General features: G+C 45.0%; 91 protein-coding genes (1 of these 91 running past the window's edge). 21 read left to right on the forward strand and 70 right to left on the reverse strand.

What is annotated here, in order from left to right:
• The 15 genes from MHI12_RS19735 to adhE all read right to left on the reverse strand — a co-directional run.
• Positions 1–641: the 5' portion of a metal ABC transporter ATP-binding protein gene (locus MHI12_RS19735; RefSeq protein ID WP_074096964.1), read on the reverse strand. The gene continues 118 nt to the left of window position 1, outside the view; the window shows 641 of its 759 coding nt (coding positions 1–641); its start codon is at positions 639–641; the stop codon falls past the left edge of the window.
• A 99-nt stretch (positions 642–740) separates the two neighbouring features.
• Complete coding sequence (locus MHI12_RS19740; protein WP_405170096.1) at positions 741–1,799, reverse strand: metal ABC transporter solute-binding protein, Zn/Mn family; 1,059 nt, start codon at positions 1,797–1,799, stop codon at positions 741–743.
• 243 nt (positions 1,800–2,042) lie between these two features.
• Positions 2,043–4,067, reverse strand: coding sequence for a methionine--tRNA ligase (metG, locus tag MHI12_RS19745; RefSeq protein ID WP_405170097.1), 2,025 nt, complete (start codon positions 4,065–4,067; stop codon positions 2,043–2,045).
• A gap of 638 nt (positions 4,068–4,705) precedes the next feature.
• Positions 4,706–4,957, reverse strand: a complete 252-nt coding sequence (gene yidD / locus MHI12_RS19750; protein ID WP_017687565.1) for a membrane protein insertion efficiency factor YidD — start codon at positions 4,955–4,957, stop codon at positions 4,706–4,708.
• Between the two features lie 2 nt (positions 4,958–4,959).
• Positions 4,960–5,424, reverse strand: coding sequence for a Fur family transcriptional regulator (locus MHI12_RS19755; RefSeq protein WP_017687564.1), 465 nt, complete (start codon positions 5,422–5,424; stop codon positions 4,960–4,962).
• A gap of 338 nt (positions 5,425–5,762) precedes the next feature.
• A complete protein-coding gene (locus MHI12_RS19760; protein ID WP_405170098.1) occupies positions 5,763–8,015 on the reverse strand; it encodes a stalk domain-containing protein in 2,253 nt (750 codons plus the stop codon).
• Between the two features lie 275 nt (positions 8,016–8,290).
• Positions 8,291–9,946, reverse strand: a complete 1,656-nt coding sequence (gene nagZ / locus MHI12_RS19765; RefSeq protein WP_405170099.1) for a beta-N-acetylhexosaminidase — start codon at positions 9,944–9,946, stop codon at positions 8,291–8,293.
• 28 nt (positions 9,947–9,974) lie between these two features.
• Positions 9,975–11,606, reverse strand: a complete 1,632-nt coding sequence (locus MHI12_RS19770; protein ID WP_405170100.1) for a response regulator — start codon at positions 11,604–11,606, stop codon at positions 9,975–9,977.
• A complete protein-coding gene (locus MHI12_RS19775; RefSeq protein ID WP_405170101.1) occupies positions 11,603–13,438 on the reverse strand; it encodes a sensor histidine kinase in 1,836 nt (611 codons plus the stop codon). Before MHI12_RS19775 ends, MHI12_RS19770 begins: the two co-directional genes overlap by 4 nt.
• Positions 13,439–13,470: 32 nt before the next feature.
• A complete protein-coding gene (locus MHI12_RS19780; protein ID WP_036614430.1) occupies positions 13,471–14,301 on the reverse strand; it encodes a carbohydrate ABC transporter permease in 831 nt (276 codons plus the stop codon).
• The gene (locus MHI12_RS19785) at positions 14,301–15,185 is read right to left on the reverse strand and encodes a carbohydrate ABC transporter permease (protein WP_036614432.1); all 885 of its coding nucleotides are present in this window, start codon (positions 15,183–15,185) and stop codon (positions 14,301–14,303) included. The genes MHI12_RS19780 and MHI12_RS19785 overlap by 1 nt, the downstream gene beginning before the upstream one ends.
• A gap of 51 nt (positions 15,186–15,236) precedes the next feature.
• A complete protein-coding gene (locus MHI12_RS19790) occupies positions 15,237–16,604 on the reverse strand; it encodes an ABC transporter substrate-binding protein (RefSeq protein WP_405170102.1) in 1,368 nt (455 codons plus the stop codon).
• Between the two features lie 449 nt (positions 16,605–17,053).
• The gene (gene pflA / locus MHI12_RS19795) at positions 17,054–17,806 is read right to left on the reverse strand and encodes a pyruvate formate-lyase-activating protein (RefSeq protein WP_074095714.1); all 753 of its coding nucleotides are present in this window, start codon (positions 17,804–17,806) and stop codon (positions 17,054–17,056) included.
• A gap of 89 nt (positions 17,807–17,895) precedes the next feature.
• Complete coding sequence (gene pflB / locus MHI12_RS19800; RefSeq protein ID WP_405170103.1) at positions 17,896–20,154, reverse strand: formate C-acetyltransferase; 2,259 nt, start codon at positions 20,152–20,154, stop codon at positions 17,896–17,898.
• 790 nt (positions 20,155–20,944) lie between these two features.
• Positions 20,945–23,557: a bifunctional acetaldehyde-CoA/alcohol dehydrogenase gene (adhE, locus tag MHI12_RS19805; protein WP_340914071.1), complete on the reverse strand. Its 2,613-nt coding sequence runs from the start codon at positions 23,555–23,557 to the stop codon at positions 20,945–20,947.
• 430 nt (positions 23,558–23,987) lie between these two features.
• Between adhE and MHI12_RS19810 the strand changes: the two genes are divergently transcribed.
• Positions 23,988–24,704 carry a Crp/Fnr family transcriptional regulator gene (locus MHI12_RS19810; protein WP_036614443.1) on the forward strand — a complete coding sequence of 239 codons (717 nt, stop codon included), beginning with the start codon at positions 23,988–23,990 and terminating at the stop codon, positions 24,702–24,704.
• A gap of 87 nt (positions 24,705–24,791) precedes the next feature.
• On the opposite strand, the gene MHI12_RS19815 is transcribed toward MHI12_RS19810, so the two are convergent.
• From MHI12_RS19815 to MHI12_RS19840, 6 genes are all read right to left on the reverse strand, one after another.
• Complete coding sequence (locus tag MHI12_RS19815) at positions 24,792–25,505, reverse strand: hypothetical protein (protein ID WP_366349070.1); 714 nt, start codon at positions 25,503–25,505, stop codon at positions 24,792–24,794.
• 196 nt (positions 25,506–25,701) lie between these two features.
• Positions 25,702–26,433: a hypothetical protein gene (locus MHI12_RS19820; protein WP_341008088.1), complete on the reverse strand. Its 732-nt coding sequence runs from the start codon at positions 26,431–26,433 to the stop codon at positions 25,702–25,704.
• Between the two features lie 191 nt (positions 26,434–26,624).
• Entirely contained in the window at positions 26,625–26,921 is a 297-nt protein-coding gene (locus MHI12_RS19825; protein ID WP_076333333.1) for a helix-turn-helix domain-containing protein, read from the reverse strand.
• A gap of 511 nt (positions 26,922–27,432) precedes the next feature.
• The gene (locus tag MHI12_RS19830) at positions 27,433–28,161 is read right to left on the reverse strand and encodes a ThuA domain-containing protein (protein ID WP_017687549.1); all 729 of its coding nucleotides are present in this window, start codon (positions 28,159–28,161) and stop codon (positions 27,433–27,435) included.
• Positions 28,162–28,185: 24 nt separating this feature from the next.
• Positions 28,186–29,154: a sugar phosphate isomerase/epimerase family protein gene (locus tag MHI12_RS19835; protein ID WP_405170104.1), complete on the reverse strand. Its 969-nt coding sequence runs from the start codon at positions 29,152–29,154 to the stop codon at positions 28,186–28,188.
• 201 nt (positions 29,155–29,355) lie between these two features.
• Entirely contained in the window at positions 29,356–30,468 is a 1,113-nt protein-coding gene (locus MHI12_RS19840; protein WP_036614448.1) for a Gfo/Idh/MocA family protein, read from the reverse strand.
• A gap of 190 nt (positions 30,469–30,658) precedes the next feature.
• Here MHI12_RS19840 and MHI12_RS19845 point away from each other — a divergent pair, with 190 nt between their 5' ends.
• Entirely contained in the window at positions 30,659–31,477 is an 819-nt protein-coding gene (locus MHI12_RS19845; protein ID WP_036674960.1) for an AraC family transcriptional regulator, read from the forward strand.
• A gap of 25 nt (positions 31,478–31,502) precedes the next feature.
• On the opposite strand, the gene MHI12_RS19850 is transcribed toward MHI12_RS19845, so the two are convergent.
• Both MHI12_RS19850 and MHI12_RS19855 read right to left on the reverse strand, forming a co-directional pair.
• Entirely contained in the window at positions 31,503–31,817 is a 315-nt protein-coding gene (locus tag MHI12_RS19850) for a hypothetical protein (RefSeq protein WP_036674958.1), read from the reverse strand.
• 32 nt (positions 31,818–31,849) lie between these two features.
• Positions 31,850–32,788: a Gfo/Idh/MocA family protein gene (locus tag MHI12_RS19855; protein WP_405170105.1), complete on the reverse strand. Its 939-nt coding sequence runs from the start codon at positions 32,786–32,788 to the stop codon at positions 31,850–31,852.
• Positions 32,789–32,989: 201 nt separating this feature from the next.
• On the opposite strand from MHI12_RS19855, the gene MHI12_RS19860 reads away from it, so the two are divergent.
• Both MHI12_RS19860 and msrA read left to right on the forward strand, forming a co-directional pair.
• Entirely contained in the window at positions 32,990–33,601 is a 612-nt protein-coding gene (locus MHI12_RS19860; RefSeq protein ID WP_074095721.1) for a TVP38/TMEM64 family protein, read from the forward strand.
• 181 nt (positions 33,602–33,782) lie between these two features.
• Entirely contained in the window at positions 33,783–34,745 is a 963-nt protein-coding gene (gene msrA / locus MHI12_RS19865; RefSeq protein ID WP_405170106.1) for a peptide-methionine (S)-S-oxide reductase MsrA, read from the forward strand.
• A gap of 106 nt (positions 34,746–34,851) precedes the next feature.
• Here the strand turns inward: msrA and MHI12_RS19870 are convergent, their stop codons facing one another.
• The 3 genes from MHI12_RS19870 to MHI12_RS19880 form a co-directional block, all read right to left on the reverse strand.
• The gene (locus MHI12_RS19870) at positions 34,852–36,087 is read right to left on the reverse strand and encodes an MFS transporter (protein ID WP_405170107.1); all 1,236 of its coding nucleotides are present in this window, start codon (positions 36,085–36,087) and stop codon (positions 34,852–34,854) included.
• Positions 36,088–36,168: 81 nt separating this feature from the next.
• Positions 36,169–36,777: a TetR family transcriptional regulator C-terminal domain-containing protein gene (locus MHI12_RS19875; RefSeq protein WP_405170108.1), complete on the reverse strand. Its 609-nt coding sequence runs from the start codon at positions 36,775–36,777 to the stop codon at positions 36,169–36,171.
• 135 nt (positions 36,778–36,912) lie between these two features.
• A complete protein-coding gene (locus MHI12_RS19880; protein ID WP_405170109.1) occupies positions 36,913–37,713 on the reverse strand; it encodes a lipid II flippase Amj family protein in 801 nt (266 codons plus the stop codon).
• 390 nt (positions 37,714–38,103) lie between these two features.
• Between MHI12_RS19880 and MHI12_RS19885 the strand changes: the two genes are divergently transcribed.
• Positions 38,104–38,532 (forward strand): DUF2188 domain-containing protein, encoded by a 429-nt coding sequence (locus MHI12_RS19885; protein WP_405170110.1) that lies wholly within the window; start codon positions 38,104–38,106, stop codon positions 38,530–38,532.
• Positions 38,533–38,734: 202 nt separating this feature from the next.
• Here the strand turns inward: MHI12_RS19885 and MHI12_RS19890 are convergent, their stop codons facing one another.
• Positions 38,735–39,469, reverse strand: coding sequence for a YitT family protein (locus MHI12_RS19890; RefSeq protein WP_036614465.1), 735 nt, complete (start codon positions 39,467–39,469; stop codon positions 38,735–38,737).
• Between the two features lie 950 nt (positions 39,470–40,419).
• Between MHI12_RS19890 and MHI12_RS19895 the strand changes: the two genes are divergently transcribed.
• Positions 40,420–41,457, forward strand: a complete 1,038-nt coding sequence (locus MHI12_RS19895; RefSeq protein ID WP_051447360.1) for a nucleotide-binding protein — start codon at positions 40,420–40,422, stop codon at positions 41,455–41,457.
• Positions 41,454–41,687, forward strand: coding sequence for a hypothetical protein (locus tag MHI12_RS19900; RefSeq protein ID WP_017687536.1), 234 nt, complete (start codon positions 41,454–41,456; stop codon positions 41,685–41,687). Before MHI12_RS19895 ends, MHI12_RS19900 begins: the two co-directional genes overlap by 4 nt.
• A 547-nt stretch (positions 41,688–42,234) precedes the next feature.
• Here the strand turns inward: MHI12_RS19900 and MHI12_RS19905 are convergent.
• Positions 42,235–45,801, reverse strand: coding sequence for an S-layer homology domain-containing protein (locus MHI12_RS19905; protein ID WP_405170111.1), 3,567 nt, complete (start codon positions 45,799–45,801; stop codon positions 42,235–42,237).
• Between the two features lie 446 nt (positions 45,802–46,247).
• Between MHI12_RS19905 and MHI12_RS19910 the strand changes: the two genes are divergently transcribed.
• A complete protein-coding gene (locus MHI12_RS19910; protein ID WP_405170112.1) occupies positions 46,248–46,631 on the forward strand; it encodes a hypothetical protein in 384 nt (127 codons plus the stop codon).
• A 162-nt stretch (positions 46,632–46,793) separates the two neighbouring features.
• A complete protein-coding gene (gene cysK, locus MHI12_RS19915) occupies positions 46,794–47,750 on the forward strand; it encodes a cysteine synthase A (RefSeq protein ID WP_405170113.1) in 957 nt (318 codons plus the stop codon).
• Between the two features lie 493 nt (positions 47,751–48,243).
• Here cysK and MHI12_RS19920 read toward each other — a convergent pair whose 3' ends face one another.
• Positions 48,244–50,208, reverse strand: a complete 1,965-nt coding sequence (locus MHI12_RS19920) for an ATP-dependent DNA helicase (RefSeq protein WP_405170114.1) — start codon at positions 50,206–50,208, stop codon at positions 48,244–48,246.
• 206 nt (positions 50,209–50,414) lie between these two features.
• On the opposite strand from MHI12_RS19920, the gene MHI12_RS19925 reads away from it, so the two are divergent.
• Entirely contained in the window at positions 50,415–52,007 is a 1,593-nt protein-coding gene (locus MHI12_RS19925; protein ID WP_405170115.1) for a catalase, read from the forward strand.
• Between the two features lie 553 nt (positions 52,008–52,560).
• Positions 52,561–53,922 carry a right-handed parallel beta-helix repeat-containing protein gene (locus tag MHI12_RS19930; protein ID WP_405170116.1) on the forward strand — a complete coding sequence of 454 codons (1,362 nt, stop codon included), beginning with the start codon at positions 52,561–52,563 and terminating at the stop codon, positions 53,920–53,922.
• A 133-nt stretch (positions 53,923–54,055) separates the two neighbouring features.
• On the opposite strand, the gene MHI12_RS19935 is transcribed toward MHI12_RS19930, so the two are convergent.
• Positions 54,056–54,325, reverse strand: a complete 270-nt coding sequence (locus tag MHI12_RS19935) for a DUF6809 family protein (RefSeq protein ID WP_405170117.1) — start codon at positions 54,323–54,325, stop codon at positions 54,056–54,058.
• A gap of 112 nt (positions 54,326–54,437) precedes the next feature.
• Here MHI12_RS19935 and MHI12_RS19940 point away from each other — a divergent pair, with 112 nt between their 5' ends.
• Complete coding sequence (locus MHI12_RS19940; RefSeq protein WP_315372765.1) at positions 54,438–54,656, forward strand: helix-turn-helix transcriptional regulator; 219 nt, start codon at positions 54,438–54,440, stop codon at positions 54,654–54,656.
• A gap of 861 nt (positions 54,657–55,517) precedes the next feature.
• Here the strand turns inward: MHI12_RS19940 and MHI12_RS19945 are convergent.
• The 6 genes from MHI12_RS19945 to MHI12_RS19970 form a co-directional block, all read right to left on the reverse strand.
• Positions 55,518–56,450, reverse strand: a complete 933-nt coding sequence (locus tag MHI12_RS19945) for a hypothetical protein (RefSeq protein ID WP_405170118.1) — start codon at positions 56,448–56,450, stop codon at positions 55,518–55,520.
• Between the two features lie 255 nt (positions 56,451–56,705).
• Positions 56,706–56,903: a hypothetical protein gene (locus tag MHI12_RS19950; protein ID WP_405170119.1), complete on the reverse strand. Its 198-nt coding sequence runs from the start codon at positions 56,901–56,903 to the stop codon at positions 56,706–56,708.
• A 613-nt stretch (positions 56,904–57,516) separates the two neighbouring features.
• Complete coding sequence (locus MHI12_RS19955) at positions 57,517–58,119, reverse strand: SLATT domain-containing protein (RefSeq protein ID WP_405170120.1); 603 nt, start codon at positions 58,117–58,119, stop codon at positions 57,517–57,519.
• Entirely contained in the window at positions 58,061–59,008 is a 948-nt protein-coding gene (locus MHI12_RS19960) for an SMODS domain-containing nucleotidyltransferase (protein WP_405170121.1), read from the reverse strand. The genes MHI12_RS19955 and MHI12_RS19960 overlap by 59 nt, the downstream gene beginning before the upstream one ends.
• A 414-nt stretch (positions 59,009–59,422) precedes the next feature.
• A complete protein-coding gene (locus MHI12_RS19965) occupies positions 59,423–60,037 on the reverse strand; it encodes a hypothetical protein (protein WP_405170122.1) in 615 nt (204 codons plus the stop codon).
• A gap of 220 nt (positions 60,038–60,257) precedes the next feature.
• Entirely contained in the window at positions 60,258–61,244 is a 987-nt protein-coding gene (locus MHI12_RS19970) for a helix-turn-helix domain-containing protein (RefSeq protein WP_405170123.1), read from the reverse strand.
• A 343-nt stretch (positions 61,245–61,587) separates the two neighbouring features.
• Between MHI12_RS19970 and MHI12_RS19975 the strand changes: the two genes are divergently transcribed.
• Both MHI12_RS19975 and MHI12_RS19980 read left to right on the forward strand, forming a co-directional pair.
• Positions 61,588–61,752, forward strand: coding sequence for a hypothetical protein (locus MHI12_RS19975; protein WP_405173026.1), 165 nt, complete (start codon positions 61,588–61,590; stop codon positions 61,750–61,752).
• 518 nt (positions 61,753–62,270) lie between these two features.
• Entirely contained in the window at positions 62,271–62,834 is a 564-nt protein-coding gene (locus tag MHI12_RS19980; RefSeq protein WP_405170124.1) for a DUF4879 domain-containing protein, read from the forward strand.
• A gap of 206 nt (positions 62,835–63,040) precedes the next feature.
• Here the strand turns inward: MHI12_RS19980 and yaaA are convergent, their stop codons facing one another.
• The 5 genes from yaaA to MHI12_RS20005 all read right to left on the reverse strand — a co-directional run bounded on the left by yaaA (position 63,041) and on the right by MHI12_RS20005 (position 66,751).
• Entirely contained in the window at positions 63,041–63,793 is a 753-nt protein-coding gene (yaaA, locus tag MHI12_RS19985) for a peroxide stress protein YaaA (protein WP_405170125.1), read from the reverse strand.
• Positions 63,794–64,007: 214 nt separating this feature from the next.
• The gene (locus MHI12_RS19990) at positions 64,008–64,886 is read right to left on the reverse strand and encodes an SPFH domain-containing protein (protein WP_405170126.1); all 879 of its coding nucleotides are present in this window, start codon (positions 64,884–64,886) and stop codon (positions 64,008–64,010) included.
• Between the two features lie 353 nt (positions 64,887–65,239).
• A complete protein-coding gene (locus MHI12_RS19995; protein ID WP_405170127.1) occupies positions 65,240–65,521 on the reverse strand; it encodes a DUF3139 domain-containing protein in 282 nt (93 codons plus the stop codon).
• Between the two features lie 62 nt (positions 65,522–65,583).
• Positions 65,584–65,943 (reverse strand): hypothetical protein, encoded by a 360-nt coding sequence (locus MHI12_RS20000; RefSeq protein ID WP_405170128.1) that lies wholly within the window; start codon positions 65,941–65,943, stop codon positions 65,584–65,586.
• Between the two features lie 133 nt (positions 65,944–66,076).
• The gene (locus tag MHI12_RS20005) at positions 66,077–66,751 is read right to left on the reverse strand and encodes a hypothetical protein (RefSeq protein WP_405170129.1); all 675 of its coding nucleotides are present in this window, start codon (positions 66,749–66,751) and stop codon (positions 66,077–66,079) included.
• A gap of 400 nt (positions 66,752–67,151) precedes the next feature.
• On the opposite strand from MHI12_RS20005, the gene MHI12_RS20010 reads away from it, so the two are divergent.
• The 4 genes from MHI12_RS20010 (at position 67,152) to MHI12_RS20025 (ending at position 70,870) form a co-directional block, all read left to right on the forward strand.
• Positions 67,152–67,922, forward strand: coding sequence for a hypothetical protein (locus MHI12_RS20010; protein WP_405170130.1), 771 nt, complete (start codon positions 67,152–67,154; stop codon positions 67,920–67,922).
• 321 nt (positions 67,923–68,243) lie between these two features.
• Entirely contained in the window at positions 68,244–69,179 is a 936-nt protein-coding gene (locus MHI12_RS20015) for a LytTR family transcriptional regulator DNA-binding domain-containing protein (RefSeq protein ID WP_405170131.1), read from the forward strand.
• Positions 69,180–69,317: 138 nt separating this feature from the next.
• A complete protein-coding gene (locus MHI12_RS20020; protein ID WP_405170132.1) occupies positions 69,318–70,163 on the forward strand; it encodes an ATP-binding cassette domain-containing protein in 846 nt (281 codons plus the stop codon).
• Positions 70,160–70,870, forward strand: coding sequence for an ABC transporter permease (locus MHI12_RS20025; RefSeq protein WP_405170133.1), 711 nt, complete (start codon positions 70,160–70,162; stop codon positions 70,868–70,870). The genes MHI12_RS20020 and MHI12_RS20025 overlap by 4 nt, the downstream gene beginning before the upstream one ends.
• A 414-nt stretch (positions 70,871–71,284) precedes the next feature.
• Here MHI12_RS20025 and MHI12_RS20030 read toward each other — a convergent pair whose 3' ends face one another.
• From MHI12_RS20030 to MHI12_RS20095, 14 genes are all read right to left on the reverse strand, one after another.
• Positions 71,285–73,267: an AraC family transcriptional regulator gene (locus MHI12_RS20030; protein ID WP_405170134.1), complete on the reverse strand. Its 1,983-nt coding sequence runs from the start codon at positions 73,265–73,267 to the stop codon at positions 71,285–71,287.
• Between the two features lie 501 nt (positions 73,268–73,768).
• Positions 73,769–74,497, reverse strand: coding sequence for a restriction endonuclease (locus MHI12_RS20035; protein WP_405170135.1), 729 nt, complete (start codon positions 74,495–74,497; stop codon positions 73,769–73,771).
• Between the two features lie 90 nt (positions 74,498–74,587).
• A complete protein-coding gene (locus tag MHI12_RS20040) occupies positions 74,588–74,965 on the reverse strand; it encodes a 1,4-dihydroxy-6-naphthoate synthase (RefSeq protein WP_405170136.1) in 378 nt (125 codons plus the stop codon).
• Positions 74,966–74,980: 15 nt separating this feature from the next.
• Positions 74,981–76,165, reverse strand: a complete 1,185-nt coding sequence (locus MHI12_RS20045; RefSeq protein WP_405170137.1) for a WXG100 family type VII secretion target — start codon at positions 76,163–76,165, stop codon at positions 74,981–74,983.
• 107 nt (positions 76,166–76,272) lie between these two features.
• Complete coding sequence (locus MHI12_RS20050; RefSeq protein WP_405170138.1) at positions 76,273–79,620, reverse strand: DUF5704 domain-containing protein; 3,348 nt, start codon at positions 79,618–79,620, stop codon at positions 76,273–76,275.
• Positions 79,621–79,696: 76 nt separating this feature from the next.
• Positions 79,697–80,917, reverse strand: coding sequence for an S-layer homology domain-containing protein (locus MHI12_RS20055; protein WP_405170139.1), 1,221 nt, complete (start codon positions 80,915–80,917; stop codon positions 79,697–79,699).
• 100 nt (positions 80,918–81,017) lie between these two features.
• Positions 81,018–82,322: a lipase family protein gene (locus MHI12_RS20060; protein WP_405170140.1), complete on the reverse strand. Its 1,305-nt coding sequence runs from the start codon at positions 82,320–82,322 to the stop codon at positions 81,018–81,020.
• An 11-nt stretch (positions 82,323–82,333) separates the two neighbouring features.
• Positions 82,334–82,681: a hypothetical protein gene (locus MHI12_RS20065; protein ID WP_405170141.1), complete on the reverse strand. Its 348-nt coding sequence runs from the start codon at positions 82,679–82,681 to the stop codon at positions 82,334–82,336.
• A gap of 593 nt (positions 82,682–83,274) precedes the next feature.
• Complete coding sequence (locus tag MHI12_RS20070; protein WP_405170142.1) at positions 83,275–84,162, reverse strand: cell wall hydrolase; 888 nt, start codon at positions 84,160–84,162, stop codon at positions 83,275–83,277.
• A 278-nt stretch (positions 84,163–84,440) separates the two neighbouring features.
• Entirely contained in the window at positions 84,441–85,658 is a 1,218-nt protein-coding gene (locus tag MHI12_RS20075) for an MFS transporter (protein ID WP_341008116.1), read from the reverse strand.
• 113 nt (positions 85,659–85,771) lie between these two features.
• Positions 85,772–86,587 (reverse strand): carbohydrate ABC transporter permease, encoded by an 816-nt coding sequence (locus tag MHI12_RS20080; protein ID WP_036674932.1) that lies wholly within the window; start codon positions 86,585–86,587, stop codon positions 85,772–85,774.
• Positions 86,588–86,636: 49 nt separating this feature from the next.
• Positions 86,637–87,509: a carbohydrate ABC transporter permease gene (locus tag MHI12_RS20085; protein ID WP_017687487.1), complete on the reverse strand. Its 873-nt coding sequence runs from the start codon at positions 87,507–87,509 to the stop codon at positions 86,637–86,639.
• 3 nt (positions 87,510–87,512) lie between these two features.
• A complete protein-coding gene (locus tag MHI12_RS20090) occupies positions 87,513–88,787 on the reverse strand; it encodes an ABC transporter substrate-binding protein (RefSeq protein WP_405170143.1) in 1,275 nt (424 codons plus the stop codon).
• Between the two features lie 216 nt (positions 88,788–89,003).
• Entirely contained in the window at positions 89,004–90,188 is a 1,185-nt protein-coding gene (locus MHI12_RS20095) for an LLM class flavin-dependent oxidoreductase (protein WP_405173027.1), read from the reverse strand.
• Positions 90,189–90,653: 465 nt separating this feature from the next.
• Here MHI12_RS20095 and MHI12_RS20100 point away from each other — a divergent pair, with 465 nt between their 5' ends.
• Complete coding sequence (locus tag MHI12_RS20100) at positions 90,654–91,526, forward strand: AraC family transcriptional regulator (RefSeq protein WP_405170144.1); 873 nt, start codon at positions 90,654–90,656, stop codon at positions 91,524–91,526.
• Positions 91,527–91,783: 257 nt separating this feature from the next.
• On the opposite strand, the gene MHI12_RS20105 is transcribed toward MHI12_RS20100, so the two are convergent.
• The 6 genes from MHI12_RS20105 to MHI12_RS20130 all read right to left on the reverse strand — a co-directional run bounded on the left by MHI12_RS20105 (position 91,784) and on the right by MHI12_RS20130 (position 100,200).
• On the reverse strand, positions 91,784–92,707 hold the full coding sequence (locus MHI12_RS20105) for a hypothetical protein (protein WP_405170145.1): 924 nt from the start codon (positions 92,705–92,707) through the stop codon (positions 91,784–91,786).
• An 8-nt stretch (positions 92,708–92,715) separates the two neighbouring features.
• Positions 92,716–94,083, reverse strand: coding sequence for a nucleotide sugar dehydrogenase (locus tag MHI12_RS20110; RefSeq protein WP_036674926.1), 1,368 nt, complete (start codon positions 94,081–94,083; stop codon positions 92,716–92,718).
• 155 nt (positions 94,084–94,238) lie between these two features.
• Entirely contained in the window at positions 94,239–95,042 is an 804-nt protein-coding gene (locus tag MHI12_RS20115) for a response regulator transcription factor (RefSeq protein ID WP_405170146.1), read from the reverse strand.
• A 274-nt stretch (positions 95,043–95,316) separates the two neighbouring features.
• Positions 95,317–96,717 (reverse strand): glycosyltransferase, encoded by a 1,401-nt coding sequence (locus MHI12_RS20120; RefSeq protein ID WP_405170147.1) that lies wholly within the window; start codon positions 96,715–96,717, stop codon positions 95,317–95,319.
• Positions 96,718–96,739: 22 nt separating this feature from the next.
• Complete coding sequence (locus MHI12_RS20125; RefSeq protein ID WP_405170148.1) at positions 96,740–97,948, reverse strand: HEAT repeat domain-containing protein; 1,209 nt, start codon at positions 97,946–97,948, stop codon at positions 96,740–96,742.
• A gap of 26 nt (positions 97,949–97,974) precedes the next feature.
• Positions 97,975–100,200, reverse strand: a complete 2,226-nt coding sequence (locus MHI12_RS20130; protein WP_405170149.1) for a hypothetical protein — start codon at positions 100,198–100,200, stop codon at positions 97,975–97,977.
• An 857-nt stretch (positions 100,201–101,057) separates the two neighbouring features.
• Here MHI12_RS20130 and MHI12_RS20135 point away from each other — a divergent pair.
• Both MHI12_RS20135 and MHI12_RS20140 read left to right on the forward strand, forming a co-directional pair.
• Positions 101,058–102,302, forward strand: a complete 1,245-nt coding sequence (locus MHI12_RS20135) for a DNA polymerase IV (protein ID WP_405170150.1) — start codon at positions 101,058–101,060, stop codon at positions 102,300–102,302.
• Positions 102,299–102,640 carry a YolD-like family protein gene (locus tag MHI12_RS20140; protein WP_341008122.1) on the forward strand — a complete coding sequence of 114 codons (342 nt, stop codon included), beginning with the start codon at positions 102,299–102,301 and terminating at the stop codon, positions 102,638–102,640. The genes MHI12_RS20135 and MHI12_RS20140 overlap by 4 nt, the downstream gene beginning before the upstream one ends.
• 216 nt (positions 102,641–102,856) lie before the next feature.
• On the opposite strand, the gene glsA is transcribed toward MHI12_RS20140, so the two are convergent.
• The 9 genes from glsA to MHI12_RS20185 form a co-directional block, all read right to left on the reverse strand.
• Complete coding sequence (gene glsA, locus MHI12_RS20145) at positions 102,857–103,798, reverse strand: glutaminase A (RefSeq protein WP_017687474.1); 942 nt, start codon at positions 103,796–103,798, stop codon at positions 102,857–102,859.
• A 136-nt stretch (positions 103,799–103,934) separates the two neighbouring features.
• Entirely contained in the window at positions 103,935–104,417 is a 483-nt protein-coding gene (locus tag MHI12_RS20150; RefSeq protein WP_405170151.1) for a GNAT family N-acetyltransferase, read from the reverse strand.
• 325 nt (positions 104,418–104,742) lie between these two features.
• Complete coding sequence (locus MHI12_RS20155; RefSeq protein WP_124116439.1) at positions 104,743–105,978, reverse strand: OFA family MFS transporter; 1,236 nt, start codon at positions 105,976–105,978, stop codon at positions 104,743–104,745.
• Between the two features lie 180 nt (positions 105,979–106,158).
• Positions 106,159–106,959 carry a LytR/AlgR family response regulator transcription factor gene (locus MHI12_RS20160; protein WP_405170152.1) on the reverse strand — a complete coding sequence of 267 codons (801 nt, stop codon included), beginning with the start codon at positions 106,957–106,959 and terminating at the stop codon, positions 106,159–106,161.
• Between the two features lie 10 nt (positions 106,960–106,969).
• Positions 106,970–108,622: a LytS/YhcK type 5TM receptor domain-containing protein gene (locus MHI12_RS20165; protein ID WP_405173028.1), complete on the reverse strand. Its 1,653-nt coding sequence runs from the start codon at positions 108,620–108,622 to the stop codon at positions 106,970–106,972.
• Between the two features lie 1,023 nt (positions 108,623–109,645).
• Positions 109,646–109,933, reverse strand: a complete 288-nt coding sequence (locus MHI12_RS20170) for a stage VI sporulation protein F (RefSeq protein WP_036614589.1) — start codon at positions 109,931–109,933, stop codon at positions 109,646–109,648.
• A gap of 115 nt (positions 109,934–110,048) precedes the next feature.
• On the reverse strand, positions 110,049–112,094 hold the full coding sequence (gene recG / locus MHI12_RS20175; protein ID WP_405170153.1) for an ATP-dependent DNA helicase RecG: 2,046 nt from the start codon (positions 112,092–112,094) through the stop codon (positions 110,049–110,051).
• Positions 112,095–112,104: 10 nt separating this feature from the next.
• Entirely contained in the window at positions 112,105–112,968 is an 864-nt protein-coding gene (locus MHI12_RS20180; protein ID WP_405170154.1) for a DegV family protein, read from the reverse strand.
• A 76-nt stretch (positions 112,969–113,044) separates the two neighbouring features.
• Positions 113,045–114,856: a DAK2 domain-containing protein gene (locus MHI12_RS20185; protein ID WP_405170155.1), complete on the reverse strand. Its 1,812-nt coding sequence runs from the start codon at positions 114,854–114,856 to the stop codon at positions 113,045–113,047.
• Between the last annotated feature and the right edge of the window lie 487 nt (positions 114,857–115,343).

Raw genomic sequence — 115,343 nt, forward strand, 5'->3', positions numbered from 1 at the left:
TAACTCTCCATCCGATCCATATCATGAGACACCATTAGAAAAGTCATTCGATGATGTTCATGCATATGGGTAATCAGTTCAAAGAAACTGGCCTGTGATTCAGCATCAATACCTACGGTAGGTTCATCCAGAATCAACAGATCCGGGTGATTAATAAGCGCTCGTGCCAAAAATACACGCTGCTGCTGTCCGCCGGACAATTGACCAATACGTTTGTTCGCCAGATCCTCGATCCGCATGACTTGCAGAGCATCCGTGCACTGCTGCTGACATTTACGAGACATACGACGGAACATGTTTTTGTTATTATACAAGCCTGACATGACCACTTCACGAACGGTCGCAGGGAACAACGGGTTAAATGCATTCTTTTGCGGCACATACCCGATTCGGTCCCAGTCCTTGAACCTGCGGATCGACTGTCCGAATAGTTTGATATCTCCCTGCGCAGGAGGAAGAAGTCCTACCAGCATGCGTAGCAATGTCGTTTTACCCGCCCCATTGGAACCGATAATCCCGACAAAGTCCCGCTCCTGGGCCATAAAATCGAGATTCTCAATCACTCGCTGGTCCCCGTAGGAAAATGATAGTTTCTCGATCTCTATAATTGGATCATGACATAGTGGCATGATTTGCTGCATGGCAAAGCCGCCCTTCATTATATATAAGAATCCCATAGCGTCGTAAGAGCCTTCACCGTGAACGGTAAAGACTCTTCGATCTGAATTCTTCATTCTATCTTATTTTAATGCGATCAGCAGATTTTGCAAATTTTTCTCCATGAGGGTGAAATAATCATCCCCGTTTGTTGCCTGCTCCTTGGTCAATCCCTCAACCGGATTAAGGACCATGGTCTCCACTCCTGCTTCACTTGCCAGTGTTTTCGCCAATTTGTCAGATACTAGCTCTTCGAAGAAAATGTATTTAATGCCTTCATCTTTAACCAGTTTCGCAAGCTTCACAATATCCTGTCCTGTCGGTTCAGCATCCGGGGAAAGTCCCATAATGGCATGTTGGGTTAATCCATAATCACGTGCAAGGTAGCCAAACGCTTGGTGCGAGACAACAATCTCGTTGTTTGGTACGTTAGCCAATTCATCTGTAAAACGCTGATCCAGCGTCTCAAGCTTCGTACGAAGCGCTTCATAACGTTGTTCGTAACCTGCTTTGTGATCGGGATCTGCCTCGACCAGACTATTTTTAATGTTTTCAGCCATGATCATGGCCGATTTCGGACTAACCCACGTATGTGGATCAATATGATGATCAGCGACTTCTTCACTGGTAGCCTCATCTGTATGTTCATCCGCATGTTCGTCTTCGTGCTCTTCGCCGTGACCATGCCCATCATCACCCTCAGCGGTTAACAGCTTAACACCTTCACTGACGGCAACAGACTTCACCTGTGTATCGCTATTCAGCGACTTCAGGAAATTCGGAACCCATCCTTCCAGTCCAGCTCCATTATAAAGAAACAGCTGTGCCTTGGACGTATTAACAATATCCTGACTCTTCGGAGTCCAGTCATGTGGCTCTACTCCCGTTGGCAGCAGGTTAATGACATTGGCATCCTCACCACCGATTGCAGTTGTAAAAGCATATACAGGATAAAATGTGGTCACAACGTTTACCTTGCCTTCCACAATCTTCGCACTATTGGAACTATCCTGCCCACACGCTGACAATACCAGCAAAGTGAGAATAAGCAAACCCGTCCACAGTAACTTCATGTTGCCTCTTTTGCTCGTCTTCCCTGTCCGGTTATCCTGAACTTGATGTTGCACTTTATAAAATGTCATTATGATTCACTCCGCATCTCTTAATCGTAAACATTACTGAAAGAATTATAGGTAACCTGAACCTACTTGTCAAGCTATCCCGTCCTATTCATTCTTTCCTGAAGTACGGAGTTCATAACAGTATATGCTTGTTCTCTTCCCGTCAGATACGAATTATATCAACAAAAAAAGGGACCCGAATTACATCGGGCCACCTTGAGTCATAGTTACGACAGTATTTGAAGCAATTTCATAACTTAATTCTTATTTTACTTGTGCACCATTAGGCATGTTGTCTGGTACTGTAGCCAGTGTAAGCTGGTCGCCATGCGATGCTGCAAGGATCATACCCTGAGACAATTCACCACGAAGTTTCACCGGTTTGAGGTTCGTGACACAGATGACTTTGCGTCCAACCATCTCTTCTGGCGAATAGAACTTCGCAATTCCAGATACGACCTGACGCTGCTCATAACCCAGATCGAGCTGCAATTTCAGCAATTTATCTGCTTTTTTAACCGGTTCGCAGGCAATGACTTGCGCGACACGCAGTTCAACTTTGGCAAAATCGTCAATCCCGATCTCTTCGGTACCTTCAGGTGCAGTTACAGGTTCAACAGCTGCTGAAGCTCCAGCATTTGCTTGACTTACTTCAGGCTGTGCCGCTTTTTGGCCACCAGTCATTGCTTCGGAGATATAAGCAATTTCCTGTTCGGAATCCAAACGCGGGAAGATTGGATCACCTTTTTGCAATACGTTTCCAGTTGGAACCAGACCCCATTGCTTGGCTGTATCCCAAGCCGTAAGTTCACCTTCCTGAATGCCGAGCTGTGCCCAGATTTTATGAGGAGCACGTGTCAGGAACGGTTGCAACAGAATCGAAGCAATTCGCAAGCTTTCGATCAGGTGAGCCATAACGGATGCCAATTCATCGCGTTTTGCTTCATCACGAGCCAGCGCCCATGGCTGCGTCTCATCAATATATTTGTTGGTGCGGCTGACAAACTGGCTGATCGCTGTCAGTGCTACGGAAAACTGCAGGTTTTCCATCGCCTGTTCCACTTTTTCCACTGTAGCATGGCCTGCTTCTTCCAGCGAAGCATCAAATTCCGTTACATTTGAAGCAAACGCAGGGGCTTTGCCTTCAAAATATTTGTCTACCATGGCAACGGTACGGTTCAACAGGTTACCCAGATCGTTCGCGAGGTCGGAGTTGACACGCTCTACGAAGCTCTCTGGTGTAAATGTACCATCGGAACCAAACGGTACTTCGCGCAGCAGGTAATAACGCAGTGCATCGAGACCGTAACGGTCAATCAGGGTAACCGGATCAACGACATTACCTTTTGATTTGGACATCTTGCCATCTTTCATCAACAACCAGCCATGTGCAAACACTTTCTTCGGCAAAGGCAAGTCCAGCGCCATCAACATAATTGGCCAGTAGATCGTATGGAAACGAACAATTTCTTTACCTACCAAATGTACATCCGCAGGCCAGAACTTGTTATACAGGGATGCATCGGATGAACCGTAGCCCAGTGCTGTAATATAGTTGGACAACGCATCAATCCACACGTAAACCACGTGTTTTGGATCGCCTTTAACTTTGACGCCCCATTCAAATGTAGTCCGCGATACGGCCAAATCTTCAAGACCTGGCTTGATGAAGTTGTTGATCATCTCGTTCTTACGGGATTCCGGCTGAATAAAGCCCGGGTTCTCTTCATAATATTTCAACAAACGATCTGCATATTTGCTCATACGGAAGAAGTAGGATTCTTCTTTGACCAATTCAACCGGGTGTCCGCTATCTGGGCTCTTGGCCGAGATAATCTCACCCTTCTCGTTCTTCTCTACATCCACCAGTTGAGTCTCCGTGTAATACGTCTCATCCGGAATGCTGTACCAGCCTTCGTACTCACCTTTGTAGATATCTCCCTGTTTCAGCAAACGGTCAAAGATATCCTGAACAATGGTTTTGTGACGCTCTTCGGTTGTACGGATAAAGTCGTCATTGGAAATGTCCAACTTGTTCCACAGTTCCTTGATCCCCACAACGATATCATCGATAAAAGCTTGCGGTGTCTGTCCTTTCTCTTGTGCTTTGCGCTCAATCTTCTGGCCATGTTCATCGGTTCCTGTCAGATAATGAGCATCATAACCGCGTAGACGCTTGTAACGAACCATCGCATCTCCTGCCACCGTAGTATACGCATGCCCAATATGCAATTTGTCACTCGGATAATAAATCGGGGTTGTCAGATAAAATGTTTTTTGGTCAGCCATGAATGACTTCTCCTCCTTCAAATGTTCCTGCTTCATGTGATCTCTTCGTCCAAAACAACTAAAAAAGAACACAAAAAACTCCCGCCCCTATGGGACGAGAGTTGCTCTCACGTGTTACCACCCAAATTCCCCATGTTTTTCGCAAAACACAGGCTCTGTCGGTCCTTCGACCGCCCATTAACGCTGGATCACGCCTCAGCCTTACGACAGCAGCTCTTAAATCACTGTCTGCACGCTCGAAAGAGGTTCCTCCGGGACCATATTCCATCCTCCTCCCAGACCGGTTCTCAGCTCATCCGGCTCTCTGCACTGGGGGTGTGTCTGTACTTATCCCTTCACTGGAAAATCATATAGAAGTTGTTCAAAAAGTCCACTTTTGATTACGAATCATGCCTACCGGCATCATCAGCATCGAAGTTGAAATTCAGCCGAAATGTCCGTTGCTCACGTAGGTTTCCTACGCTCCGCTACTCCATTTCTAACTTCATCCCATCTTCTTGGTACTGAAAACTAGACTTTTTGAACTCGCATATATAGGAAAAATATACTGAAGTGCGGACCCCTTTGTCAAGTGGACAGCATCCTCAAGTTCAATCCCGGCCTGCCTTCAGGCTAACCGAATGCTTTCGGCTATAACGTTACTCTGATACCATCATGGATTTCTCCGCCTTTGGTGGCACCAGATCTACACCGCCTGGATGAAACGGGTGACATTTGGCAATACGTTTCGCTGTTAACAACGAACCTTTGAGCGCACCGTGCACTTCAATCGCCTCCATGGCGTAAGCCGAACAGCTCGGATAGAACCGACATGTTGGCGGTGTTAATGGAGAGATATAGTTGCGGTACACCCGAATGGGTGCCTGAGCAATTCTGCGCGATAACTTCATGGTCAGTGCTTCCCATGAGCGTGTGTATGTCCCGATGCCGCTTTGGCCGGAGCATGCTCTGCACAGTCCTTACAATATCCAAATACCTCGAACTTGTGGTCTACAACCTGAAATTGCTCAGGCGCATCCGCAAGCTGCATCGGGCAAAAAATAATAGGATATGTCTTCTGACACTTCAGACAGATCATATGATGGTGATGATGATCTTCACTACAGTGTGCTTTGAATTTAACGCCATCTTCGAAGATGACCTGTTCCAGTACACCCAGTTCCTGCATCACCCGCAAATTACGATATACTGTGTCAAAACTCAGTCCGCTGTAAGTCTTACCCATATATTCATAGACGTCCTTGGGTGTAAGATACCCGGGGGACTCGGCAAATAACCGGGCCAGTGTTTTCCGCTGATCGGTAATGCGAAGCCCCTGTGAGGACATGGTCGAAATAATCTGTTCTGTCGACAGCATGATCTTAAGCACCTCCTGTCATACGAGCATTTTGCATCATTCATAGAGCGACAGTTTATTCGGCAAAAGCGAAAACTTTCGCTTTCTTGTATACCTCTAATAATGCATCAAATTACGATTAGAGTCAACGAAGACACCGGGTTAGGTCATTCCAACATCACATAAAAAGGACTCCATGCACATGCATTGCCATTAGTCTAGCTTGAGCTAATGACATTACATTTTGATGGAGTCCCTTCCTGACGGTTCAGATGATCAATCGTTCGGGCGACTTTTGGGGTGAACGGGTATATATGATATAAGCTTTCACTCCAAACCGTCCGTGCATGTTCATGATATTACTTTTCAGCCGGAAGCGGCGTGAACAGCAGGTTAACAGGCAAGTTACTTCCTGGTGCCGCCGAGAAGAGAATAGTTACACTCTCGCCGTACGAACCTGTGCGATACATTACGCTTTGCTCATTAGGTGCAGTTACAGATTTACCTGTGGAAATCTGAACGACTTGACCATTCACGAGTGCCACACCTGAATATCTGCCTCCACGAGGATTGAATGAAATCAACGTGCGCGGAGCAACATTATTCAATGTAATTTTGTACAATACACCGAAGTTACCTGCGTTGGAAGCTTCCGTGTAAGCCATAGGGTCTGTTCCCACAAGGTTTGGATCACTTGCATTGTCTCCAAGTGGAAGACGTGCAGGTTTCGATCCTAATTCTTGATCATACGTAATGATCCGTGTTGCATTTGGATAGGTACCACGGTTGTGAACTCCATCACGATCCAGAACCGGCAGGCTCGACAACACTTCCATCGGGTCCTTATTTTCTTCGATCATGATAATGTTGTAATCCAGTTCATAGTCACTGAATACATCCGAATACAAGGAAATGACTTGTCCCTGTTTCATCGGAAGAACGCTCAGATCATTGAGAATCAGCTTGCTTTCTCCTGGCTGGATGTACACTTTCTTTTGTCCGGTACCATTCTGCATGGATTGGAACCAACGGTCAATGGACAGCTTTCCAGCTACCGTTGCAAAAGGAGACGGTCCTGCAAAACCCATGTTTTGCTGGTCAATGGACGCCGTGTATGCATTGTTGTTTGTCGCTACAACATACATTTTTACGTTTTTGCCCGTGTTGTTCACATGGTGAATCATGAAGCGTGTCTGTCCAAAGGAAGATTCCTTGTACACAATACCTTCTGTATTCACGGTTTCCGGGCTGTTACTGCGGATCAACAGACTTGGTTCATCATAATAAGTGAAAGGTACTTTCTCCAATGCCGGTACTCCACCACCGTCAAAAGTGAACTTCTCACCGACTGGTGTGAACAATTGATTGAAGTCAGTCACACTATAAAGTGTTTCTCCCGTAATATTGATCATCTTGGTATAGCTATTGCTAGCACCATGTTTATCGGTAACTGTAATCGTTACGGTCTTCGGTCCTGGAACAAAGAATGCAAGTGCATTGTTATCCCATTCTGTTTTTACAATTGCGTTCTCATCATCTGTACTTTGATCAATATAAGTGATTTTCTCACCCATTTTGTATTCTTCTTTATCTGTCGTAAACATCGCAACAGGAGGCAGATTTGGTCTTTCAACCTTAATCGTAACCGAATACGGATCACTCCATTGACCACTTGAATCCTGGACCGCATAGGTTACTGTGTATACACCTGGTTGGTCGAATGAATCCTGACGGCCTGTCCAACGCTCATCTACAATGCTGAGTCCCTTGGGAGAGCTGGATCTGGTTGTGTAGGTTACCTGGTCTCCGGCAAAAACCTCTTTTTGTACCGTGAAGCTTGCCACCGGTTTGGTACTCAGATTCAATACAACCGTTTTGGCAGATTGATTTACTTTATACGTAATGTCCAGAGCCTGTGTAATTGAAGTCAACGGCACCATGAACGTATTTTTTTGTTGATAAGCCGTGCCCTTCATCGTTCTGGACACACCATTAACGGTATAGATCTTGCTGTTTGTTTTGAAACGCAACTCATCTTCGCCACTAATAATGATCGTTTCTTTAGTTGTGTTATCATATTTGACATCATAGCCAACCCGATCAACGAGAGCACGGATCGCTACATAGGATACTCCATTTTTAACAGCCATCGGCTGTCCAGCAAGATACGTTTTGCCATCTTGCATCATTTTATTACTGTTCATATAAAGAGTGAGGTCTCCACCCCCGCCTCCAGCAACAGATGAACTGCCTGTAGATGGTTGCTCCACTTCGACTGGTGCAGGTGCTGGTGTTTCCTCAGCTGTACCTTCTTCGTCTGTAGGTTCAATTACCGGCTCAACAGGAGTCGCGTCTGTTCCTGTAGGAACATCTGTCTCAGGGTTCACTTCTTCAGTTGTTTCATTATTTGATGTTGGAGTGTTTGTTCCGGATTTCACTTCGGATTCCGCGATGGTTTGTTCTTTCTTCACAACCTCCACGGATTTAACTTTGGCTGTATTCACTGATGTAGTATCGCTCTGATCTGCTGATTGTGCATTGGCAGGAATCACTGCAAACGCCTGAAACACAGCAAAAGCGGTAAGTATGGACAATTTCTTCTTCAAATTCATTCTTTGTCTTTGGCTCCTTCTGCTCCCATTTTATAAATATCCCCCTCAAAAAGTCATATTATTAGACGCTTGGAACCGGGAAAAGTTGCTAAAAAGTTAAGAGGAGAATTGTAAACTTTTAATAGAAGGAAAATACTATGAAAATAGTTATCTATCAATTATCTTTTTAGCATTCATATCCCAAAATTAACCAATAGAAAATTCCAACAAAAAAATCTCTCTCCGATGTGGTCATTCAGCACCATATCGCAGAGAGATGTAAGGATTGAATAGGCCTAGCGCAAACGGACAGGCAGACTTCCTGTTGGCTGCAGTCCACCGGTTAACACATGGGACAGTACCCGAACAACTGCAGGTGTATTCTCATACGTACACACATAACTTCCCGGCCTCGAAATCTCCAGCAGATCATATGGATTGCGCAGAGCAATGACAATCAGCGAATGATTCTTACTAAGCTTTTCAACCAAATACTGTTGCCCTTTCGGAAGATGACCTGCCGATGTGTACGTACATACGATAACTTGTTCACTCTCCGACACATCAGCCAATATCCGATCTGCTTCATCATAAGTGGGCTGAGTAGTAATTTTGTGCTCACGAACTGTGCCTCGCAGCTGCGATAACGCCATACCCAGCGATTCTGTATGGGACCATGGTTCATCCACCTCTGTCCGTTGCACAACCTCAGGCCAGATGACATACACGTCCTTCTCTCGGTCCAACGGCAGCAGCCCATCATTATGAACGATGGTAATACTGCTTGATGCAATCTTGAACAATGTCGATTCGTTTAATTCACTGGGATCACTGGGTTCAGTGGATTCAATGGATTCATTGTTTTTAACAGGTTCAACATCTGCTCCTTCGAACGTTTCACTCGCTTTCAGCGAAACAAGATAGTCATTTTGCTGCCCACAGCGCTTTCTTTTCCATGTCATAATGCGTTCCAACGCCTGATGAATAACCTCTTCCGATACTCGGCCCGTTCGAACTGCTTCCACAATGGCTTCCAGCGCAGCAACCTGATCTTGCAAGGTATGACTCACCAGAATCAGATCTGCTCCTGCCTCCACAGCACGAATCGCAGCTTCAGCTACACCATATGGCTTGGATATTGCATGCATTTCAAGACAGTCTGTAATAATAATGCCTTCAAAACCCATTTCCTCACGTAGCAGACCCGTTAACACCTTATGTGACAACGTTGCCGGAATGGGCTCGGGCTCAATCGAAGGGAACATCACATGAGCTGTCATAATAGCATCAACGCCGGCCTCAATCGCCCGGCGGAACGGTAGTAGCTCCATCTGTTCCAGCCTGTTTCGATCATGAGGTACTGTAACGATACCAAGATGAGAATCTACGGCGGTATCTCCATGTCCCGGAAAATGTTTGGCAGTAGCAGCTATGCCCTGTGATTGATATCCGGTGATGGCTGCTACGCCATGAGCGGCCACACTTTCAGCATGTTCACCATACGATCGTACACCGATGACCGGGTTAAGCGGGTTGTTATTCACGTCGACCACTGGCGCAAGGTTCATATCAATACCGATGTTTTTTAACTCACGACCCAGAATTTGAGCACACTCCAGGGTATATTCTGGATTGCCTGTTGCACCAAGTGCCATATTACCCGGCACTTGGGTCATTCCCTCTTTATCAATCCGTGCAACCATGCCACCTTCCTGATCCACCGAAATCATGAGTGGTAGGGCCCCCGCTTCAGCAGCCATATCTTGCAGTTCGGCGGACAGCCGTGTCAATTGATCTATACTTTCGACATTCCGCCGGAAATAAATGACGCCGCCAATATGATAGTCACGGATTAAGCGAGTAATCTGTTCATCTGCGTGCTGACCGTGAAATCCACACATCAACAATTGGCCTACCTTTTGCTCCAATGTCAGATCATTCAAGGGTTTCATTCGACCTCTCCTCCCGTTTCCCTTGCTACTACGAACCCGATTGTTTACTCTGTCTGTACTCGGAGGGTTTCATGTGGAAGTGTTTATGAAACACCTTGGAGAAGTAACGGCGCTCCTTGAACCCTGTCGCTTCCCCAATCGCTGTAATGCTCCATTCGGTTGTACTCAACAATAAAGCGGCACTTTCCATCCGTTTCTGCGTCATATATTCCACAAAAGTAACACCCATTTGGGTTTTAAATAGCTGGCAGAAGTATCCCGGGCTGATTCCAAGCCAATCGGAGACTTCATCTATTCCCAAGTCCTGTTGCAGCCGTGCATCCATATACTCACATGCAGACAAGATCAGTTCCGATACAGAAGGACGTGGCTGCGTTTGTTTGCCCTGATAGGCATGGGTAACAACCTCTGCAAGTTCAAGGAGTTCCCTCATGGATACGGCCCCTTGCAGTGCATTCCAAAAATTCACTTCGTGCTCTTCAGCGAGGGCCTGCACTTCCCGCAGTTCACGAAGCATGTGCACAAGCATAAACCGAAGATTGGTTTCATCTACCTTGCTGAAGGATTGTCCTGAATTCCCCATTTGCTGTTTAAGCCGGTCCAATACATCACGTAACCCCTGCTTGTTCCCTTGACGAATCCACCGAGTAACAAGCTCCAGATCTTCTCTTGTAATCCATGAGTTAGCCCCTTTGGAAGCCGTATGATCATACGATAAGGTGGTTTTGGGACAACTCGCCTTCAGCACCTTGTCTTCACTCTCCGAATGGGACATCAGTATTTTTTGACAATGCCGGTATCGCTCCAGAATTTTACTCTCCAGGTTCACGGGCACAGCATCCTGAACAACCCTGACCTTCACACTTGAATCCAAGGACAATATCACATTTAATTCGAGACACAGTTGATGGGCCAGTTCCTCTGAGCGACGTTTCCACTCCCCCGATGCCTCCAGCAGGATGCACCACTCACCTTTGCGGGTCGAAAGAATCTGACAGTCATCTATAATTCTCTCTGCCACTTCCCTAAGTCTGGAACTTACGATCTCATGCCATCGTTGATGCTGAAGCTCGGACCAGCCGATAGAATGGCGAAAATAACCGACTGCATCCACCAGCAGCAACGTATAAGGTGCAGTAGTTGTTATGAATTCAGGAACAGAGGCAGGATAGGCAATCGTCAAAGGTGCTTCTCCTCGCAACAGGTCAATCAACTGTTTATGTCTGATCCAGCTTTCCATCTCTTGGCTGCGATAACGTTGCGATTCGTTTTCCAGACGTCTCTTCTGGATCTGCCCGGCAAGTTCACGCAGTTTATGTTCAAGATTCAAATAATCAATTGGCTTACATATGTATTCATGTACGTTATACTTGATAGCAGTTCGAGCATATTCAAACTGCTGATACCCGGTCAGCAAAATAATTTCACATGTTTCACCCTGCTCTCGCAGCAAACGAATAAGTTCCAATCCATCCATAGACGGCATCCGAATATCACACAAGAGAATGTCCGGATGACTTTCTGTTACTTTCCCCAGCGCTTCTAAACCACTTCTCGCTGTACCTGTGATTTCAATCCCCATCTCTTCCCAGGGTAAAATGTAGTTCAAATTCTCCAGAATCGGCAGCTCATCGTCAACCAGCATTGCAGTCAGATTCATCCGGCTTCCTCCTGCTCATATAATGGAATGATGCATCGAATAACTGTGCCATACCCCGGTGCTGAACATATAAATATGCCATACCCGGCCCCGTATTGAATACGAATTCGATCTGCCACACTTCGTAATCCCAATCCCCTGCGTTCCGTTATGGACGATAATGATTCAGCCCCTTCCGCGAGCATATCTTCCGGTGGATCTTCTGCCATATACTCAAATCGTGCGAGCATTTCCTGGGGAATACCGATCCCATTATCCTCAACACATAACACCAGATGACCCCGTTCCGCATATGCGCTTATCCGCAGTACACCTGCATAGGTGATCCCCTCAAACCCATGTTGAATACTGTTTTCCACCAGAGGCTGAAGGGTAAGCTTAAGCAGAATTGAGCTGTATAGATGGGGTGGAATGTCAATCTCATAGGTAAACAAATCACTGAATCTGTACTGTTGAATCTCCAGATAACTTTGCAAATGCCTGATTTCCTCACCCAGCGGAATCTCCTCCTGATCCTGAATGCTGATACGAAGCATATTGCCAAGTCTGGTCACCATCTCGCTTACTTTGCGGCCCTCCCCTCGCAGCGCTAATCCATTAATGGATTCCAATGTGTTAAACAGGAAATGAGGTTTGATCTGGGCCTGTAGTACACGTAGTTCCGCTTGGGCCTTCTGCTCCTGCTCTGCCCGAACACGACGGAATAATCCCCCGATCCGATCCAATAGTTCATTGAACCCTTGCGCGAGCAGCTGCATTTCATCGAATCCTTTTCCTTCCACCCTCGCATTAAAATCACCATCATCCACACGACGCATAAACCTTACAAGTACAGCAATGTTACCCGTAATGCGATTCATGAAAAAAAGATTGAAGATCATCGCTGCGAGCAGACATAACAGAATAATGATGACAGACCAACCGGCAAAGGCATTTGTTTCCGCAGATAAGGCTTCCCATGAAGTCACACTGACTAGGCTCCAGTTATAGTTCTTCAGATGATATTGCGAAATGATGCTTTCCTTGCCGTCAAAGACCGTTCTGACACTGCTAAAGCCAGGACCGTACCTGCCGGATTCAGTACCAAGGTTTTGCATGTTCTCACCGTTATATATACCTGCAGGATCATAGACGATCAGCCCTTCTTCATTAATTAACAGGAATGATGTATCCTGTGCCGAATCGCTGATTTGCAGGTGACGGAAGATCCGGTCGATCTCTCCTTTTTTGATCTGAACAACAAGCACGCCGATATTTTGAAAATAACTGAGTTCTTTGACCAGTCTGATCTGGGTGAAGACAGGTTCTATCCCGGTTAATTCGGGATATTCCAAAGGTGCGAGCCATTTAGGCACGCCATTAAGTTGCTGAATTTCGTTGAATAAGGGATGTACTTTGAATTGCTGAAAAGGAAGGGCTTGAAAGTTCTCTTTGGTGAAAATGGAGACAATCTGGTTGTTCTCGGAAGAACGCAAATCATATAAAAAGGCATAACTGATGAACGGATAATTATATAGAAGGGAACGGAAATTGCGCTGGCTGGCATTCAGGGATAACTGATTACCGGTTCCCAGATCCTGCTTGGTCGGATCTTTGGCGTTCAGCGCCATCTGAAAAACCGATGTAGCTATCCCGTTGTCGGTAACATTATTAATCTGCTGAAATACATTCTCGATATTGTAACTAATGGCCTGAAGCGCATATTCGGCCTGTTGATTGTATTTTTTCTCAATCGTATGTGATGTGACCAGAAACATGCCAATGCCCAGCGCACACATCGGTACAATAATCAGCAGCAGAAATGCCAAGGCCAGCTTCATTCGCAAGTTCATATCCCGTTCTCCCTATCAACTGGTTCATGGTATTAACCTTTGACACCACCTGCAGTTACTCCTTCTATAATTTTCTCTTGGAGTATAGCGTAGATCACAAGTACAGGTACAACGCTGTATACAATACCTGCCGACATCTGGGCATAGTTCATCTGATATTGATCCCGAAACTGGACCATGCCCACTGGCAGCGTACGCAATTTATCGGTGGATAAGAAATAGTTGGCGAGTAAAAATTCGTTCCAGTTGCCGAGGAAATTAACGATAAAAACGGTAACAATAGCCGGAACCGTAAGAGGTATCACTATTTTAGCAAAGATACCCGGTGCCCTCAAGCCGTCCATGACAGCCGCTTCCTCAATTTCTCCAGGCAGAGAACGCATAAAAGCCGCCAGTATAATAATTGTAAACGGGATCGCATTGGCCACATAGGGCACGATCAACGCCAGATGCGTATCCAATATGCCCATTTTGCGTACAAGCAGATAAATCGGCAGCATGAGTGCATTGTTGGGAATAAGCATACCCGCCAGAATCAGACTGTACAGAAACAGGCTCCATCTCCGGTGTCTCATCCGGGTTACGGCAAAAGCGAACATGGCCCCGAGCACAATCGTACACGCCGACGATAAAACCGAAATGTACAGGCTGTTCCAGAAATACGTGCCAATCTTGGCATTCACCCAAGCCTCCACATAATTGTTAAACTCCCATGTTGTAGGTAAACCGAATGGATTCAGGGCGATTTCATTGTTATCCTGCTTAAATGAAGAAAAAATTACAAATAAAAAGGGAAACAAAATCGCGATCAAGTACAACATTAACAACACATGAGGTATACTGCTTTTTATGCTTTTCGGCATCAATATTCCACCTTCTCGCTCCGCCTCGCCACCAGCAGTTGATACACAGCAGTGAGCACAAGCGTCAGAGCAAAGATCAGCACTGCAATGGTATTGCCATAACCATATTTGAAGTTGGTAATCGCGTATTTGATCATATATGTGGCCAGAACCTCGGTGGACCCGGCGGGCCCACCTTTGGTCATGACAATCACGATGTCTGCTGCTTTCATGGCACCTGCAATGGACAACATGATCACTACTGAAATGATCGGCCGGATCAACGGCAACGTAATTCGCATTGCACGTTGTACTGCCGTTGCCCCATCAATTGCAGCCGCTTCATCCAGATCACGGGGAATCGCCAGTATGGCCGCCAGCACCATGACAATGTAAAATCCCGTCCACTGCCAGGCATTGGTCACCAAAATGGACAACATGGCAAATCGGTTATCCGATAACCAGTAGATTGGATCGATGCCCAGCACATGAAGTATTTTGTTTAATAGTCCGATATTGGGTTCATAGATGAACCCCCACAAGATACCGATAACGGCTGTCGACATGATGGATGGTAAAAAAACAGCTGTTTTATAAAGACCTTTCAGCCTTTTCACATTGGCAATCAGAAGCGAAAACAGGACGATCAGGGGTACCTGAATCAGTACCGAAAATCCGATGAAAAAGCCGTTATTCCGTGTGGAAATCCAAAAACGTTCATCGGTCAGTGCCTTCACATAATTGGATAAACCCACAAAACGTGGCTCAGCCGATACCCCATTCCAACTCGTCAGACTGTAATACAGGGAGCTACCAATAGGGTATAGAAAGAACATCACAAACAGAATTAGGGCTGGCATTACAAACAACGTATAGATTAACGGGCTGCGGAGTGAAGTATTCATGGTCAGCCTCCTTCAGTCACTTCAACGATCGCAGTTTCAACTTGAATTGCTTTATTCCACTGAAGCGTTTGCTTCTTCCTGTACCTTTTGCAGCTCTTCTGCCATTTTCTCTGGCGTGGTCTGCCCACCAATCAATTTCTGAATCTGCAGATTGCTGATCTCTGTCGTCACATCGGCCTGAACGAGTGCATCAAATGCCGGGAACGACGTCTTGGACGCATTAAGCACGGCCACAATTTCTTTCATCAGATCATCGGTAATGCTATCGGTCAGTACTTTCTCGTCCAGCTTCATGGCAGGCAACACACCATCTTCCACAAGGCCGCGAACCTGCATATCTTCATTGTAGAAATTTTTGATAAAAGCTTTCACTGCTTCCAGCTTCTGCGGGTCATCCGCCACTGCTGCCGAGAATCCGTATCCATTGTTCACATCTCTCATCAAAGACGTCTGATCTCCTGCTCCGTTCTCTACCGGAGGCATATTGAAGAATCCAACCTTGCCAATGAGCGATTCACCGCTCTGACCTTCTTTGAATACAGATGATTTCCACGTTCCGTCATACATTAACACCGCTTCTCCGCTTGTAAATTGCGTGGTATATTCGGCATACTCGAAGCCTAGCTCGCCTTTTTTGAAATAACCCTTATCCACCCATTCCTTATGTTTGGCAAAACCTTGCACAACACCCGGATCGGTCCACTTCGCTTCACCTGTTGCAAACTTTGCGGTAATCTCCGGCCCGGCATATCGGGACCACAGGTGGTTGGTTAACATAAGCGGTACCCAGCCTGCCTTGGATGCGGAAGCAAGCGGCACTTTACCATCGGCCTTGATCTCGGCCAGTATATTGTCCAGTTCAGCCATGGTAGTTGGGGCTTTCCATCCTTTTTGTTCAAAGTACTCTTTATTATAGAAAAAACCTTCTCCCGAACCGCCAATTGGCAGTCCATATACTTTTCCTTCGTACGTAAACGGTTCAAGGGATGTAAACTGGTCTTGAATGTCCAGCTCTTGCAGGATTGGGGTCAGATCAAGCAACATACCTTCCTTGGCATAAACTTTGGAATCCGGGCTACCGAACAATTCAAATATATCCGGCGGGTTGCCTGCCGCCATCTCTCCGCGAAGCTTTTCCTTACGATTCACATCGGATTCGACGCCATCCAGCGTAAAGGTCAGATTGGGTACCTCTCCCTCAACTTTGTCCACAACATCCTGCAGAATGGCCAGTCTTTTCTGTTTGTCGGCTCCCACCTGTGTGTGGCGGAGAAGCATTTCAACCGGTTCCTTACTTGTTTCCTCCACAGGTGTGTTGCCTGCGCCTTGCTGTGGCTCGTTACTTGAGCTTGCACATCCCGCCAAAGTCCATGAAGTGATAAGCAATAATGAAAGTAGTAATGTCATTCTTTTTTTCATCTGATTGACCCTCCTCAAGATATTGAGCATTTGGCTTTACACTCTGATTATAAAAAGCCGGAGCTTACATCGTAAGGATGACAATTCATCAATGGAGGGATAAAATCCTTCACTGGACCCATAATCTTGCATTTACAATGGATAACAGCAAAAAAAACAGCCCCAGCGAAACATGTTCGCAAAGACTGCTTGGTTGGTATATACGTTGAACTCAAGAATATTTACACTTGCTACTCCGATGACAGAACAACCTTCTGATCGCTGTTATCCCCCGATTTTTTTAATCCACTTTTACAAAGGTGAAAATCTGGGGATTGCGTATGCTTCCGATGTAGCTTTCTTGCAGAAAGCTTTTAGGCGAACGCTCCGCTTCTTCAGCTTATTTCTGTCCTCTTCGTTCTCGTGTAAAAAATTAGTTCAAATTATATAGATCCTGTATATAACTGTAGTTACTTACCGGAACAAGCCACGCCAGCTGTTTCCTGGCGACCTTGTTCGATCAGACGATACGCCCGCTCCACTTCTTCTTCACTTGGCGAAGGAACACCATCCAGTGGATATACTTTACCGAGCGCTTCCCATTTGTAGATCCCCATCTGATGGTATGGAAGAATTTCGAACTTCTCGACGCCATTTAATGTTCCAATAAACCTTCCGAGGTTAAGCAGATCCTCTTCCTCGTTATGAATCCCAGGCACATACACGTGGCGTATCCACATTTTCCGACCTTGCTCCGATAACCACTTGGCTGTTTTCAACGTTCTCTCGTTGGATTTGCCTGTCAACTTGATATGTTTCTCGTCATCAATATGCTTGAGGTCCAGCAGAACCAGGTCTGTGTGATCCAACAGATCGTGAATTCGATCCGGTTCGTTAAACCCGTTGCTATCCAGTGTTGTATGCAATCCCCAGCGTCGCTTCACTTCCTTGAAGATTTCGGCTACAAAGTGAGCCTGTAACGTTGGTTCTCCCCCAGATATCGTGAGTCCGCCTCCGGAGCTGCGGTAGTAAGACAGGTAAGGCTCAATTTCAGCCAAGACCTCCTCAAGCGTCATTTCTTTTCCACCATCCAGCGCCCATGTATCGGGGTTATGGCAATACTGACACTTCAGTAGACATCCTTGCATAAAAAGCACAAAGCGGATGCCTGGGCCGTCAACCGTCCCGAAAGTTTCGAGTGAATGAATATGTCCGTTAACCATGCTGCCTCTTCCTTTCTGTATCCGCATCCGCTGTGCGTTTAATATGATTTGGAATGCCTTGCTCTAGCGGTCTTCTACTTGCAAATTACTTACATCGAGCCATGGAACGTACGGTTGATGACATCCAACTGTTGTTCACGAGTCAGTTTAATGAAGTTAACCGCATATCCAGATACCCGTACAGTCAGTTGCGGATAGTTTTCCGGGTGATCCATCGCATCAATCAATTGTTGACGATCAAATACGTTGACGTTCAGGTGATGAGCGTTTTGACCGAAGTAACCATCCATCATCGCAGTCAGGTTGGATTTACGTGTAGTCTCCTCTTTACCCAATGCTTTTGGCACGATGGAGAAGGTATTGGAAATACCGTCAAGACTGTGTTCATAAGGCAATTTGGCTACAGAGCCAAGGGATGCCAGTGCACCTTTTTTGTCACGACCATGCATTGGGTTTGCACCTGGAGCAAATGGTTCACCTGCTTTTCGACCGTCCGGTGTAGTTCCTGTTTTCTTACCATATACCACGTTGGAAGTGATCGTCAGAACGGATTGTGTTGGCACTGCGTTACGGTAAGCTTTGTGCTTGCGAATCATGCCCATGAAGTTCTCGACCAGTTCAACAGCAATGCTGTCTACGCTGTCTTCATTGTTACCGTAACAAGGGAAGTCTCCTTCGATTTCGAAATCAACAGCGATGCCTTGTTCGTTACGAATTGGTTTTACTTTGGCATATTTGATTGCACTCAGTGAATCTGCTGTAACCGATAGACCAGCGATACCACAAGCCATCGTGCGTACAATATCACGGTCATGTAATGCCATTTCGATACGCTCATAGCTGTATTTATCGTGCATGTAGTGAATGACGTTAAGGGTGTTCATATACAGCTTCGCGAGCCACTCCATCATTGGTTTGAAGCGTTTCATAACCTCATTGTAATCCAGCACTTCGCTAGTGATGGCAGGATACTCAGGTCCAACTTGTGCTCCGGATTTCTCGTCACGACCACCGTTGATCGCATACAGGAGAGCTTTTGCCAGGTTGGCACGAGCGCCGAAGAATTGCATTTGTTTCCCGATCTTCATAGCCGACACACAGCATGCAATACCGTAATCGTCACCGTAGATTGGACGCATCAGATCATCATTCTCATACTGTATTGAGCTGGTTTCGATGGATACTTTACTGCAATAATCTTTGAAAGCTTCTGGAAGTTTCGTGGACCAGAGAACAGTCAGGTTCGGTTCTGGTGCAGGACCCAAGTTGTGCAGTGTATGCAGGAAACGGAAGCTGTTTTTGGTTACGCGTGTTTCACCATTCACTGACATACCACCGATGGACTCAGTCACCCATGTTGGATCTCCACTGAACAGTTCGTTGTAATCCGGTGTACGCAGGAATTTGACAATCCGCAGTTTCATTACAAAATGGTCAACCAATTCCTGAGCCTGTTCTTCGGACAAAATCCCTTCTTGCAGGTCACGTTCAATGTAGATATCCAGGAAAGAAGATACACGTCCGAGTGACATCGCAGCACCGTTCTGTTCTTTGATCGCAGCCAGATAACCGAAGTACAACCATTGGAATGCTTCTTTTGCTGTTGTCGCTGGCAGGGAAATATCGAACCCGTGCATATCGCCCAATTGTTTCAATTCTTGCAATGCACGAATCTGTTCAGACAATTCTTCCCGCAGACGAATGACATCTTCATCAATAACATCAACTTCGAGTGCATTCAATTCACCTTTTTTGTTACGAATCAGGAAGTCTACCCCGTACAAAGCTACACGACGATAGTCACCGATGATCCGGCCACGGCCGTAAGCATCTGGCAGACCTGTAATAATTCCTGCTTTACGGGCTGCACGCATGTCGGAAGTATAAGCATCGAATACACCCTGGTTATGTGTTTTGCGAATGTTTGTAAATATATCAATGACGCCCTGTGGCATTTCAAAGCCATATGCCTCACATGCGTCAATCATCATGCGAATTCCGCCTGTTGGTTGAATGGAACGTTTGAACGGAGCATCGGTCTGAACGCCGACAATCTGCTCTTTAGATTGATCCAGATAACCGGGTTGGTGAGAAACAATAGTTCCTGGTGTGTTAACGTCAACGTCAAGGACACCGCCGTTATCACGTTCTTTTTTGGTCAGATCAGATACGATCTCCCACAATTCTTTAGTATTCTGGGTTGCACCTGCGAGGAACGCTTCATCACCGTAATACGGAGACAAGTTGTGTGCCAGAAAATCATTCACATCTACGGATTTGGTCCATGTTCCTTTGGTAAAGTTTCTCCAGCCTGTTTGTTGTTTGACATCTTTTTCAATCACCGACATCGTAATCCCTCCACTAATTTGGATTTCTGGACACATAACATCTTGCTTCATTCGTAGCATTGTGTGCCCAGAGCCGCGATTAATGTGAATTGTTTCACATAAACCGGAACATGTTCTCTCTACTTGGGAACCGGAACCGCGGTATGAATGTTTTTCTTACATTTTCAGTATACGACTTGGCGCTTTCATCATCTGTGATTTTTGTCACAAAGTCAGTGAACTAACTCACTCCACCTGCGCTTTGTCCCATTGAACCCGGTAAATTCACACTTAGCCACTGCGCGGGCAGAACAACTTCCGATCGCTGTTATCCCCGGATTTTTTCAATTTTATTTTTCCAAAGGGGAAAATCCGGGGATAAAGGCGAACGCTCCGCTTCTTCAGTTTTTTCTGCCCTCTCCGTTATTGTGTGAACATTTGGCTCAAACGGCCACATCACGAATTCCGTGCCACCTCTTTAGAACCCTTTTCTCCTCTGCGCTCGGAGCAAAACAAATCTTAAAATAAATCCTGAAAAACAGATGCTCGCTCTTCTGTTTTTCTGCCCTCTCCGTTATTGTGTGAACATCTGGCTCAAACAGCCAGAGCGCGAATTCCATTACTACCTCTATAGAACCCGTTGTTCCTCTATGCTCGGAGCAAAATAAATCTTAGAATAAATCCTGAAAAACAGATGCTCGCTCTTCTGTTTTTCTGCCCTTTTCTTTATTGTGTGAAAGACGGCAATCGGGGCTCCCCTCTCGGGGAACCCTGATCTTCTTGCCGTAAGGCACGCTTCATTCTAAGTTTATTATTCAAACTTTCCGTAGAAAGCGTTGCGGTATACATCAGCCAGTTCAGTTACCAGCGGCAACTTCGGATTGGCGGTTGTACATTGGTCTTCGAAGGCACGGTCAGCCAGATAATCGACATGTGCTTCAAAGTCTTTGGCATCAAATCCGATTTCCTGGAACGATTCTTCAATACCCAATGTTTTGTTCAGTTTGCGAATCGCATTGATGAGACTGGTTACGCCTTCTTCTGTCGTACGAGCAGGCAATCCCAAGATACGGGCGATTTCGGCATACCGCTCATCCGCAACAAAGTGCGAATATTTCGGGAACGATGCAAATTTGGTCGGTTTTTTCGCGTTGTAACGAATGACGTGTGGCATAAGAATCGCATTGGTGCGTCCGTGTGCGGTGTGGTACTGACCGCCCCATTTGTGCGCCAAGCTGTGGTTAATGCCCAGGAATGCGTTGGCAAATGCCATACCGGCAATTGTGGAAGCATTATGCATTTTCTCACGTGCCAGTTTGTCACCTTGCAGTGCAGATTGCTCCAGGTATTGGAACACCAGTTGGATTGCTTTGATCGCAAGTCCATCTGTGTAATCATTTGCCATAACAGACACATATGCTTCAATCGCGTGAGTCAGTACGTCCATACCTGTATCGGCAACGGCTGTTCTCGGCAGGGAGTATACGAACTCCGGATCAACAATCGCTACGTCTGGTGTTAGCTCATAGTCGGCCAATGGATATTTGGTGTTGCCTTGATTTTTGTCCGTGATAACCGCGAACGATGTCACTTCAGAACCTGTACCTGATGTGGTTGGGATCGCTACAAATTTCGCTTTTACGCCGAGACGTGGATATTTGTAGATCCGTTTGCGGATATCCATGAATTTCTGTTTCAAATCGTTGAAGTCCGTGTCTGGATATTCATAGAACAACCACATGGCTTTGGCAGCATCCATCGGTGATCCACCGCCAAGTGCGATAATGCAGTCTGGTTGGAAGCGGCGCATCATTTCGGTTCCGCGGTCTACCGTTGTTGTGGATGGATCTGGCTCAACATCGGAGAACACTTCGATTGCTACCGGCATTTGGCGTTGACGCAGATAGTGTTCTACCTTTTCAACATATCCAAGTTTCACCATCATGGCATCCGTAATAATCGCCACACGTGTGATGTCAGGCATTTTGGCAAGATACTGTGTTGCCCCTTTTTCGAAGTAGACTTTGTTTGGCACTTTGAACCATTGCATATTCACGGTACGGCGAGCCACCCTTTTCACATTGATTAAGTTCACAGCGGTTACGTTGGAAGAAGTCGAGTTACGTCCGTATGATCCGCATCCCAGTGTCAATGAAGGCATGTTTGTGTTGTAGATATCCCCGATGGCACCGTGTGTGGATGGTGAGTTCACAATAATCCGTCCAGTTTGCAGACGATCTGCGAACTTGCCAATCACTTCTTCATTTGTGGAGTGGATAACCGAGGAGTGACCCATGCCGCCAAAAGCAACCACTTCTGCTGCACGTTCAATTCCCTCTGCTGCCGTTTTAACTTTGTAACAAGCCAGTACCGGGCTTAATTTCTCAGCCGACAATGGGAATTTGGTACCTACCCCTTCAATCTCGGCCACGAGAATTTTGGTGCCTGCTGGAACTTCAATACCGCACAACTTCGCAATGCTTACCGCAGATTGACCAACAATCGCCGGGTTCACCGCACATTTCTCGGCATTAATCGCACCTGCTGTCAATTTTACTGCTTCATCTTTGTTAACAAAGTAACAGCCATTCGCAATCATTTTTTTCTTCACTTGATCGAAGATCGGTTCTTCAATGATGACCGCTTGTTCGGAAGCACAGATCATACCGTTGTCGAAAGACTTCGACAGGATCAAATCCGTTACTGCCTGGTTGATATCCGCGCTTTTCTCGATAAAGCAAGGTACGTTACCCGGTCCTACGCCCAGTGCAGGTTTACCACAGCTGTACGCTGCACGTACCATGCCGGATCCGCCTGTTGCCAGAATGAGAGCCACATCATTGTGATTCATCAGTTCGTTTGTACGATCCATGGAAGGATCATCAATCCACTGAATACAATCTGCTGGTGCACCATGTTTCACAGCCGCTTCCAGCAGGATTTTGGCAGCTTCCCGGCTACAATTCTGTGCAGATGGGTGGAAACCAAAGATGATCGGGTTACGCGTCTTGATGGAGATCAGTGCTTTAAACATCGTCGTTGATGTTGGATTCGTAACTGGTGTAATCCCCATGATGATGCCGACCGGCTCCGCAATTTTCTGGAAGCTCTCATATTCGTTATCTTCAATCACACCTACGGTTTTGTCATACTTGATGCTGTGGTACACATATTCTGTTGCAAATATATTTTTGGTGATTTTATCCTCATACACTCCGCGGCCTGTTTCTTCTACGGCCATCTTAGCGAGCATCATGTGTTTATCCAGACCCGCAAGTGCCATCGCTTGCACAATCCGGTCAATCTGCTTCTGGTCCATCTTCATGAATGCGGCGTGTGCTTTATTCGCTTTGTCGATTAACGTTTGAATATACTGACCTGCTGTCGGTTCTTTTGCTGGGGCGACTTCGTTCTTTACAGCCATCTCCCTCATCCTCCTAAAGGTTCGTATTAGTTTGTCTCTCTCGTTTACATTCACATCGTAACATGACAATAAACTTAATTATGTGATTTTTTTCACAAAGTATAACAAATTTAATTTAAGTTTTGTAGTGTCCTTCATACGACCATTTTCACTTCCTATTTAAAATATAGGGCTGTAAAATTCATCCTCTCCATCAAAAGTGAATTTTATCACAATGTTTGAAATTTCGTCATTTTTGCCCCCTTTCCTTCCCCCTCAAACGGTAAGATTAGGTATATACTGAACTTAAAAATTGAACCACCGCAATTTGTACCGTCCTTCCTCCCGGCCGAGATGACCCTGATCAGGACGGCAACGGTTTGCGGCGAACCTCGGAGGCTACTGCTTATTACAGACGGTCGTCCGATGGACACAAAGGGGAGATAGACTTATGAGAGAACTAACAACTGTACTGGAAAAGCGCGGTAATACTAACTGTTTCTCGGAAGCAAATTTCAACCATCTGCTGGTTACCATGAAAGATAGAACCTATCCGGAAGGTACACATCTGTACTGGGAAGGCGACATCTCTGACAAACTTTATTATATGAAACGGGGTCGTGCCCAGATCACCAAATCCACGGATGAAGGCAAGGAACTGATCATGTACATGTATCAATCCGGTGATATGATTGGGCAGGCTGATCCCTTCTTTGGCTCTAAACACAGCTTCTCTGCGGAAGTATTAGAGGATAGTGAGATCGGTGTACTGGAGCATAAAGACCTGGAGATGTTAATCTGCCAGCATTGTGACTTTGCGATCGACTTTATGAAATGGATGGGCATCCACCACCGGTTGACACAGACCAAATTCCGGGATCTCATGTTATACGGCAAACCGGGTGCACTCTGCTCCACCCTCATTCGGTTGTCGAATTCGTATGGTGAGCCTCATGGAGAGCATGTCATTATTCACAAAAAGATTACTCACACGGATCTGTCCAATATGATTGGAGCCACTCGTGAAAGTGTCAACCGCATGTTAAGCGATCTGCGTAAGAAAGACGGGATTGAATATGACAATGGCATGATTGTCATCAAAGATCTGAAGATGCTGCAAGGAATCTGTCACTGTGAGCTTTGCCCGAACGAGATCTGTCGTATTTAATATTTGACTATGCTGATCCGATCTTGCTTATATATTTCAATAAAAAAAGCCCAGTTCTCTAAAAAGAGATTGGGCTTCTTGGTATACTTAGGATGCATTGGTTAATTCAAGCTTTACCGCATCACGTGGATTCAATTTCATGTCCAGACCATTTTCCATTAATTCTTTGTCATTCACCATAATGACCCACCGCTCATTCATACGAGGCGTGACATTCTCGACCGCAACGACAAATTTGTTATTCTCCGACATTCTTACAATTCCGCTGGACTTCAACACATCGCGAACTGTGCACTCTTGAACGTAGACGCCGGCATATTGACGATTAAGTGTTGGCATAATGTTTCCACCGCTAACCTTGAGTAACGTTGTCTGATATGCAACGCCATCCCCCCCACTGTCAGCGGCTTTCACGTAAATGATCACTTCATCTTTGGCATGAAGCTCCATGTCCCAATCTTCCTGTTCAATATCCTTGCCGTTTAATTTAACAGCCCAGCTCAGCGAAGAATCCAGAGAAACTTCACCCACGGATTGAATCCGTTTGCCATCCGCCGTAAAATCAACCAGTCCGCTATTGAGTAATGCTTTTTTGAGTGTCAAACCCTCACTAAAATCTCGCTTAATGGACTTTGTTGCATCAGGCAAAAACGTACTGCCATCTACAGCCACTGTGATCGTATTCGCTGTTTCTGTCTCTTTGACAATTGGCTGCTCAGAAGGCTGCGTCTCACTACAACCAGCCAAGATCGCCAGTAGGAGCAAACATACACCTATGTAACCGGGGATTTTCTTCATCATGTAGGTAACACCACCCTGCGTAAAATCATTCACCCTGTTGTCCATAACCTCTATTATGGCACAACTTTCGGCAAAAAAAAGTGTCAAAGCCGTTACTTTTATAGGGTACCGCCTCCAAATAAGGCTTGTACAAGAAAGAGAGCCTGCACACAGGCTCTCCAATCTATATCATTTTATGTTCTCATTGGTTACGTTATCATTGGACACTAGCCTGCATGTATGTCCGTCCTCCATCGCCATCTTTCAGATATGGATTAAGCCCGAAGAACTGCTCCTCAGATACATACACCCCTGTCAGCAATCGCCCTTCAAGCAATCCACCGTCAACCTGCACGCAACATGAAGGTGCGTCTACATACTCCTGATACAACGGAATCTGCCCATATTGTTGATGGACCTTAAATACCTTCCCTTGCTCATGCAAAGGCCGTTCCGAGAAATAGGTAGGCACAATGTAACGAGCAATGACATCCAGTTCCTGCACGCTATAAAAGGGTTCATCACCAAGCCATGGCGCAAACATTCGAATCTTCTCATATTGAGACCAGACAACCGCCTGAATCAGCATTTCTGCCTGAACCAGCCGACCTTCTCCCACATCCAGAACCAATTGCTTACCATGAATAGTTTCTTCCATCTGAGACATCGTTGAATCAGGTTGTCCAAGCTCACATCCGATACACTTCCAGCCCCTGGACGTTTGAATCCATTTTTGCAGCACCGCCGGAGCTAATTTCGGACCATCGCTGTTCACAGAATGTGTATTCACTTCGGCAAGATCATCCTTAACCGAACGGGAATATGCTGTGCGCTTAAACAACTCTGCAGCTTTTTTGTAGATTAGATGTACCTGAATGGATGCGCTCTCAAGTTCTGCAATATCTTTTTTGCCGTAGCGTACTTCACGGGATAAGCTTTCTTCTCTCATGACAAGTGGGCCTCCTTCGCTCCGGCCGTCTGTGGCCATTTTCTATAGATTATACTACAACTCATGACAACATGTGCATAGCCCAAGAGAAAAACGCCGATCAACATAATACTTAAGACAAAAACCCCTGATTTCCACGGAAATCAGGAGTCTATGTCACTCATGCAACGAAAGTGGGTGATGCTTATACGTTAGTCAACCCACTTCTCAGCCCAGTCTTGAATTTGATTCATGACAGGCTGGAGCGCTCTACCTTTATCCGTCAGTTCATATTCAATACGAACCGGCGTCTCGGGATAGACGTGACGAACCAGAATACCTTCACTCTCCAGATCTTTCATCCGTTCGGACAACATCTTGTCACTCATGGACGGGATCAGATTGGAGATATCCTTGAATCGCTTCGAACCACTCATCAACGTTTGAATAATTAAACCATTCCAGCGTTTGCCCAAAAAAGAAAACGCCGTCTCAAAACGCGGACACATCCGCAAGTCTTGACCTTCCACATTAATCACCTCTTTAGAGATCACTCAAATCAACTTACATTTTGTTAGTATATTTCATAATAACATATTTAAGCTTCAAAGAAAACGCCTGCAACTAAAAAGTTTAAATTTTAGAAGCATATCATCCAAAATGGATCATACATCCCAGTATACATTACACGCTGCGTCGTAACCATGGGAAATATCGTATAACTTCCCCATAGTACTATCTTACCCAAAAAGAACCCCACTGCCACAGTCATCATTGACTCGGAGAAGGGTTCTTCGTATACATTATCCGTATAAGTTCAACTAAAGCATATTTACACTACCACTCCGACGTCAGAACAACTTTCCGATCGCTGTTATCCCCAGATTTTTTTGATTCCTTTCTAAAGGGAAAATCCGGGGATAAAGGCGCACGCTACGCTTCTTCAAGTTATTTCTGCCCTCTCCGTTATTGTGTAAATGTTAGTTGAACTTATATATCTTTCACGAAGCAATTAGTAAATTAAACCAGCACGCCACCAAATGGTCTTACAGGTTCACTCTTGCCAAATTCCGGCTTAAAGCTGCGGGCAGGATATGCCCATTTCACAGCGTTGCTGATCACTCTTAATATTTCCGGTTTGTAATAGGTCGGATATGTCTCATGACCTGGTCGGAAATAAAAGATTTTACCTTCACCACGCCGGAACGTACATCCGCTCCGGAATACTTCCCCACCCTGGAAGTTACTTACAAACACCAGTTCATCCGGTACTGGAATATCGAAGAATTCGCCGTACATCTCTTCTTTTTCCAATACAATCTTGCCTTCGATGCCATCCGCAATCGGATGAGACGGGTTAACACACCATACAATTTCCTGCTCGTCAGCTACACGCCATTTCAGATCGCAGCTGGTTCCCATCAGCGCTTTGAATGGTTTGGAGAAATGACCTGAATGGAGCACAATCATTCCCATGCCATTCAGCACTCGCTGCGCGACCTTCTGTGAGATCTCATCGCTTACGCGATCATGTGCCATATGTCCCCACCATATGAGCACATCTGTGGAATTCAGCACTTCATCACTTAATCCGTGTTCAGGCTGATCCAGTGTAGCTGTACGAATAGCAAAGCCTTCGCCGCCAAGTCCGTCAGCCAGTGCTCGATGCAGACCATCCGGGTAGACTTCCCTTACTTCATCGTGAATTTTCTCATGGACAAATTCATTCCAAATGGTGACGTTGATCATATTCAATTTCCCCCTAGTGTAGCTCTAAACCCACCACATATCGCCCAGCGGTTCTTCAATCAATACTTGCTGGAGATTTTGCACGGCTTTAGAGAATCCTTCTTCAACCGACATCAGACCGTCTTCGTGCTCAATACTTACTACATAATCATATCCGACCAGACGCAAGGCACTCATAATGTCTGCCCATGTCTTGTTATCATGTCCATAACCGACCGAGCGGAACTGCCAAGCCCGATCCAGCATATTGGTATAGTCCTGCATATCCGTTACACCGTGTTTGTTCACGTTTACCGGATCAATCGTTGTATCTTTTGCATGGAAGTGATGGATGGCTCCTTCACGTCCCAGGATGTGAATTGCCTGAACCGGATCAATACCTTGCCACCACATGTGACTTGGGTCCAGATTGGCTCCGATCACTTCACCTGCTGCTTCACGCAGTCTCAGCAGGGTTGCTGGAGTATGAACGGAGAATCCACCGTGCAGCTCCAATCCAACTTTTACGTTACGATCTGCTGCAAATTTACCCCACTCTTTCCAGTAAGGGATAACTTTGTTCTCCCACTGCCACTTCAGGATCTCCTGGAAGTCATTTGGCCATGGTGCAACAGGCCAGTTCGGATATTTGGCATCCTCATGGTCTCCCGGACAACCGGAGAATGTATTCACTACAGGTACTTCCAGCTTCTCAGCCAGTTCTACCGTTTTAACAAAGTCATCGTGAAATCCTTTGGCAATATCCTTTTGCGGATGTAGCGGGTTACCGTGACAGCTGAGTGCACTGATCGTCAAACCACGTGATTCCACTGCGTTTTTGAAGTTTTTCAATGCTGTAGGATTGCTTAACAATTCATCTGGCTTACAATGTGCATTGCCTGGATGTCCGCCTGTTCCGATCTCTACTGCTTTTAATCCCTTGGATGCTACATAATCAAGAGCATCCTCCAATTTACGTCCTCCGAATAGTACCAAAAATACGCCGAGTTTCAAGTGCGATTCCTCCCTGGATTAGATATCGTATGATTGCTGAATTCATGAATATTGAACTGTATACAATTACCGTTCAGATCACATGCCTGTTTGATTAGTGTGGAAAATCGAGAGTGTTTCTATCCTGAAATTGAACGTAAGAATACTGGTTATTCTGCTTCACTCGTAAGAGCATCAAGCTTCGAACGCTTATTACTCAGACTAGTGGGATTCCACGGTTTCAATCTCAGTTTGAACTGTGCGAGTTACTGCAAAAGAATCATAGCTGCTCTCCAGATGTATATGCTTGCCTTCAAGTGAAGAACGCTGGAATGAATGCATGGCTTCCAGTACGTGATAAGCAAGCTTGCCACTGGCTTTGTGTTCCCGTCCGGCACGAATGGATTCAACCATTTCGGTTACGCCGATGCCTCGTTCGTTTTGTCCACTTTCGAAGACTGGTTTGACCGTCTCCCAAGTGTCTTGACCGTATCTGCGAACCTTCACTTCCCCGTTAAAATAATTGGGGTCCGGTACACTAAGCGTACCTTCTGTACCATAGATTTCAATACGTGGCAGATCCGAAGCTCCGCGAATATCAAAACTGGTGATCATGGTTGCAATGGCACCTTCTGCAAAATCAATGGTTCCTGCCAAGTGAGTAGGCGTCTCTACTTGCAGTGCTGTACCTTCCTTTGGCCCAGAGCCAATCTTGCGATCTGCAATCTGTATGCCTGCAGAGGCGCTGATTCTGCGTATCGGTCCAAGTAGCGTAATCAGAGCGGTCAGGTAGTAAGGTCCCATATCAAACATCGGTCCGCCACCTGCGACATAAAAGAACTCCGGATTAGGATGCCAAGCTTCTGGTCCTCCACCCATAAAGAATGAAGTCGCTGCAACCGGCTTGCCAATGAGCCCATCCTCAATGGCTTTACGAGCTGTCTGTATGCCTGAACCAAGGAAGGTATCCGGTGCAGAACCAACATACAATCCCTTTTCCTCAGCCAACTCAACAACCTTGCGACCATCCTCAAGAGAAATTGCCAGCGGCTTCTCGGCATACACATGTTTGCCTGCTTCGAGTGCAGCCAGATCGGTCATGGCGTGACTTCCAGGAACCGTAAGGTTCAACACAAGTTCAATTTCGTTATTTTGCAGCAACTCATCTACATTGTAAACGTTTGCGATATTAAATTCATCTGCCCGTTCCTGAGCGCGTTCACGAATCAAATCCGCAACAGCCACGACTTCAATGACCGGGTTGTTTTTGAGATTTTCCAAGTAGATGGCGCTGATGTTACCACACCCGATGATGCCTGCTTTCATTTTCTCCACTGTGACGTTCATCTCCTTACGCATGGTGAAAATCTGCGTTTGAATGGTTGAGATACATATGTTTTGTTGGATGTTTCCTGTTCCTTAAATCTAATACTATGGTATTCCGTTTCAGCTTCAATTAAAATGAATAATATGATTGAAACATGAACTATCTGGTCATAATTTTCAAATTGCAAGGAGTATGCCCATGCCGACAGATCAAACCTGCCAAGTTCTTACAGCAGGCTTTTCATTTCATCGTAAGCCCTACGCTATGGTGCAGCCCGAAGGTGTGAAGAACTACCTGTTAAGACTGCAAACAGACGGACGTTGCCGTGCACGCATAGATGGGGACATGTCCCTGGTAGATGCGGGCGATCTGCTTCTTTTTGATCCTGACGAACCCTATGAGCTGAGAATAGACAATGAAACCAATCCGATGGGAGAACGACTGGTGGAGAGTGGCGACTATCACATCTTCTTTAATGGTTCCTGGGTGGATGAGTGGTGGAAGCGTCACAAAAGGCCGACCCGAATCAAAGTCGAACTGACGGAAAGTCTCTTGGTCCTGTTTCGACAGCTCGTACTGGAGCAGCGCCGCATCTCTAATCCTTATCCGGAAATTTCAAGTTATTATATGCGAATTTTATGTCTCGAAGTGGATCGTCTGCTCGCGGAGCATCCAACGATAACCAACACCAATTATGTGGCTTATGAAATCAAAAACTACATTGAAGAAAACGCTTCCTCTTTATTCAAGCTGGATGATGTGGCAACACATATTGGCATCAGTGTCTCACGGGGGGTTCATCTCTTCAAAGAAGCGTTTGGCAAAAGCATCATGCAATACACGCTTGACGTACGGCTGAATATGGCCAGGGAACGGATTATATTCAGTCCAATGACCCTGGAGCAAGTGTCTGAGTCTTCCGGCTTTAACAACTACACCTATTTTCATCGGGTATTCCGTTCCCGGTTCGGCATGTCGCCTAAGGAATTCCGCGTCATTCACCGGGAACAGATGTAATCATATTAGTATACGTAAGTTGAACTTATTTGCGCGCGGCTATGGCCTCGGATACAACCATCGCCAGGTCTTCATTGCCAAACATGGACAACACGCCAAGTACCGTATCATCCGGGATCTCACCGGCTTCCTCCTTGGATACAATCAGCTTCTGCACCTGCTGCAAACGCTCGTTGCTCTGCTGATCCGGGTAGGCTTGCCGGTACATCTCTTCCGGGTCCAAACCATTATTAACACACCACTGGGCAAATACGAGGATCATCATCTCTTCTTCCTGTTTATAGGTTTCTACAACAGCTTCCTCGATCTGTTTATTACGTTCCTTTTCATATTCATCCATGACTTGTATTCCTCCGTATGTGTATTCTGCAATTATTTGCGAATCAATTGTTCCGCCAGTTCATGACTGTCCATGACATGACTTGCACTGATCAGGCAATCATCAGGTGAGTCCAGACAAGCCAGGAAATTATCAACTGCTCCGCTAAAACCTCTGCGTGCTAACACAGTGTCCCAACTCCCGAACGTTTCTTTGGTTTCCGGACTCCCCTGTTCCATGTAGCTGATCGTGTCCATGTTCACCACTTCAACAGATCGTCCACCACCATGCAATTCGATCTTCTCCAGATCTGCCCCAGCTTCACGCACCATATCGAATCGACCGTAGGCTGTTCTGCCCAGCTTGGCCGTTCCGGTTGCGTGCAGCAGTCTGTCCAGATCATTCTTCCGAATCCATTGATGAAGCAACTCCACATTATGATCCGAGTACCACAACATAAGATCCAGCATATGGATGAGATCATCATAGATGGTTTCTGCCGCAGGACGATCCTGAATGCCTGTACGATGTTTGGTCACTGTCAAGGATTCAAAACCTTTTCCACCCTGCATCCATTCTTTCGCTTTTTGGTACATAGGTGCGAATCTACGGTTGAAGCCTACTGCGAGTAACAGCCCTTGTGCCTCGGCAAAAGCAGTCATCTCTTCCGACTCCCGAATCGTATAGGATAACGGTTTGTCTACGTACACGGCTAATCCCTGTTCCAGACATTGCATGACAATGTCAAAGTGCGCTTCCGTTGCTGTATGTACAAACACCGCATCCAAGTCCCAGGACAACAGTTCTTTCAGATCCGTTGTTCCCCGTTCTAATCGATACGCCTCCTGAACGGCTTTGACCGGCTCCGGAGATCGGTTCATGATGCCTACAATCTCCACGTTCGGATGAGCTGTTAACAGCGGCAAATATACTTTACGTGCAATATCGCCGAGGCCGATAATTGCAACTCGTTTACGTTGGGTTGTTTCCATGATGATCATTCCACCTTCAGTTCGGTTCTATATTTCCACGTCCTATAGTGTAACCCTTCGGACAGCAACTTGCCAGTGATTGCAGCACACTTCGCGCACGAATTGTTCAGACAATGGGCGAACGTGGTAAACTTAGGAGGAACAGCAGTACAGATCGGGACACGACCAGACCTGCCTGATCTGAAAGGAGCGTTTGGGATTTTGCGAAAATGGTTATGGCTTCTGTTATATGTTTTACTTGCAGGAGTCACGTTTATTTACAGATATGAACTGCTGGCCTGGACCGATCTTCATCAGTCCATTCCGCTGTTACTCGCCATGGCAACATTGTTTGCTCTTGTGCCTGTAATTCCTTATAAGTTTGTTATTATCGCTTTTGGTTACAGTTACGGTACCACCACAGCAGCCTGGATATGCTGGCTTGGCACAACACTTGCTGCCATGCTCGTTTATGGCGGAGCAAGAACCATCTTCAGACATCAGGCGAGATCGTACCTCGAACGTATTCGGGGTCTGAACCGTTTTACCACATGGATGGAGGCACATCCGTTCATGGGTGTCATGTCGATGCGACTGTTGCCGATTGTGCCTCAGATGGCCGTTAATATCTACGCAGGTATAACGTACACGCCATTCTGGGTCTTCATGGTTGCCACGGCCATTGGGAAAATGCCAGCGATTTTTGTATTTGCCTATGCAGGTGCACAGGCTGAAACCTCAATCTGGCTGAGCCTGGCCATCCTTGCCGGATATCTGGTGTTCATGGCCATTGTATTGCTCTTATTTCGCTTTCGGTCACGCAACAAAGCCTGAATTCAGAATTCGCAAACCGTTCAGATTCAACTTGTTTTCATCCCGGCTTGGTTGGCTTGCCAATTCAGGATATAATAGAAGAGCAAGCCTAATGCTTGTGTAACAAGTTTTAATAAAACGGTAGATTGCTGGAGCTCGAACACGAGCGCTAAATCTTCATCAGAAATGGAGTGACTATAGCATGGAACAACATTCAAGTGAGTTAGCAACTTTTGCAGGCGGATGCTTCTGGTGTATGGTATCCCCCTTTGAAGAACTGCCCGGTATTCATAAGATCGTATCGGGTTATACAGGAGGACATACCGAGAATCCAACATATGAAGAGGTCTGCTCGGAGACAACAGGACATGTAGAGGCTGTGCAAATTACGTTTGACCCTGCCATCTTCCCTTATAAGAAACTGGTTGAACTGTTCTGGCAGCAGATTGATCCTACGGACACAGGCGGGCAATTCCATGACCGTGGATCTTCCTATCAGACGGCCATCTTCTATCACAGCGAAGAACAGCGCCAGATTGCGGAAGCTTCCAAAGCGGAGCTGGGACAAAGTGGGCGTTTTGACAAACCAATCTTCACGCCGATCTTGCCAGCAAAACCGTTCTATGAAGCGGAAGAACATCACCAAAATTATCACCGGAAGAACCCTGCCCATTACAAACGCTACAGCAAAGGTTCTGGACGCGTAGACTTTATCGAACGCAACTGGTCCGGTAACGTGGATAAAGACGGGCTGAAAGAGCGCCTGACGCCGCTTCAATATGAAGTTACGCAGAACAGCGCGACCGAGCCTGCATTCCATAACGAATTCTGGGATCACCACGGTGATGGTATCTATGTGGACATCGTATCTGGCGAGCCATTGTTCAGTTCTACCGACAAATACGACTCCGGCTGCGGCTGGCCGAGCTTCACACGTCCATTGCGTGACCACAACGTGAAGGAAAAAACTGATCTCAGCCACTTCATGATTCGTACCGAAGTGAGAAGTCGTGAGGGCGATTCCCATCTGGGTCACCTGTTTAACGATGGTCCTACCGAAGCAGGTGGAATGCGTTATTGCATCAACTCTGCGGCACTTCGTTTTGTACCCAAAGAAGACTTGCAAAAAGAAGGATACGGTGAGTACGCCGTCCTTTTCCAATAAGTTATAATACAAATACAAAAAGAGCAGTGGGATGATCCCGCTGCTTTTTTGTTGTACATTCTTTTTTTTTCATAGACAAACTATTGTTGCACAAGAATGTATTTGATTAGGTTTGGCTCGAAGAGATTTCCGAATTCAATTGGCTGGCAGGAGCCGTCTGATCATTACGAAATTGAATTCGCATCGCTGGAACAATACCCATGATCATCACGGTAACCGAGATTGCGTAGACGATAAAAATGGATGTGCTGTTCATCAGTACACCTGCCATGGAAGATCCAAGAAGCATGCTTCCTATGAATAAAGGTGTAATGGTGCCATTCACTCTCCCGATCAAGTGCTCATCAATCCGGGTGACCAAGTACGTGGAGATGATGACGTTGATAAATGCCAAACTGATTGAGCTTAAGAAGCTGATCAAAAGGGTCAGCCAAAACCAACTGGATAACACTTCCCCCATCGTGGCTACAGCCAGACAGAGCACACCTACAAGCAGAGTTAAGGTCTGGTTCAGCTTGGCACTTACAGCAGCCGCAATACCTCCTCCAATCAATAAACCTAATCCGGACGCTCCAGAGAGGAACTGTAACGACGTTGCTTCAAGTCCCAGACGTTCAGTGATCAGAAATATTCCAAGTGGGCTGATGAGACCCGCAGAAAGCCCTATACAGATGAATATCAGACTAAGCATTTTTAACGAGCGAGATCGAGCAACATATTGCCAGCCCTCTTTGATATCCGCTAATAATGAGGTATTTATTTCCCGCTGAGTGGCGTCTTTAGGCAGAAATGTGAGTAGAAGCGCAGAGGTGAGGAATAGAATGAGTAATGCGTACATAGACGCCTGAATCCCCATTGCAGTGTATATAAACGTTCCGACGATTGGTCCGAGAATTAAAAACAACGATTGACCACTCTGGGTAATAGCAATTGCAGACTGCAAATGTTCTCCCTTTACATTTCGCCTTACAATCTTTAGAGAGGATGGCTGAGAAAACTGACTAACAATAGAGGATACAAACGTGGCTACGTATAGAATCTGCCAATATCCCGAAGATAAAACACCGATAATCATGACAATAGACAACGCACTCAGAATATCCCCCAGTATCATCGTACGTTTGGGATTCCAGCGATCAGCAAGTGCACCGCCTATGATGGAGAAAACAAAAATCGGGGCATATTCAAGTACGGTAATCAGCGAGACAGCTATTGGACTTCCCTGAGTTCGATCCATTACATAATAGAGGATTGCCATATTTCGGATCCATATCGCCAGATTTTGCAGCAGATCAGACCCTGTCACGATTAAAAAAGCTTTATTCCTGAACAATGTGTTCATTCTCCATCTCCTCTTTTAAACCGACTGTCCGGTTTATTAATATTTAAAAAGAAAAACTGACGTTACATCAGCTTTTCATGGTTAACGTTGTTGAATGCCTGCTAGCAGACCGGCCATGCCTTTGTGGTAAATACGACGAATATCTGTAAGGTCCTTCTCATAATAGAGTGTAGTCAATCCGCTAAACAGACCGTAGATAATGTGCATTACATCCTGTGGGTCATCGGGTTTTAACTCCCCATCTTCCATCCCTTTAGTAATAATGGACTCATATGTCGCATACGGAATACGGATCAGGGAAAGCATCTCATCGAGCATCTCCTGGCTGACGACCTGACCCGAGACAAACTCGTTAATGGCGTGATTCAGCGGGTTAGCCAAATCATCCACGTAATGGTCAGCAAGTCCGTACAGTTTGTCTATGGCAGTCTTATATTCGGATTCTTTGTCCAGCCAAGCATCCATCCAATCTTCATTGTTAAGCTTGATTAGATACATGAATAACTCTTCTTTGCTTTTGAAATGATAATAGATGCTGCCTTTACTCCGATTGTTAATCGTACATATGTCTTCCATGGAAGTTGCACTATATCCCTTTTGGGCAAACAGTTCCTTGGTATTACGTGCAATGTCTTTTTTTATCTGGGCAACATCTTTTCTTCGTTTAACTTCGATTGGAAAAACCCCCATAAATTAAACCGACTATTCAGTCTAATATTATCACAGCACAAATACCCCGTCAATTCAATTTGCACAGGCACCCTCTCATTTGCTGTTTCAAAAGATGTACAAGAGAGTGCCTGGCTAAAATTCAGGAAAGAGTCGTCACATCATACTTACGATCCAACCGATCCAATACGCAAATGGAATTAATAACAACTGTGCCAACAGTGTACCGAATAGACGGGACACGAGCATGCAACCATAAATCTGATTCATGCGATCCAAACGGATCTCGCCACGTAACGATTTGTCACTGAGCAGGGAAATCCGGGGATCAATCAGGATGGTTAACAAAATAGTCGCTATTCCGTTAATTAACCCGGTTGATTGGGATGCAGCTACAGCCTGCCCTGGGTAAAGGTACGCTGCGTATAAGCTGGACAGGACACCTGTGGTATAGATTGCGGTTACCGCTACATTAAGCAGCATTAAGCGTCTTGGCATCCCATGTTGTACCAATCGTTTGGCCATCTTCCAGGATGGCGGGGTGATGTAATACGTTGCATTTCTAATCTTGTTTCGCTTCAGCATACCGCGAACCATCGCAGGGATGGAACCGGCTGCTTCAAAATGTACAACCATTCTTGATGAGAGCTTCACCATGGTTGGAAAACACAATATGGCTAATGCCGTTCCAATCGTTGCCGCACCCATTAACCAGTGTAGCTGTGCCGCAAAGTGTGGATTGGCTCCACGTGTTGCGGTATCCACCAGATTACCTACCATTGGGCCCTGGGCCATATTCGAGGTTCTAGAAACCAGCAGCAAGATACCCGCCAAAGAAATGGCTAGCGCGATTCTGCGGGTGCGTAGTCCACCAAGGCGTAGCGCGTAAGACAAGCTGTCTGCGGCATGAATCAGCATGGTGAACAGCATAGGGATTGCCAGACTAAGACTAAACATATGTATGTACTCCTTTATATTCCTGTTATTGAACTTATTTCTTTCATGGACAGCATTATACTCCTCTGGCTTGCAAAAGTATAGGAACAAGATCCTTTTATATAAGTTGAAATAAAAATGTTTACACTGGACACTCCGATGACAGAACAACCTTCCGATCGCTGTTATCCCCAGATTTTTTGATTCCTTTTAGAAAGGGATAAATCCGGGGATAAAGGCGAGCACTTCGTTTCTTCAGGTTTTTTTCTGTCCTCTCCGTTTCGTGTAAATGTTTATTTCAATTTATATAGATCATCGGTAAATGCACTTACGACCTCGGCTGTTCATCGTTTATCCCTCCCCTCAGAGGGTAATATACAACTAATCCATTATTGTACAGGAGGGGTTCATATGCCTTGGAACAAACAGGAATATCCGGTATCCATGAAGAATCTGGAACCACGTGTCAGACATAAAGCAATTGAGATTGCCAATGCTCTGCTCGATGATGGGTATGAGGAAGGACGCTCGATTGCCATAGCGACAGCTAAGGCGGAAGAATGGGATGAGAATCATCCCGTGCCGGAACGTTCGAAATCGGACTCCACAGAACGTCGTCATTCCGAGCCCGTTTCTTCGTCCAAAAGTCATGACAACATCCATGTCGTGCCTACCGACTCCGGTTGGGCGATCAAGGAAGAAGGAAAGTCTACCTATCTGTCGACATTTGATACTAAAGCAGAAGCTGTAGATAAGGCCAAAGAGCTTAGTAGCAAACAAAATATTCGAGCGATTATCCATAATCAGGATGGTCAGATCGCTTCTTCGATCAAGCCCTGAATGAATCGGATGACATCGGAAAATGGCTGTTTTCACAGTGGGCTGTCATTCCACAGTTCAGCGAATATAAAATCATTCCATGAGCAAAAACAACAAAATCCCTTTTGCTGCTGAAAAGCAGTCAAAAGGGATTTTGTATGAACTTTAACTATCAAGACCTGAATATGATGCATACAGGTTATGGTTGTTCTGAAACGTATGGTTAATTGGATACCCCTCTAGCCACCGTAGTCCGTTGTGAAATAGCAGCAGCGTTAACTGCCTTGGCTGCAGCCGATGGCATCGGCAATTTCACAGCCGAAGTTGTAACCACGGTTCCGCGAGCCGGAACACTAACGACGTACGTGATGACTTTACTGGCAATCCATACGGCCAGAATCGTATATAAAGTTTCTTTTACCGGAAGAAAGAAAAGCGACAATCCCAATACAAAAGCATCGCTGACAAAGAAAACTGTTCCCAGCTTCCATCCCTTCCAGCGGCTAACCAGCACGGCGAGAATATCGTCTCCGCCTGTCGCTCCACCGAATCGAAGCACGATCCCAGCGCCTACCCCTGTCAATATACCGGATAGAACTGCCGGAATCCACAGATTTCCGTTAAACGACAATACCAGTGTGGAGTATCGTTCAAAGCCGTCATAGAATAGGGAAAATGCACCGACGCCAAGCAATGCCTGAATCATGAATTTCCAGCCTTTGAGGAACCAAGCCAGGATCATGACCGGAATGTCCAGTAACAACATACCGATAGCAGGTGATAAGCCTGTTGCGTATTTTCCGAGCAGGGCCAGACCAACAAATCCGCCCTCCGATAAATGATTCTGAAAGTTAATGTGATAATAAGCAAAAGCTAAAATAAATGTACCAAGTAGCATAATGGCGAATTTGATCGCCTCTGTTTTAACGTGTTGTAAGGTTAACGATGTTCTCTTCATTCAGGTTCCCTCGCAGTTTGTAGGTTGGTTTTTTAGACCGACCGTACCCTGCAAAAGGTAAGCCTGGAAGAAATCATCGTGTACGTCCTTCGAATATTCATTCCAATCCCCTCTTTCGCAGAGTCAGCCGTTTTTTTGAAACCGGTTGGTGTACTCTACAAGGGGCGCTATGTGTATGAGAGATCGTAACGTTTCCAGATCGTCCTTGGGGAGATTGTCCTTCGGGAACTCATGGTATCCTGATCCTTTCTGTTCTGTTGTGGTTAGCTGTGCTCAGTTAAACTGAAAAATAACTACAATGCATAAACTTGAACATTTAATTGTACACTTACACTTGGATTACAGTACCCTCTTTTGATCGCGGTTATCCCCGGATTTTTGGAATTCCATTTTCCCTCTGGGGAAAATCCGGTGATAGCCTATGCTTCCGAAGCTGCTTTCTTTCAGAAAGCTTTCAGGCGAACGCTTCGCTTCTACAGATGGGTTCTGCACTCTTCGTTCCTGTGTAAATTGTAAATCCAACTTACACCAGTTGCAAGTTCATTCAGTTTAAACACCAAAGCTAACTTGCTTGTTCTTCTATTATATAACACCAACGTGACCGGGTCTAAACAGCAGACCCCTCAAAAACAGGCATAAAGCAGCCTTTGGACTGCTCCAGCAGTCATACGGCAACACCAGGATAAGCAATGCTTGCTAATGGTGCAACCTGCTCCTTTATTCTATGACCAAAGCTTCCAAAAATAACTGTCAGTCACCCAACTGTGACAAATTGGGGCCTTTTTTTATTTTCTTGCGCTTTTTAAAGGAATCATTTTCCTTTCACACATACACTATAGCAAACGTAATCGGCTTATTCTTTGTCCAGTTCAGACGTTTCCAGACTTACTCTGCTGTTTATGGTATAATATAACAATTGAATCCCACTACCGTTTAAGCGAGGCGGATTGATGAAAACGTTAAAGCCAAGAGTCTTTATTGGCTGCTCGCTGGAAGCGAAGCCGATTGCAGCCGCAGTACACGAAAACTTACGTTTTTCAGCCGAAGTTACCCCTTGGTATTCCGGGGTTTTTAATCCAAGCAGCTATACCATGGACGACCTGGAAGTAGAGGTCCGTACGACTGACTTTGCCATTTTTATTTTTCATCCGGATGATATATCCAAAATTCGCGGGAAGTACTACGCGTCGGTCCGGGATAATACAATGCTGGAAATGGGTCTGTTTATGGGTCGTCTGGGACGAAAACGTATTTTTTTCATTCTTCCTGAGGATATTACAGACATCAAGGACACAACCAAGGTCGAAGGATTGCGTATGCCCACAGATCTGCTGGGATTAAATCCACTCGTATATGAAATCCGTTCCGACGGAAAGTGGGCACCAGCCGTGTCCGTGGCATGTTCCAAAATCGCAGACAGTATTGAGGAACAAGGACGCTGGAGTGATCCAGAATTGGAGAACATCATTGAGAAGCATAAACGCACTGAGGGAGAAGCAAGGTTACAACTGCTTAAGTTGCTGCGGTTCTTTAGGGAATTGCTGCGTACCCGCAAAGCAGATGCCAAGATGCTGGAGCGAATGAGCGATGCCCTGCGTACTGCCTTTGTCTCTCATCCTCCATTCGCTGTACGTGGCACAGCCATATACCGTACAGATGACAGTGGTTATATTGAGCAATTATGTGGTAATGTTGGAGAACCGGGGAGAAAGTATGACTTGTCCGCTAACGACGACAAACAACCGGATGATCCCAAGCGTATCCTGGTGATTGATTCTTACCGGGAGAATAAAATCAAGATTAACCTGTATGATGATTACCTTGAGAAAGAGTATCTGCTATGCTATCCTGTAGCCAAGAGGTATGTAATCACCGTTCACATTATTGGACATATTGAAGCGGATGAGGCGGTATTTCAGCAGATTGACCTACAGAATCGTCAACTGTTCAACGCCATCAACGATTTGTTAGGAGGCGAACCGGAATGAAACCGGAAACGAAAAAAATAAGCAAGCGCTGGGGCAGCGAAAAAAAGGTACGCCTCAGTTCTGCGCCCGAATCATCACGACCGGTTCCGGAACCCAAGGAAGAAGATCGTTTCCACAAGCCGGCCGTACCGCTAACTACCATTGGGCCCTCCCTGAAGGGCAAGGAAAGACCTTATAAGGTCATCCTTGAAAAAGAGGCGTTCTACGAAAAACCTCAATATCTTGCTTAATTTCTGAACACATCATCAAACCTGCCGCTGAATCGGCAGTATTCCATAGGCCCCGCCGCCCAAGGCAGGGGCTTTTTTGTTGCTCATTTTCGCTAAAAATAAAACTGCTTATACTCGTTGACCTGGTGCCATCGTGTTAAGGCAAGTCATCCTTGAATCATGATCGCAATTCGTTGCTTGTAATTACTTCTGTAGCAGACTGCATTGCATAAGCTTATTTGGTTTATGGCCTTAGGTTTCCTGCAAAACCCATAAATTATACCTTATTTTGGAGCAGGCTTGTCCTGTTTATTGCTTTCAGCAAACTAAAGAAGACGAGGAATGCTCGTAATAGTTCACGTCTTTCCTGCACTTGCTATTTCCAATTATAATATAAGAACATATGTTCTGTAAATAAAAAAGAGAAATATATTTTGACCTATACAAATTTCAATAAGAGTTGAATAGCATTTAATTTTTTTCTGTAAAAAAACAGGCGACGCTAACTTAGCGCTGCCTGTTTCAGTAGTCATTATTTCGTAATTTCGTACTTATAAGCTGGGGCTGTCTAGATGAGACCGGACTGTTGAAGTAATCTGCGTATAATCACAGCTGTTTCGGCGCGGGTAATCGATTGATTCGGAGCAATTATATCTTTTCCACGTCCGGACACCAGTCCGGCGGAGATGCTCGATGCTACTGCTTCCTTCGCCCAACTTGCTACTTGCTCAGCATCCGCGTAATCAGACCATTGCTGAACGTTCCCGGCAGATGCAGCTGGTTCCATTCCAGTCACTGTCATAGCTCGTGCTATGAGCGCCATTGCTTCCTGACGAGTAATCTGTGCCTGTGGACGGAATGTTCCATCTTCATATCCATCGATTAGGCCATAGCTGGACGCTGTGTTCACAGCACCCGCGTACCACTGGCTTCCACTCACATCGTTAAAGGAGTTAAGCTGTCCTCCAGGTTTTAATCCTAATCCACGTACCAGGATAGCAGCGAACTCTGCACGTGTAACTCCACGGTTCGGTTCAAATGTGGTGTCCGTGATTCCCTCGATAACCATACGTGAACCCAAATCATTCACTTCTGTCTTGGCCCAGTGTTGGGTTACATCAGTGAAGGTATGCGGGTGCCAGATAACGGCATAAACACTGTTGGTCAAGCTGTTAATCTGTGCATGGTATATCCCATTGACCTGTGTAATTTTTGTGGGTATATGGCGCACGGTTCCTTCTGCATCCACTACAACACCTGTGGTGATCTGAGTTGGATCAACGTTCGCTGGTAATGCAATCGTACGCGATACATAACTATTGAACTTATCCACACTCACGGATTTGCCATCGAAGGTGGCTGTTACTTTGAAATCAACTGGTGATCCCAGAAGAGTATATCCATTTTGCTGAGCTGCTGATTGTGCTGTCTGTATGACAGCTTCTGTTGGCTGTGAAATTTCGATTCCCAGTTTGATGTTCTCCAAGGAATTGTCAGAATTCATACCCAGTTGCTGCGCGAGCTTCTCAATATTAACCTGCTGTGCAGGTAACGTGTAAGAGGCAATATCCGTTTGAAGCACCAATACGGCTTGTTTGTCAGCCATGAGTTTGACTGTCTGGCCTGTCAGTTCACCAATAACCAGATCTCCTTGGCCATTACCTGTCACAGGGATCGTCACAATAGCGTTGTTCCCCTCGTTTTGAAGTTTCTGTCCAATGAGAGCTGCGTCCACTTTAAGGGTTACAACTTTTCGCCCGTTCACTTCAGTAGTGGCTAAGCTTCCAGCGTTCTCGGCTTTACCGTTCACGAGCACCTTAGCACCTGTGGATGGCGGAGTTACGACGGGATTAGTCACTGGTGTACTTGCACTGTTTCCACCAGAACTGGAACCACCTGAGCTTCCATTGCCACCCGATCCACCTGAACTATCACTATTCCGCTTGATGTTCAGCGTATATGTTTTCTTGCTTATTCCGTCCAATGCAGTTACTTCGATCGTAATTGTGTTCATACCACTGACTAATTGCACGACTGTACTGTTGCCGCTGATACCATTAATTTTCACTGTGGCTCCCATTTGATCGGGTTTAACGCTAATTTCAGTCGTGCTAACAGAACTGCTGACTGTCGCTTCATATATCTCTTCTTCCGGGCTGAATGTCGGAGATAATGTGATCGAAGGTAGAGTTATTTCACTCAACTTGGCATTGGTGATGTCAATTCGATTGATGTTAAGTTTATAGTCGTTACTAGTGCCGTCCTCCGCCTGAACATTAATGTTTACAAGATTTGAGCCGTATACCAGATCCGTAACTGTGTATGTGTATATACCATCCGTCACGGTTTCACCTGTAGCACCTGTTACCTGTACTACTTGTCCGTCATTTGCTTTGCCCAAGGCCACGTTTAGACTTGTCACATCAGATTCCACATCTACGCGATAATCGAGTTCATCTGCAGAGAAATCAGGTGTCAACTGACCCGAACTCACTACCAGACTGGAAAGTGTTGCTGTCGATGATTTCCACTTCGCGTACAGTGTAATATTTTGCGTCAAGTTCGTATTGAAGTCAAAAGGTTGAAGCAGTTGGCTATCCTGATACCAGCCCGAGAACGTATATCCTGCTTTTTCCGGAGCATCAGGATTTACTGCTGGGCTGTTATAGTCCACCTTTTGATCAGCAACCTCCGATCCACCATTGGATTCAAAACTAATATTTACATATAGCGGTTGCCACTGTGCATATAAGGTAACATCACTATCATTCATGGAGAATGTATCCGCTGCGCTGTAGCTAGTTCCACTGCCGTCTACGGATGTATTCCATCCGACGAACTGATAATCTTCTTTCTCAAGCACTCCCGAGTTATCTAGCACTGTCACCGTTGCATCTTTTTCATATTTCTGATTATCTACCGGAACACTACCCGTAGTTGCACCATTGGCATTGTAAGTCACTGAATGTTCTGTAGAGAGGGTCTTAATTGTCAATTTGTTACTTTTAGTAGCGTCTGCATATGCAACATATGGCATTCCGTTCGGGCCGAATGCGAGTGAAGATTCGTTTATCGAACCTGTGAAGTATGGCTCTCCTCCAACGACAGTCCACTGAGCCCCGTCCAATTTCATCATTACACCTTGTTGCATCATCATGCCATTACTCGGTAGATTTTTAAAAGCGGTGTACGGAATACCTTGAGGATCAAATGCTAGAGACATACTGTTTAATGTACCGGAGGAAAATCCTGGATTACCTACAATATCCCACTGGGTACCGTTAAACTTCATAACTGTAGCTTTAAAGCTATTTGCTCCATCTTGAAAAGCAAGATAAGGAATATTATCCGGGCTAAAAGCCAGGGATGGATAGGAAGCTTCAGCTGCTGTAAATAAAGAATTCCCCACACTTTTCCACTGTGCATCCAAGAATTTCATTACCGTTGCTTTTCTATTCGTTGAATCTGTGTAAGCAAGATGAAGAATTCCCGCAGCATCAAACACTATTGGAGATAATCCAGAAGCATTATTTGTTGTAAATCCGACTGGGCCAACATTTTCCCACTGATTTCCATTCAATCTTTTCACTGTAATCTTATTACTCACAGATTGATCACGGTACCCGACATAAGGAATGTTATCAGGACTAATTGCAATTGATACATAAACCGCGGCCGCAGCTGAAAAACCAGCACTACCTACAATCTCCCATTGTTCTCCGTTAAATTTCATAACAGTTGCTTTACTTCCATTATCACCATCCTGATAAGCTGCGTATGGAGTATTATGAGAATCAAATGCGAGCGATGAGGTGTTATGTATCACCCCGGTAGAGAAACCGGCAGGCCCCACGTATTGCCATGCTCCAGAAACATATTTTAGAACCGTTGCTTTCCCGCCTTTGGTTCCATCCTTAAATACTGTATACGGTGTACCCTCCCGATCAAAAACCAACGTTATATTCTCCGCCTGTGTTGATGTAATTCCGGCGCCACCCACATCTGTCCACGTTCCACTTGCCGCATAAGCACGATCTGCATCTAAACCCTGAAACCCTGGAAATCCTCCAAAAGTTAAAGCAGCCACAATCAGCATCGTTATCACTTTTTTAAACCTCAGTAATCTTTTATTCATCACCATCGTCCTTCCATTCATCATATAACATCCTTGTCCCTCGCGACTTCATCTCCGTCTAAACCTTACAAATCTACTTAAGAGCTACTCAACTAATATGGCTCGTATATCCATCAGACGTACATCCATCGAAATATGTATTTTTAAAAGATTTAGCACTCCTTTCGATCTGGTTTGAAATTTTAAAGATATTATAACGAGCTACTATAAACAAACTCTAAACACGGGGAGTACATTCTCCTTTTATGTTCTGCATTCCGACAAGTTGAAATTGCCTACGAGACTTATTTCACAAGGGCTTTTAAGTGATTCAACCTGCCTTTAAGAGAGAATGTAAATATTTTCAGGTTGAAACCTGCATGGCTCAGGATTATGCTGACTATACTATAAACAGGAACGTTTGTTCCTAATTAAAACGATATATTTATGGCTAAGGAAGTGAACATATGACATCCTCAACTTCCGCCCCACCCCCTTCGGATGAAGACCATCGTCTGATTAAAGGCCTGGTTGTGCGCACGCTATTGCTGGATGTACTTGAACGAGATATTCGCACACTGGATACGCTGCTGCTGAAGATGCCCGAAGTCTACATTCTGTCGCTGACCCGCATTCAGAACAATGTGCTCAAGGAGATGTTGACCCTTCGTAAACAGATGAGAACCCGTGGTGTCAAAGTACTGGAAGAGAAACGGGAAGCCGAGGGTATCGAAACTCTGTATATGTGCAGGGGGTATTGGCAACGTTTTTACATGTTATGGACGTTCGCACGAAACGAAGTCAAAAAAGAACTCAGTCGGCATCTGCAGATGGACTTGGCGCAGACTTGATACAACTCTGACAATATTGAACCCATCCGCAGCAAAACAAGTTGACCACGGAAGGTTACGTTCATTAAGATGGAGAAGAGATATCCAACCATTCCAATAAGGCATGAATTGATTTCAACCGGATAAACTCTCAACGTCTTATCAATCAAGGAGCTGTACTTCATGGATTTGAATACACATTCGATTAAACAAACAACCGCACATACAGGCATTGCCGCAGATGTAACAGAACTAATCGGCCAGACACCTGCCGTTAAACTAAACCGACTCACAGGCAGCGACTCCGCTGACGTATACGTGAAACTGGAATACTTCAACCCAAGTGGTAGCGTCAAAGACCGTGCCGCATACAATCTGATCATTCAGGCTGAACTTGCGGGACACTTGCTACCCGGCGCAACCATTATCGAACCAACCAGTGGCAATACGGGCATAGGTCTTGCGATGAATGCCGCCGCCAAAGGATATAAAGCTATTCTGATCATGCCGGACAATATGTCCAAGGAGCGCATCAACATTCTGAAAGCCTATGGCGCAGATGTGGTGCTCACCCCTGCTGCGGAGCGGATGCCTGGTGCAATTCGCAAAGCGAAAGAACTTCAGGCAGACATTCCGGGAAGTTTCATTCCGCAGCAGTTCGAGAATCAGGCGAACCCGGACATTCACCGGATCACGACGGCTCCCGAGATTATGCAGCAGATGGATGGCAGGCTGGACGCCTTCATCGCTACGGCGGGCACTGGCGGAACGATTACGGGAACCGGGGAAGAACTGCGCAAGCAGTTACCCGGTATTCGCATCTATGCGGTGGAGCCCAAAGGTTCTCCGGTGTTGTCCGGTGGCGAGCCCGGACCACACAAGCTCGTCGGTACAAGTCCGGGATTCATTCCGGACATCCTGAATACCGACGTGTGGGATGCCATCATCCAGGTGTCCGATGAGGACGCACTGGATACGATGCGGCAGCTTGCTGCCCGGGAAGGGCTGTTGCTCGGCCCTTCCTCTGGGGCTTCGGTGTGGGCCTCCCTTCGCATCGCGAAGGGACTGGGGCCGGGACACCGGGTGCTCTGCATTGCGCCGGATACCGGGGAACGGTATCTGAGCATGGGTATTTTTTAACATAGCAAAAATCTATACACATCACAAAGGGGCTTCCATGTCCCATAAGTCATGAGCATGACAGAGGTCCTCCCCTTATTAGCGCTCATTGGTCATTGGTTCTAATGAACCTGACACACGTTATTCGCTCCTATTTGCGCAGGTCTGACGTGTAACGAATCACAGCGACGTTATTTCTCCAAATTCGGTCGTCGATTTACAGGCTTAAAAGCTATTTTCGCCGGGATAACGTTACTAAGATTCGTTAGAATTTACATCACTTCATTATCACTCTAATAAGGTGCGGTAGGTTCGGTAGAATGTTGGAGCGATTGGTAGCGAGGAGCGAGGGAAAACCGCTCGAAAAAAAGGGAAGCGAATTACATTAGAGGAACCATCAAAACAAAAAAAGCCCTTGCTCACTTACGGATGGTGAATCCGCAGAGAACAAGAACTTATTTTGGCAAGAAACCTTATCAACAAAAATAAAGCAAGAATATTTAACGTAAGCTGGTTAGTGTGTCAGGGTTGTCCATTCCACACCTTCGGGAAGCAGGGCCGCAATGCGGTCTTTGGCTTCCTTTTTGGTATACAGCGATTCATCGAGAATAACCGCAGAACCGGAATCGGTGCTTGTCCGAATCAGACGTCCAAGACCTTGCTTCACACGCAGGAGCATATACGGAAGATCGATCTCTTCGTATGGTGCTGCCGACGCACTGCGTTTTGCATTGAAGACAGGGTCCTGTGGTGGATACGGAAGCGACCAGATCATGACATTGGATAATGACGGACCTGGAACGTCCAGTCCTTCCCACAGATTAACGGAGCACAACACACTCTCCTCATCCTGCTGGAATGCCGAGATCAGATCACTGATCTCCCGGTCGCCCTCATACATAAAGCGCAAACCTTCTGCTTCAGGTACATGAACGATGTCCTGCTTGAACGCACGTAGCTCTTCCATCGTACGGAACAGAACCAGCGCACGTCCTCCACTCTCCTGAAGTAACGACACCGCATCACGCATGCGATTTTCGTTCTCCGGGTGACCCGGTATAGCTTCATCGGTAATTTTCATCTTCATTTTGTCCGCATAATCATACGGAGAAGCCACCGAGAATGATACAAAATCATCAATGCCCAGGCTGTCCGCCACATAACGGAATGAACTGTCCACAGATAACGTGGCAGAGGAGAACACGATTGGAATACCTGTGTTGAACACACGCTCGTTCAGCATTTCCTTCACGGTACGCGGCATGATCGATAAGGTCGTCTCATCCTCGCTCTCTTCCGCCCAACAGATGTAACCATCTTCCTTGCGGAACAAGGCAAGCGCAGACTGAATCATATCGAGATGTTCTTCCACGACACGCATCTGGTAACCATCCAGCGAGAACAATCCGCTCTCAAATACCAATTCTTCGCCGATTGCATCCAGCACACTCGTCAGACGTTCAATCTCACGTAGCAGTGGCGGCTCTACCCGAACTTCTTTCCGTTCCGAACCAGGGATCGCGACCGTATACGTATCCAGCAACGCAAACAGTCGCTCACTGCTCTCAATCGCTTCATCCACACACTCCGCGAGGGATTCACGAATCTCTCCTTCTAACAGGCGAGTGACGAGTTCCTCGAAAATGCGGTGTTTCAGCTTGTAGCTCAGTGCGTTCAGGGCTGCTTCTTCCAGCAAATGTCCTTCATCAAATACAACTGAACTGTGATCAGGCAGGAGTGGCAGTTGGCCCTCGCGTTTGCGCGCATCATAGGTCCACACATGCTCCATGTAATAATCATGGGAACAGATGATGATGTCTTTGGAACGACGGTAATGGTCACGCGACAGCGTCAGGCCGCAGCGTTGTCTTTTAGGACAAACAAAACAATCCTGGAACGGATCCCAGTTGATTTTGTTCCACTGACGATCATTTAGATGTGGATACTGTTTGCGGTCACCATACGGATGGAAGGCCTGAAGTGTACCCGGCGTATTCACAAAATCTGGCAGACTCTCATGCACTTCTTCAATAACAGGCGCATCTTCATCCGCAAATCGCATCGCACTTAGTTTGTTCAGACAGACGTATTGATCCGGTGACTTGCCCAGACGTGCGTCCACTTCCAAGTCCAGATGTGCAGCCAGCTTCGCAATATCTCCACCGGGCTTCACAAGCTGTTCAATCAAGGACTCATCGGCACAGGCAATCACCGCCGGTTTGCCCGTATAACGTGCATAACAGACCGCGTAGAGCAGATAGACTAACGTCTTGCCTGTTCCGACACCGGCCTCCGCCATAATGGTCTTTTTATCTCCATAGGCCCGTTCGAGCTGGTACGCCATAAAAATCTGTTCATCCCGTACCTCGAAGCCGGACTCTGGCAAAATATCGTAAAAAACATCGGCAACCCATTCCCCGAGACGGGATACAAAAGGTTCAGCCGGATCATATGCAAAAGGATAACGTTGTGTAGACAATCCTAGGTCAGCCTCCATTCTTAGACGCGGTCCTCTTTCATTTTTCCGTTCAAAAAAGGCCGCAGGGCAAAAGTTAATTATCTCACGCGATGAAGCGGGTGACAAGCTTTTTTTACGAGATTATTTGCGAGGTTCAATGTATAGAACCAATTTTCAGGGAAAATATATACAGGAATCCACTTTAAGGAAAGGCGGTGCTCCACTCCATGAATCATCAGTCTTCACAACCAGAGCATTCCTCAGACAAATCAGCTGAGACATTAACGGATCGACAAGGTCATCCGATTACGGACAATCAGAATGTTCGAACCGTTGGCAGTCGGGGACCGACTACGCTGGAGAACTATCATTTTCTCGAAAAGATTACTCACTTCGACCGCGAACGTATTCCAGAACGTGTGGTCCATGCCCGCGGCGCTGGCGCTCATGGCGTATTTGAAGCGTATGGAACAGCCGGGAGTGAACCAGTATCGAAGTACACACGTGCACGTCTATTTCAGGAAAAAGGCAAACAAACGCCCGTTTTCGTTCGCTTCTCTACCGTTATACATGGCGGACATTCACCGGAGACACTGCGGGACCCGCGCGGATTTGCTGTAAAATTCTATACCGAAGATGGCAACTGGGATCTGGTGGGTAACAATCTGAAAATCTTTTTCATTCGTGACCCGCTTAAATTCCCGGATATGGTACACGCCTTCAAGCCAGACCCGTTGACCAATGCACAGGATATGGAGCGGTTTTTCGACTTTGTCTCGCTGAGTCCTGAAGCTACCCATATGGTGACATTCCTCTTCTCTCCATGGGGCATTCCAGCGAATTATCGGCAGATGCAAGGGTCGGGTGTTAATACATACAAATGGGTCAATCAGGAAGGCACGGGCGTACTCATCAAATACCACTGGGAACCGCTCAATCAAGGAATACGCAACCTGCTGCAAAAAGACGCCAGCGAGATTCAGGGACAGAATTTCAATCATGCGACATTGGATCTGTATCACGCTATTGAACATGGGGACTATCCCGAATGGGAGCTGTGCGTTCAAGTGATGGAAGACGGCGAGCATCCAGAGTTGGACTTCGACCCGCTGGACCCAACCAAGCTATGGCCGCAGGAGCAGTTTCCTTTTCTACCTGTGGGCAAAATGACGCTGAATCGTAATCCCGAGGATTATTTCAATGAAGTAGAGCAAGCGGCGTTTGGCACAGGTGTATTGGTGGACGGGCTGGATTTCTCAGATGACAAGCTGCTGCAAGGACGCACCTTCTCCTATTCGGATACCCAGCGTCACCGGGTCGGTGCGAACTACCTGCAACTGCCTGTGAATGCGCCGAAGAACCGTGTTGCGACCAATCAGAGCGGCGGGCAGATGCAATATCAGGTAGATCGTGCACCGGGGCAGAATCCGCATGTGAACTACGAGCCTTCCTCCCTTGGTGGGTTAAAAGAAGCTACACCGCGCGGCACGGAACATGAACCGTTGGTGGAAGGCAGGCTAGTGCGTGAGCAGATCGAACGTACGAATGATTTTGGACAAGCCGGGGATACGTACCGGGCATTCGAGGATTGGGAGCGGGATGAGCTGATCAACAACATGGTCGGCGCATTGGCACAATGCAAACCGGATATCCGGGAGCGTATGATTTCTTACTTCACCCAAGCCGATGCCGATTACGGTCGTCGTGTAGCTGAAGGGCTGGCCTCTGTGCCAACTGATGATAGTGCGACGGTCCAACCGAAACATGAACCAAGTGTCGAGCAAGCAGAGAAACGCAGTCGTGAGACGGACGGATATTAAAATAGCTGGACAGCGTTTAGACTGATAAGTCTGACACTGTTAGTACATTTGAGTATTTTGAGTAAGCAAATTACGTTCTGAATTAAACATAGCCCTGATCGTCAAGTTGCCAGTTGCAGCTGCTATCAGGGCTTTTTCATGACTAGTTTGAGTATAATCTTCACTTCAGGATGTAGGCTGCTATTTATTTTAGGTTGAATGAAGTTCATAGGAGTGGATCGAAGGTAAGACTTGTGCTCGTGGGATGGAAAAGCGTACTTCTCTACGTTCATTTCAGATGATTCTTCGTTAAATGAGAGCTATCACCCAATGGAAAGATTACATAATTCACGTGATATTACAGGCATTGGAAGCTTGCAGGCCTGACCTGCCTGCATGTACCTCCATCTGATCAGATGATTATTGATGATAACGCTTACAACACTTACCATAAAACTGTGTCCTAGAGATTACATCTAACCAGCCGGCATGACCTATCTCATAGGTAAAGGTCTGGTACACGGCTACCACATGCTCTTTATTCTATTCCCAATTAACCAAGGAGGTTTACGTAATGAAATTATTCCCATCAACATTTACTCATGCATCTGTACGATCCGAACGTTCTCTGAAATCGAAAATGGCCCAGATCTGTCTGAGCGCCGCGTTCCCTCTATTATTGATTGGTGGTGAATCGGTTGGTGCAGCAGAACTGATCGAGAGCAGCTTGCAAAATCCCTCAGAATCGGTGGCGACTTCGAATATCGCACTTGCTGCGGGTGATCTATATGTCGCGCCTAACGGCTCAGCCAGCAATCCGGGAACACTCAACAGCCCTACGTCACTCGCTAACGCATTAACCCAGATCGCCCCAGGCAAGACCATCTATCTGCGCGGCGGCAACTACAGCTTCTCCCAGACCATTACCATTGAACGTGGCAACAGCGGCACATCGAGCCAACGCAAAAACCTGGTGGCGTATGGATCGGAAAAACCGGTCTTTGATTTCTCCGCTCAAGCCTTCGCTTCCACCAACCGCGGGCTGCAAATGTTCGGAGACTACTGGTTCGTCAAAGGGCTTGAGGTGAAGGGTGCGGGCGACAACGGCATCTTCATCGGAGGCAGTTACAACCGTCTGGAGCAGATCGAAGCTCATCACAACCGGGATACGGGTATTCAAATGGGACGTTATGCTTCTACAGCCGCCAAGAGTGAATGGCCTGCATATAATGAAGTGATTCGTTCCTACTCCCACAACAACTATGACCCGGATGACGGCGAGGATGCAGACGGTTTTGCCGCCAAACTGACCGTTGGCCCGGGCAACGTCTTCGACGGTTGTCTTGCCGCCTATAACGTGGACGATGGCTGGGATCTCTATAGCAAAACGGACACAGGCGCCATCGGCGCGGTTACGATCCGCAACAGCATCGCCTACGCGAACGGGGCAACATCAGACGGCACCTCCACCTCCAACAGCGATGGCAACGGCTTCAAGCTGGGCGGCGAGAAGATTGCAGTGAATCATATCGTTGAGAACAGCATTGCGTTTAATAATAAAAAGCACGGCTTCACCTACAACAGCAATCCCGGTTCGATCCAGATGAAAAACAACACCTCCTGGAACAACGGGCAAAGCAACTTTGCCTTTGATGTAGGCACCCACATCTTCACCAACAACCTGTCCTTCCAAGGCGGCGCCAGTGACAAAACAAGCGGAACCGACGTCAGCAGCACCAACGTCTGGTGGAAGAACAAAAAAAGCGAGAACGCCAAAGGCCTGCTCGCCAGCGCAGCCGACTTTGTCTCCCTCGTGCCTTCGGTAACACGTAGCACGGACGGAACACCTGTCTTGAGTAATTTCCTGAAGCTTGCGAACGGTAGTGATCTGATCGGCTCGGGTACGCCAGCAGGTAAGAATATTGGTGCGCGGTAGGTGGTAGTTATTGAAATAAAGGAATAATTTAAAAACAAAATCCCCTTCCCCATTCCGCCTAAGCGGTGGTAATGGAGAAGGGGATTTTTGAATTGCTTTGTATTGTCTGCTGGCTTATAAGGTAAATGGATATTCACGGTTTGGCTAAAATCTCAATCATCAGTCTGCCGCCTGTGCGAAAACCTTGCTCAAACGCCGCTTCCACATACATGGACGTGGACTGTCCGATCAAGTCGATCAGTTGCTCCAAAGCATCGTATTCGTTCTCGGTAAGCTGTGTTTTGTAACCCTGCATCAGGTCCGATATTTGACGATTAATCTCCTGATATTCAGCTTGCTCAGGATGAATCGACTCGTCCAACCGCAGGTTCCCGTGAAACAAATCCTCGATCAGGTTTGACATATTATCCCCACCTAGTCTTTTTCCAACTATTCTCACTATACTTTAGCGGATTTTCCGCTAAAAATCAATAGCGGATAACACGCTAAAGTATGATATTGGTGAGGTGATGAAGATGTATGCTCGCATACGCAATTTGCGTGAAGACAAAGACTTATCCCAAACACAAATGGCTACCTATCTTGGCTGTAGTCAACGTGTTTATAGCAACTATGAACGTGGTGAATTGGATATTCCAACGGCTATATTGATAAAGCTGGCTGATTATCACCAGACCAGTACAGATTATCTTTTGAATCGGACGGATGTAAGAAGGCCATATCCATCAAAGTGATTCGGCTTGAGCTTTACATACCCGAGGCTAAGTCCTCTCATGTTGAAAGCAAAGCCAAACTAGTACCCTGGTAATGTATTCACCCTTTCAAACTTGCTATGGGCGTTCGTCCGTAAGGATCATCAACCATAAGATCGAACTCTCGATTCGTTCCTTTTTCTCTCCTGAACCAAAACGATATCGATCACATCGTTACAGCGCTAACTCAAAACCACTTCACCAGCACAAGCCCCACGCACCATGATCATCAATCATCCGCTGAATTGTATCAAGCTTATCTAGCGGCCTTCCATGCTGATAACCAGGTGAAGGAAGTGGAGAATCCAGTAAGTTCTTGATTGCAACGTTCGCTGCCCATTCTTATCGTCACTACCATTCTGTTTCTTTGCTGTAAGTGTAAGTGGTGTGTTGCCCATGTGCAGAAAGTTGTAGAGCGCATGCGAAATATCAGGATGAACAGATACAAGAATCTCGAGCAGTTCCTCTGCTGTGTGATTCTGTAGTTTGGTCAGATCAATATTATGAGCACTCTGGTACTTTTTCGGGAGCCAATTAAATATATCCCATCAGTTTGACGAACTTGGTGAGGTCATCCTGCCATCATCTGTCGCTTTACAACAGCCGGAAGAACCGAATTCGCAAATGAAAAAATGGTGATACCATTTCAATATTTCACCTCCAGACATAAAAATAGAAGGCAGGAAAAGTTTCCTTGCCATCTATTTTTCTTCATACTTCTATGGATTTATAATATCATCGAGTTACTATCCTATTACTACGGATTTACAATGCCCCTCTTTCATTCATGACCAACCTAATAAAAGAAAGAGCCCTCTTTCCCCGCTTAGTTTGACCTCTTAATTAATTCGAATTATGAATGTAGTAATTCAGAAATTTATATTGTAATTCACAATAATCCACAAAAGTAATAAAGAACATTAGAACTTTCATCCGATCCATAATAATTTCGTTTGGATGAGTGACAGAATTACGGGTAAGCCTTGTATATGTGGCGTAGATTGGAGTACTTGATTTATCGAGTGAGGCTAGCATACCTTTTAAATCAGTACCTTCTGGAAGTTTAGAATACTTATCTCTAAACTTGTTATATGCAGTATATTTAGCAGAAACTTGCCGTTCCTTAGCTAATTCTCTCTCAAAGCTAATGTGGAGATCAGAATCATTTTTTTCTAAGAATACTAATAAACCTTCGCACAATTTTTCAATAATAACTTCTCCTGCCAATCCAATATTAATCATTGAAGAGTTTAAACAGTTAGCATTAAAACACTTCAGAGCCTCCGTTAAATAAAAAACAATCCAATCGTCTACTCCTTGCACCTGTTTCAGTTTAGATAAGTAACCATCCTGATCATAAGGTAGCAGATCCCTTTCTTTTACGCATTTCAGGCCATACTCAGTCACATGAAAATATGGGAGATGATCCCCATAAAGACCGTAAGCACCAGGCGCAATAACCCCTTGTGTCAATAAATTATTGAATTCCTGATAAAGTTTTAAAATCTCAGATCTAGTGAGATAACTTGTATCACCCTCATATAAAGCCAATCCACTTGTCCCCCAAGCTGCTGCACGCCCCCTTAAGTCGCCTGTTCTGATTCCTTTCACAATTAATAACCCATCAAGTAATCTATACAAATCGGTAGTTGATCCTTGATATCCATATTTCTTAAAGGTATTACCCCCGAGATCAATATCCTCTTTCTCATACCCTAATACTTCAAGTATTAAATTTCTGATTTCAATGTTCGATAATTCATGTGTATTATTCAATGATTGTCCTCTTTCCCTAGTTTAGTATGTTGTTAACTGTATTCTAATAAATTCAAGTAAGAATTGGAAATATTAAATTGTGTTGACATGGTTTTAACATTCGGGTGAGCTTCATATTGGAGTGTACGCTCAATCAGCACCTGTTCTCCGCTATTCAAAGGGCTGCACTCTTAAAGCGGCCTTTTGGTGCTGAGAAGCTTAAAACGGATCACATTCTGTCATATGAGAGCAAAAGAAAAAGCACCACGATGGGTGCTAATGTATCTTGATCTTCAGATTAACCGGACCATCCTTATCCACTGTGAGAACTGTAAATTCTTTCTTTTTAGGTTCACCAGCTACCTCATAACCTTTGTCTTTTAAGAATTCCACCATCTCCTCTTTGGAGTCAAAGTCGATCAAATGGAAGTGCTTTATGGCATTTAGTCTCCAAAATTCAATTGTTCCGTACATAGAAACTCAACCTCCCTTCATGAAGTATTTTACAACATTTAAGAAGGTTTTTCCTTTCTTACACATCGATCTTCCAGCTTTGGGCAAAACCGCTTCACTCCATCCCATCTGCCCCATACACATACACATTCATTGCATTGACCTAATAGCATCTTCGGTACAAGTTGCACTTTGATTGCTGCCAAACGCGAACCTCCAATCAATCGATAGTCGCCGTCAAATTCAGGCAAATAGTCGTTACCCATGCTGTCCTCAACACGGATGTTTATTGTCCCATCCTCAGCTATGGTGGCATCGACGATCTTGATCTGGCGAAGTAAATTTAAGCATCTTCATTCTCTCCCTTCGTATTCAAAATCAATTGGGAATGCAGGCATAAAAATAGCCACCACTCACGGCGGATTTAAAAAAGAAAAATGAGATAGAGAAAGCACCGTCATTATCCTTGCTGTGATTCAAATTACTATCACTTTATGTATGCATAGCGATCTTACTAAAACATATCGGAGCCATTCGTACTCGCACTTAATCCCCCCTGTGAAGAACCCTTAAAGTTCAAAAGTACTGAAAAGACATGCTTATCGGACGAACATCCCAAGCATGTCTATGTAAATTATTTATTCCTTCTTAGAGATTGAGGTAATAAATAATCAATCTCTTGATCTGAGAACGTAAGCTCTTCGTTATTCTTCAATGCTTCTTGAGCTTTTTTATATGCTTTAGAATTAGTTCTTGGCGAGTCGGAATATACAGAAGACAATAAACTTTGTAACTCGTCTCTCTTAATAGTAATTTTTTCAATCGATAAGAGACTGAAATCAGTAAGTAGTGAAAGGTAATCCTCTCTAATATTCCATAACTTGTTTGCGGCGAGGTTATGCTTTTCAGCTATACTTACAAGATCAACGTCTTTAACATAAGAATTTAGAACTAACAAACCAGTTGAAATAACTGCTCCAATAATTGTGAATATTCTACCTTCACCAAATATAACTCCCAAAAAACTCCCCGTAGTTACCGCAGATAGAAATAATTGCCATCCTTTAATACAATTGCTTCTATCCATAAGAAGGTCCACGCATTTCTCGTGTATTTTGTGAGAGTAGACAACTCTACCATAACATTCCCTAATCTGCGATTCTAAAGCGAATCTTTGATCATGATGGGAATTTTGATCCGAAGATTTCTCTCCAGCAGGACTTTGTTCTATTTTCATAACCCTTCCCTTCTGCTTCTATAGCTTCTAAAGCCTTATTATAAGATGCTTTAGCTTTATATTGAAAATCACCTTTTTTATCTACCCATTGCTGGCTACCGGGTGCGAGCCAATAATCTTTTTGGATATCTTGATCAGATAAATATTTCAGAAAATCTCTAGACATCCAATCATAATAAACATAGGATTTGTCCTTATATTCCCAGTCCTTTAAAAACCGAAAGGCTAAGGTATCAATTAACATCCCACTTATAGGAACATTATTTTTATCTTTCCAAGCCCTGGTCATTCTGCATAGTCTTTTTAAATTCTTATTACATAAAATATTCATTGCATTCATTTCTCTTATTTCAGCTTTAGGATTTGTCACTCTCCAAGAGCCACCATTGTTTGTATCTGGGTACGTGTAACTCTCTCCATCAGTATTAATAAAGCATGGAACAATTTCAAAACATACACCATCAGTAAAGTCTACCTTAACTACTTGTCCATCAGCTCTTTTATATGATTTATATGTTTTTTCAATTGACTCTTTTACCTCTTGCAGGAGAGCAGATTGTCCGTTTCCCGAGTATGAGTTATATCTTTTATAAGTTTCATAAGGCAAAACCATAAGCAGATCAATATCACTCAGAAAAATTTCGGTACCTCTTCCATAGGAACCAGAATAGAAGCTGTGATCATTTTCTGATTCACTCGCCCAAAAATCTTTATTTAATTGCTTAGTTATCCTTTTAGTCCTGTATCTTATATTGCTTACAGTGTTATCATTCATTCTTAGATTTGTACAGAATGCTTTAAAATTCTCAGAGACCCCCACGAAAGTACACCTCTTTTTGGATAATATTTTACCATGGGATTGGTGGTTAAATCGAGAAATTAATTCCATAACTATATCTCTTACATTATTCAGGGAGTTTAGATGGGTAGTAGGGAGGGATGTGGCCTTCCTAGTAGATACTCGGCATCCTTCTTAAATTCCAATCGATTGGAAATGCAAAAAGGCACCCTTATGGGTGCCATCTTGACCACTTTTCTGTTTTATCAAGCGCTTGGAATTACATGAAGAAGTAAGCCAGCCGCTGTTGGCTGGCTTACAACAGAGTATGAAGAAATACCGTAGTTTAGCCTTTGGACTTGAACGCCGGCTCCTCCCAGTAAGCCATAATAGTATCCATATTACAGCCGATTCTACTGCGATAATGCGCAGCCTGATAGGGAAGGGGAATCTTCCTATGCATGCCTAGTGTAGTGCTTTTTCACCGTCATTTAGTAATGTTTCATTTCTATAGCTATTTTACTATCAATTACCCCTGAGTTTTTTTTCATACCTATCCAATGCAATTCTAATAACTTTTGCCTTGGAACGCTGTCTTGATAAGAAAAAAAGAAAAAAAACATAAATAACAACCAACGAAATGGCTGAAAAGAAAGTGAGGTAAAATTGCCAATTATCGGCATTACTAAGTTTAGCAGCTGTAACACCAATAAATACTGCCACTACCAATGAAACAAATAACGACATAACTTGCATAAAATTACTGTCTTCTAAGTCATCGGAATCAATATAACTCCTTAGTATAATCCTTTCTTGATTATTAAGTTGTCTTTGTTCTAAATTTTTTAGAATTTCTTCTATTTTTTTGGTGCCGTTTCTAAACTTCACACCCTTTTTCAGCTCGGATTGGTAAAATTCATTTATTTCTTCTTCTAAACCTAATATCTTGTCAGGTTTCTCAAGAAGAGATTTTGTCGTCCACGGTCCAAATAGGAGATAGAGATCAGTTTTGATCCATTTAACCTTTTCGAAATCTTTTTTTCTCATAATTCTAAAGTTTACCGCTACTGTTTTGATATATAGTGTCAATAATAATAACCCAAGAACAATTATGTACCCTGTTTGATTAATAATATCCACCTCCTTCGGGAATACTCATTCGACACCAAAGCAAGAATCACCTCTATTTATGTCGAAAAATACTCCATAAAAATTTTTCTATTTTAATAACAGAAAAAGCGAGAAGAGGAACGCCCCAGTTATATGCCGCATGTGCAGCTGTGCGTTACATTCTCGCTCGAGTTCCACAATACGAATATATCACTTCAAAAGTCTAGTAAAAGGATATAATAAGAAACCTTTAAGATCTTAAGTGGGAAAGACCTAATCTCTTAAAAAGTTGATCGGCCGTAATAGTTATTACTCCTGTTACCATTTCACATCCTTCGCAACGTAATTCATAGCTAAACGAAATTGATTGATCTAAAAACCTTGCTGTCTTTATAAAATCTTTGGAGTTCCATGTTTGATTTGGTTCCAGACTCAAAATTTGAATTTGCTGTTCAGGATGCACGACATTATCAATACCTCCTGCAAAGGTACATCTTCTTCTATCATTGATCTGTAGAAGAGGCATCAGATTATATGCTGATTTAATGTCCAATCCTTCATTAAGATTAATTGTTAGCGAAGGATATGTAGCAAGATATCGACCAGTATTCTTAATTCCGATATGCACTTCAAAGATACTTTGCTCCGCAGTTAATGTCGCGATGTATATGTCGTAAAATATCTCCAGTTTCGGCTTCTGTCGTTTTCCAAATGCATCCTCAAGCATAAAATGCTCCATCATAATAAAACTATCTCCAGCTCTGGAATAATACTTATTATCCTGAAACATAGCTCGATGGGGAGGCTTCTCACTGGCTGGAATATATGTAACTATGAATCCCTCATCAACTTCTGGAGCATCATTTAAAAAGATCGTTATATTTTGAACACCAGTATTGTGAGGAGTAATAGCATCGCTAATTAAGCTACTCAGATCTGTTAGAAATTTTCTGAGATGTTTGATAGGCTTTTCGCCGACTGCAATGTCAGGCTCACTTTCACCGTTTGCTTTGGCCTCTATTCCCCAAATCAGTACACCACCTGCTGCATTCGAGAATCCTGACATGGCTTTAGCATATATGTTTTTATCTCCTTTCTGAACTCCTGGAATGTTGCGAGCTGCCTTCTCTTTAAATTCTATAAAAAGGCCCTCTTCCTGACCTTTTTCAATCATTGACTTAATTGCATTGTACCTATTATCCTGTAGCTCATTAAAAAGTAAGAACGCATTGTCCATAATTACTCCTCCCAGAAATAACCTTCCATAATAATTTCGACAATATGTACTACTTTTCCCTCTAAAAAAACCGGTTGGCCCATCAGTTGTTTTATGATTATTACATACCTGAGGTTTTTAAAGTAAGGAATGAATTTCTACTTAATGAACAAGTCAAAGGACTCTCCTTTTTTTATTTAATAAAAGACGAAAATAACTCTATTCTTGGAAGAATAAATTTAGTTGATATTGATGATTCCGATAAAATAGGATTTCTTGGCTATAGAGTGGGACAAATCCACACTGGAAAGGTGTTGCTAAAAAAGCATTAAAATTATTACTGAATACAACAGTTGATTTAGATATAAAAGAAGTTAAGGCAAGAATAACTACCAATAATATGGCATCTCAAAAAGTTTTAGAGCAAAACGGATTCGAGCATATAGAAACTAGTGATAAAGAATTTGAAATGAATGGGCAAATGTTAAAATTCATTACTTATAAATGGACAAATAAATCATTATTCTAATCACCAATCGGACACTGCTGTTTAAGCTGAAGATCATAAGCCAAATTCCTCGTTCATGATAATTAGGGGTTTGGCTTTTTTGTCTTTTAAGATCTGTTTATGACAAATAATAGAATTAATGAATAAACTTGACTGTGCCTACGTTTAAGTGTACTATATGTTTGTATAAATGGAATATATTACAATTTAAATATTTATTTTGAAATCTTATATTTTCAAGATGGGTATCAGAGCCTAACATAACTAAGATATCAATGCGTATAAATGAGTTTTACATTTTGTCTGCAACACATAATCATTGGCAGGCATTCATTTTACATATACATTCCTACTTCATAGAGTTTTCTAGCCTGTAGAGTTCTACCTCCTTAATTTCTTTTTCAGTAAAGAAAAAAGGGGAAGAACCATCTTTAAAAGAGAGGAGGGCAAGAGGCTTTAAGCTGCAAGCAGGTCTATTTGTTGTAACCGCATGTTTTTGTTAAAGAATACCCATAACAAGAAAGGTGGAATTTATTGCTATGAGAAAATTGATTAGTTTAGCTCTTATTCTTGTTCTAGTGCTTTCGTTTAATGTAGCTGCCTATGCAGACGGTGATGTGACTCAAGCCAAACCTATGACAAAGGAAGAAATTATTAGTTCCAAAGAATTCCAAGAAGCTGTGAAAGCGGCTAAGGCTGAATTTGAATCGCAGAAGGCAGATAATGCGGGTGGTCCAGTTCTGTTTGCGCCTGCTCCGAAAGTATCTCACATTAATGTATACGGTGTCGTATCTCCTAATGGCGGTCAAGAAATTTACGGCTTCAATAACAACCCGCTCTCCACAACCAATGATCATGGTGGGGCTTGGATTCAGTGTATTACTTTCCAGATCGGTTATGACAGCAGTCACTACGGCACACTCGCCGGCAATACAATGACAAACAACTGGTCTGAAGCTATTGATCTGGACGGTGACCGTGTCGTAGATGCTTGGGCCCATTCTTGGGTTTATGAAGCGCCTAGTACAGGTGGACAATTTGTAGGTACGGTCTATTCCATTAATATTCCAACACAATGGACCGCTTGGATTAATGTTCGTTAACATGAAGGATGTAATCTGAATATTGGAGGAATTGGCTATCCTGGTTCTATCATGAGGAATACGGGAAGTAAGCCCAAAAGCTCATCAGCAGCTTTGGACATGGATTTGATTCTTGATCAGGCGCAGGGATATACATCCCCTGCGTCTTTTCTCATTGTGACATTAAAAGGCCGACCTTAAATAGGAACCCACCGTTGCACAGCAGGCTACTTTCCCTCTGCTTGTATGAATACATACGTACTCTCGTCGGATCGCTCTTCTGAAAAGGCAAAGTTTAACCGATCAAAGTTTCTTACGTCCTTCACCTCTGCAATCTTATGCTCTGCCATATAACGTACCATTTCACCTCTGGCCATTTTAGCCCAGGTTGCCTTTTCAACAAGCTTCCCATTGACCATTTGTCCGAATACACAAGTAATGAACCGGGTTTCCTCACTCAGAAAAGGAGTGATATTTTTGCTATACTCTTTGGAAGCCAGATTTAGGATGTAGTTGCTTTCTGATTGAAGCTGATCTGCGAGTTTGCTGCCCCAGAATTGATAGAGCGATTTGAAGCTCGGACCTTGTAGCTTGCCCTGCATCTCCAACCGATATGGTGTAACCCCATCCAAAGGCCGTAACATGCCATAAAAACCGGATAATATACGTAAATGCTTCTGAAGATACGCTAATTCCTCATTTTGAAAAACACCCGGAGCCATATATTGATACTGAATGCCCTCATAGGCATATATTGCTGGTGTCAGATTTGCTTTTATATTCATATTCTGAATCCGTTCCACGTTCTGTTCGGCGATTGCATCGTTACACTTCCACATCGCTTTGAGTTCGTCATAGGATAACTTTTGTAGCAGACTCAATAGCTGTTCTGACTCGTTTATAAACTGCGGCATCTGCGCGATAGCCATAAGATCGGTATCAATCTTCATCTTTTTAGCTGGTGATATGATAATTCTCATCGTGCTAATCCATCCTTAATCTACCGTTGTTTTTGTCGTTATCCATTGTACAGGATTGGACAGGCGAATCCAATGCTATGGCTTAACTAAATCCCTCATGTTACCTTTGAAAAGACTCAAAATGAACAAGTCAGCCCACGATTGGATCGGCTTGTTCATTAGAATTCAACACATTAAAATGGTGAAAAAGCAAGGCATGCATTTCAAACCGCTATTAGGGAGATACGCTCCCCGCGCCGCTATTTTGCTCTGTTTTTGTAGTTGGCAATTGAATCATTGGCGTATTTGACCCACTTACATATGGAAGGGCTCCATCCCATTTCTTGATGGTTTCATATTCAACGAGTTGACTCGATAATGATTGTTGAAGTTCTTTATTTGCTTTAGCCTGACCTTCTGCTTCGATCAATAGTTTGTCTGCATTACCCTGCGCTTCCACGCGCTTGCGATCTGCTTCTTTTTTGGCGATCTCAAGTTCAGTCGTTTTACGTTCCAGTTCTTGAGAAGCTTCGACACGCTTATCGATTGCTTCCTGAGTCTTGGCGTCAGGTTGAGGAACACCTACAGTAACGTTTGATACAATAAAGCCTAAATCTTTAACGTCATCAGAAAAACGTTGTTGCACGTCTACTCCTGCTTCGGATGACTTTTCACCATACACATCTATGACTGTAAACTTGGAAATCCCCTTACGAGCTGCGTCACGGAAACGTGTTTTGAGATATGTATCCTCAATTTCTTGAATGCTAATTGGCCCAAATGTATTAAAGATAGAAGATACTTTACTTGGTTCTACTTGGTAGTTGTAAGCAAAATCGATTGTGATATTTTTCCCGTCAGAAGTAGCAATCTGAATATCTCTGTATTCCACCGTTTGAATTCGGATCGGATATTTCGTCACTTTATCAAACGCTCCAACGAGTTTCCACCCTTGACTCAGTGTGCTATCTTTTACGCCTCCATTTGGTGAATAAACGACACCAACATATCCATTAGGAATTCGTGTTAAAAAGAAGGTCACCATTAGCACTCCCACTATAATAACTAATGCAACCGCAATTGCCCCTACCCTAAACGTCTTTGAATTTTTCATCACTATTCTCCTCTTGTTTGAATTTATTGTATTTCTTCAAAATTCTACTACCTATTTTATTGAATAGCGGGAACATTAATGACCATAGAATAAATGCTAGGATAAAAATTAAAATGATTCCCCCAATAAATGGCATATCCGTCCTCCCCTCTATGGATGTAACCGAGTACAAATTTATAAATGGTAACTAATTATATCCTCTTTTATATATACTTTGTAAATTCGTATTCGGTTTCAAGGATATCCAGTACTTGAACTACTAATTAGGTACAGTAGAGAAGAAAATATTGAGTCAGTGACATCCTTTACCCGGTTATTCCTATCAAGAAAGTGACCATCAATTCATCTGACAATTATGGATCAGGCCATAGTTGCACCCATTGCTCTTCTCTCTGGGTGTAGACATATTCCTGCGGATTGTCCTTAAATTGGACGACTACAGGATACTGTGGCATTTTACTGCGACGAGCAGCGATGCTAATGATATCATGTTCATCCACACCCTTTTCAACGATTAAATACGTTCTTAAACCATCTTCAAGATCCTTCATATCATTCTTATAGGAGCCATACCATGTGACTGAAGCTATGACTATTAATGTGATTATAATCAATGCTCCCTTTAGAAATTTCATTTATTAACCTCACTTCAGCCTGTAGTTTGTAAATCTATTAATATCCCCGCTTATTATCACCATCATTTGGTAACCACTATCTCTTCCGAGTTTCCTTCCCAATCAATCTGAACTATAAATTCATCCTCATCCAAAAATGGGGAAATCCCTTCAGCTTTTCCTCTGATCACAGTATTAAAAGGAACTTCTCCTGTAGAATGAATATTTTCGCTCATAAATTTGGTTTTAACTTTTTCAATTAATGAAGGATTATCTCCTAAGTACCTAATTTCATATTCATAGCTTGCTACATCGCTATTACTTTGAACTGTACATGAGACACGCCAATTCTCACTCTCTCCTGTATATGAAGTGACTTTGTTTGAACAAGCGGATGCTGTCAATAAAAGAAGAAAAAGCAAAAAAAACGATACTCTTTTCATATAAATCCCCTTTATTATGAATTTCAAATGTTAATCCTGTTATGGCAACACAGGACGAACGAGACTTTGACACAAGCAATTATACTATTGTAAAAAAGACTGTCGCATTTGTATGACAATCTGCCAAAGTGATCTATAACACTCCGTTCAAGCCACCGAATAACCGCCCTAGAACATCAAAATATATGATGATGAAAGACAATATTATAGATATTGGTAGTATAATCAAAAATTTAAGTCTTTTCGTAGGAACAATAAATAATAAAATAATGACCATGATTAGATATAATTCCATAAGTATTGGGATCAAATAGTAATGAGTATGCTCGGGCAAGTAAGCGTCGCGCAATTGATACCCTTCGGATAGTAGAGATGTGATTGGAAGGGATACAACTAAACTAGATACCCATCCATTGCCACGTGCATACCACATCACATAAGCACACATCGGAGATACTACTGCACACATCCCCCAAAAAACAATTTCTCTCCTTGGAAAGAAATGTAGGAAAAACACGGTGTATTGGTAATAAACGGTTAACAGCGACAAAAAAAAGAAGAATACCTTAACTGCTGCTAGTTTAGGAGAATAACTAAAAACGGATATGAGTGTGGCAACAAAAATCCAAATACCTAAACGCCCACCAATCCCGTCAAATATGGGGTGAACCCCCTGAGCATCCACAAGCTTTGCCGCTAAACCTAAAATCAATCCGATCGTTATCGCACATACAATTGAAAAAACTTTTTGTTTAGTAGTTGATTGGTTTTCAACTCTAATTTGACTTAACTCATTATGTATCCCCACTGCAATCCTCCAACTTCCATAATTCCTATATTCTAACACAAGCGATCCAGCCTGTAGAATCTGTTCGATCTGTTACTCCGATACATTTCATTGTTATTCTTCTAAAATGGTTCTATGTATCCACTCATAACCGCCCCTGGTCCTTACCGAACAGAAATCCCCACTTTGTCGCATGGGTCCTTATATCTAAATCACTATATCCACTCGTCAATCTTCTATTACCTGAAGTTAGGTCGATATTCTCATTATCTCAATGCTCCATTTTGCTATGATTATTATTAATTTGACCGTAAATCTATTCCACCAATACCATATCAGGTCATATTATTTTCAGATAACAACTAGGTGGGTTGATGATCTTATTTAATTATATTGTTAGAGAGAAAGGGTGTCTCATCCTATGTTTATTGTTCAATTACTGCTCGCTATCGCACTTCTGGGTAGCTCAGGCAGCTCAAATTATGCCACTTCTACACAACTAGAAATCAACCAAATACAGCCTATGGATGCTTCTCCCGAACAAGTCATGGAAACCGGTTTAGAACCTTTCCGGTCCGAACGCAATTATAATGGATGGGAGCCGGAACTCGATCAATTCGAGCAGGCCGCCAGCAATCTTCAGAACAAGCTATTTGAAAGTGTTGTGTCACCGATACTATCAAAACCTGGAGATACAGGAATATTTGATTATGGTGGGAATCTGAAATTACTAAAGTCTGTGCCTCTGAATACACGTTTTGAACGCGGCCCACTAACCATTCATATTGTTCATGCCCAATTATTAGAGGCCACTGACATTCCTGAGGATTCACAGAAAAACATTTCCATTCTAAATCGAGAAGATATCGGTTCCAAGATCACTTATATTAATATTCTCTACACTGTTGAAAATACTACGGATCAGAATATCGGTTTTTACGGCTTAAACTCCGTTCATCCAAACACGGGAAAGCCGATCTCCGCAGATCGCAATTTTATGAGAAAATCATATGTCTATAATCAGTATGATGGCGTAGTTATTGATAATACGAATTACGGTTTGGTATATACCGATGACCCTGATAAGTTGGAATCCATTGAACTTGTGTTCAACAAAGTCTATGACTACGATACTGGAAAAACCATTGTAGAGCCCACTTTGTTGAAAATTCCTTTTGCTGTTCAAGAGTAGTGTAAACACAGCTCCATCGCACATTATGACAAAACTACTACTCTAAAAACCACCCTAATTCATTGAACTGCACCTCCAATTGGTAGTTGTGTCTAACAATTGGGGTGCAGTTCATTCATTTGGAGTGGTTTTTTGTTTATATATCCATGGTATCCAATCGCTTTTCGTATGCAATGCTGCTACGTCCACCGATTGCTGGAGGCTCGTTATTCATATGCCTGATCGAGGATCTACATCATCTCAATTGAAGCTGACAAAAAATAACTTCAACATTATAATTGTTACATATTATCCAAAAGCAGTGATGACCAGGAGGACAACATGCAATTTCAACCAGTGTATCATGATGGGGAACTATTTTTACCCAAAATCGAATTAAATATGGCATGTAACCAATCAATTGGCATTATAACAGACTTGAAGCGAAAACAGATTTTAATGAATCAACTACAGGATCGTTCCCAATATTACATACTTCGAGCTCAACAAAACGAGTATACACAATTAACGGTGGAAGAATTAATCACTTTTCTGATCAACGTAACAGAGCGGAATGATCGTGCCACTATGTTATTGGATTATTTCGCTTTGAAAGAAGAACGGAAGGTAAAAATCAAGAATCTAAGTCCATCAAAAAGGATGTATGTGACGTTGCTGCGCGTTTATTTTGCACATCAGCCTACACTCGTACTGGAGGAGCCCTATTTTTATTTGGAAGAACAAGACCGGCGCCAGTTTAAACGAATTTTAGATGATCTTTCGAAACAAATACAGATTTTAATTTTAACTTCTAATCTAGAGGATGCCATGATTTCCTGTGATTCAATTTATCGTCTGAATGAATCCGGATTTCATCTATTGGATATTCGTGATTCAGAAGAGGATAAGCAAGCAGTGCAGGAACAAGATCGAGCCAATATAACCCTGCAGAAGATTTATACGAAAAAAAATGACAAAGTAATTTTATTTAACCCGCCTGAAATTGATTACATAGAAAGTATGGATGGTTCAGTTCTTGTCCATGTAGGTGGAGAAAGTTTTGTCTGTGCGCTGACGCTAACCGAGCTCGAGCAGAGATTGTTTAACTTCGGATTCTTTAGATGTCATCGATCCTATATTGTTAATCTACAGAAGGTAAGAGAGATTATTACATGGACGAAGAATAGCTACAGCTTGCGTTTAAATACAGGACAAGATGCGACTGTTCCGTTATCTCGTTCAAAATTACAGGAATTAAAAACACATCTTAATATTTGATTTCCGGGGAAATATCGAATCTATCCAGCAATTAATGGTACCATTCAGCCGTTAACAGCTACATTTCGGCGGATTTCAATGGTTGGAAACATGCAATCTCTATATACTTGTGCCATTAACTCAAAGGAAGTGGTGTTAGTGGACGTGATCCAAGTTGATCATATTCGGAAGAGATTTGAAAAGAAGGATGCGTTGACAGACGTGTCTTTTTCCATTCCAAAAGGAGAAATTTTTGGCTTCCTCGGCCCAAGCGGTTCAGGAAAAACAACATTAATAAAACTTTTAACCGCGCAATTGAATCCGACAAGCGGACAGGCAACTGTATTTAACGAGCCGGCGGCGATGATGCATCAGTCTGCACAGAAGATGCGCTTTGGTATTTTGTCAGATAACAGTGGTCTATATGAAAGATTATCGATAGATGAAAATCTGGAGTTGTATCGCCAATTATATGACCTTCCTAAAACTTCGATCGATACAGTATTGCAGTTTGTAAACTTAAGCGAAGAACGCAAAAAGAAAGTCATCCACTTATCGAAAGGGATGCGTCAGCGTGTTATGCTGGCATGCGCAATTATCCATGAGCCGGAATTATTATTTTTAGATGAACCTACTTCGGCTTTGGATCCGGTAAACTCCACACATATTCATAAAGGGCTACGCTACTTAAATGAGAAAGGGACAACAATTTTTCTAACGACACACGATATGTCAGAAGCAGAATTGTTATGTGACCGTGTAGCGATTTTGTATCAAGGAGCAATCCAAGCCATTGGCTCGCCCAAGGCGCTTAGAAAACAACATCGGGAAAACGTCATTTGTGTGGAATTGGTAAACGAGGAAAACTACGAGCTCCCGATCAATGAAGGAACGGCTGAGCAAATTGCCGATTGGATGAAGCGAGGCTTAATCGAACGATTAGAATCGAAAGAGCCAAGTTTAGGCGATATCTTTATTAAAGTGACAGGAGGTGAGCTGCTATGAGTATCTCGTTGAAACGTGCGCGAGCAATATTTGTAAAGGACTATAAAGAGTTTTCACGCAATTATGGCATTTCCATCATGTTGCTTGTTCCAATTCTATTCGCCTTTCTTTTTCGCACTGCCGGCCCTTCTCTCCCTGGGGCAATAGGTTTTCTTCTAAATATTTCGTTTGTGCTCTTAACCTCTTTCGCACAAGCATGTTTGATTGCGGAAGAAAAGGAACGTAACACCTTACGATCATTAATGATGACTCCAGCCACAACGATGGATGTATTAGTTGGTAAAAGCACCTTGGTCTTTGTCATGTCTGCTGTTGTTCTGGCTATTGCTACGTATATATTAGGCTATGAGCCAGCTAGTATATGGGCATTTGCAATTGCAATCATTCTTTCAATAATTCTGTACACAGCAGTAGGAACGATATGTGGTTTATTCTCTAAGACGATCCTTGAAGCTTCATTAGCAATCATTCCTGCAGCAATGGTATTTTCTGCTCCTCCAGTTGCAACGATCTTGTTTGGTGATTTTGCGATTTTTAAAGTCCTGGACTATACACCAAGCATTCAACTTGTGAACTTGCTAAATATACCCAACGCAAGCTTTACAATGAGTGACTTATTAAAACCCCTCCTCATTATTTTGATATGGACGGTTGTACTAATGATTGTGTCTGTTATTTTGTATCAACGACAGTTAAAAGATGACTAGCCACTATACAATCCGCTATTTCTACCAAAGAGGAATAACAATCCCATGAATCTAATCGTCAAATGGATACAAAACATTAAAGAACGCGAAGTCCAACTGAAACTGAAAGGTTATCGAGACAAAGTTGAGTTCATCCGAGCGTAGCCCTTGGACTGAAACGACCGTACTGAACATCTCAATTTGTCAGGATGGTCTTATTGGTCAAACCGCTGATTCCTCCACCCGCATAGCGGGTGTTTTGTTGTTTCGCGTGTTTCACGAACTCAACTGGCTTATGCCATAAGAAAAAAGCCACCATGTAGGCGACTTTGATCAAGTAGATTGCTTTGTAAGAATAGCATCTTAACGGTGAATGCTTTTATCTTTGTTTGCATGCTTGTCTATTGAAATCCTTAGTCCAATTGGAGCAGTTAATCATTTAGCAGTCGCAGCCATTTTCGTGATCTTATCGGCAATATCTTCTGCTTGTAACAGGGATGAGAATGAATCCGCCGCGAAATACTTCTCCATTTCAATCTCAATCACATGATTATTTTTGACCGCATCTAAGGATGTCCACGTTGCTGGAAGATTGGTTGGCTCTTGGCCTTCAACTTTGAGCACAATGACGTAATCGCCCACATAATCATTTACAGTTTCCCATGACACTTCAATACGATCCTCTTTTTTGTCAATGATATCACTTTTTACTTTAGGCGTTGGATTCAGACCCAAGATATCGTATGTAGCTCTGCCCCCACGCTCGCCTGCATTGCCGATTACCATCAAAAATTTGTCTACCGTAACGTAATCCACAATGGAGATCGTTGCATCTTTTGGAATGACATTTTTGATTTTATTGCGGGCAGCTTGCGTACGTTTTACAAAATCAGCATTCCACTTCTCAGCTTCTTCTTGTCGACCCAGGATATCGCCCATTGCCGTAATTTCTTCCTGGATGGTGGAGTACTTGCTTGTCTCGAATACAACGGTTGGTGCAATTTTGGAGTAACTTTCATAGGCTGCCGGATTCCAAGTAATAATTACATCTGGAGACAAGTCCAACACCTTCTCCAAAGAAATACTTCCTTCCAACCCAATATCTTCAACGGTGTCAGGCAAATAAGGTTTTAGAAATTTTGCAAAGTTCATTTGTGTACTGGATGCGCCAACTGGCGTTACCCCAACAGCTAAGACCGGCCCCAAGTCCCAGTCCACAACAACCCGTTTGGGATATACCGGAACACTCACTTCTCCCATTACCGTTGATAATTTGCGCGTGCTCGTATCTTCTTTAGCCTCGCTGGAAGTCACATTTTGAGTAGACTCTGCACTCTGATTTGAATTTCCACCTGCTGCTCCTTGATTATTCGTTCGACTGGAGTTCCCACTTGTGCAAGCTGAAAGTATAATCGTAAAACATAACATGAGTGTTAATACCATCTTCGATCTTGTTCCTTTAAACATCTGCCAATCTCCTTCTGTTTTATATTGATAATGATTATCATTAATAACATAACAAGAAGAAGAATGTTTGCCCATAGAGGATACGAACCCTTCCCATGGACTATCTGAATCGACCAAGCTATCCTTCATTTTCTTTTTATATTGACCCGGTGTCATCCCGACCTGCTTCTTGAACAGACGTGTGAAATAAAAAACGTCACTATACCCTACACTTGAAGCAATCTCCTGTGCCGTGGCATCTGTGCGAATCATTAATTCCTTCGCTTTCGCCATTCGCGCCTGAATCACATATTCGATAGGGCTTCTCCCCGTACGGAGTTTGAATTGCTTCGATAAATATTGAATGCTGTAATTCCACAGTTCGGCCAATGACTCAAGCGAAATAGATTCATTGTAATGTTCGTGAATATACTGGATAATCTCTTCTACCATATCCGTTTCTTTTGAAGAAACCCCTTGAAGCTTAAGTTGCTGAACAAGGGTATATACGAACTGGTAAAAGCCGATTTTCACATGAAAACGTTCAAACACCTGTCTACGACTCCATTCCTCATACATGGAATCCACATGGCGATATAGATTAAGCGGAGCGAGAGGCTGGTAGGCATATGGTAGCTGAAAAGGGTTGTTCATGTCATAGTTGTGCTGAATCTCTTTACTAGCTTTGGGAGACATAATACCTCTATATAAAATGTAATAGTACGTGACCTCATCTTGCCCGGCCTCGATCCTGATCCTGCTTCCTTTTCCTGCATGCAGTAGATAAAACCGTTTAAATATATGTATATCATCATCCAGTGAAATGGTGCCTTGTCCTTGCACAATATATATAAAACCACTGACTGGGAGATGGTATTGCTGCTTCCCCCCACTACTTATTACAAGTTGGCGAATATCCACCAGCTGAATCGATGAATTGTCCCACATTTGAATATACTCTTCCCAGTTCACTATTTTTCTCCCCCGATTGACTCCATACCGAACCTATTATTCAGTAATAAATCCCTTTGTAATCCTTTGATGATATTCGATAACGATAATCATTGTCAATTGAAAAGAGGGCATACTCCTTCTGACATGCTTTCGTCTGGTCTCATTCTCAGCTACTATACACTAATTGTCATTCATCATCCCCAGATGAATCTCACCATAACGATATATTTTCAAGTTGTGTTTGTTTCCAAAAACAAGGTGAAAAACAGGTGAATCATGATGATTAACCTGTTGGGATTAGTATGGAATATTCTGATACTTGATGTGGGTCTAAACACAATCCTTTTCTTGAAAAAAAGTTTCAAACATGAATTTCACATTCACAGATCTAGTACATATGTAACTTAATAACTATAGGAAGGAGAACAAGTCCTCTTTTGTATGGGCTAGAGACAAGAGAAAATTAATATTTATATAAAATCAGTTGCAATGGTTACTATTTAATACTCACTTTCACTATCATGGATTAGGTGATTTGGTGTGACGGCATTTAGGGAAACTACTACATCCATAGAAAGGTCCTCTTGGACCAGAACGTTTAATAAGATCATTCCCGCATTTTGGACAAATGTTCTCGTCTCGATCTATTTCAGCCACATCAACTTGAAGAGTAGCAGTTCCCTGAGGATTCAGAGCTAGGATCATTTCAATTAAAGCTTCACGATTAAACAACTTCACTTTGTTTGACTTTGCGAGTTCATAGGCAGCTGAAGTATAATCACTATTGGATACAACCCAAGCTTCAGCGGTTCCATAATGCGCAACTGAAGACTGTGCTTCTTGTACTGCCTTAATTCCTACATATTTACTGTAACGCTTAGCTTGAACAGAAATTCGCTTTCCGTCTTTTGATAAGATTAAATCAGCTCCGAAATCACCAACTGCTTTCGTAACCTGGACCTTATAGCCTTGAGAACGAAAAAGATAAGCAAGGTAATGTTCAAATTTTATTCCATCCATTTGATCAATCTCTGCTATTCCCGACTTTTTTAAGCGCTTAATTCTTTTACTTTGAATATTAATCATTAACACAACAACACCAACAACTCCAAGCAATCCAATAACAAACGAAGCTTTCCAAGAGCTTGTTAACAAGTATGTGCCCGCACTACCTCCCAGCATGGCTATACCAGCTAACCCTTTAAATAATTCCTCTTCTTTCCTTACTCCACTTTTCTTTCTTACCATATTTCTTCCTCCATTAAAACCAGTATTCCTTATAGAAATTAATACAGGATCACATATTTATATATGCCTATTCAGGAACAACTTTGCATCTTAACGTTCTTCAAAATTATAACCGCCTTTTCTTGGGAGCTCCTCTTCAAAGTCACATGAGGCAACTGCTTTATATCCTGAATCCCATAATTTTGTCAGAATTTTTGAGATTTCTGTGATATAGAACGTTTCTTCGACACCCTCAATTGGTTCTATATCAAGATAATATTTATAATATAGAAACTCATCACTCCCCCTATTTCTTCTTTCTTCATCAAAATCCCCATTATTAAATATTAATATTTCAGCTTGTTCAGTCACAATGCTAGAACCTGCAGCAGAGCCCTTAACCATTATTGATACTGTTTCTACAACTGATGTTTTCTCCAAATCAGTATCTAAAAATATTTTTGTAAACAAATCATATTGATATTCCACTAAAAGCACCTCTAATCATTTAATTGGGGTAAATGGAGGATTATCAAACGGTCCACCTATTTTAATTATAGAAATATCCACATCTATACCTAACTCCTGTTGCAGTAGTTCCCTAAATTTACTCAGCTTTGCTTCACCAGATTGAATTTTACCTGTTTCAATAGCATGTAACATTGTTTTTTCTTTAGCAGAACCTGGATTTGGAGCTTTTATTTTACTAAATGAATCCTTAATTAGTTCATTGAATTTCTCTGGTGAGACTCGTATCGCAAAATCAATATCCGAGGTAGCCTTAGCTGTTCCTTTTGCTCTACTGCCTTGAACAACAATATCATCACTCAAATGTCCAACTTTTTTCCGAATCATCGCTGAAACTTTTTCAAATTGTTTTTGCGTTAATCCTTGTGGTATTTTAAGACCTTTACTCGTTCCATTAGCGTCATTGCTCGACTTCTCTCTCTTCGCCTTTGCATCTTTAATGGTCTGTTTCACCTTGGCAATGGCCGGATTGGTCCCACGTCCTTTGTATGGACCTTTTCCTCCAGATAGACCTCCGGTGACAAGCCCGATTCCCGCTACAATTTGACTCCATTTTAGTGATGCAATCATCAGTTTGGCATAGGATTCCGTGACCGGCTCTCCTGTAAAGGGATTAACGCCCAACTCGAAAGCTTCAATCTGTAATTGGATCAAATCCTGATCTATTGGTTCGACAGGACCAGTGCCCTGATTCAAGGTACTAATATCAAGTTTACCCTTATCCTTTTCAAACGCCTGAAGGGCTGCCTGGTCCGTCACACCCTTCTCGTTGACCGGTAGCCACATATGCCACTGAGAATTATACACCATTCGATATCCCTTATCGCTAGGACTATTCGCTGCTTTCAGCCCGATAGACATCGTAGCTACGGTTCCTGCCACTGCTGCCCCGCTCATCTCATCTGCCTGTTGAAAACGGACACCAATGTCTCGAAGTTCCTTCGCGATGTGGGTCAAATGCTCCAGCGTTTCGATCATGCGAGGCTGGGTTTCTTCAAATCGTTCTAAAAACCGTTCTCGTACCATCCCGGACCACATCGATTCCATCCAGCGGATCAATCGAACGAGTTCCTCTCGTGTATCTCCCATTTGCGCGCGAGTCCGTTCAACCTCTCGTGAGGCTTCAAACAAACGCTCCGGGGTTACTTGTATTCTACTCATCGCGTTCTCCATCTGTCCGATGCCGGACTCTATTTCTTGCTTATTTCAACATATTGTTTTCTAAACGTTCAGCCTATTTCGGGCTTATTTTAACTGTATGTTCTCGCTTAATGTGGCACCTGTGCACTGAAATCATCTCGGCTGGAACGATCAGCATGGTAGAACACCACATCTCCGTCCCTTAAAGTGAACGAGTTGCCGTAGCTATCTTCGACTTGACGCTGAAATCCTTCCAGCAACCATTGGTTCATTAGCGGTGCATGGATATATTGCAGATGAGGAGCCCTCAGATTCCCTTCCTGGATCGACTCCAAGTTAAAGTTGACCACGATATAACCATTTTTCAGGAAGATCGGTGACTTTGCATCCAAACCACCATGGGTACGCCCATACTCGGCCAGATTGGTTCCTGCTTGAACCACGTAAGGCTCGGCGGGTAGACTATACTCTCCATACCACTGCTGAATGGCAGCATTTGCACGAAGTACATCCGCACTTGCGTTCGTCGGAATATTCGTTTTGGGTCCGATAAACGTACGCAGTTGCTCTGGCATCAGCAATAGACTGTATCCGCCTACAGGGGTTTTCATCTTCGTAAATTTATCCCGATAATACTCCTGATACGTCCGTTCACTCATCATCCCTGGATGAATTTCGCCATAGCGATTATATTTATAGGTCGCCGTATCTCGTAGCTGTTCCGAAGGTACTTGACGTAACCGATCATTGAGAATGACAAACCGCTTGACTTGATCCTCTGCTGAACCAATACGAATAAAACTTCGCTGGTTCGTCGAGTAATACAGATCTACCGGTACGCGTGTTTTCCCATCTTTGCTTACAAAATCAAAGGTCGGAGTCAGGCGAATGCCGTCTCTGGGCCCGAACATATTGCCCTTGGTTTTGAAATCAAACTTAAAGTGATATCCCGTCTTCACAGCCACATTCTGATACCCTTGCAGCGGATGACTGCCTGGGCGAATCGGTACGGTGAATTGCGGTTTGTTCCCCCGCTTGTCACCGTCGATGCCCTGCGTTCCCGTCCAATAACTGATCCAAGTTGGGGCAATGCTGCCCTTAAATCGCCGGAAAACAAGCTCCCAGTTGTAGTCTGCAATGTCCGTGATTTCAAAGTCGTATAACCTCCCAATGACCTCCACGGATACTTCGTCGCTGGCCAGATGATAGGTTAGATCTGTGTTGGCATCGGGTTGGGCATTGCTCCTGGACATCGATTCAAAATCGGCAGGTGCATTCTCTGCAATATTGCGGAACTCCACTTGGTAATCTCCTTCGTCTACCCATACAGGCAGATAAAAGGTGGTATCGAGTACGTACACCGGAATATCAATCCACGTACTCCGCGGGTAAAACTGTGTCCGGTCGGCACTGTATACGTCAAACGGAAACCGGACCTGTTTGATCCGATAATATTTGGCATAATCCCGATCCCCATATCCCGGATACGAGTTGACATCCAAATGCTGTCCGCTCGTGGGGATACGGACTGTGAACGGCCGCTCCAAAATAAGGGCAGACCGATCCATATTCGGTATCGTTTTCTGATTATGAGGCTGATCGTCTGAAACAAGAGAATAGTTCACGACTGGAGTATGCACAGTAACCGTGTTAATCCCCGGAATTTCAAAGGTTTCTTCCTCATTACCATCATTAACATTTCCACTCATTAATTCATAACGGATTTCGCCTGTGCTAGGCGTATCCTTCTTATTTAACAAGGTTTTGGATATTTCATTGTCAGGACTGTACAGAACATCTTTGCCAATCATTTGGGGTTCCGCGATCTGACCTGGCGTTGGCCCCGTTTCTTCTACTTTTGCGTTGTCCATGACAACAGCCCCATTAAACTTCAAATAGTCATTCTTAACTTGGACCTTTGGCACAGCATCTTCCGCAATTGATGAGAGATCATCTGTTGGTGTTGGAGGTTCGCTGGTCCCTCCCGGCACTGGCTGTGAAGGCGCTGTTAACACAGCCGGTGTATTGGGTGCGTAAAAGGTACCGTTCGTAGCCGCCGCATAGATGGGACTACGATAATCAGCAGGATATAGTTCAATCTGTGGTAGAGCATAGTTTTTTAGGATCGCATCGGTTATCTCATAAACGAGTAAAGTGTCAATTTTCCAATAATCGAAATCCCGTTTCACAGTATAGGTGTATGGTACTTTGACATCTCTAGATCTTGGAGTTGATACCGTTGTCGTACCACCTTTACCATCCGAAATTTTCTTTTCGTCTGTCCACGTTTTGTTATACGTTTTTTCAACAACTACGGTATATGTACAAGTGCCTTGCATATTCACAAACTTATTTTGGAATAGGTAACTTAGACCAAATACATTGCCATATAAACTCTCAGAGGTAGGGATACCTCGCAGTACGTCAAATGGCTCACTTCCACGTTGATCGGCCTTAATAACTGCGCTTGCATTAGGGTCCATTCTCTCCCCTGTCATTTCTCCGACAGGCGACTCTGCACATGCCGCATCTGGCGTTTCCGGAATTTCGGGTGGTGGCGTATCGCCAACCGTAATCGTTACATTTTCATAAATGTAATATGGGCCTTTTTCGGAATTCTTCCATTTTGCAGTGATGACCGCTGTACCAATATTTTTTGCAACGATTTGACCAGTCTTAGGTTCTACGTAAACTACGTTTTGTTTGTTAGAACTCCATTCGATTTGGTCGGCGCGCTTGGAGACATTCACCCAGTTACCGAATTCTTCTTGGTCGTATGCCTTAGTTCGGATCTCCGCAACCAATGATTTTACATCATTTAATTGGAGCTGCATGTCTTCTCTTACTCGGATCTCTTTGGTTTCCGTAACGTAACCACTGTAATCGATCTCTAGTGGTGTGTAATACTCAACTTGATATTTTGGATCTCCATCCTGTCTTGTACCATACGGAGTCTTCTTTTCAAGTTGAAAGTCACTCTTTCCATCCGGGTTTACATCATCAGTACCGGTCCGTGTTTCTATGGTTACCAGCAAGCTCCCCTTCTTATAATCAGGCTTTGAGCCCGGCTTAATTGCGTAGGTTCTCTTTTCAGTGTTGTACCTGATATCATCAATTTCTATATCTGTGACGTAATCTCTCTTGAATTTATTACCTGTTGGTTTATCTTGTAATGAATCAGGTACATAGTTTTTCGTGTTAATCTCATCTTTAACAAATTTATTTGCCGGAAGCTTCAAGGGAAGAGCAGATAATCCAGAAGAGTATGTATTCGTTTCTACCCTACCGTATTTTTCACTTGTAGCTTGCCATATTTTAAAATCACCCTGAGTCCAGATAGTCTTAGGGTTAGGTTCCGCTTTTCCCGTTACTTTGACTTTAATCGTTTGCTTACCTCTCGCTAATCCGCTTGGTTTCACTTCTATGTCTTTATCTGGATAGCCGTTCTTAAAGTTAGCATAGGTTTTAATAGACATAACTCCGAAGGAGTAAATAAGGATTATCACGAGTAATGATAGAACAGTCCATTTCTTTTTCATTTATAATTCCTGCCTAGTTGTTATTTGAAATAACTGCATATGAACCATCGTCCATGTTGAATTGTCCGTAGAATCCTTTGATTTTAAGGTAATCTACAACCCACACCTTCACACCGTTTTTGTACTTTGCGAAAAAATTTTCAGGCTCCAAAACAGGAATTACTTCATATCCATATTTTTCATTCAATTTATTTGTGATAGTCATCCCACCAGTCATGTCAGTAACACCAGTCTTATAATCTCCAATGTCAAAACCCTGTTTTTTAGGATAAATTGTGATTTCTTTAAACACTAGAAGTAAACCACTGTTCTTGTAGTCGTTCTTTCCGAATTCAGTCATGAACAACGATGTATAGATGCTGTCTTTCTTCTTAGGCTCTGACGTGTTTATACCAATTAAACGATGGAACACCAGACTACCAGATCCGTTACGGAACGTTTTCCGTTTCCCTGAAATATCAGCGATAGAAGTTTTCCCTGTTGTCAGGCTAGATACCAATTCAAGATTCGTTTTCTTCGTACCCATCATTCTTAATTCATTTAGATCATCAAATGTCACAGCTTCTTTTTTCAGCACATTTTCCAGTCGCAACAAAATAGCAGAAGATTCAGCACGAGTGGTCGTCTTGTCCATTCCAAACGATCCGTCTGGAAAGCCGTTCATCAGGTTAGTTCCCATTGCAAGCGCGAGGTAAGGAATTTTGTCTTGCTCAATTCCTGGTTTAAACGACTCTTTGACTGGAAGTAACGTTCCTTTCGTTTCAGCAAATGCTGTTTTATACTCAGCACTGGAAGCAACCAATCCGGAACTCAACCATTTAGCCATTTCCTCGCGAGTAATCGGAGTACTTGGTTTAAATCCGTTTGGATAGTCTTTGGTATTAATGAACCCCAAAGTAACTGCCCGATCCACCTCAGCTTTACTCCAGTGTCCATTCAGATCCTTGAATGACTCAGTCTGGACATCTTCCGGAAGTGTCATGTCTTTGGCTACTCGTGAAATTAGGGATGCAAATTCTGCTCTTGTTACCGAAGCATTGGGCTTGAACAATCCATTACCGTATCCTTTGAAGTATCCCTTGGAAACTGCAGATTCAATAGCAGACTTTGCCCAGTGATTAGCTTGTACATCTTTGAAGGTTGTTGTTGCGGCAGAAGCCTGGGAAGAAATCAATGTCGATACGACTACTACAGCACTCATTATGGGTAACATTATTTTTTTCAACTTTTCCACTCTCCGATTAGTTAGATTAGTTTGGTTAGGCTCTTTCTAGTTTCTGCATGTTCTTTGTGAAGCCTTTGTTTCTTTACACGGTTTGCTACTATGTAAATTTTCACTTTGCTCCGGAATCTGCTTGTATAAAATCTTCTGCCTTCTGATTAATGTAGTCCACCAGTTCTGACGTATGCTCCAGGTGCCAATCATCCAGCTGCTTAATACTCATTTGAAGATCCCACACGATGGGTACAAGTCGCTGACTATGACTGCTCTCGGTATACTCAAAAAAGTTCCGTTGAATCCGTTCAAAGGTACGACTCATATCCTGAGCTTGTCGTCTCCATTTGTCCGCAGTCTCTTGCAATTCCTCAGGAGTTAGCTCTATGGTCCCTGCGGAGTATCCACCAACCACGTTGGCCACCGATTTGAATCCTTTGGTCAATGTGTCCCATGCTTCGCGCGCGTGATCAAGTATATTATGCTCCGAAGGCTTTCGCGGAGAGAAATTTACTCGTTCTCCAGTAACTTCATCATAAAGAGGATTATCAATATATCCATCTTGATCGAAGCTATAGTGCTTCATATCGTGATATTTAGGACCATCCTCAAAAAACGTATCCACTACCTTGGCCCAAACGTTAACGCCATAGTTTTCATTTCCATCTGCATAGTTAGAATCAATAAGAAACGTGGCCCCCACATGCCGCTCATAACCTCCAAAAAAACCACTTGCAATGCCATCTCCAGGATGTATAAAGTTAGTCACTTGTCCATCAAATCCCCCCTCCTCTGCTTTCCTTCTCATCTCGGGAGTAAGCGATGCTACGACTGTCGGAGCGCTAAAAGTAACGGCACTTAATCCAGTGTATACCGCTGCATACTGTGCATTAGCACCTCCCAAAGAATGACCCGTTAGGGAAAACTGTAAGTCTTTATGTTGGTCTGTCATGCTCTTTACATAGCTTTCTGCCTCATAGAGTTGATTAAAGCTCCCCACATTTTTATCTACCGTCTTTTTGACATCGCCAACCCAATCATTTAATTTTGTAATGCCTAACCCATCTTCAACCCCACGTGAGAAATCTTTCCAGAACTTCGGTTTCCAATCTATTGCACGTTCTATGGTTGCACCGATTTCGGGGAAACCAATATGTAAAGCATCCGTTCTAAAATCTGGAACAGATCTTGCCGGAATTGCGTCCCCTTCTGTTCCTCGAAATGCAATTACTGCTTGCTTCGTCTCGGGATTGTAGAATGTAACAGCATCCATACCAGATACATTATGTTTCTGATCTAGCACTTCCCAGCCAGGAATATCTGTGAATTCTTGTCCGACTTCTACTTCATCATATGAATATTGCGACATTACCTTGTAATTTTGATCTGTAATCATTTCGCTAGATAAGCGTTCTATGTTCATCACCTCCAATATTATTGTATATTATATCCTTTTTCATTAAGAGCCTTCTTTAGTTGTTTACTATATCCGAAAGATTCTTGTTTATTTGTTTCATAGTTTATATAAACACTAAAAGTTTGATCTTCATGTCCTGTTACATATCCATAGATAGTGACACGACTCATCGCCATTTTAGGTAGAATTTTTTTTTGTGTTATCGTTACATCTAATTTATAGTTATTTTTCAAATATTCAATTGCTATCGCTTCCGACCGATTTATAATTTCTTGATCCTTTATTTTTTTCTCATTCACACCTGCACAGCCCCCTAATATTAGTAACAACATAGCAACCAAGATGATCATCACCATTCGGTACATAATCTTCCCTCACTTTCAATTCGCTCCTGCTTTCCTGGGTGAAACATGAATATTACTAGAACTTCTAATTTGAATGTAGTTCCCTCCAGTGCGTTGGACTAATTCTAGACTGTATATTACTTTATGGTCTTTGCTGTAGACTACCACCTCGGACACGTTACATACTTGGAACCTACAATAGATACTCCTGCTAATAGAATTAATAACAATTTCTTCATTCAAATAATCACTTTTATTCCTAATTATGTACGTTACTCTTCACTACAAGAGCCATTTCATCTAGTCTAATAGGTTCAAAGAAAACAATCATATTTGGAAATAGTAAGAATATTTTACCACTAAACTCTCAAAAGAGATAGGTATAAGGTATGATTGCTGAATCCTTCGAATCATGCATGGGATTTGGCTACAACAACAGGTCTAGACTTATTAGCGCCATCATTAACTTTCGATTCAGGGTAAAACTCTAGTTATAGTCTTATAAGTTATACAAATTTAAATTAACCCCGATGAAGCCTGCACCTCGCAGTACCCACCGGGGTTATACTATGGTATCCAATTACTGTCTACGAATAATTCTCCACCAACTTATCTCATCTCGTAAAATCATGCTGCCCAATGGTCAGCAGCGTTGGCCTGCTCTTACTCCACACCGAAGTGGCGATCTTCGGATTGTAATAATAGAGCGCTCCGTTTGTCGGATCAGCTCCATTCAATGCCTTACGAGCAGCCCTGTAAGAGGTCTGAGTTGGCTTGGTATTAAACTGCCCATCGTCGATAGCCGTGAACTGACCTTTCTGGAAAATGACCTTGGAGATCGATGATGGGAACGCATTCGAGTGTACACGATTCATGACAACCGCTCCTACAGCGACTTGCCCTTCAAAAGACTCTCCGCGCGCTTCACCATGGATCAGCTTCGCCAACTGGCGTAACGTCTCGCCTTCGGCTTTGGCCTTTTTGTTCAGCCTATTCAGCGTCGCTGGACCTGCAACGCCGTCTGCACTCAGCCCCTGCGCCTGTTGGAACTTGCGGACAGCACCTTTGGTAATCGTACCGTAATATCCGGTCAATCCTGCGTCAAAGTACCCCAGATCGCTTAATTGCTCCTGCAATTGCAGCACATGCTCGCTACGAACTCCCTGTTCCAACTTCTGTGCTCCCGCAGAAGGAGCTGCCACGGTTAATCCCAGCGTCAATGCGCAGGCACCGAGAAGCATGCTGACCCGCCCTGCTCTTTTGCCAGCCATGTTCCCCTTCCCATGAGTGACTTTCCGACTGACAGTGATAGGTTCCATGTTGTCAGCAAACGTTAATAGATCCAGCCCCTCATTTGTGCTATCAACTGTAGTCCGTTCATTACTGTTCATATGGCTAACCACCTTCATCTCTTTCATCTCACTCACGCTATCTAATTCAATTATCATATTCTTTTCATTCATTTCATTCGGTTGATCCATTCCATTATTGTTCTTCATCATTCCATTAACCTCCACTTTTCTGAATCCAGATCCCACTTCTTTCCCCTGAATCCTCACGGATGGACATCCCGAGTGTCATTATAGGATATAGAAAAAATGAAGTCTATCGGACCGATGACGCAGTGAAAAAACGACGCTGAACATAACAAAAAGAGGCATGAGCCCATGGTCACACCATGGTCATGCCCCTTCTTGTATCAACCATATACCGCTTGTCCAACCCGTTATTTCCGTAGGCAGGCAGACCCGTACAAAAGTTGCGTTGTATTTATTGACAATTACTCAGCAAGTTCCTGACCCTTCGTTTCCCGGCCCCAGAACAGTACAGCTGCTGCGCCAATGAGGATTGTCACGAAGAAAATCGTGAAAATCAGGCTGATCGCAACTTCACGTTGAACCAGCATACCGACCATTAATGGAGCCAGTACGCCCCCGATTCGGCCAACCGATGTGGCAAGTCCAACACCTGTCGAACGAACGGAAGTCGGATACAATTCCGGGCTGTAGGCGTACAGACCACCCCACGCTCCTAGATTGAAGAAGGAAAGACAGATTCCTGCGGTCAGGATTGTCGCTTCCGTTGTTGCCAATCCAAACGCAATCGCACTGAATGCAGTCAAGGTAAGATACACAACAAGTACGAACTTGCGCCCGTAACGTTCAATGAAGTACGCCGCGGTGAAGTAACCTGGCAACTGTGCGATCGTCATGATCAGCACGTATTGGAAACTTTTAACCAACGTAAATCCTTTTGCCATTACAACCGAAGGCAGCCACAGGAACATGCCATAATAAGAGAAAATGACGGTAAACCACAAAATCCAGAGCATCAACGTTGTACGGCGATGTGGTGCTGACCAGACGGTAGCCACTTTCTCGCGGAACGTGATTTTATGAAGCTTGGTATGATTCTTGTACCGCGGCGGGTCCTGAATGGCACGACGCAAATACAGTGCATAGAACGCCGGAAGTGCACCAATGGCAAAAGCAATTCTCCATCCGTACTCCGGAATGACAAAGTTGGCAATGAGCGCGGATACAATCCAGCCCCCTGCCCAGAAACTTTCCAATAATACAACGGCACGTCCCCGTTCGGCTGTAGGCATCGACTCCGATACCAGTGTAGATGCCACGGGCAGCTCTCCGCCAAGTCCAATACCTGCAACCAGACGCAGTGCACACAATACGGCGAATCCGGTCGCCAATGCAGACAGACCGCTTGCAATCGTAAAGATTAACAAGGTCCACATCAGAATGGCTTTCCGTCCAAAACGGTCCGCAAGTGCACCTGCAATCAAAGCACCTAGCGCCATACCGATCGAGTTAATACTCGTAAGCACGCCGACTTGTCCGGGACTGAGACTCCATTCCTTGGCAAGTGCAGCCACGATAAAGGAGATCATACCAACTTCCATCGCATCAAACAGCCAGCTCATGCCGGCACTGAACAGCAGCTTGCGCTGCTTGGGATTCCGCAATACTTCCAGTTTGCTCATCACTTATAGCTCCCTTGATCTCTATGTAGTCATTCTGACACTAAATCATTATTATGCAGAATGCTCCAGAAATCAATGCAAAATAAGCTTTTCCTTCCGATTTCTGCGATACCTCACCCCTTGAGTGAACCCGCTGTCAGACCTGCTACAAAGTAACGCTGGAGTAGAAGGAACAACGCAATCATCGGAATGGCGGTTACCAGCACACCCGTAAGCATCATCGGATAGTTCGTCACGTATTCCCCGCGGAACTGCATAAGCGCGAGCGGTAAAGTGAGCTTGGACTTACTGCTGAGCATCAGCATCGGAATAAGCAAGTCATTCCATACCATGACGAGCAGGAACGTAGCCGTTGCCGCCAGCGAAGGTGCAGCCAGTGGCAGTGCAATTCGCGTATAGAGTCTCCATTCACTAGCTCCATCCATACTGCCCGCTTCCAGAATCTCCGAATTAAGCATGCGCATGAAACCTGTCAGCATAAATACAGAGACAGGCATCAGCATAGCCGCGGATACGACAATCAATCCCGTGAGACTGTCCGACCACCCGAGTGTACGTGTAAGGGAATAGATCGGCAGCATACTCACTTGGGATGGAACGATCAACCCTGCTACGAACAGAGCAAACACAATTTTTCCCACACTGCCGCCCCAGCGGACAATGGCGTAAGCAATCATGCTGCTCAGCAACAACTCAATTGCAACCGTACCAAGCGTCACGACCAGACTGTTCCCGAAATATTGCCACATCGGCTGATTGCGGAACATGCCAGTGATGTTATCCCATGTAAACGGGTCCGGCCAGCTGAATGGACTGGTGAAGAAGTTGCTGCTTGTTTTGAACGAAGATACAAATACAAAGTACAGCGGGACCAGAATCAGTAGCGCGTACACCAATAGGATCAGGCGATTGAACCATTTTAAAAACATGTGAACTCCCTTCTGCCTCGATTGCAGGATGAATGCTCCAACATCAACCTCAATAACTTACCCGGTCGGCACGCAGTGCCTTGAACTGCAACAGCGTCAAGAGCGCGAGCAACACCAGGAAGATCATGGAACCGGCAGAAGCCAGACCAAATGAATAGCTGCCAAAGGCGGTATGATAGATATATGTTGTCAAAATTTCAGTTGCGTAGTTCGGGCCTCCGTCCGTCATGGTGAAAATGAGGTCAAATGCCTTGAACGACTGAATGGTCGTATAGGCCACAACAATCGTTGCCGAAGGTGCCAGCAGTGGCCAGGTCACGGTACGAAATACCTGCCATTTGCTACCGCCATCCATGCGAGCCGCTTCATACAGTTCTGCCGGAATACCTTGCAGACCTGCGATGAATACAATCATCATCTGTCCAGCATGGGCCCAGACTTGGACCGCAGCGATGGAATAGATGGCGATCTTCGGATCACCAATCCAGTTGCGAGCAATACTGCTCATCCCGGCTTCATTCAATCCATAGTTGATCAATCCAATGGATGGATCATACATAAATGCCCAGATCAGTCCAACCGATACGGAGGACAGAATCGCAGGCAGGAAATACAACGCCCGAAGCACAATGCGTGTCTTGGTATTGCGTACCAGGAGCAGAGCCAGGACAAGTGAAATAAAGGTTTGTGCAATAACAACCGTTAACATGAACTCCACGTTGTTACCAAAGGCTTTGCGGAATACGATGCTGCTGAGACTGTCCTTGTAATTATCCAGCCCTACAAATGCATACGACGGGGATACCCCATCCCAGTCCGTAAAGGAATAGAACAGCCCCGTCAATGTAGGAAATACGAACAATCCAACGTACAGCAGCAACCCAGGGATCAGAAACAGGGATAGCTGAAGACGGTTTTTCATCGTTTATTTCCCGATATGCTGATCAATGATCGCTTGTGCCTGCTGTGCTGCTTCTTCTGGAGAAGTGCCGCTCAGTACAGCCTGGATGGAGTTGGTTACTGCTTTTTGATTGTCTCCGTTCAGGATGGTGAACCGTGGCTGGAACACGGTCTTTTTGCTCGCCCATTCTCCGGCTACCTGAAGCTCAGGCGTGTCGTACTTCACATCATTCACTGTTACATTCTGTCCCGTCTGGTTGGCGTAGTCACTCGCTACATCGGGATTACTCAGGAATTCGATGAACTTTTTGGCTTCTTCCGGATGTTTCGACTTGCTGTTCACGGCGAGCATGAATGTAGTCGTATGCACTCCTTCATACTTCGCTTGATCTGCACTTACCGTAATCGGTGCAAGCAGTTTTTGCTCCAGATTTGGATTCTGCTGCTTGTTCTGAGCCAATTGATACGATCCACTTGCCAGCATCGCTGCTTTCTCTTGGATAAACAGTGCGCCAGCCGCAGGGTCTTTTGTACCCAGTGCATCCTGCTGGAAGTAACCTTTATCGTTCAGTTCCTTGATTTGAGTCAACGTTTTCACCCAAAACTCATCCGTCAGTTTGGCTTCCCCAGCTTCCACTTTGGTAAAAATGTCGTCACTCGGTGCATTGTTCATCACCATCGTATTCATGAATTGCCCTGGGCCAATGTCCGCTCCGGCAAAGGCAATCGGAATGATGCCATTGTCTTTCAGCTTCTGGCAAAGGGCCAGGAAACCTTCCCAATCGGTCGGCGGCGTCAAGCCATATTGTTCAAACAGTTTCACATTATAAATTGGATCGTTATATACGAGTTGATACGGGATCGCATATTGCTTGCCATCATGCTGTCCTGATTCAATCAGCTTCGAATTGTAGGCCGACAGGAACGAGGATCCAGTCAGATCCGTGAACAATCCGGCTTTGGTGAAAGCTTCGAACTGTGCACCCGGGAAGGATGCAAATACATCCCCTACCGAACCGTCACTGATTTTGGATTGAACGGTGGACTGATATTGATCGGAGGGCAGTGTCTGCATCTCCACGTTGATATTCGGGTTTTCTTTTTCAAATGCGTCAATGGTCTTGTTGAGTGCTTCCACATCTTCTCCACGCCAGTGAATGAAGCTGATCGTAACCTTGCCTGAACCTGAGGAGCCGTTCTCTCCAGATGACGCGTTATCCCCACCGCCGCAAGCTGACAGCAGGATGGACATCACCAGCATACTGACGAGCGGCAGGATCAATTTTTTATTTTTTTTCATGAAAGACGACCTCCTGAGGATGATTGATATGTTAACTAAAGAATGTTTATACTGAACGCACTCCGATGACAGAATAACCTTCCGATCGCTGTTATCCCCAGATTTATTTGATTCCCTTTTATAAAAGGAAAAATCCGGGGATAAAGGCGAACGCTTCGCTTCTTCACGTTATTTCTGTCCTCTCCGTTTTCGTATAAAAAAATTAGTTAAACTTACTTAGTTAGTAGTAACGGAATGCTGCTTCTGTCTTGTTTTCCATTTCTCGCGAATGATCGGCATCACGGTCCGGCCGAAGATTTCGGCTTCTTCCAGATGCGGGTAACCGGATAGAATGAAGGTTGTAACGCCGAGATCTCCATATTCCATCAGACGTTCTGCGACCTGTTCGGCTGTACCCACAATAAGGATCGCACCGCCGGAACGCACAACGGACAAGCCTGTCCACAGGTTGGGACCTACAACAAACTGCTGCTTCTCGGACAGTTCCCGTAGCTCATTCTGTCTGCGTTGGTTGGTTGCATCCGTTTCGGCAAAAGCGGCTTTGGCTTTCTCAATCGCTTCTGGTGGTACTTTGCTAATAATCTCCCAAGCTGCTGCCCATGCTTCTTCTTCGGTATCCCGAATGAGTACCTGAGCACGCATGCCATAACGGAGCTGACGATCTTGTCCCGTTTCCTCTTTCACCTGCTGACGAATGACCTCAATCTCTTCGATCTGCTCCTGAATCCAGTCATGAGGCTCACCCCACATGAGGAACGTGTCCGCATGTTCAACAGCGACCTTCTTGGCAATCGGAGAACTTCCTCCCAGATAGAATGGTGGATGCGGATTTTGCACCGTCTCCGGCATGCCTACCGGTCCTTTGAAATTGTAATACTGGCCGTTGAATTCAGGATTGGGATCACTGGGTGCATCTGCACCAGATTTTGAACCACTTCCGGCAAACTCCGTCAGATTCAGTCCCGTCGATTGGGTCCATGAACGCTTCATGACTTCCATATACTCGCTCGCTCGTACATATCGTTCATCATGCGCATGTGCCAGTGGATCGCCGAGTTCCTCCAGATCTCGAACAGAACTGCCTGTCACCACATTGATCATGGCGCGACCACCAGAGAGCTGATCCAGTGCGGCTCCCATTCGTGCAGCGAGCACGGGTGTAACCAAACCCGGGCGAATGGCGACAAGTGGACGCAATGTCTTCGTGTGACTCATTACTGTTGAGCCGACCACCCATGCGTCCAGACAGGCTCCCCCTGTCGGAATCAGTACAAATTCGAATCCTGCCTTCTCCGCCGTCTGTGCCACATCGATCAGATAATCAAGACTTGGCTCCCGCTCCGGGGCAACCCCTACATACTTACCATCCCCTGCTGTAGGCAAAAACCATCCAAACTTCATATCTTCCTGTTCGCTCACAAAAGTCAATCCCTTCTATGAATAAATTGCTCTAAAAATGTTTCACTCAAGCACTTCGGTTACAGAAAACCTTTCGAGCACTCTTGTCCCCAGATTTCTTCTCATTCCCCTTTCATGGGGAAATCCGGTGACAAAGGCGCCCGCTTCGCTTCTTCAGGTTCTTTCTGTCCCCTCCGTTGTCGTGTCATTCTTTAAATTGATTTATTAGGCATATTCACAATAAAATGCCGATTAATTAACTTGGTTTAATAGGTATGGACATCATATCAATTGATTTGTCTGTGATCAATGTCATTTCGCGGCAATTTCATTTTGTCATTTTGTGGTCTTTTCTCAGATTTAGGTCTTCCTGATCTTGAATATGTATAAAACCCACCTGTATAATAGGTTATAAGTGAAACTTTTAAAATCTACAAACGATACTTATACAATAAAGAGGTGTTCCTGATGACCGAGAGCATGAAGGAAGACCACCATGAGTTTTTGGATATTATTTTCTTCACTCCATCTGAATTCGAGAAAGCTGGTGGCGCCTGGCCGATTCGCATCGGCCGTAATATAGCCAAGACCAACTATCATATTGGCCCGCGCACTACGCCTTATTATTATTTGCTATTTGTGCTGGAGGGGGAAGGTACATTCATACAGAACGGACAGCGTCATGCCCTTCGAGCCAGGGATGCATTCTGTCTCTTCCCTCATGTTACCCATGAGTACTGGACGGACCCGGAGGACACGTTGCAGAAAATATTTATTGCCTTTGACGGTACACATGCAGCCGAACTGCTTTCCCGAATCGGACTTACACCCGACTCACCATACCGTTCAGGTGTACTGACCCCGGAGACTGCAAGTGCCATGCGCTCGTTCATGGAGGATGTTCGCAAACCGCAGGATGGAGCGAGTGATCTGGGACGACTCACCCGATTTCTAAACCTCTTCGACCGAATTGCCCGGTCCCCCGCAACCAAAGGGTTGCAACCGGATTCAGCCACACCTTGGCTCCAGAAAGGCAAGGAATACATGGACATTCATTTTGCAGGCGGCATCTCCGTGGAAGGTGTGTCCGCTCATGCTGGTGTGGATCGAACCCATTTTGCCAAACAGTTCCGCAAAGCTTATGGTCTGTCCCCTGTGCAATATATCCAGCAATTGAAAATGAATCAGGCCAAACGTCTGCTCGTGCAGACGCCGCTAAGCTTAACTGAAGTGGCTCATTCCGTAGGTTACCCGGACTTATTCTCCTTCTCCAAAGCGTTCAAAAAACAAGTCGGTCTGCCACCCAATCGCTATCGCACAGCGGAGAGCACGAAAAAATGAGGGAGCGACCTTTCGCTCCCCAGCCTATAATCCATGCCTCATGCATCACGCCTTGTGTACGATTGCGTAAGATGTCGCCTTTACCAAATTGCTATGGACTCCGTTTCATATCCTGCATATCGTAGTCTTGCAAAATCTTCACCTAAATCCACCACAAAAAAAGGCAAGCCCCATCTACCCGGGACTTGCCTTTTTTCTATACTATAGTCTTGACTGCACGTACCTGAAACCAGGAACTTTTTTACGTTGACGTAACGCTATTCCTTCTCCTCATCCTTACGCGCAAGCGGAATACCGTTCTCCTTTGCATACCATGCTTCATAATGATGCACTGCCACACCTGCAAATGAAGAATGAGAGGTACCAAGATCAAACACCTTCGCCATCTCTTCATTCATATTGCTAACCGGTTTACGGAAAAAGGTCAGGTGATCCCCCTCGTGTGTATCCGCGAGTTCCGCTCCGATCCAGACTTTCTTGCCGAGATCATCCGCTTCGTCCAGTTCTTCCTTGGACAAATCATACATCTGCTGCCCACTATCCCGGTATGCCATAATGGCTACCGCATCGAAATGTGAGATCACCCAGCGACTGAATGTACCCTCACTTTCAGCCGACTGACGGGCATCAAGCCAGAACGGGATCGCAGCACTCATGTACAGTCCGGCATCCTCGCCGGCTTTTGTCCAGGCCTTCATGTTGTTCTGCCACTCTGCAATGACGCTGCTCTCCTCGTTCTCCCAGCGCTTCAACTGATACGGCTCCACATCCAGTTGAATGCCTTCGAAGCGTTCATTCTTGGCCGAAGCTGCATTGTATGCTCTTACTCGCTCGATAAAAGCAAGTCCTTCATCCCGCTTCTCCTCATAGGCCCAGTCTGCATGACCGTTAAGTCCATGCACTTCAATCTCAGCCTGTCGGGCAGCCGCAATGAATTTGCGATATGTTACATCAGGCACCTCATCCTGGATTTGCAGGAAGATGGTATCTACGCCCTGTTCTTTGGAAAAGGCAATAATCTCAGGCGTTTGTTCTGCAATAATGGACGCGTCCCACAGCCAGGTCGCTTTGTGTTCCTCTGCCGAGAACCATTTGAACATCCAGGACAGAAGCAGCAGGCACAACACCACAGCCAGAATGGCCCATTTCGCCATACCCACCAGTTTGCCCCGTTGCCTCATATATTTCCTCAGACGAGCAACGCTTCACTTGGCTCAAGCACAGGATGCTGTACCGAGTGACCAATCTTGTAAATATGCGGATGCGTGTATGAACGGAACGCATTACGTGTATCCAGAATCGGTACACCCATCTCGGCAATATCAAAGTAAGGCAAATCGCTGTGGTTGGTGATCAGCACGATGCAATCGTACTTCTTGAACTGCTCCAGATTGAACGCTTCGCTGTGTACGGTCTCCCCATGCTTGTCCTGGAAGGAATCCGCATGTGGATCGTAGTAGCTAACGTTAGCTCCACTTTCCTTGAACAGTTCATATACTTCCAGTCCTGGTGATTCACGCAGGTCGGCAATATTAGGCTTGTACGACATGCCGAGGAGCAGAATATTGGATTTACGTACGGATTTAGCGTATTCGTTCAGAATCGTTGACGTTTTGTTCAACACATAATATGGCATGTTGTCATTAGTGGATTGCGCCAATTCAATGAATTTGCTATAGAAACGGAAGCCTTTGGCCTTCCATGACAGGTACATCGGATCAAGTGGAATGCAGTGTCCACCGATGCCTGGGCCTGGATAGAATGGCATGAAACCAAATGGTTTCGTTGCCGCCGCGTCAATAACTTCCCAGATATCGATACCCATACGATCGCACATCATCGCCATTTCATTCACAAAGGCAATGTTCACGCTGCGGAATGTGTTCTCCAGCAGTTTGGACATCTCAGCCACTTTTGGCGAAGATACCGGTACTACGGTTTCTACATATTTGCCATACAGTGCTGTTCCGAGCTTCAGGCAGGCTTCAGTCGTGCCCCCGATTACTTTCGGCGTATTAAATGTTGTGAAACGTCCATTCGACGGGTCCACACGCTCAGGCGAGAAGCAGAGGAAATAGTCTTTACCTGCTTCTTGTCCGATCTTGTCCAGCTGCTGCTGGATCAGTTCTTCGGTTGTACCTGGATAAGTGGTGCTCTCCAGCGTAATCAGCATACCTGGTTTCATGTGCAGTTTGATCTGATCCACAACGGTCTCGATGTAAGACGTATCCGGGTCCTGATTCTCACTAAGCGGTGTCGGTACGCAGATACTGAGTGCGTCGATCACGCGCAGCATGCTGTAATCTGTCGTTGGCTGGAAACGACCGCTTTGCATTACTTTTTTCAACTCATCGGACGAAATATCGTGAATATAGGAATCTCCTTGATAGATACTTTCTACTTTGGACGCATCCAGATCAATTCCGATTACCGTGAAACCTTGATTGACCATTTCCACGGCAAGTGGAAGTCCTACGTAACCGAGCCCGACGACGCCGAGTACAGCTTCTTTATTTTCAATCGCATTCAGTAATGTGTGGAATTGTTGATTCTCCATGATATTCCCTCCGGGCAGTGTATTTTGGTGGTGCTTAAAATCCATATAAATAGATGAGTGTCTGTGCTCTAAATGTTGCTCTAATCTATCTGATTCATAGTGTAAAAAAAGCTCTTACTTGGCACTTCACACAATCAGTTGTTCCAAGCTGTCTTCTAATGCAGGCAACGTCTGATTCGGGCATCCAGCTCTACAGGTGAGAACGGTTTGGTCATGTAATCATCCACGCCGCTGCGGAAGCATTGACTGATCGTCTGCTCGACACGTTGCTCAGTCAACACGACAATTTTGGGTGGCTGCTCCATCTCCAGGTTCTGAATATGATGGATGAACGGCAGACCGTCGATGCCATACAGATTCAACTCGGTGAGCACCAGGTCAGGTGTGACTTTCTCGATCAACTCCAGTGCAGCCAGTCCATCGACAGCTTCATAGGTTTCGTATCCCTGCATCTTCAACCTCAATTGCAGGAATTCGCGTACCGTAGGATCGTTGTCCACAATCAAAATTCGTTCCGGCTCTTCCGCCGTATTGTCCAGCGTGTAGATATGAATCTCCGACGAATCTACGAGCTTCGAGGACTCAGCCATATGCTGAATAGTTGCCTTCGAAGGGCGCTCCCCTTCCGGGAAACTGGCCAGTGTAATCTGTGGATCGGCACCGGGTACAGTCTCTTGCAACTCATGTTTGATCCGAAGTCCTTCATAATGAACTTCATCCAGTGACAAACCTGGCAGCAGGACGGCGATCGCCTGGGTAGCCCCATCCTTCCACACCTGGAAGGCAGACTCACTCGTTTGCTCCAGATGTGCCCTGACCTGCTGCTCAGGTTGAGAGTTTCCTGCACAATGGATGAACATTAAGCCGCATGTTTCGGCACCCGTTTCCTTCAATCCCTGTTCTACACTTCGGTACACATTAACGGCAGCCTCACGCTGCAATGTCGCCGTATTTGGCATGTTCTTTTCCACCCTTCTCCTCGATTATCTATATAAGTCCAAAAAATCTTATTTACACTGACACTCCGATGACAGAACAACCTTCTGAGCGCTGTTATCCCCAGTTTTTTGATCCCTTTTAAAAAAGGAAATCCGGGGATAAAGGTATGCTTTCGATGCAGCTTTCTTTCAGAAAGCTTTTAGGTGCACGCTTCGCTTCTTCAGGCTTTTTCTGCCCTCTCCGTTATCGTGTAAATGTCTAGTTGGACATATAATTGCTTTGATTATTCTTTACCTAAGCGGCTTCGGTTGTTTTCTTCTCATCCTCGGACCAGCTTTGGCGTGTCATGGTACCCCATGAGTTGTTGTTTTGCATAAACTGCACATGTCCCTGCAATCTCCACAGTACGCCGAGCTGGTGGTAACCCACGAATTTCAACGCGGAGTAGACCAGCATTTTGACCAGATCGGAGAGCTTGTTGTAACGTTTGAAAGCAATCTCCTCCAGGACAAGTGCGCCTACACTCAGCAGATAACCACTCACAAAGTTCAACAATCCAAACAGAACCAGAATCGGCCATTGCGTCATATCCAGAAGGACATATCCAGCGAGAGCCAGAAGGCCGGTAATCCGGAAATACGGGTTCAGTGCTTCAAAAAGGACGTTATATGGCATGGTCACCATACCCATAACCTTATATTTTGGATTGAACAACATGCCACGATTCTCGATCATGTTCTTCAGGTTCCCACGGCCCCAGCGCTTGCGCTGACTGGACAAGATCCGGTATGAATCCGGTGCCTGCGTCCAACATACGGCCTCAGGACAGAAGGCAACGCGGTACTTCAATTTGTTTTCCAGCATATAACGGTGAAGCTTAATGATGATGTTCATGTCTTCCCCAGGATAACCATCCCGGTATCCACCCACGGCGATAACAGCATCCTTACGGAACATGCCGAAGGCACCGGAGACAATGATCAGACCGTTCATGTGACTCCAGCCAATCCGTCCGCCCAGGAAGGCTTTGAGATATTCAATCGACTGGAACATGGGCCAGATCTTGCGTGGCAGTGATACATCTTGCACTGCCCCGTTTTCAATTTTGCAGCCATTGGCGATTCTTACATCTCCACCGATGGCTACCGTCTCTTCCGGATTCTCCATATACATGCGTGCCATGCGGATCAGGGCATCCTTCTCCAGCAACGAATCGGCATCGATGGAAGAGATCAACGGATAATGAGACAGGTTGATCCCGGCATTGAGGGAATCGGCCTTACCACCGTTTTCCTTGTCAATGACATACAGATCCGGGAACTCCGGGTTATGATAGATCCCACGAATTTTCTGACAGGCGATCTTGCCCCGAATCTTCGTATTGGGTACTGGCTTCAGCCGATATTCTTCCAACAGAATATTCAGTGTCGCATCACTGGAGCCATCATTCACAACAATGACTTCATACGTTGGATAATTCAGCGTCATCAGGCAGTTCACATTTTCAATAATCGTCAGTTCCTCGTTGTATGCCGGTACCAGCAGAGAAACGGAAGGAACCAGTTCCGAGCCTGACAATGTATTGTATTTGGAATAATGCGACCGCCGGAAGATCGTCCAGATGTTACGGAACGATAAAGCCAGAATGGAAAAATAGAGCGTATTTACAAAAACAACATAGTAGATTGCGACCATGCCGTAGATTAATAGTAGATCCCTAAGCAGTGTAATCCCCTCCTACCGTAGCGACACCTGTGCGTTTCTTGCTGGTTCTGTTCTCTCGGACAGGGCCAAAATAGCGATCGTACAGCAGTCTTTTTTTGTTATGTGCAATCATCTGCTCTACAGCTCTGTCATCGGTTCTCGTATGCAGCATGGTACTCTCAATCTGCTGCATCGCAATCTCGCGTTCAGCAACTGTACCTTGCACCGCAGCCTGACACAGCGCTTCGAATCCCGGTTCACCGAGCTTGCTCAGACTCTCCGCACTGTTATAACGCACTCTCCAGTCTTCATCCCGCAGCGCTTTGCGCAGTAATGGAATACTGCCAGATGCATGTTTCGAACCAAGCGCTTGTACCACTTCGGCGCGAACTTCCGGATCGGGGTCCTGAATCAGCTTCAGAATTGTCTCATCCCGGAGTGCCGGACTTGCGCTAAGATACAGCTTCACCGCCTCGGCACGTACATCCTGATGTTCTGCGCCTACGAGTCTGTCCAGTGCAGGCATCACTTCAGGTACAGCCTGTCCCCACATGGCAACCAGTCCGACTTTTACAAAATCAGGATTCCGGTCCTCCAGCAACTCAATTAGAATTCTGCTCGTATCCAGACTCGTTTCGAGCAGAATATCTGCTGCCAGATGGTGAATGGACTTACCTTTGGTTAACAGCAACGCCAGCATGTCTTTCAGTTCACCTTGCCGAGTCGTACATCTGGAGATGGACCGACCAATCATAATGGCCATCGGGCCCGGTTTCTCATCCTTCAGCAACTCCATCAAACCCGGAACGGCTTCGGGACAACGCATGCCACCCAAGCGATAAGCAGCATCAATCTGGCGACCGTACCGCAGACGGCCCAGTTCCTTCAGATCATGCTCTACGAATCCTGCTTCACGGCACAGTGCGATTAATTTGTCGCGATACTCACCCTTGAACTGGTCGATCCATTCAATCAGTCTGTCCTGAATGACTCTGCGTTCCAGCGGAGCCAGTTTGCCTGGTGGCAATTTGAGTGGACTATTCTCGGTCAAGGCTGTTTGCAGATAGGTGAAGTAGTCACGCTGCTTCAATTCATAAAACGCCGTCTTGCGTCGTTTGCCATTGTGGGACATTTTCATGGCAAACAATACGATGACGCCTACAACAACAAGTGCGATACAGATGTACAAAAACAGATAGGCCAAAGCCAAACTTGGAAACATGTGAAAAGGTCCTCCTTTATACTCATTTATTCGATCTGAAAACTAGGAATTTTTCCGTAGCTCTTCTTCATTTTTTCGTAGCTTAGCTTAAGCCGTTCACTATACTGCACCTGTTCCCAAGGCTGCCAGCTATATACCGGCAATGTCTTCAGGTCCAGGGTCGTCTCTTCACCCCCAGGCCAAGATACGTTCTTCGTGGCGCGGTCCGTTAACCACGGAATGAGGGTAACGCCTTCCACAGCAACTGTGGAGAACTCACGTCCATTCTTGAGCGGTCCATAGTCGATCGCTTGCAGCGAACTCGGATCACCGAACCCAAGCAGCATCCAGGGAATTCGCAGCTCCACTTGATTGCCGTTATACTGCCATGCCGTTAATGAATCCGTATCGGGCTGACCGGGAGCCGTCGTTCCCCGCTTCAATGTTCCGACCTTTTCATTCATGAACGGTTGAGCAGATCGGGTATCCGGCGGTGTCATCCTCAGGCTGACTGCCAGATTCCATGGGTGGAACGGATCTGCGGAGTCTGACTGCTGATCTGGTAGCATGTCGTATCCATCCTTGCCATACAGACGCTGGTTAAAGTCATAATCCTTGGCGATCTCCACCTGAGATTCTTCATCCTGCCCCAGTGTAATCACCGTCTCAAGACCATCACTGAGCGTCCGGCTCGGGAGTATCTTGTCAGGCTGACTGCCTCCGGCAAGTGTATCTGTGCCAATTCGCAGCACCGTCTTCTCCGGGTCAAAAGGTTGATCCAAGGTCAGCCCAATATACAGATAGGCTTCGTCATGGGTCATCTTCATTTCCTGAATGCCGTCCACTTGACCCTGCCAGGTCGTGACCTCTTCATCCTTCAGATCATCCCAGTCATCCAGTGATCCGTCGATAGTCAACTGTTCCTGTTTACCGGGGTCCATGGCAAGCAGACCAAACATCTTCTCGTTTGTCAGCACGTTCAGCCAATATGCACGGCGATCAGCCGGGATTTCCAGTGGCATCGTGTTCCATGTTTTTTTGAACCATTCATCCTGCCACATGAACACAATCGCTCCCGAGTATCCTTCATCATAGATATCCTGCGTCAGTGACGCGTCAATATCTCCCTGCTCTACTTCGTTATGTCCACCCTGATTCCGTCCTCCCATACCCAGATGGGAAATACCAAGAGAAGAAGGTACGCCATACTCTGTAATCATTACAGGCATATCGGAAAACTCGGCTTTAAGCTTGCGCAGATAACTTTTGTACGTGTTGTACTCACCGTCCTCATCCTTGATGGTTTGGAGCGTTTTATCGATATGGAACAGATCCGGGTAATACGGGTACACATGGTAGGCTGCAAAATAACCTCCCTGCCATGCCTCCGGCTGAATATGTCGGGCATCCACACTGACGAGATCCTCTTCATACAGCGGCTCGCCGGGATGATCCAGCACATCGGTCGTTACCCAGTTGGTGAAGGTCATCGGATGCTCCCACCCATACTTCTTCTCCAGGACCGCCGTATGATCCAGCAGCTCTGCCAGCCAGTTCTCGAACGGTGACGCTTCTGGACTCGCCGAGAAATGAACTCCCTTGTACTGTGGCACGTCCGCATGTTTGGCGTTTGTGTTGTCTACCATCGCCGGGTCCCATTCCGTCCCTACATGCCAGGCCATCAGGTATTTTCCTGCATTCGTTTTGTATTTGCCGCTGGACTCTCCCTGCTTGGCAGGAATGTCCGCATCGCCATAAACAGCAGATACGGCCTTTTCAATCTCCTGCTTGAACGTCTGCTCAATATGCGCCGCATAGGCATCCTGCTTCTCAATTAACTCTTCTTCAGGTGACCATATGCCCTGTATAAAATATAACGGTTGCTCCCGGCCGCGGTTATATTCGACTAATGCGGAGTAGAAAATCGGTTCGTGAACCGTGTATACCCGGATTACATTGGCTCCCAGATCCTCGATCTGCTGGAACCACCGCAAGTAATCCTCTTTGGTCAGCGGGAATTCTCCCGGGTAATGCCCCGGTGAAGTTGCGCCCAGGTTGACACCTTTGACGAACATCTCCCTCCACGTTCCATCTGGCCCGTATTCCATGAACCGGTCTCCATCGGTCTTGAATTTCATCTCCGTGCCGTTCTCCGCTGTGTACGTAACGAGCTTGGGTTGCATATAGTGCCATCCGGCAAATATCCCACCGGTCACCACCACTGCTCCTGTCAACACCGTTAATAGCCAGCGTCTTCGTCTTTGTCTGCTCATGTCTTTAGATTGCTCACCTCTCTAATATGCATCCTGCTTCAACATCGAATGGTCCAACATGAAGTTTACGAATCATTCCGCTTCGGATGTCCGCTTGGTAGAGATGTCAGCGGTGTAGTTCTCACTATAGCGCTAAGACTCTGCATTTGTAACTAGGCTGATGGAAGCAAACATGAAATGGAACATTCTGCCCATAATTCGTAAAAAGCGCCATCAACTAGCACCCGAAAGCCTCCAGGATACGTCTGATTCCCAAACACTAATATTTGCTGGAATCGCATGGATTAGATACCCTGCTGATCTTGCACTTCTGGAACCTTTATTGTTATGTGCAACGCGGGTACAGGCAACGTTTGCCGTTTGAACACATACCCCATTAAACGCGAGTTATAATTTAAAGTTGCGGACCTTTTTACAGTATTAACCATAAAGATTACAAAATTGATACTATAGTCCGATAACGCATCAGCGATATTCCGCGTCACATCAAGGTTTTCTGAAAAATGCAGAAAATCAAAAAAGGACGTCAGTCCCCCTCTATAGGACTGTGCCCATTTATAACCCTTTTACAAAAAACCAAATGAACGCCCGGTCATCACCCGGAAGTCACGGATCTCTCACATTAAATGTAAAAAAGCACATCTTATTTCCTAATTTCTGCCTCTAATATAGCTAACCCATAATTGTGTCCAATTTGCAAAATAATTCCGGTTGCCGCATTTCGAATTGTCGGATATGCTTATAAAACAAGAACACTTGTTCCATACTGTAAATAAACTGTTAATTATCGATGTTCAAATGAAAATAATTGCTTCTTAACATAATAGCTTAGCATCACGAATAAGGAGAGAAGTCTTATGCCTCGCCAAGACAGACGTGTCATCATGCTGGCAGACTGCCAGTCATTCTATGCCAGTGTGGAGAAGTCTGCACATCCCGAATACAAGGACAGCCCCCTCGTAGTCGCGGGAGATCCGGCGCGCCGTTCGGGTATTATTCTTGCGGCCTGTCCACTCGCCAAGTCCTATGGAATTACGACAGCAGAACGACTGGGCGAAGCGCTCGCCAAATGTCCGGATGTTGTTGTTGTTCGCCCCCGGATGGCCGAATACATTCGGGTGTCCCTTCATATTACGCGTATCCTTCAGTCTTACACGGATCTGGTGGAACCCTATAGTATTGATGAACAGTTTCTCGATGTCACCGGAAGCCTGGATCTGTTCGGCAGCCCCGAGACGATTGCGCGCAGCATTCAATCGAGGGTGATGGAGGAGACGGGTGTGTACATTCGAATCGGTATCAGTGATACCAAGGTCGTTAGCAAGATGGCCTGTGATCTATATGCCAAAAAAGTCCCTGGTGGCATCTGCACGTTGCCTCGCAAAGATCTGCCTTCAACCATCTGGGAGAAGCCTGTGCGAGACATGTTCATGGTCGGTTCCCGCATGGCGCAGCATCTCTACAAGATGGGCGTGCATACGATCGGTGATCTGGCCCAGACCCCACTGTCCCGACTGAGAGAACGTTGGGGTGTAAATGGCGAGGTACTGTGGCGTATCGCCCGCGGTATTGACGATTCCCCGGTCAAACCCGGGACCTATGCTCATCAGCAGCAGGGAATCGGACATCAGATGACGCTGCCCCGGGACTATGACTCCTGGGAAGATATCAAAGTGGTACTGCTTGAACTGGCGGAACTCGTCAGTCGACGTTCCCGGGACAAATCACTCATGGGCCATGTGGTCTCGGTTGGATGTCGCGGACAGGATTATGATCGGCCAACCGGTTTCTCCCGCCAGATGAAGGTGAATGAACCCACCAACATTACGGATGAAGTATACGATGCGGCAGCAGCTCTGTTCCTGCGCCATTGGGACGGATTACCCATCCGCCGCATCAGCGTGTCATTGACCGGACTTGTACCCGATTCCGAAGTGCAGCTGTCCTGGTTTGATGACCGTGAACGTAAAAGAGAATTGGAACGTGCCACGGATGATATCAAGCGCAGGTACGGAGATACCGCCATCATGCGGGCATCTTCCCTCTGCTCGTCCGCGCAAGCCCATGAACGTTCTCATAAAATTGGAGGTCATTATAAATGAGTAAAAAATTGCAGCAAAACGGTATCTTCGAGTCCTCACGCATGATGCTCCCCGAACACCGGGAAGCCTACATTCTTCATCAGGAACAACTTGCTCCTCGTACCCGCCCATCCCTGGATGCCCAGGCCGCGGAAGAAATGTCCCGTTTGCTCAGCAACTCGATGATGCTTGGAGATAGGGTCACTATTACGTTGTTTCACGAACATGATGATATCCGTTACACGGGGCAAGTGCTTCGACTGGACCGTCCGGCCCGTACCCTCAGACTGCTGATGGAAGATGGGTCCCGGGATATTCAGATGAACCTCATTACAAATGTGGCCCTAGCCGATGACTGAAGGGAGATGTACCCACCCCGATGTTGTGGATATTCCATGATAGATGCAGCATAGCCGTTGCCATGCAGGACTGTCTTCCTACACTTCCAGGTGAATACCAAAAGCAGCCGACGAGACATATCCAGACCATTCACTTCGTTCTAAAGAAGCAAAATATCAGATATGTGATTCATCGGCTACATATAAGGGTAAAGCTTCTTTTTTCTGAAAAACTTCTTAGAAAAAGCTCCAGTCAAATTCCTTGGACAGACGCTCGAGCAGATGCACACCGGCAATACTGTTGCCTTTGCGATTCAGAGCCGGGCCAACAAGACCTATGCCGAATTGTCCCGGTACAAGGGTCAATATCCCTCCGGATACTCCACTTTTGGCGGGCAATCCAACCTCGATGGCAAATTCGCCTGATGCATTATACATACCACAGGTGGTCATGAAGGTTTTGGCAATCTGAACATAGCGACGAGGGATGAGTTCTTCTCCCGTAATTGGATCTGTTCCATTATAGGCCAGAACAAGTGACATTCGAGACAGATCTGCACACGTCACTTCAATGGAGCAATGACGGAAATACACGGCAAGCACGTCTTCAACGTCATCCTTAATGACACCGTTGTGCTTCAAAAAGTAGCCAAGTGAACGATTCATATGACCGCTCTCCGATTCGGACTGGAATACCTCTTCGTTATAGCCCAGCTGATCATTATTCGCCAGTTTGCGGAAAAACTCCAGAATGCGGCGTGATTTCTCTTCCTTACAGTCTCCTCCAACAAGCGAGGACACCGTAATCGCACCCGCATTAATCAATGGATTAAATGGAATACCGGGTTCGACTAGTTCAAGCTTGATCATCGAATCGTAATCGTCGCCTGTCGGTTCTTTTCCTACATTAAAGAAAACCGCTTCTTCCCCATGATCCATCAGGGCCAGAATAAGGGTAAATACTTTGGAGATACTTTGCATCGTAAATGGGACACCGCAATCCCCTGCCGACACGTGGTTCCCTTCGGCGTCCATGATATGTATACCAAGCTCATCCTGAGAGGCTTTGACAAGTTCCGGGATATAAGAAGCCACCTTACCTTGCCCGGTGTGCAAGCGACTGGTCTCCAGCCACTCCGGCAGTAATGCATTCAGACGTTCCATGGTTGAATTGCTCATATGTCATCTCCTCCACATCTCTATATAAGCAAGCATCTTGCATGAAATGTTGAACCCATGCACCATGATGATAATGAGCCCCAGCCATCTCATGCAAGATGCCCTATATTATCTGATTACCCTCAGAACAGTTCCTTTACCGCTTCGTTTGAAGATTTAACTCCAAAATTTCACCGGGAAGACCATCGTAATCACCCGTCCAGGTGGATACAAAGTTCTGTCTGGTCAAGATCCGGCGGGAAGCAGCGTTACCCGGATCGATAACTGCATAGAGGGATCCAATCCCTGCGGCTTGTGCCTGAATAATCAACCGTGACGCTATGGATGTGCCTTGACCTTTGCCCCAATGTTCAGGCAGGATCATGTAACCTATCTCAGCCTTGGTCGGGTCCTCCTGATCCGGAATCAATTTGGCATACGCCACACCGGCACCATCTTCACTATATACTCGGTAATGTCCGCAAGTGGAACGCTCATTAAACTCCAGCATGGACTCGAATTGCGTTCTCGCCTCTTGCTCTGGTAGTGCACGTTCTGTAATCTGTTTCATTACTTCCATATTGGAAACCAATGCATAATAATCATCAAAATCAGGTTGTGTGTATTTAATGAACTTCATGATATGCCTCCTCTGGGGTACATAACTTATCTTGGTCTTGTTGAATTCACCTAGAGTATAACAGATGCGAATGATGGAATGCACACAAGGCAACACGCTTGCAGGCAGCCAGATGATCCGATAGGCCAACAAGTCAGCAATCTGACCACTGTAGATACCAAAAAGCGGCCTCAACTGGAGACCGCTTTGTTTACTTTGTTTTTGATTTGCTTTTTAAGATGAAGAAATATCCTCAGTTCCGTACTTCCAGTGCATGTTTTTCTTATAACGTTGTTCCAGTTGTGCTTTTTCTTCTTGCTGTGATTCCACTTATCACTGTATTGGCTTAGCTTGCCCGTGATGAAGGGTTAAGGTTCATCTGTTTTTCACGTTGACGTGCACGACGACCTTGACCTGGAGGGGTGATGATCAGTGCGAGCAACAGCGAGACAGCACAGAGTACAGCAATCACGATGAAGGTTAGATGGAATCCGCCCAGCAGGGCGCTGATGAATGACCCAGCCAAAGCACCAAATCCAAATCCCTGATAGATCACACCATAGTTTTTGCTCTGATTCTTCAGTCCGAAGTAATCGGCCACAATCGCCGGGAATACGGTAATGTTACCGCCGAAGCAGAATGCAACGGCCGCCACACAGGCGAAGAAAATTCCGAAGGTCAGTGGAACCAGACTAAGTGTCATGACAGCTACGGCTGTAACCAGCAGCGCACCAGCGATGACTTTCATTCGTCCTACTTTATCCGACAACGCACCAAGAATAATACGTCCTGCCGTATTAAAGATTGCAACCATGGCCACTGCGTTCGCAGCGGTAGCTACATCAAGACCGGCAAGCTGTACACCGATATCTTTAACAATACCGATCAGGTACAGACCACTCATACACGCCGTGAAGAAAATAACAAACAGCATATACGCTTCTTTTGTACGCAGCATCTCTTTCACCGTGTAATCATGACGTGCTACGACTTGTTTGGATCCTTCCTTGCTTGTAGGAGCCTGTTCACGAACAACCGCTTCACGGATCAGGAATGATCCCGCAACCACCAGAACCAGAACGATAATACCCCAGTACATAAATGCCTGAGCAGGACCAACGGCACCAATCAATGCCGTGTTCACATATTTGAACAATAAACTACCGGTACCAAAGGCGCCGACCGAGATCCCCGAGATTAGGCCTTTACGCTCCGGGAACCATTTGATCAGATTAGACAGCGACGTAATGTACGCCGTACCATCTGCAAAACCAACGACAAATCCAGCCAAGATATACAACAGCGTTAATGAAGTGACTTGGGAACTCAGAATAAGACCCAGCCCAAGCACAACCCCGGCTACACGGATCAGGCGTTGAAGACCCCAACGTTCCTGCAACCGTCCTGCAAACAATGTGGCAAATGCCAAAGCAAAACTGGTAATAGAAAAAGTTATCGCGACCGAGCTGACGTCCCATCCGAAACGATCAGACAACGGTTGATTAAATAAACTCCAAGTATAGATGGTTCCAAGACCCATTTGTACAATGATGGTCCCCAACACAATGAGCCAGCGGTTCATTTTTGTAGGTGCAGATGTTGATTCAGGTGTTGATGAAACGGATGAAATTGTTGCTTTCATCGTGATCTCCCCTTTGCCGATGTCATATACATGAATGCGTTCACAAGCTAATCATACATGAAAGGGGATTCATTACACCGTTTTGAGCATGAGTTGCATCAGATGCGGAATGAAATGCTTCTAGATGCGCATGAGTTGCCTGAATTCTTTGACCTTCCCACGACTCACGGGCACTTCAGCTTCCAAATCGCGCAGACGGAGCAGATACGTATTGTTGAACCAAGGTACAATTTCACGGATTTGCGACAGATTTACGACGTACGAACGGTGGCAGCGAAAGAACGTATCCTGTGGCAGACGGCTGTGAAAATCCGATATGCTCACTGGCATGGTGAACTCCCCATTTTTGGTATATACCTTCGTCACTTTCTCTTGTGCTTCCGCATAGTAGATATCTGCCGTATCCGTAACAATAATATTGTCATTCCGCAGCAGATTAATTCTTCTGTCCGTATGGGAATTCGTATCTCGTTCTCGTACCAGTTCACCATGCGCAGCATATCCGTCCGCCGTAGGGGCTAGTCCATCCTCAACATGTTGCTCCACCGGCGTATGATCACGTTTGAAAGCCATCTCCAGCTTATGGAGCATTGCAGCAATTCGTTTCTCGTCATACGGCTTCAGAATATAATCAAACGCCTCCAACTCAAAGGCTTCCGCTGCATGTTCCTTATACGCCGTAGTAAATACAATGTAGGGTTTCGTTGCAAACTTCCCAATATGATGGGCCAGCATCATACCGTCCAGCGAGGGAATATTGATATCGAGAAAAATAACATCTACTTCTTGTTCCTGCAAAAACTTCAGTACATCCAGCCCATCTTCAAGGCGGTCCACCACTTCAATCTGACTATGTTCCTGGATTAAATAATTCAATTCCTCACTTGCCAGAATCTCATCTTCCACAATAAGAGCTCTCATTGATCCATCATCACCTTGTTACGACATCTCCTTTGGGCACATCAAATAAAATATCGGTTCCTTGTTCCAGCCTAGTAATGGTTACACCTTGTCCGTAGATAAGCTTGACCCGGCGATGCACATTATATAGCCCGATCTGGTTACCAGGCATACGGTCGTGGTAGACACGTTCAATAATATCTGCACTGATGCCTGCTCCTGTATCACTGACACTGATTCGCACAAACTCCGGATAATCCTGTACCCGTATTCGAACAGTCCCGGGTCCTTTCACCTTGAGAATGCCATGAATAATTGCATTTTCCACGAGCGGCTGGATGACAAGGCTCGGAATATGCACCGCGACCTCATCAATGTCATAGATCACGTTAAGTCGGCTGCCAAAGCGAGCTTTCTCAATCTCCACATAATTACGGACCTGCTCCAGTTCCTTATGAATATCAATTAACTCATCCGACAGCTCCAGATTGTAGCGCATGTACCCGGATAGGTTTACAATCAGCTCCCGCGCTCGATCCGGTTTGGTTCGGATGGACGAAGCAATCGCATTTAACGCATTAAATAGAAAATGAGGATGAATGGTTGTCTGTAATGCACGCAGTTCTGCTTTGTTGGCAGCAACCTTGATCTCTTCTACCCGCGATACTTCCATCTGAGTTGAGATGATCTGCGACAGACCTACAGCCATCGTTTGTAATGGATACGTAATTTTGTACGCTTTGCGATAATAGATTTTGAGCGCGCCTGTAATGTCTCCTCGTTCTTTGAGCGGAATGATTAAAAGCGAGTGGATATCGGGTGTTTTTTCATCAATGACATCATTACTGATCGTAATCTCCCCACTGGATATCGTCTTCTTGGTCATCTCACTTATAATTTCATTACCGATATGATATCGTTCCTCACCAAATCCTACATAAGCCAGTACATTCCGGGTATCCGTAATTGCAACCGCATCGGCCTGAATATCCTCCTGAATAATCCGGCAAATTTTGCGCAGAGAATCCTCATCAATCGAACGGAAATACGGCAAGGTTTTGTTTGCAATCTCCAGTGCCAGCTTCGCCTGACGAGCCGCAATCATTTCCTTTTCCCCCTCAACACTTTGCACCAAGAGCACAATCAGCCCAATGTTGACTTCACCCAGAATCATAGGCAGCGCAATCTTCGATACAATGTCGGCACCCAGTGGATCGGGATAGGAAAATAACAGAATCAATAACATCGTGAGCGCTTCACAGATCATTCCAGCACCAATACCGATGATCCATCGCTTAGGCTTGGGCGTGTACTTATGTATATATCCAGAGACCAGACCTGCCAAGATACTCGTGATTAGACACGGTATAGCTGTGACTCCATCCATATCGATCAAATACCGATGCACCCCGGAGACAATACCCGTAATAATACCCACAGGCGCTCCGAACAAAATACCACCCGATAACACGGCGATGATCCGCACGTTCACCAGTGAACCTTCAACATTAATGCCCGTATATGTCCCGAAAATGGCAAAAGCACAGAATAAAAAGGTAACCGCAATAGACTCCTGCCACCTTAATTTCCCCTTTTGCAGAATCTGCCTAAATCTCGGCACCCTCGACAGAAAGAATAAAAATATAATCAACAGCGCCGCCCGTTCAAATAAACCCAGCAGCATCGTAAACATTTCCAATCGTACTTCCTCCACATCTGTCTAATATAAATGCATACTGACACGCTACACTCTTGACGAAACATCCATGACATCGATCCCTACTGCTCGTATGCTCGTATGCTCGTATGCTCGTATGTTCGTATGCTCGTATGCTCGTATGCTCGTATGCTCGTATGCTCGTATGCTCGTATGCTCGTATGCTCGTATGCAACAGTTTACCGCTACCCCCGGAGGAAAGCAAAGTCCATCCTGTGAAAATACACCAACTATATTACACCATTCACACCATAGTTCATCCCTTAACTTCTATGAAAATGTCCGACTCCAGAAGAACCTATGTTATAATTAGTTGTCATGTTATTCCAATTATTCAATGAAATTAATACAGAAAGGTGTTCATGCATGCTTGCCATTCTACTCCTAGGTTCACTTCTGCTCTTTAGCCTAATATGGCTTACCCTATATGCTGTCTCCAGACGATCCAACGATCCTACTCGATCAACAAAACTTGTCCTGCAAATTATTTTATTTATCTCAATCCTGACTTTAATTGTACAGGACTACATCCTGAAAGAAGATCCTTATAACAGCACTATAATTGTAGTTCTACTCATAACCTTAATATTCATCAGCTCTCTCCAGGATAAAAGTAAGAGTGCAGCGGATAAAAATACATAAACACAATTTAAAGCCCAACTAAACCCTCTATAGCATGCCTTCACCACAAAAAAGGGTGTTCCATCATGTCATCTACATGACTAATGGAACACCCCTTCTTTACAATACCAAACAATCATTCGATGTAATTTGGTTTTATAAAGTGAACTCCCAGTTACACAGTAACGGAGAGTGCAGAACCAATCTGAAGAAGCAAAGCGTGCGCCTTTATCCCCGGATTTTACCCTTTAGAAAAGGGAATCAAAAAAATCCGGGGATAACAGCGATCGGAAGATGGTACTGCACTCGGAGTGGTCACGTGTAACACCCTGTAGTTCATTTTACCCCACCCAACATTACATAGAATCCCTACCTAAACATCCCCCACAACTTAATCAAATGAAACGTATTGTTCGGATCAATCTTCTGCGCGAGCACAAAAGCAACAAACTGCTCCTCCTGCGCCGGAGAGAAATTCTCATTCATAATGACTGCCGAAGACTTGACCAACCTTCTGACCTTGGCCTTATCTTGCAGATCAGACTTGGTCACGCCATCAATCAACTTTTTGATACGCTCTTTGACAGCGGGATTTTTCATCTTTAATTTGATCCGCTCCACCAGCTGCGGACTAATTCCATATTGTTGATAACCCAAAACGTATAGCACCTCCCAAAAGAATGAACTCACTTCTTATTCATATGTCGGGAGGGCTTGTACACTTGTCTTTTTTTACAAAGGTAATACGAAAAACCCGCTATTATGGCAAGCTTTAGTCAATCAGATCACCCTTGAATACTTGCTGTTGCTGTAGGAAATCACGCAGAGGTGCATAGTCCATAGAGGTCCAGAAGGTCGCATCCTCAATTAAGTGGGTCACGTCATCTCTGGCTTGTTCGAGCACAGCAAAATCGGCAACCATATCGGCAAGACGGAACTCGGGCAATCCGCTCTGTTTGGTACCAAAGAAATCACCCGGACCCCGGAGATCCAGATCACGCCTGGATACCTCGAATCCATCCTCCGTTTCCGTCATGACCTTCATACGTTCTTGTCCAACCTCCGTCTTGGGATCAGCAATGAGTACACAATAGGAAGCATGCGCACCACGACCGACCCGACCACGAAGCTGATGCAGCTGGGAAAGACCGAAGCGGTCCGCGTCCATAATGACCATCAACGTGGCATTTGGCACATCGACCCCAACCTCCACAACGGTGGTGGAGACGAGCAACTGAATATCATTGCTGTAGAAGTCGCGCATCATCTCTTCTTTCTCCGCAGCCGTCATCCGGCCATGCAGCAGACCTACACGATATTTCGGAAAGTTCTGCTGCATCTGCACATGCAGATCAATGGCATTCTGCACATCCAGTTTCTCCGACTCTTCAATGAGCGGACAGATCAGATAAGCCTGACGCCCCTGATCCACTTCTCTGGAGATAAACCCGAGCACCCGCTCCATCATATCGTGCTTAACCCAATACGTAGAGATGGGAATCCGTCCCTTAGGACGTTCTGAGATCGTGGATACTTCAATATCCCCAAAAGCCGTAATCGCCAGTGTCCGTGGAATTGGCGTAGCCGTCATCGTTAACACATCCGGATTATATCCTTTGCGTCGTAAAACGCTGCGCTGATTCACACCGAAGCGATGCTGCTCGTCCGTCACCACAAGGCCCAGATCACGGAAGAAAACATCTTCCTGAATCAGGGCGTGTGTACCCACTACGATATCAATCATGCCCATTTGCAACGAGGCGATCAGATCTTTACGTTTGCGTCCATTTACACTACCCGTTAACAGCCCTACGGTTACCCCAAACGGTTCAAACAGCTTTTGAAGTGAGCGCATATGCTGTTCCGCCAGAATCTCCGTAGGCACCATCAGAGCCCCTTGGAGCCCAGATCGAACAGTTGTGTATAGCGCAATCGCCGCAATAACCGTTTTACCCGAACCTACATCACCCTGCAATAACCGATTCATTGCATAGGGCGAACGCATATCATGCAGAATTTCAAGCTCCACCTTTTTCTGAGCATCTGTCAGTTCAAAAGGTAAACTGCGTACAAACTCACGAATCGTCGTATTGTCCGTGGTATGCACTACACCATCCATACGATTCCGGTTGAGCGCGCGATACGCCTGCATTTTCAACTGGAACAGAAACAGCTCTTCATACACCATCCGCTGTCTGGCCTGTTGACCTTCCCGGTTGTCCTGTGGACGATGAATTCCAGCAATCGCTTGTTTACGAGGCATCAAACTGTATTTCTTCATCAAGGACTGAGGCAGAATCTCAGGAATCATATCTCCGAATTGAATTAACCCTTGATTGATCGTTTTTCGCATCCATTGTTGCGTCAGTTTGCCGGTTACCGAATATACAGGTTGCAATGTACCTGAACGCCCATCGCCTTTATCAGGGAACTCCGAGTCAGTTACTGTCATCTGCATGCGTTTTTGTTCCCATTTTCCTGTAATCACAATCTCCCGATTGGGGGTAAGTTGTTCTTTGAGGAAATGGCGATTGAACCAGGTGGCTGTAATCATCCACTCTTCCGTCATGATCTTACAGGTAAGACGGGACTTTTTACCGTATCGTTGTAATACAGGAATACCCATCACCTGTCCCTGGACCGTAATCTTGTCCCCATCCTTCACTTCACTAAGTGAACGCAGACGATAATCCTCGTAACGGAACGGATAATATTCAAGCAGGTCTTTAACAGTAGAGATGCCAAAGGCGTGAAGCTCTCCCTCTTTGAGAGCACTCACGCCGTTAATTTGCTTAACTGATATTTCTTCCAATTTCATGTCTAATCCCTCATTCCGGAACAGGCCACATAAAGATCGCAATGACACCAGGTCCAACATGACTGCCTATTACGGCTCCAATATTGGTATAGATCACTTCATTCAGTGTAAAATGACCCCGCAGCTGCTCTGCACAAGCGATCGCTGATCCCGGGTCAGCGGTATGACCTACCGCCAGGTTAACCCGTTTGCCTGCAAGATCCTTCTGGAACAGCTCAATAATGCGTGCCATTGCTTTTTTATGACCTCTGACTTTCTCAACTGCGTAGATAACGCCTTCTTCATCAATAGACAGGATCGGCTTAATGTTAAGCAACGTTCCCAAGATGGCTGAAGCTTTGCCAATCCGACCGCCCTTTTGCAGATACTCCAAAGTATCTACAAGAAAGAACAACTTGCGAGATTGTTGCATCCCTTCAATAGCAGCAGCGATATCGCCTGCTGACTTGCCCTGTTCGGCAAGTTCAGCAGCCTGTACCACCATTAGACCGTATCCATACGAAGCTGACTTCGAATCCAGCACGGTGATGTCACCCTCACGCTCCAGCAAAGACTTGCCAAGCATGGCCGATTGATAGGTACCACTCATGCCGGATGACAGGTGGATCGATACAATCGGACGTTCCGGGTTCTCATCAAGCAGTGCCTGATATACATTCATGAAATCGGTTGGAGATGGCTGTGAAGTTGTAGGCAACACAGAACTCTTCTTCAATTTTTCATAGAACTGTTCCGAAGTCAGATCAACGCCATCTGCATAGGTCTCTTCACCGAACAGAAGGCGCAGCGGAACAATGTGAATCCCGTATTTGCGAATGAGTTCTTCGGGAATATCCGCCGTACTGTCTGTTACAATCGCAACTTTGTGGCTCATGACTCTCCTCCTCTTCGCTAGAGTGCTATAAGTACATGTTCAAAAAGTCAACCAGAGACTTTTTGAACAACCTTTATTAGGACTCTACGGAGAACAAATAATAATACACAGGCTGTCCTCCACGATGTACCTCTACCTCAGCATCAGGATACTGTACTTCAAGCCATGCAGCGAGGGCAGCAGTAACCTCAGGGTCAGCTTCGTCCCCTTCAAGGATCGTCACCACTTCATCTCCACTCTCCATCATCTGTTTGAGCAGACCTTCACATGCTTGAAGCATGGTTTCATCCGTCGCTACAATTTTGGAGTTATGAATACCGATATAGTGCCCCGCCTTGATATCTAATTCATCGTATTGCGTATCACGAACCGCATGAGTCACTTGACCGGACTGTACCCGGCTAATTGCCTCCAACATTTGGTCTCGGTTTGTTTCCGCAGACTCATCTTCCTGGAAAGCAAAGGCAGCAGCCATTCCCTGTGGAATGGTCTTGCTTGGAATAACCGTAATCCGGCGCTCATCTTCAAGCAATTCACGAGCCTGCTCCGCAGCCAGTACAATATTCGAGTTATTCGGGAGTATAAATACCTGCTCCGCAGCAATGGAACGAACGGCTTTTACAAAATCCTCAGTACTCGGATTCATCGTCTGTCCACCGGACAGAACCACATCAACGCCAAGACTTTGGAAAATCTCTGCAATACCGTCACCGGAGGATACTGCAATAAAACCATACGGTGCCATCTCATCTGCAGGAAGCACAGCCTCTTCCATACTGCGCGCTGCCTCAGGTGGAATCTCTGCAAACAATTCAGGTGATGGAGCAATGTCCATGCCTGCTGTGAGGAGATCTCGATGCTGTTCACGCATATTGAGAATATGAATCTGTGTAATCTCACCATAATGCAGCGCCAAGTTTAATACATCGCCTGGTGTCTTGGAATGGACATGAACTTTGATGACTTCATCATCGGCAATGATAATGATCGAATCTCCATTAACTGATAACGCTTTCCGGAATGCTTCATCATCAAATGCCACTCCTGCGTTCTCTCCAAGCTCACGATTAATGAAGAATTCCATATCATACAGGAATTCAATATCTTCCGTTTCCAGTCTCGCCTGAGCAGACAATGGCATCTCCGGCGCAATCACCTGCTGCTGTGCAGGCTTCTTGATATCCACTTCTGTCGGTGCAGCCGGTTTCAAAGCAGATGCTGCCACGGATGGGGTTACTTCTTTGTTCAGTGAAGTACGACTCCCTCCGTCACTTTGCAGCAATACTTCCATAAAGCCCTCGTAGATATATACAAGCCCCTGACCACCTGAATCCACAACACCAACCTGTTTCAGTACAGGCAGTAATTCCGGAGTCATTGCCAGTGCTTCTTTTGCTTTTAACAAAACTTCATTCATTAATTCAGTAATATCATTCGTCCGTCTTGCATAGTAGTTGGCATGTTTCGCCGCTTCCTTGGCTACGGTAAGAATGGTCCCTTCAACGGGCTTTACGACTGCTTTGTAAGCTGCGTCAACACCGTTCTGCAGGGCTGCTGCAAATTGGAGCGTATTCAGTTCCTCATAGGGAGCAGCTGAACGACTAAAACCACGGAACAATTGCGACAGAATAACTCCTGAATTCCCCCGTGCGCCCATAAGCAGGCCTTTCGATAGAATACCGGCAGCTTCGCCGATGGAGGCAGAACTTTTTCTTTTAATCTCTGCAACTCCTGCACTCATTGTCAAATTCATGTTCGTTCCCGTGTCACCATCCGGCACAGGGAAAACATTCAGGGAATTGACGTGCTCTGCATGCTGTCCAAGTTGTTCCGCTCCGGCAAGTACCATTGCGGTGAAATCTGTTCCATTTAAAGAACGTATACTCAAGTGAGAATTCCCCTTCCTAGCTTGATACACGAACACCTTGCACCAAGATGTGTCTGGTCTGTTCATGCGCTAACGCGGACTGCGTTATTCTTCGTCCATACCTTGTCCGGCACAGGCATACAATACAACATGTCAGCCGGATTAACGGTCTGGGCGGCCGGGCTACCAATATCCTGCACTCTCTGCACCCCTAACTTCGGGGCATACGGATATGCACCGGTATCAAGAGCCGGCATGAATGCCGCATGGAGACTGGTGCCAATGATGGAATGCCGCAGCTCACAGCGTTGCCAAAAAGCAGACCACCGACCTCTAAGTACGGTTTATTCTCCGACTTCCTCGCGGCAACAGCCTGTTCACCACTGTATTATGGACTACTCAACATTGTACTATATTAGACAGGAGAAATAAATAAAGTTTTTGGATCAGTTGACGAAGCTTTTTTAATTATGATATTATATTCAAGTATTGTTTTATGCAGGTTAAG

The organism is Paenibacillus sp. FSL H8-0280, from assembly GCF_045040665.1.
Taxonomy (GTDB): domain Bacteria; phylum Bacillota; class Bacilli; order Paenibacillales; family Paenibacillaceae; genus Paenibacillus; species Paenibacillus xylanexedens_A.

Coding starts and splice junctions, on each gene's coding strand:
- MHI12_RS20120 (WP_405170147.1), bottom strand. CDS start 96,717: ATGGTCGCAATCTACTATGTTGTTTTTGTAAATACGCTCTATTTTTCC.
- MHI12_RS20180 (WP_405170154.1), bottom strand. CDS start 112,968: ATGAGCCACAAAGTTGCGATTGTAACAGACAGTACGGCGGATATTCCC.
- yidD (WP_017687565.1), bottom strand. CDS start 4,957: ATGAAGTTATCGCGCAGAATTGCTCAGGCACCCATTCGGGTGTACCGC.
- yaaA (WP_405170125.1), bottom strand. CDS start 63,793: ATGAGAATTATCATATCACCAGCTAAAAAGATGAAGATTGATACCGAT.
- MHI12_RS20095 (WP_405173027.1), bottom strand. CDS start 90,188: ATGAAGTTTGGATGGTTTTTGCCTACAGCAGGGGATGGTAAGTATGTA.
- recG (WP_405170153.1), bottom strand. CDS start 112,094: ATGAAATTGGAAGAAATATCAGTTAAGCAAATTAACGGCGTGAGTGCT.
- MHI12_RS20045 (WP_405170137.1), bottom strand. CDS start 76,165: ATGAGTAGAATACAAGTAACCCCGGAGCGTTTGTTTGAAGCCTCACGA.
- MHI12_RS19780 (WP_036614430.1), bottom strand. CDS start 14,301: ATGCCGAAAAGCATAAAAAGCAGTATACCTCATGTGTTGTTAATGTTG.
- MHI12_RS20000 (WP_405170128.1), bottom strand. CDS start 65,943: ATGAAAAGAGTATCGTTTTTTTTGCTTTTTCTTCTTTTATTGACAGCA.
- MHI12_RS20010 (WP_405170130.1), top strand. CDS start 67,152: ATGTTTATTGTTCAATTACTGCTCGCTATCGCACTTCTGGGTAGCTCA.
- MHI12_RS20050 (WP_405170138.1), bottom strand. CDS start 79,620: ATGTCTATTAAAACCTATGCTAACTTTAAGAACGGCTATCCAGATAAA.
- MHI12_RS19960 (WP_405170121.1), bottom strand. CDS start 59,008: ATGGAATTAATTTCTCGATTTAACCACCAATCCCATGGTAAAATATTA.
- MHI12_RS19755 (WP_017687564.1), bottom strand. CDS start 5,424: ATGCTGTCGACAGAACAGATTATTTCGACCATGTCCTCACAGGGGCTT.
- pflA (WP_074095714.1), bottom strand. CDS start 17,806: ATGGTTAACGGACATATTCATTCACTCGAAACTTTCGGGACGGTTGAC.
- MHI12_RS19825 (WP_076333333.1), bottom strand. CDS start 26,921: ATGTGTCCGCGTTTTGAGACGGCGTTTTCTTTTTTGGGCAAACGCTGG.
- MHI12_RS19910 (WP_405170112.1), top strand. CDS start 46,248: ATGACATCCTCAACTTCCGCCCCACCCCCTTCGGATGAAGACCATCGT.
- MHI12_RS19995 (WP_405170127.1), bottom strand. CDS start 65,521: ATGAAATTTCTAAAGGGAGCATTGATTATAATCACATTAATAGTCATA.
- MHI12_RS20150 (WP_405170151.1), bottom strand. CDS start 104,417: ATGAAGTTCATTAAATACACACAACCTGATTTTGATGATTATTATGCA.
- MHI12_RS20100 (WP_405170144.1), top strand. CDS start 90,654: ATGACCGAGAGCATGAAGGAAGACCACCATGAGTTTTTGGATATTATT.
- cysK (WP_405170113.1), top strand. CDS start 46,794: ATGGATTTGAATACACATTCGATTAAACAAACAACCGCACATACAGGC.
- MHI12_RS19875 (WP_405170108.1), bottom strand. CDS start 36,777: ATGGGGGTTTTTCCAATCGAAGTTAAACGAAGAAAAGATGTTGCCCAG.
- MHI12_RS20065 (WP_405170141.1), bottom strand. CDS start 82,681: ATGTACCGAATGGTGATGATCATCTTGGTTGCTATGTTGTTACTAATA.
- MHI12_RS20015 (WP_405170131.1), top strand. CDS start 68,244: ATGCAATTTCAACCAGTGTATCATGATGGGGAACTATTTTTACCCAAA.
- MHI12_RS19925 (WP_405170115.1), top strand. CDS start 50,415: ATGAATCATCAGTCTTCACAACCAGAGCATTCCTCAGACAAATCAGCT.
- metG (WP_405170097.1), bottom strand. CDS start 4,067: ATGGCTGACCAAAAAACATTTTATCTGACAACCCCGATTTATTATCCG.
- MHI12_RS20130 (WP_405170149.1), bottom strand. CDS start 100,200: ATGAGCAGACAAAGACGAAGACGCTGGCTATTAACGGTGTTGACAGGA.
- MHI12_RS20025 (WP_405170133.1), top strand. CDS start 70,160: ATGAGTATCTCGTTGAAACGTGCGCGAGCAATATTTGTAAAGGACTAT.
- MHI12_RS19760 (WP_405170098.1), bottom strand. CDS start 8,015: ATGAATTTGAAGAAGAAATTGTCCATACTTACCGCTTTTGCTGTGTTT.
- MHI12_RS20160 (WP_405170152.1), bottom strand. CDS start 106,959: ATGAGAGCTCTTATTGTGGAAGATGAGATTCTGGCAAGTGAGGAATTG.
- MHI12_RS20135 (WP_405170150.1), top strand. CDS start 101,058: ATGCCTCGCCAAGACAGACGTGTCATCATGCTGGCAGACTGCCAGTCA.
- pflB (WP_405170103.1), bottom strand. CDS start 20,154: ATGTCGGTGATTGAAAAAGATGTCAAACAACAAACAGGCTGGAGAAAC.
- MHI12_RS19940 (WP_315372765.1), top strand. CDS start 54,438: ATGTATGCTCGCATACGCAATTTGCGTGAAGACAAAGACTTATCCCAA.
- MHI12_RS20035 (WP_405170135.1), bottom strand. CDS start 74,497: ATGGTAAGAAAGAAAAGTGGAGTAAGGAAAGAAGAGGAATTATTTAAA.
- MHI12_RS20125 (WP_405170148.1), bottom strand. CDS start 97,948: ATGTTTCCAAGTTTGGCTTTGGCCTATCTGTTTTTGTACATCTGTATC.
- MHI12_RS20165 (WP_405173028.1), bottom strand. CDS start 108,622: ATGCTGCTGGGTTTATTTGAACGGGCGGCGCTGTTGATTATATTTTTA.
- MHI12_RS19810 (WP_036614443.1), top strand. CDS start 23,988: ATGAGAGAACTAACAACTGTACTGGAAAAGCGCGGTAATACTAACTGT.
- MHI12_RS19990 (WP_405170126.1), bottom strand. CDS start 64,886: ATGAAAAATTCAAAGACGTTTAGGGTAGGGGCAATTGCGGTTGCATTA.
- MHI12_RS19775 (WP_405170101.1), bottom strand. CDS start 13,438: ATGAACTTGCGAATGAAGCTGGCCTTGGCATTTCTGCTGCTGATTATT.
- MHI12_RS20110 (WP_036674926.1), bottom strand. CDS start 94,083: ATGGAGAATCAACAATTCCACACATTACTGAATGCGATTGAAAATAAA.
- MHI12_RS19890 (WP_036614465.1), bottom strand. CDS start 39,469: ATGAAGAGAACATCGTTAACCTTACAACACGTTAAAACAGAGGCGATC.
- MHI12_RS19740 (WP_405170096.1), bottom strand. CDS start 1,799: ATGACATTTTATAAAGTGCAACATCAAGTTCAGGATAACCGGACAGGG.
- MHI12_RS19815 (WP_366349070.1), bottom strand. CDS start 25,505: ATGATGAAGAAAATCCCCGGTTACATAGGTGTATGTTTGCTCCTACTG.
- MHI12_RS20070 (WP_405170142.1), bottom strand. CDS start 84,162: ATGATGAAGAACAATAATGGAATGGATCAACCGAATGAAATGAATGAA.
- MHI12_RS19870 (WP_405170107.1), bottom strand. CDS start 36,087: ATGAACACATTGTTCAGGAATAAAGCTTTTTTAATCGTGACAGGGTCT.
- MHI12_RS19905 (WP_405170111.1), bottom strand. CDS start 45,801: ATGAATAAAAGATTACTGAGGTTTAAAAAAGTGATAACGATGCTGATT.
- MHI12_RS19900 (WP_017687536.1), top strand. CDS start 41,454: ATGAAACCGGAAACGAAAAAAATAAGCAAGCGCTGGGGCAGCGAAAAA.
- MHI12_RS20105 (WP_405170145.1), bottom strand. CDS start 92,707: ATGAGGCAACGGGGCAAACTGGTGGGTATGGCGAAATGGGCCATTCTG.
- MHI12_RS19880 (WP_405170109.1), bottom strand. CDS start 37,713: ATGTTTAGTCTTAGTCTGGCAATCCCTATGCTGTTCACCATGCTGATT.
- MHI12_RS19970 (WP_405170123.1), bottom strand. CDS start 61,244: ATGGACAATGCGTTCTTACTTTTTAATGAGCTACAGGATAATAGGTAC.
- glsA (WP_017687474.1), bottom strand. CDS start 103,798: ATGAGCAATTCAACCATGGAACGTCTGAATGCATTACTGCCGGAGTGG.
- MHI12_RS20155 (WP_124116439.1), bottom strand. CDS start 105,978: ATGAACCGCTGGCTCATTGTGTTGGGGACCATCATTGTACAAATGGGT.
- MHI12_RS19855 (WP_405170105.1), bottom strand. CDS start 32,788: ATGGAAACAACCCAACGTAAACGAGTTGCAATTATCGGCCTCGGCGAT.
- MHI12_RS20085 (WP_017687487.1), bottom strand. CDS start 87,509: ATGAAAAACCGTCTTCAGCTATCCCTGTTTCTGATCCCTGGGTTGCTG.
- MHI12_RS19885 (WP_405170110.1), top strand. CDS start 38,104: ATGCCTTGGAACAAACAGGAATATCCGGTATCCATGAAGAATCTGGAA.
- MHI12_RS20115 (WP_405170146.1), bottom strand. CDS start 95,042: ATGCCAAATACGGCGACATTGCAGCGTGAGGCTGCCGTTAATGTGTAC.
- MHI12_RS19930 (WP_405170116.1), top strand. CDS start 52,561: ATGAAATTATTCCCATCAACATTTACTCATGCATCTGTACGATCCGAA.
- MHI12_RS19830 (WP_017687549.1), bottom strand. CDS start 28,161: ATGATCAACGTCACCATTTGGAATGAATTTGTCCATGAGAAAATTCAC.
- MHI12_RS19785 (WP_036614432.1), bottom strand. CDS start 15,185: ATGAATACTTCACTCCGCAGCCCGTTAATCTATACGTTGTTTGTAATG.
- nagZ (WP_405170099.1), bottom strand. CDS start 9,946: ATGAAACCCTTGAATGATCTGACATTGGAGCAAAAGGTAGGCCAATTG.
- adhE (WP_340914071.1), bottom strand. CDS start 23,557: ATGGCTGTAAAGAACGAAGTCGCCCCAGCAAAAGAACCGACAGCAGGT.
- MHI12_RS19770 (WP_405170100.1), bottom strand. CDS start 11,606: ATGAATCTGACTGCAATGCTGGTTGACGATGAGCTGCCGATTCTGGAG.
- msrA (WP_405170106.1), top strand. CDS start 33,783: ATGGAACAACATTCAAGTGAGTTAGCAACTTTTGCAGGCGGATGCTTC.
- MHI12_RS19955 (WP_405170120.1), bottom strand. CDS start 58,119: ATGAAAATAGAACAAAGTCCTGCTGGAGAGAAATCTTCGGATCAAAAT.
- MHI12_RS20075 (WP_341008116.1), bottom strand. CDS start 85,658: ATGAGCAAACTGGAAGTATTGCGGAATCCCAAGCAGCGCAAGCTGCTG.
- MHI12_RS20080 (WP_036674932.1), bottom strand. CDS start 86,587: ATGTTTTTAAAATGGTTCAATCGCCTGATCCTATTGGTGTACGCGCTA.
- MHI12_RS19895 (WP_051447360.1), top strand. CDS start 40,420: ATGAAAACGTTAAAGCCAAGAGTCTTTATTGGCTGCTCGCTGGAAGCG.
- MHI12_RS20140 (WP_341008122.1), top strand. CDS start 102,299: ATGAGTAAAAAATTGCAGCAAAACGGTATCTTCGAGTCCTCACGCATG.
- MHI12_RS19980 (WP_405170124.1), top strand. CDS start 62,271: ATGAGAAAATTGATTAGTTTAGCTCTTATTCTTGTTCTAGTGCTTTCG.
- MHI12_RS19950 (WP_405170119.1), bottom strand. CDS start 56,903: ATGTACGGAACAATTGAATTTTGGAGACTAAATGCCATAAAGCACTTC.
- MHI12_RS19790 (WP_405170102.1), bottom strand. CDS start 16,604: ATGAAAAAAAGAATGACATTACTACTTTCATTATTGCTTATCACTTCA.
- MHI12_RS20060 (WP_405170140.1), bottom strand. CDS start 82,322: ATGAACATAGAACGCTTATCTAGCGAAATGATTACAGATCAAAATTAC.
- MHI12_RS19820 (WP_341008088.1), bottom strand. CDS start 26,433: ATGAGAGAAGAAAGCTTATCCCGTGAAGTACGCTACGGCAAAAAAGAT.
- MHI12_RS19845 (WP_036674960.1), top strand. CDS start 30,659: ATGCCGACAGATCAAACCTGCCAAGTTCTTACAGCAGGCTTTTCATTT.
- MHI12_RS20090 (WP_405170143.1), bottom strand. CDS start 88,787: ATGAAAAAAAATAAAAAATTGATCCTGCCGCTCGTCAGTATGCTGGTG.
- MHI12_RS19935 (WP_405170117.1), bottom strand. CDS start 54,325: ATGTCAAACCTGATCGAGGATTTGTTTCACGGGAACCTGCGGTTGGAC.
- MHI12_RS19850 (WP_036674958.1), bottom strand. CDS start 31,817: ATGGATGAATATGAAAAGGAACGTAATAAACAGATCGAGGAAGCTGTT.